Origin of the sequence: Mycobacterium sp. SMC-8, from assembly GCF_025263565.1 — a bacterium.
Taxonomy (GTDB): domain Bacteria; phylum Actinomycetota; class Actinomycetes; order Mycobacteriales; family Mycobacteriaceae; genus Mycobacterium.
Genome location: NZ_CP079865.1, coordinates 6,190,002 through 6,305,344, shown reverse-complemented (window position 1 = coordinate 6,305,344; position 115,343 = coordinate 6,190,002). Strand labels below are relative to the sequence as shown.

Sequence of the window (115,343 nt, the reverse complement as noted above, 5' to 3'; positions counted from 1 at the left end):
CCGGCCCGGCGTCCACGAGGTGCGGCCGGGGCTTGAGCTGGTGGCCGCGCCCTGGTTCTCGAAGGCGCCCACCACCGACCTGGTCGGCCGGGTGCTCGACGAGCTCCCCGGCGGCACCGAGGTCACACGTGTCGTCGTCGGGCATGGTGCGGTCGACATCCTGGTGCCGGACAAGGACCGGGCGTCGCTGATCGGGCTCGCGGCCGTCGAGGCAGCGATCGCCCGCGGCGCGGTGCACTATGTCGCCCTGGGGGACAAACACTCTCGGATGAGTGTCGGCGCCACCGGCAGGGTGTGGTACTCGGGCTCACCCGAGGTCACCAACTACGACGACATCGAACCCGATCCCGGCCACGTCCTGGTCGTCGACATCGACGAAACCGACGGGAGCCGACCGGTCCAGGTGGACGCTCGCCGGGTCGGCACGTGGCGGTTCATGTCGCTGCGGCATGCGGTGGACAACAGCCGCGACGTCGCGGACCTCGACATCAATCTCGACCAGATGCCCGACAAGGAGCGCACGGTGATCCGGCTGGGCCTGACCGGGTCCCTCACGGTGACCGACCGGGCTGCGCTCGACGCGTGTCTGGACCGGTATGCGCGGCTGTTCGCGGCGCTGGTGCCGTGGGACAAGCAGACCGACCTTGCGGTGATACCCGCCGACGGGGAGTTCGACGACCTCGGGATCGGGGGCTTCGCCGCGGCCGCTGTGGACGAGCTGGTGGCCACGGCACGGTCGGCCGGCGAGGACGCCGAGGACGCGCGCGCGGCGTTGGCGCTGCTGCTGCGGCTCACAGAAGGGGGCGCGGCGTGAAGCTGCACCGGCTGGTCCTGACGAACTACCGCGGAATCACCCACCGCGACATCGAGTTTCCCGATCGGGGAGTGGTCGTGGTCAGCGGCCCCAACGAGGTGGGTAAGTCGTCGATGCTCGAAGCCCTCGACCTGCTGCTGGAATCCAAGGACCGGTCCAGCAAGAAAGAGGTCAAGCAGGTCAAGCCCACGCATGCCGATGTGGGCGCCGAGGTGACGGCCGAGATCTCCGCCGGGCCCTACCGGTTCGTGTACCGCAAGCGCTTCCACAAGCGGCCCGAGACCGAGCTGACCGTGCTGACCCCGCGGCGCGAACAGCTGACCGGAGACGAGGCGCACGACCGCGTTCGCGCCATCCTGGCCGAGTCCGTCGACCTCGACCTGTGGCAGGCGCAACGGGTCCTGCAGTCGGCGCCGACATCGGCCGCCGAGCTGGCGGGATGCAACGCGCTGTCCCGGGCGCTGGACGTGGTGGCCGGGGAGGTCGACGAGGTCCCGGCCGCGGGCGCCGCAAACGTCGAGAGCCTACTGATCGACCGGGTCGAGGAGGAGTACCGGCGCTACTTCACCAGCACCGGACGCCCCACCGGCGAATGGGCGGCCGCGACGGCGCGGTTGCGCGCCGCCGACGAGGATGTGGCGCGCTGCGCGGCAGCGATGGCCGAGGTGGACGAGGCGGTGCGCACCCACGCCAGGCTCACCGCGGACCAGGCCCGGCTCGCCGAGGAGTGCACGTCGACCGCGCAGCGGCTCGACGGCGCGCAACGCGCGGCCCAGGTCCTGGGGGTGCTGCAGGGCGAGTTCGAGCAGGCGACGGTGCGTGCCGAGGCGGCCCGATCCGCGCACACCGTGTCCGTGGCGGCGCTGACCGAGCGGCGCCGGTCCCGCGCCGACATCGACGAGCGGACCGCGGCCGTGGCCATGCTGCAGACCGAATCCGACACCGCCGCCGATGAATTGGACACCGCCAAGCAGATGCAGGTGGTGGCGGACGAGGCTGCCGAGCAGGCCCGCGCCGCGGTCAGCGCCAGCCAGGAGCGGGTCGACACCGCGCGTGCGGCGGTGCAGCGACTGGCGGACCGCGAGGAGCTCGACAGGCTCTCCACCCGCATCGCGACGATCGAGCGTCACGAACGTGAGCTCGCCACCGTGCAGAACGATCTCGCGGCGATCACGCTCACCGACGCGCTGCTGGCCGACATCGAAACCGCCGCGGCCGCGGTCGACCGGGCCACCGCCGCCGTCGAACAGACCTCGGCCCGCATCGAGGTCAGCGCCGCCGCCGACGTCCAGGTGCTCATCGCCGGGCAGGAGGTGGTCCTACGTGCCGGTGAGACCTGGTCTGCGGCAACAGGATCAGCGACCGGTATCGACCTGCCCGGGGTGCTGTCGGTGCAGGTGGTGCCGGGCGCGTCCGCGGCGGTCACCCAGTCGGCGCTCGACGGAGCCACGGCGCGGCTGGCCGATTCGCTGCGACGGGCCGGGGTCGACGACGTCGACGCCGCCCGTGCGCTGGACCGGCGCCGCCGCGAACTCCGTGCCGCCCGCCAGCAGGTGCGGGCCATCCTCGAGGCGCTGACCGCCGACGACTCTTTCGATGAGCTGCGGTCCCGCCTCGACGAGCTTCAAGCCCGGATGCCCGCCGTGGAAGGACTTTTCGACAACGACGGGTCACTCGATCCGACGGCCCAGCGGCTGGAACTCGTGGAGGCCACCGCGGCCCACCAGCAGGCCATCCGCGACTGTGAGACACAGCGCAAGGTCGCCGAGGAGGCCGGCCGACTGCTGGCCAAGCGGAGCCTGCACGCGGCCCGGTCGCTGGAGAAGTTGCAGGCCGCGCAGACCGAGCTCGCTGGCGCCGCGCAGCGGCTGGCCGAACAGCGCGCCGCCACCGGCGACGACGAGCTGGCCGTCAAAGCACAAGCCGATGCCGAGGCGGTGGCCGCAGCCGAAGCGGTGGTCGCGCGGCTGGGCGGCGAGGTGGCGCGGCACGAGCCGGAGGCGGTCGCGTCGGCGCTCACCGCGGCCGAACGTGAGGCGTCGGCGGTGAGCGCGCGGCACGCCGAGGTGAGCGAGTCGCTGCGGGAGGTCTCCGCGCAGCTGAAGGTGTACGGCACCGAGGGGCGCAAGGGCCGCCTCGACGCCGCCGAGACCGAACGTGAGCGTGCCGAGGCCGAGTTCGGGCGTGTGCAGCGGCGCGCGCGGGCCGCCCAGCTGCTCAGGTCGGTGATGGGCCGGCATCGCGACGCGCTGCGCCAGCGTTATGTCGACCCATTCCGCGGCGAGGTGGAACGGTTGGGCCGCATCGTGTTCGGCGACAGCTTCGAGGTCGACGTGGATAGCTCGCTGCGCATCGGGCACCGCACGCTGTCCGGGCGGACCGTGCCCTACGAGTCGCTGTCCGGCGGTGCGAAGGAGCAGCTCGGCATCGTGGCTCGGCTGGCGGGAGCGACGCTGGTGGCCAAGGAGGACAGCGTGCCGGTGGTGATCGACGACGCGCTCGGCTTCACCGACACCGACAGGCTGACCAAGATGGCCGAGGTGTTCGACGCCGTCGCCGGCGACGGCCAGGTGATCATCCTGACGTGCAGCCCGCAGCGCTACGCCGGTGTGCAGACCGCGCGCCACATCGAGCTGATCGCCTGATCTCCGCGCACGCTCCCCGCGAGCGTGCGCCCTCCCCGCGAGCGTGCGTGTCTGCGGTGGAAACGCCGCGGAAAATCCGGCAAAAGCGCACGCTCACCGCCGGGAAACCCGTCAGAAGTACGCGTTGGCTGGAATCGCCGTGCCGTGCAACAGGTTCTCGCCGATCACCCTGGCCTTGTAGGCCACCGGATTGTGCAGGGTGATCGTGCGGATGTTGCGCCAGTGCCGGTCGAGGTTGAGCCGCCGGCTCGCCGCGCTGGCCCCGCCGAGTTCGAGCAGGCGCGTGGCGGCCTGCGGCGCGACCTCGTCGAGATGCACCTTCACCTTGGCCGCCTTGAGTTGAGCCTCGGCGGCCAGGTCGGCCTCGGGCACGCCGTTGTTCTCCGAGGCCGTCGCGTCGGCGATCGCCGCGGCCGCGTCGAGCACCACAGCTCTCGCGACGTAAGCGGTGCCGGCGAGCTCACCGAGCTGGCGCTGCAACAGCGGATCATCGGCGGGGCGCTCGGCGACGGCATGGCTGAAGCTGCGGTCCCGTGAGCGCAACAGCGCCACACCGTCGTCGACCACCGACTCCAGGATCCCGGCAACCACCGCGTGGATGAACAGCTGCAGCGCCGCGTACTGCACCGTCGGCACCGGATCAGCGTCATAGGGTATATCGCTGAGCACCTCCTCGGCGGCTACGGCCACGTTCGCAAACGTCGTCGTCCCGGTGCCGGTCCGGCGCTGTCCGAACCCGTCCCAGTCGTCGACGATCTGCACACCGTCGCGGTCGGCGGGCACCACCACGGTGGCCACCGAGTCATGGTCGGTGGTCGCGGTGACGGTCAGGTAGTCGCTGAACAGCGTCCCGGTGCTGTAGTACTTCTCGCCGTCGAGGCGGAATCCGCCCTCGCCCGCCGGTAGCAACCTGGTGTTGAAGACGAGGCTGCCGACTGCGTGTGCGCCCTTCTCGCTGAACGCGTTCCCGAAGATTTTGCCCACGGCGACTTTTCGCAGCCACTGCTGGGCGACCCAGGTGTCGGAGGTGCGCAGGCGCTCCTCGACAAACCAAAAGTGTGTCCGCAAGATGTGCGCCACAATGGGATCGGCGCGTGCGACGTCGATGACGGCGGCGAAGAGCCGGGGCGTTGTCAATCCCGGTCCGCCCAGCCCGGTCGGAAGCCGAAGCGTGCCGAAGCCGGCCCGTTTCAGCGCCGCCACCTGTTCAAAGGGATTCTCGTCGTTGAGGTCTCGATTCCGGGCTCCTTCACCGATCTGCTTGAGCAGGGCGGCGAATTCGGCAGAGCCGGGCAGCAGTGCGGTGATGTGATCCACAGAGGTCATGTCTTGGTTGTACTGACGGGACGGCCCGCGGCACACGCGTTTGGCTCAGCCCGAACGGAACGCTGCACGGGCGGGACGCCGTCGGTGACGGCCTCCGGGCACAATGGCTGTGATGACCATGAACGCCAGACGCCGCCGGGCGCACAACAGGCTTGCCGCGCAGCCCGGGGTGCGACGGGTCCGCAGGCCCGTCGGTCGGGGCGCCGACGAGTTCGACCTGTACTACGTGCGGACCGGGCGCCCGTCGGCCCATCCGGTGGTGGTCATTCCCGGCGGTCCGGGGGCCGCCTCCGTCGCGTTGTACCGGGCGTTCCGGCGGCACGCCGCGGCGGCCGGACTCGACGTCATCATGGTCGAGCACCGGGGGGTCGGCTTGTCCCGGCACGACGACACCGGCGCCGACCTGCCGCCTGAGGCGATGACGGTCGATGCCGCCGTGGACGACATCGCCGCGGTGCTCAACGCCGCCGACGTCGACAAGGCCGTCGTCTACGGCGCGTCCTACGGTTCGTATCTGGCCGCCGGGGTCGGCGTGCGGCATCCGGGCCGGGTTCACGCCATGGTGCTGGACTCGCCGCTGCTGTCGGCCGACGACATCGACGTGGTGCGCACGCAGATCCGTCGGGTGCTGTGGGACGGCGCGGACGGCGATGCCGATCTGGCCGCCAAGGTGCGGCAATTGGACGCCGCCGGCGCACTGACGCCCCAGGCCCTGCTGCTGACCATCGGGTTGTATGAACTCGCCGGCCTCGACGCACTCAGCCGCCAGCTCGACCTGCTGCTGGCCGATCGGGACGGGCTGTGGAAGGTCGCCGCGTTCATCACCAAGCAGGTGACGGAACGCAAAACCCCATACCGGCACGAGCCCGATCTGGTCGAACGTATCGCCTACCGGGAACTGAACTACGGCGCGGTGCCCGACGGCGGACCGGTCGACCCGGCGGTCGCGCTGCGCGACATCGCCGGCGGCGACGTGCATTTCGATGCGCAACCCTACGATCTGCCGTCGGCGATGCCGGAGTTCACCTGGCCCACCGCGGTGGTGTCGGGCGGCCGTGACCTGACGACGCCGCCGCAGGTGGCGCACCGCGTCGCCGCCCTGATCCCGGATTCGGTGCTCGTCGAGCTGCCCACGGCCGGCCACAGCATCCTCGACACCCGCGAACGCGCGGCGCTGTCGATCTGCCAGGCCGTCCACGCCGGCCGTGCCGCCGAACTGTCCCCGCGGGCAAAGGAACTGGACGCTTTACCGGCCAATTTGACGGTGCGGCTGCTGGTCGGCGCACTCGCGGTAGCCGCGCGCGCCGAGTCCGCGCTGCCGGGCGTGCCTGCCCGGACGGCTACTTCATGAACCCGATCGCCGAGTAGTTGATGTCGCCGATGCCGGCGGGCCCGAAGTTGGCCAGGTTGCTGCGGACGGCGACATTTCCGGGGGCCTGGAACAGTGGCAGGCTGTGGCCGACCCCCCAGATCATCGTGTCGAGTTCGTTGGCCAGCACCCGTGCCTTGGCCGGATCCAGCTCGGACAGTGTCTCCTCGATCTTGGCGTCGATCTGCGGGCTGCCGATCTTGCCGTAGTTGCTCTCGCCGTTGGAGGCGTAGATCTGGGTCAGACTGGCGAGCGGGAAAGCATCACCGCCCCAGGCGAACTGGACCATGTCGAAGTTGCCCGGGGTGACGTAGTCGGTGAACAGCGAGCCGCCCGCGACCGGCACCAACTCGAGGTTGACCCCGACCTGCGCGAGCTGGTTCTGCGCGATCTGCGCCACCGCACGGGTGCTCGCCCCGTCGTAGAACACATCGCGCAGCGTCAGCCGTCGACCGTCCTTCTCCCGGAACTGGCCGTTCAGAGTCCAGCCCAGCGCATCGAGTTCGCGCTTGGCTGCCTCGGGGTCGAAGCCGATGCTGTTGTCCTGGTAGCCCTCCTGGCCCGCCAGATAGATGTGGTTGTTCAACGCCGCCGGCGCGTCGGTGAGGCCACGCTGGGTGACGGCTGCGATCGCCTGGCGGTCCAAGGCTTTGGTGATCGCCGTGCGCAGTGCCGGATCGGACAGCGGTGAACCCTCGGCGCCGTTGATCGTCAGGTGATACCAGTTCGGGGCGGGCGCCCGCCGGATCGAGACCCCCTGCGCGCGCCGCGCACGTTCCAGGTCATCCAGGGTGGCCAGGCCCACTGAGTCGATGGCGTTGTTCTCCAGCGCGGGGATCATCGCGGCGTCGTCGAGCACGGTGTAGGTGATGGAGTCCAGCAGCGGTGGCGTGCCCCACCACTTCGGGTTGCGGCTCAACATGATTCGCTGCGCCCCGCGATCGATCGTGCTGATCATGAATGGACCCGCCGACAGTGGCGCCGCGTTGAGCAGGCTCTTGTTGAACGCCTCCGGATCCTGGGTCACCTTCTTGGGCATCAGCATGGCGTTGCCGGCGAACATGCCGCGCCAGTCGGCGAAGTGCTTGGCGAACGTGATGACCGCCTGCCGATCGTCGACGCCCTTGGTGACCGAGGCGACCCGTTCGCTGCCGTTGGGGGAGGCGAACAGGTAGCGCTCGTCCTTGCCGCTGGTGGCGTTGATCTGGGCGGCGAGGTCCTCCCAGGTGATAGGGGTGCCGTCCGACCAGGTCGCCTTCGGATTGATGGTGTACGTGACGACCTGCGGCTCGGTGCTGGTCAGCTCGACGTCGGTGAAGTAGTCACTGTTGACCGTCATCTGGCCGTCGGGCTTGATGACGAACGCCCGCGGCAGCGTCGCGCGCAGCAACCGGCCGAGTTCCCCGAGACTGCCGTCGATGTGCAGATAATTGAGGTTCGGCGGGAAACCGGTCAGTGCCAGCCGCAGATTACCGCCCTGTTGGAGGGTCGCCGGGTCCTGGGGGTTGATGTCGGCGGTCGCGCCCAACTCCGCGTTGCCTCCGGCCGACGGGGCGTCGGACGGGCCGCTGGCGCACCCGGTCACGACCAGTGTCGCGACGGTCCCGACCGCGAGCAGACGCAAAATCGCACTTTTGATGGCCGAACGGTGCGATTTTGTGTCTGCTCGCGAATTCATAGACGTCGACTCTAACCGGGATCGGGTTGCGGGCGGGGGACCGCGGCCAGCAGCCGCCGCGTGTACTCGTGCTGCGGATGACCGAACACCTCGTCGCTGTCGCCCTGCTCGACGATCACGCCCTTGTGCATCACCGCCACCCGATGGGCCAGGTGCCGCACCACGGACAGGTCGTGGGAGACGAACAGATAGGCCAGCTCGAACCGGTCCTGCAGATCCAGCAGCAGGTTGATGATGCCGGCCTGGATGGACACGTCCAGCGCGCTGACCGGCTCGTCGAGCGCCAGGATCTTCGGGCGCAGCGCGAGCGCCCGGGCGATGCCGATGCGCTGCTTCTGCCCGCCGGAGAACTCGGCCGGATAGCGCCCGGCGTCCTCATGGCGCAGCCCGACCACACCCAGCAGCTCGGCCACCCGGTCGCGGATCGAGGTCTTGTCGAATCCATTGGCCTGCAAGGGTTCTGCGAGAACATCGAAGACCGGAAGGCGGGGGTCCAGCGACGCCACCGGGTCCTGGAACACCACCTGAAGATCCCGGCGCAGCGCCCTGCGTGCCCGCCGGTCCAACGTCGCGACGTCCCGCCCGAGCACTTCGATGGTGCCGCCCTGCGGGGCCGACAGGTCCAGGATCTGGTGCAGCGTGGTGGATTTGCCCGACCCCGACTCGCCGACGATACCCAGCGTGCGGCCCTGCGGCAGTTCGAAGCTGATTCCGTCGACCGCGCGCACCTCGCCGATGCGGCGGCGCAGCACCACCCCCTTGGTCAGCGGGTACGTCTTGGTCAGGTCGGTGACGCGGAGCGCGACGGTCTCGGCGGACGGGGTGCTCTCGCGGTGCGGTGCGGTCGACACGTGGTAGATCTCGGCCGCGCTGCGCCCGACGACCTTCTCGTGCCGGATGCAGGCCACCCGGTGGTGGGGGGCCGCGGGCAGCAGTTCCGGCTCGGCGGAACGGCATTGGTCGATCGCCAGCGGGCACCGCGGCGCGAACGGGCAGCCGGGCGGCAGCGCGCTGACCGCCGGAGGCGCGCCCGGGATCGGCACCAGCCGGACACCCGGTGAGGCGTCCAGGCGGGGCGCCGATCCCAGCAGGCCCACGGTGTAGGGCATCCGGCGGTCGCGGTACAGGTCCGCCACCGGCGCGGTCTCCACGGCCCGTCCGGCGTACATCACCAGCGCGCGGTCGGCGAATTCGGCGACCACGCCGAGATCGTGGGTGATGATCAGCACGCCGGCGCCGGTGACATCGCGCGCGGTGCGCAGCACGTCGAGGATCTGGGCCTGCACGGTGACATCGAGCGCGGTGGTCGGCTCGTCGCAGATCAGCAGGTCGGGATCGTTGGCGATCGCGATCGCGATGACCACGCGCTGACGTTCACCGCCGGACAGCTCGTGTGGGAACGCCCGGGCCCGCTGCGCCGGCTGGGCGATCCCGACCATCTCCAGCAGTTCGACGGCCCGGGTCTGCGCCGCCCGCCTGTCGATACCGCGCTGATGAATGCGGATGGCCTCCGCGATCTGGTCGCCGACGGTGTAGACGGGCGTCAGCGCCGACATCGGGTCCTGGAACACCGTGCCGATCTTCGCGCCGCGCACCTGCGACATCTGCCGGTCGGTCAGCCCCAGCAGCTCCTCACCGTGCAGTCGCACCGAGCCGGACACCTCGGCGTATTCGGGGAGCAGACCGATGACGGCCATCGCCCCGGCGGACTTGCCCGCACCCGATTCCCCGACCAGCGCGACGACCTCGCCGGAGTCGACGTGATAGTCCAGCCCGCGCACCGCGGGCACCCGTTCACTGTCGGTCGGGAACGTGACCGTCAGCCCCCGCACCTCGAGCAGGCTCATCGGGGGATCTCTTTCTTCGTGCGGGCGCCCATAAGGTTGCGTGCCTTTCACGTGCGACGCCCCGCCGGCCGCACCCCGGGATCGAGTGCGTCGCGCAACCCGTCCCCGACGAGGTTGGCGCAGAACACGATCAGCACCAGCACCCCGGCCGGGAACAGGAACACCCACGGAAACGTCGTCACCGACCGGGTGCCGTCGGCGATCAGGGTGCCCAGCGAGACGTCCGGCGGCTGCACCCCGAAACCGAGGAAGCTCAGGCTGGTCTCGGCCAGGACGGCCAGGCCGACGTTCAGTGCGGTGTCGATGATCAGGATCGACGCGACGTTCGGGATGATGTGGCGGACGATGATGCGCCAGTGGCTCACACCCATGTACCTTGCCGCGGTGACGAATTCGCGTTCGCGCAGGCTCATCGTCATGCCCCGGACGATGCGGGCGCTGATCATCCAGCTGAACGCGACCAGCAGCAGGATCAGCCACAGGATGGTGCCGGATTCCCGGGTGCGCGGGGTGACGATCGCGATCAGCAGGAAGCTCGGGATGACCAGCAACAGGTCGACGATCCACATCAGCGCGGCGTTGCGCCACCCCCCGAAATACCCGGCGATCGCGCCCACGGTCGCCGCGACGAGCGTGGACAGGAACGCCACGCACACCCCGACCAGCAGCGATTTCTGCATGCCTCGCAGCGTCTGGGCCAGCAGGTCCTGACCGAGCGCGTTGGTGCCGAACCAGTGGGTGGTCGTCGGCGGCTGCTGCAGCGCGTAGTAGTCCAGGTCGGTGTGCGAGTAGGGCAGCAGCGGGGGCAGCGCCCAGCAGCTGATGAACAGCGCGGCCAACACGAACAGCGACACCACCGCGGGCCGGTTGCGCACGAACCTTCGCCACACCAGCGTGCGCCTCGATGCGAACCCGTTGTGGGCGCCGTCGGTCATCGCCTCGCTCATGACACCCGCACCCTCGGGTCGAGCGCGGCGTAGAGCACATCGGAGAGCAGCCCGGCCAGCAGCACCGTCAGTCCGGTGAACACCGTGATCGCGACGACGATATTGGTGTCCTGGGTGGCGATGCCCTGGATGAACCACTCGCCGATGCCGTGCCAGCCGAAGATCTTCTCGACGAACACCGCGCCGGTGAACAGCCCGCCGACCCCGTAGGCGAACAGAGTGGCCATCGGGATCAGCGCGGTGCGCAGCCCGTGCCGGAACAACGCCTGGCGCCGGGTCAGCCCCTTGGCCCGCGCGGTGCGGATGAAGTCCTGGCCCAGCACGTCGAGCATCGCGTTGCGCTGATAACGGCTGTATCCGGCCATCGCACCCAGCGCCAGCGTCAACGTGGGCAGCACGAGATGTTGCAGCCGGTCGACGAACTGGTTCCACGCGCCGCCCACAGCGTCCGACGACGTCTCCCCGGTGTACTCGAACAGCTGCACGCCCAGCGCCGAGTTCGCGTTCAGCGCAGCCAGGATCAGCAGGTTGGCGATCACGAATGTCGGTGCGCTCAGGATCAGCAGCGCCAGCGTGGTGATGACACGGTCGGACAGCCGGTACTGCCTGACCGCGCCCCAGGCGCCCGCCACCACGCCGAGAACGGTGCCGACGATCGACCCGATGATCACCAGCCGCAGGCTCACCCCGATGCGGCGCCACAGTTCGTCGCTGACGGGCTGACCTCCCACGGTGGTGCCGAAGTCTCCGCGGACGGCTCCGCCCAGCCAGTCCGCGTACCGCACCGGGATGGGCTTGTCGAGGTTCAGCTCGGCCGCCTTGGCGTCGATCACCGCCTGCGGGGGCCGCGGATTGCGTTCGAGCAGGCTGTCGAGCGGATCGAACATGACCGAGGTCAGCGTGAACGTCAGGAACGACGCCAGACCCAGCAACACGACGTAGTTGAGCAGCCGGCGCGCGAGAAAGCGGGTCATCCGATCGGTCCGCCGGGGGGCTGCATGCGCCCCAGGTTAGGAGATGTGTCGGGCCACAGCCCGCCGACGCGGCCCAGGCGTGGCGGTGTCGTCCCGGTTCAGCGGCGACCGCGCAGCGGGTCGAGCACCTCCGTCACCTCGGCCGTCATCCCGTTCTGCACCCCTCGGACCATCACGCTGTCGTCGACGGCGAACGCCGGGTCTTCGCCGGGCGCCGTCGACCAGGTCTGGGTGAACCCGTCGGCGCTGCGCACCGTGATCGAGCCCGGGGTGGTCGCCGTGACGACGCCGGTCTGGCTCAGCATCGTGACGAAGCCGCCGGCCCCGTCGGCGACCACCACCTGCCCGTGCAGCGGCGTCTCCTGCTGCGGCCTGGGGCCACCGGGTCCGAAGGGGGGCCGACCGGCGGGGCCGTCGGCGTGGTGGCCGGGCGGCGGGCCGCCCAACTGTGGTGACGATCTGCCCGACGCGGCGTAGATCGCGGCGCCACCGAGTACGGCGATCACGGCGGCGACGGCGACGGCCAGCAGTGTCCTGCGCCGCCCCCAGGGCCGCGGTTCCGGATCCCGGCCGCCCCGACGGTGTCGGGGTAGGGCAGGTGCTCGGCGCTCATGGAACCAGACTGGAGGTCCTTGATGTGGACCCGCTGTGCGTCGGCTCAGCGTTCGATATGGCCTTGCTTCACAGCCGGCACATAGCAACAGCACAGAGACCGCATAGCGCGCCGGGCGACAATGGACGCATGCCCGACCCGCAGAACGACCCCGGGGATGAACCCGCGCGCGGGGTGATGCGGCGCGCGGACGGCACCCCGATCCACGTGCTCGTGGTCGACGACGAAGCCGTGCTCACCGAGTTGTTGTCGATGGCGTTGCGGTACGAGGGCTGGGAGATCTCCACCGCGGGCGACGGCGCCACCGCCATCGCGATCGCCCGGCAGAACCCGCCCGATGTGGTGGTGCTCGACGTGATGCTGCCGGACATGAGCGGGCTGGAGGTGCTTCGCAGGCTGCGCGAGCAGATTCCCGGCCTGCCGCTGCTGCTGCTCACCGCAAAGGACTCCGTCGAAGACCGCATCGCTGGCCTGACCGCCGGAGGGGACGACTACGTCACCAAACCGTTCAGCATCGAGGAGGTGGTGCTCAGGCTGCGCGCGCTGCTGCGCCGCACCGGCGTGAGCACCGCGACGGGGGGAGCCAAGATCGTGGTCGGCGACCTCGTCCTGGACGAGGACAGCCACGAGGTGACCCGCGGGGGAGACCTGATCACCCTCACCGCAACGGAATTCGAACTGCTGCGGTTCATGATGCGCAACGCCAGACGTGTGCTGAGCAAGGCGCAGATCCTCGACCGGGTGTGGAGCTACGACTTCGGCGGCCGCTCCAACATCGTCGAGTTGTACGTGTCCTACCTTCGCAAGAAGATCGACAGCGGCCGCGAGCCGATGATCCACACGCTGCGCGGCGCGGGATATGTCCTCAAACCGGCGCGGTGAGCGAGCACCGACCGTGCTCCGTTCCCCCCGCAGTTGGTCGCTGCGCACCCGGCTGATCGTCACCCAGGTCCTGCTCATCGCCGCCGTGTGCGCCGGCATAGGTCTGGCCACCGAGTATGCGCTGCAACGCTTTCTGACCAACCAGCTGGACGAGCAGGTGATCGAGGCCGGCAGGCGCTCGACGGTGATCTTCGAGTTCGGTCCGCCCCCACCGCCTGGCATGGGCCATCGTCCGGGAATGCGTCCGCCGGGGGCGGCGCCGCCCCCGCCGGGTTCCGACGGGCGCGTGGTGATCCGCGACGACGACTGGCCCGGACCGGCGTTCCTGAACGCGCCCGGGCAGGCCATCCACACCGTGGGAGCGGTGGTGGCCGGCGGGCGCGCCGTCGAGGCGGGGGTGATCACGGCCGACGGTTCGCGTGCCGAGGTATCCGCGACGGCGGCGGGACAACTCGCCGCAGTGGCTGTCGACGGCCGGCCGCAGACGCTGGACCTCGACGGGCTCGGCCGCTACCGGGTGGTCGCCTTCCAATCCCACATTCCGGGCAGGACCGTGGTCGCCGGGCTACCGACCGCCGACGTGGACGACACCCTGTTATGGGTCGCGGTGATCTTCACCGCTGTCGGAGCGGTGGCACTGCTCGCCGCGGGCACGGCGGGCATCGGCATCGTCCGCCGCCAGCTGGCCCCGCTGGCGAGGGTCTCCGCCGCTGCACAGCAGGTCGCCGACCTGGAGCTCGACCGGGGCGAGGTGCGGTTGCCCACGCCGATCGTCGACGTCGAGCCCGCGTCCGCGCACACCGAGGTCGGACAACTCGGTGCCGCGCTGAACCGGATGCTCGACCGCATCGCGGGGGCGTTGTCCGCGCGGCACGCCAGCGAGACCCGGGTCCGCCAGTTCGTCGCCGACGCCAGCCACGAACTGCGCACGCCGCTGGCCGCGATCCGCGGTTATACCGAGCTGGCGCAGCGTCGACGCGCGCAGCTGCCTGAGGACGTCGCCCACGCGATGAACCGCGTGGAGTCCGAGACCGAGCGGATGACCCAGCTCGTCGAGGACATGCTGCTGCTTGCCCGGCTCGACGCCGGCCGACCGCTGGAACGGGAGACCGTCGACCTGACCCGTCTGGCGGTCGACGCGGTCAGCGACGCGCACATCGCCGGCCCCGAACACCGCTGGGAGCTCGACCTTCCCGACGAACCGGTCACGGTCACCGGCGACGAGCCCCGGCTGCGCCAGGTACTGGCCAACCTGCTGGCGAACGCACGGATCCACACCCCGCCCGGCACCGCCGTGTCTACCTCACTGACCGTCGGGGCCGGTGGACAGGCGGTGCTCACGGTGCTCGACGACGGGCCCGGCATTCCCGCGGACCTGCAGCCGGAGGTGTTCGAACGGTTCGCCCGCGGCGATTCGTCGCGCGCGCGGACAGGGTGGAGCACCGGGCTGGGACTGGCCATCGTCGCCGCCGTCGTGCGCGCGCACGACGGAACCATCGAACTGGACAGCGTGCCGGGCCGAACCCGGTTCGTGGTCACACTGCCCGGCGATTCACAGGCGGGGCACAGCCGCGGCCCATCGGACGCCTAGCGGCCGCGCCCACGATGGCGTGAGTGACCCTGCTGACCCCTGACGAGCTCGGGGCACCCTCTGCCGACGGCGCTACGCGAACCCTCACCCCACGGCGCCCCGCCCCGCGATTCCGGTGCCGCCCGCGCGCCGGTGCCCTCTGGCAAGCGGGGACCCTCGCCGCGCTGCTGCTCGCCACCGCCGTGCTGTACCTGTGGAACCTCGGCGGCAGCCGATGGGCCAACGCGTACTACTCGGCGGCCGTGCAGGCCGGCACCCAGAACTGGACCGCGATGTTCTTCGGTTCCAGCGACGCCGCGAACGCGATCACCGTCGACAAACCGCCCGCCGCGCTGTGGGTGATGACGGCCTCGGCACGGCTGTTCGGGTTCGGCCCGTGGAGCGTGCTCGTCCCGCAGGCCCTGATGGGGGTGGCCGCGGTCGCGGTGCTCTATCTCGCAGTCCGGCGGGTCAGCGGCCATGGCGCCGGGCTGCTCACCGGGTCGGTGCTGGCAACCACGCCTGTGGCGGCATTGATGTTCCGTTTCAACAACCCCGACGCGCTGCTGGTGTTGTCCCTCGTGGTCGCGGCGTTCTGCACGCAACGGGCGTGCGAGAAGGACACCGGCCGGTGGTGGCTGGTCGCGGCGGGCGCGGCGGTCGGCTTCGGGTTTCTGGCCAAGATGCTGCAGGCACTACTGGTGCTGCCGGCTTTGGCGACCGCCTATCTGGTCGCCGGGCACCGGCCGCTGGGACGCCGACTCGCCGACACGCTGGCCGCTGCCGGCGCCTTCGTGCTCTCGGCCGGCTGGTACCTCCTGCTGGTCGAATGGTGGCCCGACGAACGGCGGCCCTACATCGGCGGCTCGCAGACCAACAGCATCCTGGAATTGACCATGGGCTACAACGGTTTCGGGCGGCTGACCGGCGATGAGCCCGGCGGCCTCGGCAACCTGAACCACGACGTGGGATGGGGGCGGCTGTTCGGGTTCGGCATGGGGGCCGACGTCGCCTGGCTGCTGCCCGCCGCGATCGTCTGTCTCGCCGCCGGATTCGTGATCACCCGGGGCCGGCCGCGGACCGACCCCGCCCGCGCGGCACTGATCCTGTGGACCGGCTGGCTGGCCGTCACGGCGGTCGTGTTCAGCTTCATGAACGGCATCGTGCACCCGTACTACACGGTCGCGCTGGCCCCTGCGATCGGGGCTGTCATCGGCATCGGCGCAAACCTGTTGTGGCAGAACCGCCATGACGTTCGGGCCGCGACCGCGATGGCCGGCGCGGTGCTGATCACCGTGATCCTGGGGGCCGTGCTTCTGGCCCGGCAGATCGACTGGATGCCGTGGTTGCGTGCGGTGGTGGCCGTCGGGGGAGTGGGCGCGGCGGTACTGCTGCTCGCCGTCGCCCGGCTGCCGCGGCCGGTGGCGTCGCTGGCGGCCGCATCGGCTCTGATCTCCTGTCTGGTTGGTCCGGCCGCGTTCTCCCTCGCCACCGCTGCCTCGCCGCACAGCGGGGCGTTGCCTTCGGTGGGTCCGTCGCGCTCCGGCGGCTTCACCGGAGGCGGACTGCTCAGCGCGCCCCGCCCCCACCCCGATCTGCTGCGGATGCTCAGCGCCGACAGCGGCGAATCCATTTGGGCCGCAGCCGTCGTCGGCTCCAACAACGCGGCCGGATACCAACTGGCCGCACAGGTTCCGGTGATGGCGATCGGTGGGTTCAACGGCACCGATCCCGCGCCGACCCTCGAGCAGTTCATCGACGATGTCCACGCCGGGCGCATCCACTACTTCATCGCCGGCCCCTCACTGATGATGGGTCGCCCCTCCGGCGACAGCGGGCGGGATTCCGCAGCGATCCGCGAGTGGGTCGAGGCGCGCTACCCCGCGCTGACGATCGACGGGACCGCTGTGTACGACCTCACCCAGGAACCCCACGTCTCACAGCCGCCGCATAGCTCGGGCCCACGGTGAGCACACGTCCGCGAACCACCATGGCAGACATGACAGACACCGTCCTCGAACCCGGGTGCGCCGACCGTCTTTTCGCGGCCCGGCCGAATGCCGCGGTAGCGGCGCGCACCACCGGTGCACCCGTCCTCGACGTGGTCGTCCCGGTGTACAACGAGCAGGCCGCACTGGCGGCCTCCGTGCACCGGCTGCACCGCTACCTGCATGACTCCGTGCCGTTTCCGGCGCGGATCACCATCGCCGACAACGCCAGCGTCGACGACACCCCCCGCATCGCCGCGCAGCTGGCAGCGGAGTTGCCGAACGTGAAGGTGGTGCGGCTGGAGGAGAAGGGCCGCGGTCGCGCACTGCACCGGGTGTGGACGGAATCGGATGCGGCCGTACTGGTCTACATGGACGTCGATCTGTCGACCGATCTGGCTGCGCTCGCCCCGCTGGTGGCACCATTGATCTCCGGGCACTCCGACCTGGCGATCGGCACCCGGCTGGCCCGCGGCGCGCGCGTGCGGCGCGGACCCAAGCGCGAGATCATCTCCCGCTGCTACAACCTGATCCTGAAATCGACTCTGTCGGCCGGGTTCTCGGACGCCCAGTGCGGATTCAAAGCGATCCGGGCCGACGTCGCGGCGCAACTGCTGCCCTATGTCGAGGACACCGGATGGTTCTTCGACACCGAGTTGCTGGTGCTGGCCGAGCGCAGCGGGCTGCGCATTCACGAGGTTCCGGTGGACTGGATCGACGACCCCGACAGCCGCGTCGACATCGTGGCTACCGCCGCCGCCGACCTGCGGGGCATCGGCCGCCTGCTGCGCGGCTTGGTCACCGGTGCCATCCCGGTCAACACCATCGCCGCGCAGCTGGGCAACTCGCGCGCCGCGGCCGCCCCCGGTTCGCTGATGCGCCAGGTGGTGCGGTTCGGCACCGTCGGGGTCGCGTCCACCGCCGCCTACATCGTGCTGTTCGTGCTGCTGCAGGGGTGGGCAGGTGCGCAGCTGGCCAACCTGATCGCGTTGCTGCTCACCGCAATCGGCAATACCGCCGCCAACCGGCGCTTCACCTTCGGTGTCGGCGGCCGCGCGCACCTGGCCCGCAAGCACGTCGAGGGCTTGATCGTCTTCGGAATCGCACTGACCATCACCAGCGGGGCGCTCGGCCTGCTGCACGCCACCACCGAAACCGCGCACCACACCGTCGAACTCGCCGTCCTGGTGGCGGCCAACCTGCTCGCCACCGTTGTGCGTTTCGTCCTGCTGCGCGGCTGGGTCTTCCACCCGCGCCGCACCACCGCCGGAGGAACCCCCCGATGAGCGTCACCGCCGCCCCGCCGTCAGCTGCCACGGAAGCCGCCAGGCCGCAACGGCCGCGCTGGGTGCGGCCGGCGTTACTGGCCCTGCTGGTGGCCACCGCCGCGCTCTACCTGTGGGGGCTGGGCGCGTCGGGCTGGGCCAACCAGTACTACGCCGCGGCCGCTCAGGCCGGCACCCAGGACTGGAAGGCGTGGCTGTTCGGCTCGCTGGACCCGGGTAACGCGATCACCGTCGACAAGCCACCCGCCGCGCTGTGGGTGATGGCGCTGTCAGGCCGGCTGTTCGGCTTCACCCCGTTCACGATGCTGTTGCCGCAGGCGCTGATGGGGGTGGCCTCGGTAGGCATGCTGTTCGCGGCGGTACGCCGGGTCAGCGGCCCGGGCGCCGGTCTGATCGCCGGTGCCGCGCTGGCCGTCACCCCGGTGGCGGCGCTGATGTTCCGGTACAACAACCCGGATGCGCTGCTGGTGCTGCTGCTCGTGGTGGCTGCCTATCTGATGGTGCGGGCCGTCCAGACCGGGGCGGCGAAGTGGGTCGTGCTGGCCGGTGTCGTGCTCGGGTTCGCGTTCCTGACCAAGATGCTGCAGGCATTCCTGGTCGTGCCCGGGCTCGCGCTGGCCTTCCTGGTCGCCGCGCCGGTGGGGCTCTGGCAGCGGGTGGGCCGGCTGGCGGCCGGGGCGGGCGCGATGATCGTGACAGCGGGCTCGTTCCTGGCGCTGGTCAGTCTGTGGCCGGCGGATTCACGGCCCTACATCGGCGGCTCCACTGACAACAGCCTGCTGCAGCTGGCGTTGGGCTACAACGGTATTCAACGCGTCATGGGAGGAGAAGGCCCGGGCCCCGGCGGCCCGGACAGTCCGCCCGCAGGCCCCGGAGGGCCCGGTGTTCCCGGTGGGGGAGCCAATCTGTTCTTCGGTGGTGATCCCGGAATCGGCAGGCTCTTCGGCGCGTCGATGGGTGCCGAGGCGTCCTGGCTGCTGCCGGCCGCGCTGATCGGCCTGGTGGCGGCGCTGTGGTTCACCCGCCGCGCCGCCCGCACCGACGCCGTCCGCGCGAGCCTGCTGCTGTGGGGCGGCTGGGTGCTGGTCACCGCAGCGGTGTTCAGCTTCATGGACGGGATCATCCACCCGTACTACACGGTGGCACTGGCGCCGGGTGTCGCCGCACTGGTCGGCATCGCCGTCGCCGAGTTGTGGCGCGGCAGAGCATGTTCGCCGCAGCGGGCGGTGCTGGCGGCGATGTCGGCGGCGACGGGGGTGTGGGCGTTCGCGGTTCTCGCCCGCACACCGGACTGGCAGCCGTGGCTGCGGTGGACCGTCCTGGTCGGCTCCATCGTCGTTGCCGCTGTCATCGGGGCCGGCGTCCACCGGCTGGGCCGGGCCACTGCGGCGGTGGCGGCGGCCGCGCTCCTGCTCGCAATGGCCGCACCAGCGGCGTACGCGATCGTGACCGCAGCCGACTCGCACGAAGGCCCGATAGCGATGTCGGGTCCGCACCGAGCCGACGCGTTCGGGCTGCCCGGCGGGCCGGATGGTCCCGGTGGTCCCGACGGCCCGGGTGCTTCGGGCGCGTCGTTGGCAGACAACGCCGAACTGCAGCAGCTGCTGCGCGCGGCCGACAACCGCTGGGCCGCAGCCAGTGTCGGGTCGATGACGGCCGGCGACCTCGCGCTGCAGACCGGGGCGTCGGTGATGGCCATCGGCGGATTCACCGGCGGCGACGACTCACCGACGCTGGCGCAGTTCCAGAACTACGCGGCCGAGGGGCAGGTCAGATACTTCATCGCCGGCGGGCACCGCGGGCCGGGCGGGCACTCCGGGACCTCCGGCCAGATCACCGCCTGGGTGGCGCAGAACTTCACTCCGGTCGACGTCGGCGGGATGACCGTCTACGACCTGCAGAAGTGACGCGACCCCGGTGCCGATCTGCCTGATATTGACCCGTGACTTCCGCCGCCGGCTAGCTTCGCGCCATGTCGGCCACAGACGAGTACCTGAAGAACAACGAGGAATACGCCAACACGTTCACCGGCCCGCTGCCGCTGCCGCCCAGCAAGCACGTCGCGGTTGTCGCCTGCATGGATGCACGCCTGGACGTGTACCGGATCCTCGGCCTCAAGGACGGCGAGGCGCACGTGATCCGCAACGCCGGCGGCGTCGTCACCGACGACGAGATCCGCTCCCTGGCGATCAGCCAGCGACTGCTCGGCACCAGGGAGATCATCCTGATCCACCACACCGATTGCGGCATGCTCACCTTCACCGACGACGGCTTCAAGCAACAGATCCAGGACGAGACCGGCATCAAACCGGAGTGGGCCGCCGAGGCGTTCCAGGACGTGGAGGAGGACGTGCGGCAGTCCCTGCGCCGTATCGAAGCCAGCCCGTTCGTCACCAAGCATGAGTCATCGCGCGGGTTCGTCTTCGACGTGGCCACCGGAAGGCTCACCGAGGTCACGCTCTGACCCGCCGAAATCGCATTCCACGAGATTTCCACTCGCGTTTTCCCTCGTGGAATGCAATTTCGGCCACCGCTCGTTGACACCCCGGACGGGCATCCGGCACAATTCCCGGTTATGGCCGTAAATCTGGTCAGATCTACCAACTTTACGAGGTATCCATGACCGTGACCGACGAGCTCGCGCACACCGCGGGACGTTACGAGCTGAGCCACCTGCGGGCCCTCGAGGCCGAGGCGATCCACATCATCCGCGAGGTCGCCGCCGAATTCGAGCGGCCGGTGTTGCTGTTCTCCGGCGGCAAGGACTCCATCGTGATGCTGCACCTGGCGATCAAGGCGTTCCGGCCCGGACGGCTGCCGTTCCCGGTGATGCACGTCGACACCGGGCACAACTTCGAAGAGGTGCTGGCCGCCCGCGACGAGCTGGTCGCCGATTCCGGGGTGCGCCTCGTGGTGGCCAAGGTGCAGGACGACATCGACGCCGGGCGGGTGGTGGAGACGATCCCGTCGCGCAACCCGATGCAGACGTTCACGCTGCTGCGCGCCATCCGGGAGAACAAGTTCGACGCCGCGTTCGGTGGGGCCCGCCGCGACGAGGAGAAGGCGCGCGCCAAGGAGCGGGTGTTCAGCTTCCGCGACGAGTTCGGTCAGTGGGATCCGAAGAACCAGCGCCCCGAGGTGTGGAACCTGTACAACGGCAGGCACCGCAAAGGTGAGCACATCCGCGCGTTCCCGCTGTCGAACTGGACCGAATTCGACATCTGGTCCTACATCGGCGCCGAGAAGATCAAGCTGCCCTCGATCTACTACGCCCACCAGCGCAAGGTGTTCGAACGCGACGGAATGCTGCTGGCGGTGCACAAATACCTGCAGCCGCGCAAGGACGAGCCGATCATCGAGAAGACCGTGCGGTTCCGTACCGTCGGCGACGTGACCTGCACCGGCTGCGTGGAATCCACCGCGGCGACGGTGTCGGAGGTCATCGCCGAGACCGCGATCTCGCGCCTGACCGAGCGCGGCGCCACCCGTGCCGACGACCGCATCTCCGAGGCGGGGATGGAAGACCGCAAACGTGAGGGCTACTTCTGATGGGGCGAGCGAAGCGACGGGGGAAATAAGATGACGACACTTCTGCGCATCGCCACCGCAGGCTCTGTCGACGACGGCAAGTCCACGTTGATCGGGCGGTTGCTCTACGACTCCAAGGCCGTCATGGAGGATCAGCTCGCCGCGGTGGAACGCACCTCCAAGGAGCGCGGGCACGACTACACCGACCTGGCCCTGGTGACCGACGGGCTGCGCGCCGAGCGTGAGCAGGGCATCACGATCGACGTCGCGTATCGCTACTTCGCCACGGCCAAGCGGAAATTCATCATCGCCGACACGCCGGGCCACATCCAGTACACGCGCAACATGGTCACCGGCACGTCGACCGCGCAGCTGGCCATCGTGCTGGTCGACGCGCGCCACGGGTTGCTCGAGCAGTCCCGCCGGCACGCGTTCCTGGCATCCCTGCTCGGTATCCAGCACATCGTGCTCGCGGTCAACAAGATGGACCTGATCGGTTGGGACCGTGAGCAGTTCGAGAAGATCCGCGACGACTTCCACGATTTCGCCGCGCGGCTGGACGTCCACGACGTCACAACGATCCCGCTGTCGGCGCTCAACGGCGACAACGTGGTCACCAAATCCGATGCGACGCCCTGGTACGAGGGTCCGTCACTGCTGGCGCACCTCGAAGAGGTCTACATCGCCGGCGACCGCAACCTCGTCGACGTCCGGTTCCCGGTCCAGTATGTGATCCGTCCCCAGACCCTCGAGCACCACGACCACCGCAGCTACGCCGGCACCATCGCCAGCGGCGTGATGCGCGTCGGCGACGAGGTGGTCGTGCTGCCGAGCGGCAAGGCCAGCACCATCTCGTCGATCGAAGGACCCTCCGGTCCGGTCGAGGAGGCTTTCCCACCGATGGCGGTGTCGGTCAGCCTGGCCGATGACATCGACATCTCGCGCGGCGACATGATCGCCCGGCCCCACAATCAGCCCCGCGTCACGCAGGACTTCGACGCGACGGTGTGCTGGATGGCCGACGGATCGGCGCTCGAACCGGGCCGTGACTACCTGATCAAGCACACCACCCGCACCACGCGGGTGAAGGTGACGGGTCTGGACTACCGGCTCGACGTCAACACCCTGCACCGGGACAAGACCGCCACGGCGCTGAAACTCAATGAACTGGGCCGGATCTCGCTGCGTTCGCAGGTTCCGCTGCTGCTCGACGAGTACAGCCGCAACTCGGCCACCGGCTCGTTCATCCTGATCGACCCGAACACCAACGGCACCGTCGCCGCCGGCATGGTGCTGCGCGACGGCGCCGCGCGGTCTTCAAGCCCCAACACGGTGCGCCACGAGTCGCTGTGCCGGCCCGAGGACCGGCTCAGCAAGGGCCGGACCGTGTGGTTCACCGGCCTGTCCGGTTCGGGTAAGTCGTCGGTGGCGATGCTGGTCGAGCAGAAGCTGATCGAAAAGGGGGTTCCGGCCTACGTTCTCGACGGCGACAATCTGCGGCACGGCCTGAACGCCGACCTCGGGTTCTCGATGTCCGACCGGGCCGAGAACCTGCGCAGGCTCGCGCATGTCGCGGCGATCCTGGCCGACTCGGGTCAGGTCGTGCTGGTTCCGGCGATCAGTCCGCTGGCCGAGCATCGGGAGCTGGCCCGCAAGGTGGCCACCGACGCCGGCGTCGACTTCTTCGAGGTGTTCTGCGACACCCCGCTGGAGGACTGCGAGCGGCGCGACCCCAAGGGTTTGTACGCCAAGGCCCGCGCCGGTGAGATCACGCACTTCACCGGGATCGACAGCCCGTACCAGCGGCCGAAGAACCCCGATCTGCGGCTCACCCCGGACCGCACCCCCGACGAGCATGCGGCTTCGGTGATCGAGCTGATCGAAGGCTGCACGTCGTGACCGATGACCACGCACTCGCCGCGCGGCTGGCGACCGAAGCCGGGAACCTGCTGCTCGACGTCCGTGGGGAGTTGGCCTCGGCATCCGCCCAGGAGCGGAAAGCAGCCGGAGACAAGCGATCTCACGACTTCTTGCTGGCCGCGCTCACTGCCGAGCGGCCCGACGACACCGTCCTGTCCGAGGAGGGGCCGGCAGAACAGGCCGAGCCGGCGCGGCTGTCTGCCCGGCGGGTGTGGATCGTCGACCCGCTCGACGGAACGCGGGAGTTCTCCGAGCTCCGCCGCACCGACTGGGCCGTGCACGTCGCTCTTTGGGAGCGCAACGGTAGCTCTGGTGAACTCGTCACCGGGGCGGTCGCGTTACCCGCGCAGGGCGTCACGCTGGCCACCCCGACCGTGCCGGTGCCACCGGTGGCGCCCGCGGCGCCGCGCGTGGTGGTCTCGCGTACCCGCCCCCCGGCCGTGGCGCTGGAGGTCAAGGACGCGCTCAACGGCACGCTGGTCGAGATGGGTTCGGCCGGAGCCAAAGTCGCGTCGGTGGTGCAGGGGCTCTCCGACGTGTACGTCCATGCCGGTGGGCAATACGAATGGGACTCCGCGGCACCGGTCGCCGTCGCCCGTGCGGCCGGGCTGCACACCTCGCGGCTCGACGGGTCGCCGCTGGCGTACAACCGGCGCGACCCTCGGCTGCCCGATCTGATCGTGTGCCGGCCCGAACTCGCCGAGGCCGTCCTCGCGGTCACCGCGCGCTGAACCTTCACCGCCGACATGAGCGTCCCCCGATCCTGACACCGCGGAGCGGGTCGCAGTAGGCTGCGACGATGTCTGATCTTCCGACCCTGCGTTCACTGACGGGTCTGCCGCTGGCACCGGTCAGCCTGGCCGACTCGGCGCTGGTTCTCATCGACTGCCAGAACACCTACACCTACGGGGTGATGGAACTCGAGGGCGTGCAGGCCGCGCTGGACGAGGCGGCCGCGCTGCTCGAGCGCGCCCGCACCGCGGGCATCCCCGTCATCCACATCCAGCACGACGCCGGGCCCGGGTCGCCGTACGACGTCACCGCAGAGATCGGCGCGATCGTCGAGCAGGTGGCCCCGCGCGAGGGGGAGCCGGTGGTGGTGAAGAACTACCCGAACTCGTTCGTGCAGACCGACCTCGACGAGCGCCTCAAGGCGGTGGACGCCTCCAACCTCGTGCTGGCCGGGTTCATGACGCACATGTGTGTGAACTCCACCGCGCGTGGCGCGTTCAACCTCGGCTACGCGCCGACCGTGGTCGCCAATGCAACGGCGACCCGCGCGCTGCCCGGCATCGGGGACGAGACTGTACCCGCGTCGGCTGTGCACGCCGCCAGCCTGGCCGCGGTCGCCGACCTGTTCGCCGTGGTGGTGCCGGGCGCACAGGACATCCCCGACTGACCCGACGCGCGGGCTAGGGTTGGCCCATGCGGATGTCGGCCAAGGCGGAGTACGCCGTGCGCGCGATGGTCCAGCTCGCGACGGTGGACGACGGTGTCCTCGTCAAAACCGACGATCTCGCCAAGGCCCAGGGGATCCCGCCGCAGTTCCTCGTCGACATTCTGTCCGACCTGCGCACCGACCGGCTGGTGCGTAGTCACCGCGGCCGCGACGGCGGGTACGAGCTGGCCCGGCCGGCAGCCGACATCAGCATCGCCGACGTGCTGCGCTGCATCGACGGCCCGCTGGCCAGCGTGCGCGACATCGGCCTGGGAGATCTGCCCTATTCGGGGCCGACGGCGGCGTTGACCGACGTGTGGCGGGCGCTGCGGGCGAGCATGCGCTCGGTTCTGGAGCAGACCAGCCTGGCCGACGTCGCCTCCGGTGACCTGCCCGGCCACGTCCGGTCGATGGCCGACGACTACCGCGGCCAGGAAGAGGCGCGCGGACACTCGATCGGTTAGCGGGACGCGCCGGACCCGTACGGGCGGGTGAGGATCTCCAGGTAATGACCGCCTGGGTCCTGGAAGTACACGCCCCGTCCGCCGTCGTTGTGATTGACCTGACCCGGCTGCGCGCCCCGCGGGTCGGCCCAGTGCTCCAGAGCCCGGTCCCTGATCTTTGCGTAGATGACGTCGAACTCGTCTTCGGAGACCAGGAACGCGTAGTGCTGCGGGTGAATCGGCTGATCGGCACCGACCTCGGCGTAGTCCAGGCTCGTGTCACCGACACTGACCACCAGGAAATGGCCGAACGGCTGCGGGTCGGGCAGATCGAACAGCTCGGTCAGGAACCTCGCTGACGCCCTCTTGTCCCGCGCCGCGACGATCGTGTGATTGAGGGTGATGGCCATCGCGATCCAGGATAAGACTGTCGGTGACCGCGGTTCCAGCGATCGGCGCCACGGGGCCGTGATACGAAGGGCTGGTGGTGTTCGATGTTCGCGACCTCACGGCGCCGGTGCTGGTGGCGCCGATGGCGGGCGGGCCGTCCAGCCCTGAGCTCGCCGCGGCCGCGTCGTCGGCGGGCGGTCTCGGATTCGTCGCGGCCGGTTACCTGACAGCCGACGCGTTCGCCGACCGCGTGGGTGCCGCGCAGCGACTCACCAGCGCCCCGCTGGGCGTCAATCTCTTTGTGCCGCAACCCAGTGCGGCCCGAGCGGCGGAGATCGACGCCTATGCCGGCGCGCTGGCCGGTGAGGCGCAGCGGTACGGCGTCAGCACCGGCGAGCCGCGGTTCGACGACGACGACTGGGACGCCAAGCTCGATGCACTGCTCGACCTGCGGCCCGCGCTCGCGTCGTTCACCTTCGGTCTGCCCGGCGACACCCAGCGACGCCGCCTCACCGAGGCGGGGATCACCACCGCGGCGACGGTCACGACGCTTGCCGAGGCGCGCCTGGCGGCCGGCGTCGGAGTCGACGTGCTCATCGCCCAGGGCCCGTCCGCGGGCGGGCACCGCGGAACCTTCGACGCGACCGCCGCGCCGTCACCGCAGCCGCTGGCCGAGCTGGTCACCGCGATCGGCGCCGAGCTCGAGCTCCCCGTGGTCGCGGCGGGCGGGCTGATGACCGGCGACGACGTGGACCGCGTCCGGCGTCTCGGGGCAGCCGCCGCGCAGTTGGGGACCGCATTCCTGCTCGCCGACGAGGCGGGCAGCAGCCCCGTGCACCGGGCCGCGCTGCAGGATCCGCAGTTCACTGAAACCGTTGTGACCAAAGCGTTCTCGGGACGTTATGCGCGCGGTCTGCGGAATCGGTTCATCGTCGAACACGACGCGGAGGCGCCGTTCGGCTATCCCGAGGTGCACTATCTGACCAGTCCGCTGCGCGCGGCGTCGGTGCGGGCCGGGGATCCGCACGCGGTGAACATCTGGGCGGGCACCGGCTTCCGCGCCGCCCGCCCGGGCACGGTCGGCGAGATCATCGCGTCGCTGATCGGTTGACAGCTCTTCTCGTCGCGTCCTGTCCTCACCGCTGGTCGTCGACGATGACGTCGCCGGACTCGGTGCGCGCCGTCACCACAGCCGCCGCGGCGTCACGGTCCCGGGTCTGCGGAACGCGCACCACCGTCGTGGCGCGGTCTGTTCCGGTCGTCGCGTCGACGAAGTAGGGTCCCGGCGGCGGCAGCGCGATCACGACGTCGCCGCGGTCGGTCTGGGCGTCCACGGTCACCGGCGCCTCAGCGAAGTCGACGCTGACGTCACCGGTGGTGGTGGTCGCCCGGAACGATTCGGCGACCGAGATTGGTTCCCGCGTGCTCACGTCACCGTGCTCGTTGGCGATGTCGATCCGGCGTGCCGAGCCGCTGAGGACCACCGCCCCGTCGACGATGCGGGCGTTGAGTTGGTCGAGGTCGGCCTGGGCGAACACCACCCCCACCTCCTGACGGATGGTCACGGTCAATCGGCGGGCGAGTTCGGGTGGCAGCACCAGCGTGATCTCACCGGCGCGGCCCCACTGCAGGAACTCCGACGGCTCCGCGTCGATGGTCACCCGTGCGGTGGCGCCGTCGGCGGTGACCGACAGCGGATCGGCGCCGGCGCGGGTGGAGTTGACCATGCGCATGTCCACCCGGGGCCCGCGGGACTCGCGGTCGGAGGTCAGCCGCACCGCCACCGGCACCGATCCGGTGTCGATCACCACTGACGTCACCGTGGCCGGCAGTGGCATCGAGTCCCTGACCACCCGGAACGAGCTGACGGTCACCGCGGCGGTCACCGACAGCGCGACGACGGCGGCGACCAGTGCCGCGGCCGCGAGAATGAGCAGCGTGCGGATCGCGGTGCGCCCGCCCGGCGAGAGCTGCGGGGGCGGCGACGCGGGCGGTGGCGGTGCGAGCGTGGTGGTCACGAGTATCCTTCCGTCGCTTCAGGATTCGAGGTAGCGCAGCACGGCGAGCACGCGGCGGTTCTCGTCGGGCGCGAGGTTCAGCTTGGCGAAGATCGACGCGATGTGCTTCTCGGCCGAACCCACCGAGATGTGCAGGGCGGCGGCGATCGCGGCGTTGGTCCTGCCTTCCGCCATCAGTTGCAGCACGTCGTGCTCGCGGGGCGTCAGCGCGTCGAGTGCGTTGCGGCGATGGGACCGGACCAGGATCTGGGAGACCACTTCGGGGTCGAGCACCGTGCCGCCCGACCCGACGACCTCGACGGCGTCCAGGAACGCCGGGACGTCGGCCACCCGGTCCTTGAGCAGATACCCGAATCCGCGGGTGTCCGAGGCGATCAGGTCGGCCGCGTAGCGTTCCTCGACGTAGTGCGACAGCACCAGCACCGGCGATTCCGGATTCTGGCTGCGCAGCAAGGCCGCGGCCCGGATGCCCTCGTCGGTGAAGGTGGGTGGCATCCGGACGTCGAGGATGGCCAGGTCTGGTCGCTGTTCGTTGACCAGGCGCAGCAGGTTGGTCGCGTCGGGCACGCCGGCGACGACCTCGTGCCCGGCGTCGGTGAGGATCCGTTCGATACCGGCCCGCAGCAGGGCCGAGTCCTCGGCGATCACGATCCGCATGGCAGCACCGCGGAGATGATCGTGGGTCCGGTGGGCTGACTGGCCACCGAGAAACTCCCCTGAGCCGCACGCACCCGTTCGTCGAGTCCGCGCAAGCCGGTGGCTTCCGTGTCGTCGTCGTCTTCGACGATGCGCGCCCCGCCGTGTCCGTCGTCGAACACGGTGACGTGCAACTGATTCGCCGCTTCGTCGAGACGGACGGTGACCGCGGCGGCCGACGCCCCGGCATGCCGGCTGACGTTGGTCAGCCCCTCGGCGACGACGAAGTACGCGCATGCCTCCACCTCGTCGGGCAGCCGTCGCGGCAGGTGCACGCTCAAAGTGGTGGGCACCCCGGAGTTGGTCGCCCGCTGTACCACCGCCGACAGCGCGGCGTCCAGGCCGCGGTCGGCCAGGATGGTCGGGGCGATCCCGCGGACCACGTTGCGCAGCTCTACCAGGGCGCTCTTGGCGTCGTCGTGCGCCTCGGCGATCAGCGCCTTGGCGGCAGGCAGGTCGGAGTCGAGTTTGGTCTGGGCCAGCCCTATCGTCATCGCCAGCGACACCAGCCGCGGCTGCACGCTGTCGTGCAGGTCGCGTTCGATGCGGTGCCGCTCGGTCTGCGCCGACGTGACCGCTCCCTGCCGGGCGTCGGCCAGCGCGCTGACCTTGTGCTGCAGTGCGGCGGTCGGTGACGGCGCCAGCAGCCAGCGGTCGATCACCGCGTCCAGGGTCGGGGCGAAGATCACCAGCGCCACCGCGGCGGCCAGTGCGACCACAGCCAGCAGCCACGCCACCGGGATGGGCAGGAACGCCAGACCGGCCTCGGGGTCGCTGTGCCCGACGGCGATGGCGAGGGCAGGAGCCAGGAACGCGAACACCGCCAGACCCAGCGCGATGGCGGTGACGAGCGCGTCGTAGATCATGCGCAGGTAGTGATGCGCGGCTGCCTTCCAGAACCAGGCGCTGCTGACGTCGAGCCAGAGCTGGTGGGCCCAGCGCTGGAATCCGGTGTACTGGGACAGGCGGCGCGCCGGGACGGCGATGCCCATGCCGAACACCGCTTCGCTGCGTACCCGCTCGACGTGATCGATGCCCCGGATCAGGTAAACGAACACGATGCCGGCCAGCACGGCACCGACGATGCTGGGGATCGACGATATGCCGATTACCAAGATCGCCAATGGAATCCAGAACCACACGGCGGCCAGCGCGCCGCCGGTGAGCAGCGATGCGCTCGCGGCGACGCTGAGCGTGCGGTGCTGCGGCGGCGGCACGGTCGCCGGTCCGTCGGGGGTGAACACCGGAACCCGGTCGGTGACAGCATCGGTGTCGGTGACTGCGGTCATGCCTCAAACCTAGGGATGGGGCCGCCGCGGCGACACAGCGTTTTCCCGAGAATGCTCCGGGGGATAACCCCACCCCCAGCCCGGCATTCTCCGCACGGTCGCGGTGACCATACTGACCCCATGACGAACCCGCCGCCGACGATCCTCGGCTACCTGGGGCCGAACTGGTTCGCGTCGGTGATGGGCACCGGCATCGTGGCGACCGCGGGCGCGTCACTGCCGGTGCAGATTCCGGGCCTGCGCGCATTCGCCTTGGTGGTCTGGGTGCTCTCGGCGCTGTGGCTGCTCGTGCTGATCTTCGCGACGTTCGCCCACTGGCTGCGCAACCCTGCGGTGGCCCGCAGCCACGTGCGCAACCCGCAGATGGCCCACTTCTACGGCGCGGCCCCGATGGCGCTGCTGACCGTCGGCTCCGGCGCGCTACTGGTGGGCCGGGATCTGATCGGGGAGCAGGCCGCGGTCGACGTGGCCTGGGTGTTGTGGACGGCAGGCACCCTTGGCGGTTTGTACACCGCGATGACCATCCCGTATCTGATGTTCACCCAGTACCGGGTGGAACCCGACGCGGCGTTCGGCGGCTGGCTGATGCCGGTCGTGCCGCCGATGGTGTCGGCGGCCACCGGCGGCCTGCTGCTGCCGCACATGGCCGAGGGGCCCGGCCGGGCCACCATGCTGTACGGCAGTTACGCGATGTTCGGGCTGTCGCTGGTCGCCTCGCTGATCATCATCACCATGGTGTGGAGCCGCCTCGCGCACTACGGCACCTCGGGCACGGCGCGGGTGCCCACGTTGTGGATCGTGCTGGGCCCGCTGGGTCAGTCCATCACGGTGGCAGGGCTTCTCGGTGCTGATGCGGCACTGGCCGTCGATCAACGGCTCGCCGACGGGATGAGCGTCTTCGCCGTGCTCTACGGCGTCCCGGTGTGGGGTTTCGCCGTGCTGTGGATCGGCCTCGCGACCGCGTTGACGGTGCGCACGCTGCGCCGCGGGATGCCGTTCGCGTTGACGTGGTGGAGTCTGACGTTCCCGGTCGGCACCTTTGTGACCGGCACCAGTCAGCTCGCCTTCCACACCGCGCTTCCGGCGTTCCGGTACGCGGCCGCGGTCGCGTACGTCGGGTTGCTGTGCACCTGGTTGCTGGTCGCGGTGCGCACAGTGCGCGGCGGAGTGCGCCTGTTCGCCCCGCCGGCCGCTGATCCGATCCGCGCCCACAAGGACCCGCCGGCCACGGCGCGCTGACAGCCCCCGGACCGGCCGTGCCAGAATCGCCTGCGTGCGTATCGGGATGACGATGCCGGTGATGGAGCCCGACCTCGACCGTGCGTCGTTGAGGTCGTGGGCGCAGCTGGTCGACGACGGGCCGTTCTCGTCGCTGTGCTGGGGTGAGCGGATCGCGTTCGACAATCCCGAGAGCCTGACCCTGCTCGGTGCGCTGGCGGCCTGGACGGACCGGGTCCGGTTGGTGACGACGGTGGTCATCCCGCAACTGCACGACCCCGTGATGCTGGCCAAGCAGCTGGCGACCGGAGACATGCTGTGTGAGGGCCGGTTGACCGTCGGTATCGGCGTGGGCGGGCGTCACGAGGATTACCGCGCCGTCGGGGCCGACCCCGCCACGCAGACGATGCGGGAGATGGCCGAGCGGGTGGCGGTCATGAAGCGGGTGTGGGCGGGGGAGAAGGTCACCGACTCGACGCTGCCGGTGGGTCCGCCGCCGGCGCAGCCCGGTGGGCCGGTGCTCCACGTCGGGACGCTCGGTCCCAAAACGGTGCGCTCCGCCGCGACGTGGGCGGACGGGTTGGCCGGCACGACGCTGGACTTGGACCTGGGCAAGCAGAATGAGCTGTTCGAGGTGGCGCGCCAGGCATGGCAGGGTGCCGGCAAGGCGAAACCGCATCTGGCGACGTCATTCTGGTTCGCCCTCGGTGACGGTGACGCACCCCGCGAACAGGTCCACCGCCACCTGCTGCGGTACATGAACTGGATCCCGGCCGAGTTCGTCGACGCGATGGCGCCGACCACCGGATTCGCCGGGACCGCCGAGGAACTCCACGACGTGCTGACCGGATTCGCCGAGATCGGCACCGACGAAGTGCATCTGATCCCCACCAGTTCGGACCTCGACCAGGTCCGCCGGGCAGCTGAGGTGATCGCCGACTTCGCCTGACCCGCGGTGGCAAGCTTTGAGCATGGAAACCACCGCCCTACCGCCGATCGTGTCGCGAGACGAATGGGAGCAGGCACGCGCCGAGCTGCTCGCCCGCGAGAAGGAGCTGACCCGTCTCAAAGACGCCGTCAGCGCCGCGCGGCGGCGCCTGCCGATGGTGCTCGTCGACAGCCCCTACCTCTTCGACACCGAGGCGGGCCCGTTGACGCTGCTGGATCTTTTCGACGGGCGGCGACAGCTGATCGTGCAGCACTACATGTTCGGATCGGACTGGGACGCAGGATGTTCCGGCTGCGCGATGATGGCCGACCACCTCGGCCCGCTGTCGCACCTGCACGCCAAGGACACGTCACTGGTGCTGGTGTCGCGGGCCCCGGTCGGCAAGCTGGTCGCGTTCAAGGACCGGATGGGCTGGGACCTGCCCTGGGTGTCCTCGGGCCGCACGAGCTTCAACGAGGATTTCCGCACCACCGTCGACGGCGAAGAGCGCCACTCCATCAGCGTGTTCCTCCGGGACGGCGATCGGGTGTTCCACACCTGGCAGACCTTCGATCGCGGCGAGGAGCCGTTCATGGTGGTTTTCGACCTGCTCGACCTCACGCCGTACGGGCGCCAAGAGGACTGGGAGGACTCACCGCCGGGCTGGCCGCAGCAGCCGACCTATGAATGGATCCGTCTGCACGACGAATACTGATGTGTTCGAGTCGCGACGTGACCCATTTCCAGGGCTTGTCTCAGTGCCCGGGCTCGACGCAGCGCTGACGAACTATTTCACCGGCCCGACCAACGGGTCCGGATCTGGTTCTAGACGGTGACGATCTCGTAGTCGCCGAGCTGACCGATCAGCACGTGCAGCTGGTCCTGCGTGGAGCCCAGGGTGTGCGAGATCGCGGTCAGCCGCGCCGCGTAGTGGCTGATCGGGTACTCGGCCGTCACGCCGATGCCGCCGTGCAACTGGATCGACTCCTGGGCGATGTGGCGCCCCGAGCGGCCGATCTGCAGCTTGGCGCGTGCCGCGATCGTCGGGTCCAGGTTGCCGTCGGCAACGGACATGTTCGCGTAGAACGTCATGCTGCGCGCCAGCTCAAGCGACACGTACATGTCGGCGGCCCGCTGGGTCAACGTCTGGAACTTGCTCAGCGTGACACCGAATTGCTTGCGCGCAGTGAGGTATTCGCTCGTCAGCCGCAGCGCCTCCTCCATCGCGCCGAGCGCCTCGGCGCACAGGCCGGCCGAGATCCGCACCAGGGCACGGCTGATCGCCTCGGAGGCGTCCACTGCCTCTCCCAGCGGTTCTGCGGCCACGGAGTCGAAGTCGACCTGAGCTCCGCGCTGACCGTCGAACGTGCGGTACGGCGTGCGCTTGGCCTGATCGTTGCCGGCGGTGTCGACGAGAAACAGGCCGGTGCCCCCGTCGGGCAGTGCGGCGCTGACCACCAGCGTGTCCGCGCAGTCACCGGCCAGCACCGGGTTCTTGCTGCCGCTCACCGTCCACGAATCACCCTGTCGGGCAGCCGTTGTCGAGACCTTTGCGGTGGGCAGGCGCATCCCCGGTTCCAGGTGGGCGAAGGCCAGCATCCGTTCGCCGCCGGCCACCTCGTCGAGAAGCGCCCGCTGCCCTTCGGTGCCGACCTCGGCGATCAGTGCGCCGGGTCCCAGCGCGGCGTGCAGCACCGGTTCCGGTGCCAGCCGGCGGCCGATCTCGGTGAGAACGACCAGCACCTCGATCTGTCCGCCCGCATCCTCGTCGAATCCCAGCCCGAGGACGCCGACCTCGGCCAGCTGTTTCCACACGTCGCGGCTCCAGCCGGGATCGGTGTCCACGGTCTTGAGGCGGCTCTCCGGGTCGTAGGTCCGTGAGAGCATCTCGCGGGTGGTGTCGCGCAGCAGGACCTGCTCTTCACTGAATTGGAAATCCATGTCTTAGCTCACAATCCGAGAATGGTCGACGCGATGATGGTGCGCTGGACCTCGTTGCTTCCGCCGTAGATCGAGGTCTTGCGGTAGTTCAGGTAGCGCGGTGCGGCGTCCTGCGCCCAGTCGGCCGATGCGATGCCGTGGCTTCCGAACGGCAGCGCGTCTGCGCCGGCGACCTCGACCAGCAGTTCGGTGGCGGTCTGCTGCAACTCGCTGGCCCGCAACTTGAGCACCGACGAGGCGGGGTTGGGTTTGCCGCCCTGCGAGCTCGACGCGACCCTCATCTGCGTCAGTTCCAGTGCCAGGACGTCGTTCTCGGTCTCGGCCAGACGGGCTGCGAACAGCGGGTCGTCGATCAGGCCGTTGGCCTTCGCGCGTTCCTTGACCTCGGAGAGCCGCAGTTTCGTGCGGCCGATCTGTGTGATCCCGGTGCGCTCGTTGCCCAGCAGGAACTTCGCGTACGACCACCCCTGGTTCTCCTCGCCCACGAGCTGATCGGCGGGTACCCGGACGTCTTCGAAGAACACCTCGTTGACCTCGTAGCTGCCGTCGATCAGCTTGATCGGCCGCAGCGTGACGCCGGGGGTGTTCATGTCGATGAGCAGGAAGGAGATGCCCGCCTGCTTCTTCGGCGCGTTCGGGTCGGTGCGCACCAGGCAGAAGATCCAGTCGGCGTACTGGCCGAGCGTGGTCCAGGTCTTCTGACCGTTGACCACGTAGCTGTCCCCGTCACGCAGCGCGGTGGTCCGCAGCGACGCGAGGTCCGAGCCGGCCTCCGGCTCCGAGAAGCCCTGACACCACCAGATGTCGACGGCGGCGGTGGGGGGCAGGAAGCGCTCCTTGAGCTCCTGGCTGCCGAACTCGGCGATCACCGGGCCGACCATCTTGGCGTTGAACGTCAGCGGCTCCGGCACGCTTGCCAGCTGCATCTCGTCGAGCCAGATCTGGTGCTGGATCGGCGTCCAGTCCTTGCCGCCCCACTCCACGGGCCAGTTCGGCACCATCAGCCCGTGGTCGTTGAGGATTTTGTTGGCCGTGACGACGTCGTCGCGGTTGGCTTCGGTGGCGGTGCGGGTCCGCTCGCGGATCTCCGCCGGGATCTTGGTGCGGTAGAAGGTGCGAAGCTCGTCGCGGAAGGCGGCTTCCTCGGGCGTCAGCGCCAGCTGCATGTTGCGGACTCCTGGTTCATCGGTGTACCAACCGCCAGACTAACCACTTGGTTGGGCCGCGAACACACGGGCACGCCAACCGTCACAGGATCGGGCGCAACACCACGATCCCGGGGACGGTCTGGAGGTACACCGACAGTGGTGTGTCGATGACCGCGTCGTCGCCCGGCAGCGAGGACGCGTTGCGGAAGACCGGTCCGTCCGGCGCCTGGACGAGGATCCCGACATGGGTGACGTCCAGGCCGCCGTCCTCGGCGTAGGCGCCGATGTAGTCGCCGCCGCGCAGACCGGCGATGACGCCGTCGGTCACCAGATCGCTGGGGATATAGGTGACGGTGCGCGGGACCACCGGCAGGCCCGGCAGATAGACCCCGCCGGAGTCCTTGCGGTTCAGCTGCTTGGCCGCGCGCACCGCGTCGTCGCTGAGGGAGGCCGTGACATCGGTGGCGATCGCCGGCGCGGACGCCGACCAATCGGTGAAGAAGTGTCTGCGGTTCTCGAACGACATCACACCGCCCTTGTAGCGGACGTGGGTGAGCCCGGCGAGGAACTCGTCGCGGTCGTGTGCCCGTTTGAAGGCCTCGACGTAGTCGGCGTAGGTGAAGCAATCGACCCGCTCCAGGTTCACCACGAGCTCTTCGGGTTCGCTCGCCGAACCGATGAGAGTGTTTGCGCCGTAGGGTGTTCCGAGGAAGCGAGCGGAGATCAGGCTGGGATCGGAGGTGTCGGCGGCCAGCATCGACTCCAGGATCTGCGCGCTGGCGGGGGAGATGTCGGCCGCCGGTGCGGCGTGCGTGCCCGCAGGGGGAGCCAGAATGCCGATCACGGCCGAGATCAGCGCGGCCAGCGTCAGCCGCGCCGCGCGACGGTTCGGTGTTGCTGAGCTCGGCACCGCATCTCCTCCCCGAGGTACTCCGGCCACTGTACGGGCCGCGATCGGTCAGACTGGTCGGAAGCGATCGCGCGATCCGGGAGGCGACATGAGCTGTGGTGAGGGGCGATGACCACCCGTGCCGGGGTGGTCCTCGCTGCAGCCGCGGCCGTCGCGCTGGTCAGCGGCGCGGTGTATGCGGCGACACCCACCCGGGATCCGGCGCACCGCACGGAGGTCGTGCAGGGGGCCCCGCCGGCACCCCCGGCCCCGCCGGCGCCACCGGCACCACCGCCGCAGGCTGGGGCGCAGCCGCGGCTGGCGACCGACCCGGTGCGACTGGTCGGCGACCTCGTCGACGACGAACTCGCGTTGCGCGATCCGTCGTCGCCCGAAGACGTGCTGCTCGCCGCCGCTCGGCGCCAGCAGGTGGCGTACCGGGTGCTGGGGCGCCACCCGGAGTGGGACGCCGTGGTGCGGCCGCGGGTGCCCGCGCACCTGGTCGACGCGTACGACCGCAACGTCGACGCGCGCAGGCAACTGACCGCGATGGGCAACGGGCGGGGCAGGCCGACCTTGCCGGCCTGGCGGATCAAGGCCCCCGCGCCGGCCCAGGAACTGCTCAGGTACTACCGCGAGTCCGAGGCCGCGTCCGGGGTGGCGTGGAACTACCTGGCGGCCATCAATCTGGTGGAGACCGCATTCGGGCGAATCGCCGGAGTCAGCACCGCGAACGCGCAAGGGCCGATGCAGTTCCTGCCGTCGACGTTCGCGACCTACGGTGCGGGCGGCGACATCGCCGCCGACCGCGACAGCATCATGGCCGCCGGCCGGTTTCTGGCCGCCCACGGCTTCGCGCGTGACCGTGATGCCGCGCTGTACCGGTACAACAATTCGAACCGCTACGTGCGCGCGGTGACGCACTACGCGACGGTGATCGGCACAGATCCCGGCGCGTTCAAGGGCTATTACCGCTGGGACGTCTACTACCTCAGCAGTGCGGGTGACGTGGTGCTGCCCGTCGGCTACGCGGCCACCGAGCCGATCCCTGTCGACAGATATCTGGCCGACCACCCGCAGTAGGGTGGCACCCGACCAGGGGCAGGCTGGCGTCCAGCAAACCTTGACCGTTGCACTACGCGGCTTCGGCTACCTGACATCCGGGGATCATCGCGCCCGGCTTGGTGGCTGAGCTAATTAGGCGAGCGTGGTTGTCGCAGATGGGCGAAATTTTCTGGCCATCCTGCAAGTGAATTCGGAACTTTCGGGGTACCCGGTCGCTCACCAGAGCAATGTGCAGCGTGTGCGGGCAGCAACGCCACCCAGTCGAAAGGACCAAAAGCTGATGACCGCGGAAGGACTGTCTCACGACGAACTCCTCGCCGAGAGCGCCATCGCGCTCCCCGACAAGGAGGTCGTCTCGATTCTCGATTTGAACGCCGATGTCGACGTCGCGATCGACGCCGCCTCCCCGATCGACCTTGCGGCCGCGGCGAACCTGAATGTGGCGGCGCCGATCGACGCCGCGGCAGGGGCGAACGTGCTGACCTACGGGTCCGGCAGCCAGGCGGTGGTGGATCAGGGCACGTCGATCGAGCAGATGCTCGACGCCGATGCCTACGCCACCTCGACCCAGGTGAGCGGCATCGACCAGGGCGGCATGGATACCGACAACGACGTGGACGGCACCGACGGCACGGATGGCACCGGCGGCACGGATGGCACCGGCGGCACGGGTGGCGCCGATGGCACCGACGACGGGACCGGGGCCGTCGTCGACACCAGTCCCGGCGCTCTGCTCGACGGCAACCTGCTCAACGTCAACGTCAACGTCGACCTGGATTCCGACCTCGCGGCCCCGATCAGCGGCGCCGTCGCGGCCAACGCGAACGTGGCCGCGCCGATCAACGCCGGTGTGTCGGCCAACATCGGTTCCATCGACTCGGATGCGATCTCCGTCGCCGAACAGGACGCGATCATCAAGCAGACCGTCATCGGTGAGGCCGTGGCTCAGGCCGATCAGGACTCCACGATCAGCCAGGGCGACGGTGACGCCGGCGGCACCACCTCCGATGTCGGCTCCGCGGGTGACAGCGGGTCGGCCGGTGACTCCGGATCCTCCGACGGCGGCCCCACCGCGGGCTGATCAGCCGACCTTCCAGGCCTTCCAGGGGGAGTACGACCGTGACCACCATGGGTGTCGAGCCCACGCATGCTCACCTGCGGCGCGCTGACGGAGTCGATTTGATCGGAGCGATGCCAGGCTCCGGTTATCGGGTGCCGCCGGCGCTGGTGCGTCGCGGTGACGGCCAGACGGTGCAGCTCACCCCGTTGCTGTACGCCATCATCAGCGAGATCGACGGGCAGAAGACCGCCGCGGAGGTGGCCGCGGCGGTCAGCGCGTCCACCGGCCGCACCGTCTCCGAGGACAACATCACCCACCTGGTCGACAAGCAGCTGCGGCCGCTCGGGTTGGTGACGCTGCCCGACGGTACGCAGCCCGTGACCAAGAAGCGAAACCCCTTGTTGGGTCTGCGTTTCCGCTATGCGGTTACCGATGCCGAGCGCACCCGCAGGCTCACCGATCCGTTCCGGGTGCTGTTCCGGCCGTGGGTGGTGTTGCCCGCGCTGGCGGCGTTCGCGGCGGTCTGCTGGTGGGTTTTCTTCGAGAAGGGCCTGGCGTCGGCGGCCCACGACGCGTTCCAGCGGCCGGGCCTGCTGATCCTCGTCTTCGTCGTCACCATCGTCTCGGCCGGTTTCCACGAATTCGGTCACGCGGCGGCCGCCCGCTACGGCGGGGCCACGCCCGGGGTGATGGGCTTCGGTGTGTACCTGGTCTGGCCCGCGTTCTACACCGACGTGACCGACTCCTACCGCCTCGGCAGGGCAGGACGGTTACGGACCGATCTGGGCGGGCTGTATTTCAACGCACTGGTGGCCATCGCGATCACCGGGCTGTGGCTGTGGCTGCGCTACGACGCACTGCTGCTCGTGGTCGCCACGCAGATCCTGCAGATGCTGCGCCAGCTCGCGCCTCTGGTGCGATTCGACGGCTACCACGTGCTGGCCGACCTGACCGGGGTGCCCGACCTGTATTCGCGCATCAAGCCGACACTGCTCGGTGCACTGCCGTGGCGCTGGGGTGACCCGCAGGCCCGCCAGCTCAAGGCATGGGCGCGCATCGTCGTCACGCTGTGGGTGCTCGTGGTCGTTCCGCTGCTGCTGGCCACGGTGGCGATCGCGGTGTGGGCGCTGCCCAGACTGCTCGGGTCGGCGTGGGCGAGCCTGGTCACCCAGCGCGACGTGTTCGTCACGGCGTGGGCCGACGGAGACATCGTGCAACTCGTGGCCCGCGTGCTGGCGATGATCGCGATCGTGATCCCGGTGGCCGGAATCCTGTACATGCTGGCCCGTCTCGTGCGTCGCACCGTCGCCGGTACCTGGCAGGCCACCGCGGGCAAACCTCTGCTGCGGATGCTCGCGCTGGTCGCCGGAGTCGGCGTGCTCTGTGGCGTCGCGTACGCCTGGTGGCCGGGCGAACAGAGATACCGGCCGATTCAGCCGTGGGAACGCGGAACCATCGGGGACATCGTCTATGCGTTGCAGACCGACCGCATTCCGCAAGGGGCGCAACGCGATTCCGCCGCCGCGACAGGTGCGGCGCACCGGCTCGTCAGCGGTCAGCGGGGCGTCATGAACGTCGTGTGGGACACCCGCACGGCGATGCCCACCCAGGATTCGCCGCAACTGGCACTCGTGTTGAGGCCGCGGACGTCCCCGCCGGTGATGAACGGCGGCAGCGGAAGTGGCGGCGGGGCCGGTACGGCCGCCGTGCTCGGATCCACCGACACCACGGACGGCTGGGTGTTTCCGGTCGATAAGCCGCTCGCCCCGGAACCCGGCGATACACAGGCGCTGGCGGTCAATACCACCGACGGCACCACGGTCTACGAAGCCGCATTCGCGATGGTCTGGGTCACCGACAACACCGACGCGATGAACGTCAACGAGGCGCAGGCCTACGCATCGTGCAATTCGTGCGCCGCCGTCGCGGTGGCCTACCAGGTGGTGTTCGTCGTCGACAGCGACGACGGCGACGACAACGTCGCCGCCCCCCAGAACCTGGCCGGCGCCCTCAACTACGAATGCGTCAACTGCTTGACCTATGCGCTGGCCCGACAGCTCTTCATCACCCTCGACGAGCCGTTGTCGAAAGACGCGATGGACGACCTCGACGCGGTGTGGGCCGAGGTCGCGCACTTCGCCAAGGAGATCGAGGCCGGCACTGTGCCACCCGAAGAGATCGAGACTCGGCTGGAGGCGTACACCCAGCAGATCATGGGCGTCGTGCAGACCGCCGCGCCCACCGCGTTGCCGCAGCAGACCGCTTCCTCGACGGCGCCGACCACGCCCACCTCCACCAGCGTGACGACGACCACAAGCGCTCCCGCGACCACGACGCCCTCCACCACGCCGCCTGCGACGACCGCCCCCACGACGACTGCGCCTGCCACGACCGCGCCGCAGACGACTTCGGCGGTGGCACCGTCGACCTCCGCCGCGCCGACGACGGTGAGCAGTGAGGCGACAGAGCCGACCGGCGAGACCTCAGCGGCGGACACGGGTGAATCGTCCTCGGCCACGGAAGCCGGCAGCGCTGACCACTCGACGTCGAGTACGTCCGGCAGCGAGACCGGCCAATGAACAGGGCCCGGGCAGCGGGGATCACCTGACGGGCCACGATCTGTGCGCTGGCCGACGCTGAGAAGAATCAGCCCTGCGGATCCGCTGAAACCGGTATGTCAGCGCCGGTTCAGCGCGAGAATTCATGTCATCTCGTGCAGGGGGTGGCCATGGATTTGGCATTTCGGTCCACACTCAAACTGGCGGTCGCGGTGGTCGGCGCGAGCAGCATCGCGCTGGCGCCCGGCGTCGCCCCCCTGCCCGACCTGTGGCACCCGCAGAATCAGAACTTCGCCGCGCAGTACACGGTTCCGCAACAGACCTCGCTGACGCTGCGTGCCCCCGACCTGCAACTGGCGGCGGCGGTGGAGGCGCTGCTTCTGGATCCCACCCCCACCCTCGTGCCGACGCCGGGGCTCGTCGCGCTCGCCAACGCGATCGACAACGCCTACAACGTGATCGAGCCGTGGGTTCGGTACGGATTCGAGGTCGCCTCCGACGTGGTCGCCTGGATCCCGTGGGTCGGGATCTTCGCCAACCAGATCATGGTCGTCTACAACTTCGTCGAGTCACTGATCAACAGCGGGGTGTTCAACACCACCGATTGGCTGAGGGGCCAGGGATCGGCACTCAAGAATGTCGCCGACTGGGTCGTCGATCTCGGCCTCGCAGTGGTCTGGCTGGGAATCGACGAGGTGGGTGCGTGGATTCCATTGCCGCCGATCGGTTTCTACCCACCGAGACCTCCGGCGGCTGACCTTCCGGAAGGATTTCTGGGCAACGCCGTGGTCGGAGCGTCGCATCTGCTGGCTGATGTGTCCAACGCCATCTGGGACATCTGGGAACCGATCCGTGGCGGCATCGACTGGGCAGTCGGCGTAGCAAGCGATGTGCTGGACGCGGTCTCCTGGATTCCGTTCGTTCCGTTGATCAACTTCGAAGTGACCGAGGGCTGGGATCTGATCGCCGGTGGCATCGACGCGCTCACGGGATTCGCACACGACATGATCGACGCCGGCGATCAGTTCGTCACCGACACCCTGCAAGGTGACGGTTTGATCGCCGCAATCGTCAACGCTTTCGACAACACCGTTTTGTCCATCGCCACCCGCACCGGCGAGGCATGGCAGGCGTTCGTTGATTGGGTGGACGCCCAGATCAGTTTATTCCTCAATCCGTTCGGCACGACCGGTACCACCACCGAGGAGACGCCGCAGCCATCGGAGGGACCGGCGGACGAGTCGGACGAACAACAAAGCTCGGCCCGCAGCATGTCTCCGGTCGAGCCCACCGTGACCGGCGCCCCAGCGCGGCGGTTGACGGTCGAGGGCACGGACGGCGCGGCCGTCGTCGAAGAGGGGGCGGCTGAGGAAAACGGAGCCGATCCGCTGCAGGCGTCGGGTGCGGACCCGACCGGGCAAGCACCGGGCCCGGCCGAGCAAGCAACGGGTGCGGACAGCCAGGCACCGGTCGTCGGCGATGACGAGGTGGTCACGCTCGGACCGTCCGATTCGGCCGACGGCATCCCGGAAGACGCCGAGGGAGAAGCGCCGGACGACGTCCTCGGCGGCGCGCTGGAAGACACCGACGATCCCGAGGCGAGCGAGGCGTCGATCGGCGATGCCGACGACGCGCTGGAAACCGCAGAAACCGAAGGGGACAGCGAAACAGGAGAAGCCGACGACACCGACGGCGCCCCATCTGCCACAGACAACTCGGGTGGCGTGTCGGGCGACGCGCAGACGTCGAGTGGCGCGCAGGAGGCCGCCTAGGCCAGTCGCGGCACGTTGGATCCGGCGGGGCTCAGTCCTACGATTGAGGACACGCACGGGGTCGGGGATCAGGTCAAGGGAGGCCCTACGATGCGAACCAGACTGATCGTTGCCGGGGCGGCGCTGTCACCGCTGGCTTCGCTGGTCCTGCTGTCACCGGCGCTCGCCCGTGCGGCGGAGTGCGGCGTCGGGACGGTGTACGACCCCGCCACGAACACGTGCGTCGTCGCGCCGGTTCCTCCACCGCCGCCCCCGCCCCCTCCACCGCCGCCGCCATGGAACGGTGACCCGACGCCAGGATTCTCCATCGGCATCTGCGCGCCGATTCCGTTCGTATCGATCTGCACCGGGATCTGAGCGGGCTTCGGGGGCGGCTTCGGGGGAACGCGCCGGCCCGCCCAGCGGATACCCTGGGCCGATGGCCGAGTCGATATCCGCGAAGCGCACTGCCGATGCTGTGGCGAAATTCGTTGCAGCGCAACGCTTCACGCGGGAAGAGGTGTTGGGCGAACCGAGCCCGGTGCCTGCGGAGGCGGGTGTGCACGGCTGGTGGTTCAAGACGATCCCGGGCGACATCGACGTGTCGGGATGCGAACAGCGGGACGGCTGGACGCTGCTGTATGTGGGCATCTCCTCCGGGCCGCCCCGGCCGGACGGCAACCCGCGGGCGCCACAAGATCTCCGCAAGCGCATCCGGTACCACTTCGGTGCCGGCAATGCCAGCGCCGACGGGTCCACGCTGCGCAAGTCGCTCGGCGTGCTGCTCGGCGGTGAGCTCGGGTTCGCGCTGCGCCGGATCGGGTCGGGCAAGCGCATGACGTTCGCCGGTGGCGAGAGCGTCCTGACACAGTGGATGGCCGAGAACGCCGCGGTGTCGTGGGTGCTGCACCCCGAGCCCTGGCACCTCGAACGCAAGCTGCTCGGTGCGCTCGATCTGCCGCTGAACTTCCAGGACAACGAGCGCAACGCGTTCGCACCCGAGCTCAAGAGGCTGCGCCGGGAGGCCGCCGTCAAAGCCGGAAAGATGCGCGTGCTCGCGGAATGGTCGTAGCTTCTCGCGCACGGAAACGCCGCGCGCCCGCACGCCGGAGGTGCGAGGCTTGCTGCCATGCCTCCGCCCTCGACCCGGATTTCCCGCCTCGCCGAGAAACAGCGCGCGTCTCGCGCGGAGCTGAACGCGCTGCTCGACGCCACCCCGCTGGCGACGATAGCTCTGGTGCGTGACGGCCATCCGGTGGCTTTCCCCACCGGATTCGCCCGCGTCGAGGACTCGGTGGTGATCCATGGCTCCACCGGGTCGCCGTGGATGCGCGCCGTCGCCGACGGGGCCGCGGTGGCGGTGTCGGTGACGACGCTGGACGCAGTAGTGGTGGCGCGCAGCGCGTTCGAGTCGTCGTTCCACTACCGCAGCGCGGTGCTGTTCGGGACGTTCGAGGTGGTCGATGCCGAGCAGAAGGTCGCAGACCTGGAAGCACTGACCGACACCTTCATCCCGGGGCGGGTGGCCGAGCTGCGCCCCAGCAGCCGCAAGGAACTGGCCGCCACCATGGTGTTGCGGCTCGCGATCGCTGACGGCAACTGGTCGCTGAAGGTGAGCGACGGCTGGCCCGACGACCCCGAGGAGGACATCGCCGCGGGCGCCTGGGCCGGCGTGGTGCCGGTGAGCACCGGCTACGGAGAGCCCCGGCGCGCCCCCGACTGCCCCGCGGACGTGCCGATGCCGCAGTCGGTGCTGGCGATGACAGGCGAAGCGATCCGTCGCAGGCCTTAGGTGTCGCCGGTCACGGGTCGGACGGAATCAGCGGAGGATGTGTCGCACGTTCGGGAGAATCCCGGTGTCACCTGGGCGAATGGAGTGCCCCCGGCAGGATTCGAATCTGTCGGCACGCTCGGAGCAAACACGCGTTTGACCAGCTAAAATGACTGTCTCACAACGGATTACGGGCAAACCGCCAACCACAGCAAGCAACAACGAGACACACCAAATCACAACGTCAGGGGGTAGATAGGGGGTAGGATGTAGCAACAGACGAGGTCACGCGCATGGGCCGCAGTTTTCGGAAAGGTGAAATCGTGAATCGCCGCAACTGGGGGAAGATCAAAAAGCAGCCGACGAAAAAGCCGACATATCAGGCATCATTCATCGGCCCAGACGGACAGCGGCACTACGCACCAACCACGTTCACGTCGAAATCGTTCGCTGAAGGATGGCTGTCAAACGAACAGATCGGCGTCGAGATGGCGACTGTCAGCGGACAGCGTTGGAAGCCGCCAGCCGAACGCGCGAACGAGAAAAAAGCCGAAGTGATCCGACTCTCGCAGTACGGCAAAACCGTAATCGATCAACGCAAGCTCAGCGCCCGAACGCGGATCGAGTACGAAGCGAAATGGTCACAACTGATCGAGCCGAAACTAGGAAACGTCGCGGTACGTGAGCTGACGCCAACTGCGGTGCGCGCATGGTTTTCCGGTTTGGGCGATGAGCACCCAACGCGAAACGGACACGCGTACGGAATCTTGAGCATGATTTGCAACACCGCTGTCAGGGATGGATTGCTAGAACGCAACCCGTGTCAGATCGTCGGTGCGTCGAATCCAAAGCCGAAAAAGGTGGTCAAAATCCCGACCACGGTCGAACTGCATGCCATCGCTGACAAGCTCGCAGCCGATGAGCGCACAGCGAAATTTGCGGCATTGGTGCTTCTAGCCGGTTGGTGTGGCATGCGATTTGGCGAAGTGTCAGAACTTCGCCGCAAGGATTTTGACGACAACTGCGAAGTTGTCACGCTGAGCCGCAGCGTCACGCATCGTCTAGGGCGTGTCTGCTTAATGTGAACGATGTTGTGCCTGATGCTGTTTAAGTGTTACGGACTGATGTGATTTCTGATGACTTGTGGTCGGTGATTGAGCCGGTACTGCCTTCGGGTCGACGGCGCGGGCGGCCGTGGAACGATCATCGGGTGACGCTGGAAGGAATTATCTGGCGTTACCGGACTGGATCTCCGTGGCGCGATCTGCCCGCGCAGTTCGGCGCCTGGCAGTCGGTGGCTGAACGTCACCTGCGGTGGTCCACCGACGGCACCTACGCGCAGATCTTCGCAGCGATCTCCCGTGACATCGATGTCGATGACGCTGACGCTGAGCTGGTCGAACTGCTGCTGGCGGTGGATTCGACCAGCGTGCGTGTACATCAGCATGCCGCTGGTGCCCGCCCTGGTCGCCACACAGGGGGATCTGTCGAATTACAACAAACACCCCGATGAGCCCGATGACCATGCCATCGGCCGTTCACGCGGCGGGCTGACAACGAAGATCCACGCGCTGGCCGATCAACGCTGCAGCGCGGTCACCATGGCACTGTCGCCGGGGCAAGCCGGCGACAACCCGATGCTGTGGCCACTGCTGACTGCCCATCAGGGCCCAAAGTTTCGGCTACTCGCCGATAAGGCGTACTCCCATGACTCGACCCGAGCCCGACTGCGCCAGCTCAAAATCGCCCACACCATTCCCGAGCGCAGCGACCAGATCGCCCGCCGAAAGAGCCGGGGAAGCAAAGGCGGACGGCCACCGGCGTTCTCCGGGCGAATCTATAAGCACCGCAACACCGTCGAGCGATCCTTCAACCGCTTCAAGCACTGGCGAGGTATCGCCACCCGATACGACAAATACGCGCTGAGCTACCTCGGGGGCGTCACCCTAGCTGCGATCATCATCTATCACCGCGTCCGCAATTAACAGACACTACCTAGACGACGACGGCTCACGGTGCCGTATCAAAGTCGGAACCAAGAACGACGAACAGCGCACGGTGACGATTCCGCCGCATATCCGCGATGCCGTGAAAGCGCATCTTGCGCAGCATGTCGGCAAGAGTCCCGATGCTCTGCTGTTCGCGCCTGTACGCGGCGGCTGTCATCTCAATGACCGGGTTTTCAACAAAGACGTGTTTCAGAAAGCCGCGCAGGCGGTTGGGCGGGAGGATGATCTGAGCGCGCACGATCTGCGTCGTTTCGCCGGTACTCAGAACGCGTCCGTTTCGACGCTGGCCGAAAACATGGCTCGCCTCGGTCATAAAACGGTGCAAGCTGCGATGCGCTATCAGCACAGCGTCTCAGGCCGCGATGCGGAGATTGCAGCGGCTCTGAGCGTCAACGCGTTGGCAAAACTTGAGGATGCCAAACCGCAGGGTTGAGAGAGTCCCGCCAGGCAGGTAGCCGCTCGCGCAGTTGGAGTGGCGGTCTAGGTAGTGTCTGTTAATTGCGGACGCGGTGATAGATGATGATCGCAGCTAGGGTGACGCCCCCGAGGTAGCTCAGCGCGTATTTGTCGTATCGGGTGGCGATACCTCGCCAGTGCTTGAAGCGGTTGAAGGATCGCTCGACGGTGTTGCGGTGCTTATAGATTCGCCCGGAGAACGCCGGTGGCCGTCCGCCTTTGCTTCCCCGGCTCTTTCGGCGGGCGATCTGGTCGCTGCGCTCGGGAATGGTGTGGGCGATTTTGAGCTGGCGCAGTCGGGCTCGGGTCGAGTCATGGGAGTACGCCTTATCGGCGAGTAGCCGAAACTTTGGGCCCTGATGGGCAGTCAGCAGTGGCCACAGCATCGGGTTGTCGCCGGCTTGCCCCGGCGACAGTGCCATGGTGACCGCGCTGCAGCGTTGATCGGCCAGCGCGTGGATCTTCGTTGTCAGCCCGCCGCGTGAACGGCCGATGGCATGGTCATCGGGCTCATCGGGGTGTTTGTTGTAATTCGACAGATCCCCCTGTGTGGCGACCAGGGCGGGCACCAGCGGCATGCTGATGTACACGCACGCTGGTCGAATCCACCGCCAGCAGCAGTTCGACCAGCTCAGCGTCAGCGTCATCGACATCGATGTCACGGGAGATCGCTGCGAAGATCTGCGCGTAGGTGCCGTCGGTGGACCACCGCAGGTGACGTTCAGCCACCGACTGCCAGGCGCCGAACTGCGCGGGCAGATCGCGCCACGGAGATCCAGTCCGGTAACGCCAGATAATTCCTTCCAGCGTCACCCGATGATCGTTCCACGGCCGCCCGCGCCGTCGACCCGAAGGCAGTACCGGCTCAATCACCGACCACAAGTCATCAGAAATCACATCAGTCCGTAACACTTAAACAGCATCAGGCACAACATCGTTCACATTAAGCAGACACGCCCTAGACGGCCCTTTGCCCGAATCGAGTGAAAAGGCTTTTGACACGGCGGAACTCTCTCAAGTCTTCTTTTTCTTCCTCCGCAAGATGTTGATTGCCTCGCGGCGTGCTGACGCTTCGTCAAACGGTTTCGGCGACCAGGGCGGGATGCCCATCAATTTCAGCCGATTCAGCCGCGCGTTGTGCTCACGCGCCAGACTGACATGGCGATCAATGATGATTCTGTTCAGCGGGCCAGAAACGAGCCTCTGCTCAGCTTGGTAATCGGAAATTTCGTTGACCGCAACCACACCCGCCACGGCGGTTGTTGTGACCGCGCCGACGCCGATTGCAACTTTCGCGTTTCGAGATAGACGGCTTCGGTTGTGCAGCTTTCGACGTTTCCGCGCTGACGCCGCTTGCGCCTTTTCTAGCGCTGCGCGTCTGGCAGGAGTCATCCGGTAGGCGGCCATCAGACTGCTTTCGCCAAGATTTCGTAGTGATGCAACCGACCGCTTTGATAGTGCGGTTCTACGATGCCTTCAACAATCAGAGTCGTGAACTGCCGCCACGACAGAGTCAACAGGCCCGTTGCGGGCATCGGCGGAAGTACGAACGCGAACGGACTCAGAAACACGCGCAGCCGTGAGCTAACTTTTCCGCCTGCCGGATCGAACGTTGTCGCAGAATCGAGAAACGTCACGATGCCCGGCACGTCGCCCTGAAACGCGACAACGGTGGTCTGAGTCCCGCCGACGAATCGCTTTTCTCTCAGCGTCACGTTTACGGAGTCGTTGAAAATCACTGCGCCATCTTTCGATAGCGATGCAACACGAACCGCTCGGCGAGTGTTGGCCGTCGCTCAGGATGCAGACGATGGCGTCACTGTGGATGCAGACGTGATTTCGGGGGTCGGTCTGCATTGTGACGGGGTAATCGTCGCGGCGACGCGGTGGTCGTCATGGTGACGACTGTCGGCAGGCATGGTGATGACGCCCCCGGCGGCAGCGCGGGGACGTCGGAGGGTCAGCCGGGTGGCGCCAGAAGGCGGCCGCGGGTGTACATCCCGATCAGGGTCCACGGCGGCTCACCGAGGGCGTAGCGGCGGCGGTCCCAGTAGGCCGCTGCCGACAACAGCGACAGCGCGTGGTGCAACATGTTCCCTCGGTAGCGCAGCGCGGTGAACGTGTCGGGGTCCAGGGCGAGCAGCTGCTCGGTCCCGTCGCGTGCGAGACGGTCCAGGTGCTCTGGCGGTAGTCGGCGAAGCCAGCGGCGCACGGTGGACACCGGCCGCCCCATGGTCGCCGCGATACGCCGGTGTCCGAGTCCATTTGCTTTGTGCAGCAATGCTGTTCCAATCACTGCGGTGGTGTCGGCATGGCGTGGCTGCAGAGCGGCGGGCATCACGATATGCGTTGACGAGCAGGACCGGCATCGCGTGCGGCGGGGGCGCACCGTGATCGTGGTCCCGTCGTGATCGCGCACGGAGCGCCGCCTGCCGTAGCCCCAAGAAGTCAGCTGGCCGTCGCGGCACCGCGGGCAGCGGAGTTCGCCGGCGGCGAGCAGTTTCTCGGCCAGTTCGCCGGTGCGCGCGACGATCACCGCAGAGCCAGTCCATGATCCACCAGCCTTACCTATCACCCGGGAACCGGGATAGGGGTCAGTTCGTGTTGGGCGACCGCAGAATCGACGCGTCCGCCGTCACCGATTGTGACGATCTCGGGATTCGGCATCGCGCCGGAGCCGAAATGGACTCTGCGCGAGCAGACCAGCGCGGGGTCCGTTCGTGGGCACGCTGATGATGCAGACGACCGCCGTCCCCGACCCGGGATTTCGACAACTTCAATGACGATCACCCCCGCCGTGGTCGTCACACAGAGGGACGGTCAACAGGCGAGGTTGAATCCCTGAAATCCGCCGCGAATCGACACGCCACCAACGTCGTTGGCGATCTGCTGCGGATTGGAAACCAACCGCGCAGCCGCCGTCAGAATCACCGATGCGATTTCGTCGTTCGGCACTCCATCGGCAAACCCCACATCGCGGGTGAACGCACGGCAGAATTGTGTCACTGTGCGCGCATGCGTCTCGGCGAGAGCGACGAGACTGGAGTCGCCGCCCCCGCCGAGAAAGTCAGCGACGTGCTGACCGGTAACCGCAGCCATGCTCAGATCGTGATCCCGGTCAACTTGATAACCGCTTCAGGGTTGAGCGGCTTCGCGTCATACCGGGCGACGACGCGAATCGCCATTTGGTCATAGTCGCCAAACGTCTGATCGAGAATCTTCACACTCGGCGCAACATCGCGCGCAACCGCAACTTGGGAAAAATCGACCAACGCGGCGCGTCCGGTATCGGGAGTCGGCGCGGTGTCGTCAGGAACGCGATTAGACACGATTACGGGATGGCCCAGAAGCGTGTAACCGCCAGCGGCAGTCACGTCGGGTTGCACGATGTAGTTTCCGTCAGTTGCCTTGATTTTCCGAAGATCAATCAAGTCGCGTGAGGTCATCAGCCATCGGAGCCCAGCGGGGTTGACGTTTTCGCCCAGGGCCATCGCTTCGGCGTCGTGCAGATCGTCCAGTTCAAGAATGCCGTTGATCGCCAACGTCTGAGTTCCGGCCCACGCGAAAAGTCCCTGCGGCGTCACTACGCCATCGCCCGCAGCCGAGAAGAGTTGAGAATCGAGTTTGGCCGCGACGTCTGTGACGAGGCGATCCCGAAGCGCGGCGTCCAACGCAACGACGCTCTGGCGGGCCAGTTCGTTGGAATACCGCGTCAGCGTCTTCAACGATTTCATCGTGGACGGCAAAAGCTCAATCTCGTCAAAGTCGGGATTCGCTTCGGGGATCTGTTCGTTCTCACCGACCCAGTTGACGACAGTCGGGCCACCCAATTTCGGGATGCGCAGCGGGGAAGCGGTGTCGAAAATGCGAGGTCCAGCGGCGAGGAATTTTGCAGCTTCCTCAAGCGGCTTAACCAGAATCTTTGCGACTTGCTCTTGAGTGAGTTCGGTTGCGCTAGTGGTACTTACGGCCATGATGAGTCCCTAGAAATGAGAAGAATCGGTGATTGATTCGCTCACGTCATCGGGACGTACAAAGCGTTTAGCGCATCGGGCGCGTTGCCGCCACTATATCACTGATCAGCCGCCGAACATATGCACTCATTGTCACGCCCTCGGCGCGTGCTTGTGCCCTAATCCGGTCGCGCAGATCATCAGGTATTCGCACGCTAATCAGCTTGTCTTTCATCGTTTTACGCTCGCGCGCGCAGAATGTCGGCGAGGTTCACCGGCGCATCTGCTGCACTGCCACGGTTGCCCTGCCCGATATCACCGGAAACGCGCCGTGACGCCAGATGCGGTTTCTTCGCCAACAGTTCGTCAATTGCCGTCGTCAGAGCGTCTTCGTCGTCCAAATGTATTGCGTCAAAGGGCAAATCGGTCGGATCGGCCATACGCCCGGTTGCCGCAACCAACGCAGTGTGGAGACGCTGCGCCAGCGCATCAGCAGAGTTCGCACGCTCACGATATCCGGCGTTCTCGCGACGCAACTTCTCAACATACGTTCGACTGAAAGTCTCAGTCTCAGAGTCTGTTTCGTCGTCTACGTCGGCGGCTTCGACCAACTCGCCTGTATCGGTCGCACCAGTTTCACTTTGGTCGTCTGTGACCACCAGGGCGGTTGGTGTGGTGCCAGCGTCGTCGGTTTCGTCTTTGACAATCATTGCTCTATCTCCACTTACTCGGTTACGGGAATCTCTTCAGTTGGTATTGCGTCATCGGGCGGTTCGGCCTTGGTCAATTCGTCGTATCTGACCTCGGCTTCGATTTCTAGTATCTCTTCGTCGGAATATCCGAGCTTGCGCAGAGTGAACCCGCGTGGGAGTAGCCCAACTTCGAAAAGTTTCACAGCGGCGTCCGCCTCTTGAGCCATGCTGCGCGTTCCAGCTTCGGACCAAAACACCACAACGTCGTCAGTCGCTTCCGGCGGAACCTGATCGAGAACAGCGAGCATCAGCTTTGCGACTTTCTCCCATGCGCGACCGAACGTGGATTGCCGTGCTTCGGCGCGGGCGGTCAACGACGCTTCAGACGCTCGCAACGCATCAGCACTCGCCGGATTGTCCGTGAACACGCCCACGTAATGCGCGGGAAGCGTTGACACAGCCATGATTTGACCCAACATGACACGAACCGACGCCTCGTATCCGCCAAGATCGGCTGCGGACAACTGACCGATTTTCGCGTTCTCCGCTTCTGAAATCATCATCCGGTTGCCTTCGGGAAACGGGTTGACCGCTTCTGTCACCGGCTCGCCGTCATCGTCAACAACCGGGTTTCCGTCAGAATCGATTACCGGGCGTTCCTCAAGTTCGATTCCGGTAGCCCAGCGTCGTGGCCTGCCCACGTACTCGCTCGTGACGAGCATGTCGGCAAGACTCTTGTTCAATCCGTCTACGAGTGGCATCAGATCGTCAATCTCGCTGGCGCCGTAGTCGTCCAAAATCCGATCTGAGTTCCGGAGGTTGACCACGGGCACGATTCCCAGCGGATTCGGCACTTCGTCAACTACCTCGAAACCGAGCATTGCGCCTGTGTGGTTGGCCGAAAAGCGGATGATTCGATCTGGCAGATACAGAACCGCTTCGGTTGTCGTTTCGGTCTCCCAGCGCTTCACCGCAGCCGTGATTTCACGCGTGCCAGGATCGAACAAGCAACTGACCTGTTTGGCACTTTCAACCGTAACTTTCGGTCTCCCAAGCGAATCCGCCCAAACCATCACGTAGGAATCGCCGAAAAGCAGCGCTTCACGATGGGCGACGTTGCTCAAAAGGTCCATGTCGTTGCGCAGCCACTCAGGCCACAGCGCCGGATCGGAAAAACCCGTCAGTTGCAGCCGCTCAGTCAGCGCTGTGACCGCCAGGCGCGGAATGTTCGACGCCATGCGACCGAAGCGGTTGCCCAACGCAATCCGCGATTCCGGCGAGAGGAACGCCAACGGCTGATTTCCAGAATAGTAAAGATCAATTGTCGAATATCGCGCCAACGGCTCATCCAATTTATGCAGAAGTTTCAGAAGATAGTCTTCTGCCGTAATCGGAACTAACGGAATGGTCACTATATGTCCTAGGATGCAAAACTAACTGCGCGCTTCTTGGTGGTCTTTTTCGAATGCCAAGCAGCCCTATCGTACGCCACAATTGCGGCCACAGCGGCGTCAATCTTACGCGGCGAGTTCTTCTTATCCTTGCTGACCAAATCGCCCATCGGCGTGCGCTTAGCCACGCAATGTTCGATATGCGCAGCCAGATCAGGGTTGCCGTCGTGCGTGACAGCTTTGGTCATCACTGCCTGATACAGGCGGTCGGTTCCCGGTCCCATGCGTTGCGCAGCAGCTGTGTTCCACTCCAAAACCTTTGTCTCACCGTGCTTTTGAGCCCACTGCTCAATCTCAGATTGCCAACCCCACGGATCACACGCCAACTCGACCACGTTGAAATCGCGAAACGCTAAATCAACCGCAAATGAAACTTCTTCGCGCGGGACCCGCCAACCGCGATCACCGGGATTTTCCCAAATTCCTTGCAGCCAGATATAGCCATCGAGAGTGCATCCCACCAGGGCGGTGCTGTCGCCAGATGCAGAACCGTCGAAAGCGAAAACAACGCGTTCATTCGGTTTGACTATTCGCGGCTTTTTACAATCAGCCCACGCGCCAAACGGCAACCACGCATTAACGCCAGTGATCCACTGTCCAAGTCTCAACTGGCGAAAAACTGGCTCACGAATCGTCTTCAAAACGCTTTCCAAGCCATCTTCGGAGAGGAACGGTTCAGGATCGGCCAGCGCCGGGTTTGCAGCCCGCCAGGCTTCGCGGTCGTCAACAGCGCAGCCGTCAGGGGCGGCGAACTCGCGAAAGTAGAACGATGCGTCAGTACCCGATCTGCCGTGTTCGACAAGACGCCACATCACCGAATCGGCGGAATCGGCCGGCGTCGAAATCGCCAGAGTCAGACTCTCGGGCCGCTTGCCAGACACCGACGTGACAGCTTCCCAAACCTCTTCGGTGACCACGTGCAGTTCGTCAACGAGCATCAGCGACGGGTCATGCCCATGCAAAGCGCCAGGCTCAGCGGGAAGCAGAAGTAGCGATGCATCGTTTTCCGGCAGATACAGCCGATCTTGGTAGACCTGAACACGTTCTGCGAGAACAGGATTCAGCTCAACCATGCGTCTGGCATATTTCAGCGTAATGTTAGCTTGGCGCTGATCTGACGCGACCACTAGTACCTCGGCGCTCGGCGGTCCCGTGAACATTTCAGCCAAACTCAGCGCAGCGGCCAACATCGTCTTTCCGTTCGCGCGCGCGATGCTCACCAGTCCCGTACGGATTCCTGGCGCAAACGCACCCTGAATAATTTCACGTTGGAAAAGTCGCAGATTGAATGGCGCTTTTGCGCCAATTCCGCGCGGCGTGATAAGGAACGCTTCGATAAATACCTCTCTGCGTTCTGCGCGATCATCAGGCAAGCTAGAAAGATCAATCGGCGGGGCCTTAACTGACCCTTTTGGACCTGCCCTCATTTTCAAACTCCAAAATCGCTAAAATGATCAAGTGTAACTAAAACTTCGCCCCCACCGGACGGGTCGCAAACCTCCCTTTATGGGGATTCCCCCCTACCCTGCTTTTGACGATTCACGCGCAGGTCCAGCCGCACGGTTGCAGGGGCCGCAAAGCACACGAACGTCACACAGTCGTATGGCTTTACCTGCGGCTTTACGTTTCCAAGCCTCTTCGGAATGGTCGGTTTGCAGGTCATCAGTCGCGCCACATTGGTCGCACCACGGTTGCAGCTTTCGTGCACGCTCTGATAATCGACGCCACGCATTGTCATACCCTCTTTCGCGTGCGCTCAGTATATGCCGTCCACCATTAGGCTTGTCTTTCCCGCGTAGCTTATGTTGTTCGCATCGTTCGCTGTTCGAGGGTTCACCACATTTGATGCATGGCCTCATAGTCATGGTTCGTCTTCTTCGTCGTTATCAAACTCATCTGATTCTTCGTCGGGCCAATCGTCAAACGGCTCAAGCTGTCCAGCTTTCCATTTAATGTCGATACGCCAGGGCGTGGCTTCGCCTATCGAGTAGCTATTGAGCCTGATTGGCGTTTCGTCATAGCCGATCACGTCCGATTCGAAGCACGCGTACATCAGACACGCGAGCCCGTGCGCGATGTGGGTTCCTGCTAGTTCGACGTTGTGCACGTTCTCTGGTGTGAGCCGCACACCGCTTTGCAAATACCCGCCATCCTGTTTGTGCAGAAACTCGCTGAGTGCATCTGACAGTTTGGCGGTGAATGTCAACGCTCTGCGGTGAGCGGCACACCACCCGGTGCGGTCGTCAGCGATGCCGCCGCAGTCGAGCGCACTGCAGGTGGGCACAGTCATCGGCGCAGTGCTCGCCAGATGTCGTTCAGATCGACCACGGGCGCAGCGACCAGAGCCGCCAGAGCGGTATAGGTTGCGTGGATACGGTCGCTCACTACATCGCGATCAGCCAGCCATGCGTTGAACGCGTCTTCGGACGAAAGCCGATTGATGGCTTTTGCGACGTACTCAGAATCAATGTCTAAATCTTTTTCACGGATCGTCAACCGACGCAAATGACTTTCTTCTGCATCATCGTCTGGCATGAATACCAACCCGCGTGCAATAACGTCGTCATCGTTGAAAAGATGATTTGCATTTGGGTTGATCTTCGCAACGACGATTCCATCGCCCCCACACTCTTGCAAATACTCAGGCCACGCAGTCGGCAACGATGCAAATACCGACACTGTCATTGTCCGCAAAATGGGCTGTAGATACTTTCGTTCAATTTTCATGTTTTGCTCTCTCCTATTTCTGTTGATCCTCGCCAGTTCGCCATCCCTTAAGGGATGGGGATTGGCGAACTACTGGTACTTTTCGGCGAACTGCGGCGAACTGGCGAACTGGCTGCATCAGTGCAGGTCAGCGACGGTTTCCAGTTCGCCGATTTTTCGCGGCCCGTTTGGCGAACTGGCGAACTAGATTCAGTTCGCCGACCGTTTTGGCGAACTGAATTGCCGCCGACATAGGTGCCGGATTGCTCAATCATCGTCGGCCCCAATTGAACCAAGTGCATACATATTCGCATTGCGATTCCCTTTCCAGGCTGCGAGTTCTCCCGATTTTTCCCCTTGCTCTAGCGCGCTTCTGACAGCTTGGCGCGTGACGGTAGGAACCTTGATCGCCTGGTCTTCGATGGATTTTGCACTCAGACCGTCTTTTCCGGCCTGCTTAAGTAGCAACAGGATTTGTCCGTGCGCAGCGGACGCTTTTATTTGTTGCTTTGATTCGCTTCGATTCGTGTTGGAATATGTCAAATGTCGAGTGGCCTTGTCGTAGATCAACTGCCCTTCGGACACTTCGACATCACGCCCAGTAGCGGAAAAGTAGCGTTGCGATGTTTCGTCGCTGGGGTCCTGCCGCACGATCTTCCAGATTGCATCCGGCCAGTCCTGAATCCTGCTGTCACCGCGCGAGCGCTCGCCGCTATGGCCCATGTGGTGAACAATCGTTGCGTCGCCGCCTGTGCCTGCTTCGGCCAGCAACTCATCGAAAGCAGTGAGAAACCTTCCGGCGTCGTGATTTTCGTCTAGTCCCAGTGCGTCGAGAACTGGCCGCAAACAATCGAAAATCAGGTAATCGCAACCAAGTTCACGCAACCACTTCGCCCACTCGCCCCGACGTTCTTTATTTAGAATGTCAAACATGGACACTTCGCCGCGCAAACAAATCACGTCTGCGACGGCGTCCGTGTTGCGGATGCCCTGGTCACGAATCCAGTCCCTAACCATGTCCGCAGACAGCTCGTTGTCGATCAGCACCAACCGTTGCGCAGGCTTTTTCACTTCGAAGACATCGAGAAATCGATCACCATCGACCAGTGAGCGGATGAGGTTTCCGACTGTGGTCGTCTTGCCCGCTTTGTAGGGTGCCGAGAACACGACGCGACCACCGTCAGGCATGAGCTTTTCAATCCGCATCGGCGTCGGATTCGACGGTTGGGCTAGAAAGCTCGTCAAGTTGGTCACAGATCGGGCAAAGGGTGCACGCCTACTGCCGTCGAATCGCTTCCTCGCTTCGGCGCGAATTTCAAGGTTGCGAAGTTCGCGCGCTACGTCGTCTTCAAAATCGCTCGCTACGTGGTGCGAACCGTAGTCGCGGTTCGCTTCGGCTGAAATCTCGTCGGTCTCTCGCGTCATCGCGCAACCGACGCCGTTTTTCACAAGACGCTGAAACTCGCCCTCATCGAACTTGTCAGATTCCCCGCGCGCTTCGTAGCTCGCGATCATGGCCTGACGAATCTGAGTGATCGCGTCTGCCAGCGGATAGAAACCGATGCGCGACTCTGCCGCTGCGACGCGCAGCCCATCACGCGTCCGATTTCGCGTTGCGGTTTCTGCGCTCTTAATCCAGCTTGCAATTGCTGTTAGCGACTTTGGGCGAGATTCGTTTTGCCACTTTGCGATTGATTCACTGACTGCTTCGTCGCTGGCCTCAACCACATACCCCGCCATGGCGGTGTTGTCTGGGTTGTTGCTGCGTTTTCGAGTACCGAGCAGACGCAGATGTTTGCGCGCTTCACTGGGCAGTTTCGGAATCGCAGAACTGATATCTTCTGTGCGCCAACGGTATTGGCCGCCATCGGCAGATTTCATGTGCTGTGACGGCGCTGCGATCACAACTGAATTACCCGAACGAATGTCGCCGACAGATTTACCGTCGCTCGTCGTCAGATCACCGGAAGTGAAAATCTCGTCTCCGGTGTAAAACCCATAGTGTCCGCGGTCGCTGTTCAGATTCGCCGCACGGGAGAACTGCACAATTCCCGTTTTGAGCCACGACAGCTCAGCGGGAATCCTGTCTCTGTCCAGATCGAAAAACGTCAGTCCAGACGGGCCAGCATGGATCGCGATACCGGCGTCGGGCCAGCGATCCCACCAATCGGAAATCTGATCGGCGTCCGTTGTGCTTTGATCCGGCCAACCCTTACCGACGTAACTGCCGGGATGCTTGCCGCGCGCAACGGGCAGAACGTAGAGGCCAGCTTTGGCGTAAGCCAACGCAGCTTCAACTAGGTAGTGTCTGTTAATTGCGGACGCGGTGATAGATGATGATCGCAGCTAGGGTGACGCCCCCGAGGTAGCTCAGCGCGTATTTGTCGTATCGGGTGGCGATACCTCGCCAGTGCTTGAAGCGGTTGAAGGATCGCTCGACGGTGTTGCGGTGCTTATAGATTCGCCCGGAGAACGCCGGTGGCCGTCCGCCTTTGCTTCCCCGGCTCTTTCGGCGGGCGATCTGGTCGCTGCGCTCGGGAATGGTGTGGGCGATTTTGAGCTGGCGCAGTCGGGCTCGGGTCGAGTCATGGGAGTACGCCTTATCGGCGAGTAGCCGAAACTTTGGGCCCTGATGGGCAGTCAGCAGTGGCCACAGCATCGGGTTGTCGCCGGCTTGCCCCGGCGACAGTGCCATGGTGACCGCGCTGCAGCGTTGATCGGCCAGCGCGTGGATCTTCGTTGTCAGCCCGCCGCGTGAACGGCCGATGGCATGGTCATCGGGCTCATCGGGGTGTTTGTTGTAATTCGACAGATCCCCCTGTGTGGCGACCAGGGCGGGCACCAGCGGCATGCTGATGTACACGCACGCTGGTCGAATCCACCGCCAGCAGCAGTTCGACCAGCTCAGCGTCAGCGTCATCGACATCGATGTCACGGGAGATCGCTGCGAAGATCTGCGCGTAGGTGCCGTCGGTGGACCACCGCAGGTGACGTTCAGCCACCGACTGCCAGGCGCCGAACTGCGCGGGCAGATCGCGCCACGGAGATCCAGTCCGGTAACGCCAGATAATTCCTTCCAGCGTCACCCGATGATCGTTCCACGGCCGCCCGCGCCGTCGACCCGAAGGCAGTACCGGCTCAATCACCGACCACAAGTCATCAGAAATCACATCAGTCCGTAACACTTAAACAGCATCAGGCACAACATCGTTCACATTAAGCAGACACGCCCTAGCCCGGATTTTTCGCGGAAGTTTGCGTTCGATGGGGTGTAGATACGCGAAAGTGCCTGTCCTGCAAGGAATAATTGGACTTCTCTAGGGTTCAATCGTTCCAGCGGGAAGGCACCTCGCAGGTGAAGAATATCGCGGCCGCATCGAGGGTCAAAGTGTCCGCCGACGGCCAGGGCGTCGTGTCGCATGCCGGGATGGCGATGTTGCGGGAACTCGCCGACCGAACCGGGCTATCGACGCAGGTCACTGCCGCGTTGGCCGACACCTACCGCGGCCCGTGGGTGTACGCGCCCGGCGAGGTGTTCGCCGATCTGGCCGCCGCGGTCGCCGACGGCGCAGACTGCATCGACGCCGTGGGCCAACTCTGCGGCGACCGTGAACACGCCTTCGGCGCGAAAGCCTCCACGACCACCATGTGGCGGCTGGTGGATCAGCGCATCGACGCCGCCCACCTGCCTGCCGTGCGAGCAGCCCGGTCCGCGGCGCGAGCAGCAGCGTGGGCTGCCGGCGCCGCCCCAACTGCCGGCGAGTGGCTGCACATCGACATCGACGCCACCCTGGTCATCGATCACTCCGACAACAAGCACGGCGCCACGCCGACGTGGAAGAAGACCTTCGGCCATCACCCGCTGCTGGCGTTTCTGGATCGCTCCGAGATCGCCGGCGGCGAAGCCCTGGCCGGGCTGCTGCGCACCGGCAACGCCGGCTCCAACACCGCCTCCGACCACATCATCGTCCTGGCGCAGGCGCTGGCAGCGTTGCCGCCACGATGGCGACCCGACCCCAGTGCTGGCGATGATCCCGACCAGCCGAGAGTTCTGGTGCGCTGCGACACCGCCGGAGCCACCCACAAATTCGCCGACGCCTGCCGCGATCAGGGGTGGGATTCTCCTTCGGCTATCCCGTCGATACCCGCGTCCAAGATGCCGTCGACACCCTCAACCTCGCCGACGGCTGGTACCCAGCAGTCGACACCGAAGGCGGGATCCGCGACGGCGCCTGGGTCGCCGAGGCCACCACCTTGGTCAACCTGGACTCCTGGCCGCCTGGGACACGGTTGATCCTGCGTAAAGAACGCCCCCACCCCGGTGCACAACTGCGGTTCACCGACGCCGACGGCATGCGCGTCACCGCGTTCATCACCGACACCGAACCCGGCATTGTCCCTGGACAGGTCGCGGGCCTGGAGTTACGGCATCGCCAACATGCTCGCGTCGAGGACCGCATCCGCGATCTCAAAGCCGCCGGACTGCGGAATCTGCCGTGCCACGGTTTCTGGCCCAACGCCGCCTGGCTCGAAATCGTCCTGGCCGCAGCCGACCTGGTCACCTGGTGCCGACTTCTGGGATTCCGTGAGCACACCGGTCTGGCTCGCGCCGAGATCGCCACCTTCCGCTACCGGGTCCTGCACGTGGCCGCCCGGATCACCCGCGGCGCCCGCCGAACCCGACTACGTATCGACGCCACCTGGCGCTGGGCCGCCCAGATCGCGGCCGCCTGGCAAGCCATCCGCACCGCCTTCCGATGACCGAAGCCCCCTGACCCACCGACCACGAAAGACCCACCGGCACTGGGAAAGCCCGCACCACCCGGCGACACGGGACCACCCCGCCATACCCAGAACCACACAACCGGATTCGCGACGCAATCGCATCTCAACGCACGACTGCCATCACCCTCGACGAAAAATCCGGGCTAGGGACAGTCCTCCCACGTCGGGAATCGTGAAATCCGCAGAACTGCCCGCTTGGCGGGCCGCGCTCACGCGTTGGTGCCAGAAACGAGCGTTTCAAGCTCTTTAAGCTCGAACATGTATTGCCGTCCGCCAGGCGAGCGGTGCGCTTTTATCGCACCTTTTGCAAGCCAATTGCGAATAGTGTTCGGATGGACTCCGAAATATTCGGCAGCTTCGACCGTGTTTACAAAGCGGCGAGGAATAGCTGATTTTGCCATGATGGGCTTTGGACCTTTTCGACAGAATTGCATCATTAGATTCGATTCTGGCGCGGTCTTCGGATTGATTATCTCCGCGACGGCTAAAGGGACGCCATGCCTTGCGTCGATAGTACCCCCGTTAGTACTCGAATGCCAGGCTTGTTATTCGATGGGTGTCAGCTAACGATCTGGGGCCATCGGTCGCGGACCCTTAGGGGCAGATAAGGGGTAGGCCATCCCCGTTTCGGGTATATTGCCTGGTAGACAGGGTGCCCCCGGCAGGATTCGAACCTGCGGCCTTCTGCTCCGGAGGCAGACGCTCTATCCCCTGAGCTACGGGGGCGCGAGCTGAACAGCTGCGCCGTTGGGCTCCGATAGCGTAGCGCATGCCGGCAGTGGAAACGGATTCGGTTCGTGAAGAGCCCAGACCATAGGATGGTTCCCCGTGACCCCCGCCGATCTGGCCGAGCTGCTCAAGGCCACCGCTGCCGCGGTGCTGGCCGAGCACGGCCTCGACGCCGCCGCGCTGCCCGCCACCGTCACCGTCGAGCGTCCGCGTAACCCCGAGCACGGTGATTACGCGACCAACCTCGCGCTGCAACTCGGCAAGAAGGTCGGCGTCAACCCCCGCGAGCTGGCCGGCTGGCTGGCCGCCGCGCTGGCCGACAAGGACGGCATCGCCGCGGCCGAGGTCGCCGGTCCGGGCTTTGTGAACCTGCGCATCGAGGCGTCCGCGCAGAACGTGATCGTCGGCGACGTGATCGCCGCGGCCGCCGGCTACGGGCACTCCGCGGTCCTCGGCGGCCAGAAGGTGAACCTGGAGTTCGTCTCGGCCAACCCGACCGGCCCGATCCACATCGGTGGCACCCGCTGGGCCGCCGTCGGTGACGCGCTCGGCCGGCTGCTGAGCACGCAGGGCGCCGAGGTGGTGCGCGAGTACTACTTCAACGACCACGGCGCGCAGATCGACCGCTTCACCAACTCGCTGATCGCGGCTGCCAAGGGTGAGCCGACCCCCGAGGACGGATACGCCGGTACCTACATCGCCGACATCGCCGCGCAGGTCCTGGCCAACGAACCCGGGGCGCTGACACTGCCCGAGGCCGAGATGCGGGAGACGTTCCGGTCGATCGGGGTGAACCTGATGTTCGACCACATCAAGGAATCGCTGCACGAGTTCGGCACCGACTTCGACGTCTACACCCACGAAGACTCGATGCACACGTCCGGCCGTGTCGAGCAGGCCATCGCCAAGTTGCGCGAGACCGGCAGCATCTACGAGAAGGACGGTGCGGTCTGGCTGCGCACCACCGACTTCGGTGACGACAAGGACCGCGTCGTCATCAAGAGTGACGGCCAGCCCGCCTACATCGCCGGTGATCTCGCGTATTTCCTGGACAAGCGCAAGCGCGGCTTCGACCTGTGCATCTACATGCTCGGCGCCGACCATCACGGCTACATCGCCCGGCTCAAGGCGGCCGCGGCGGCTCTGGGTGACGACCCCGACACTGTCGAGGTGCTCATCGGCCAGATGGTCAACCTGCTCCGCGACGGGCAGCCGGTCCGGATGAGTAAGCGCGCGGGCACCGTGATCACGCTCGACGACCTGGTCGACGCCATCGGGGTCGACGCGGCGCGCTACGCGCTGATCCGCAGCTCGGTGGACACCCCGATCGACATCGACCTGGAGCTGTGGTCCTCGGCGTCCAACGAGAACCCGGTCTACTACGTGCAGTACGCGCACGCCCGCCTCTCGGCATTGGCCCGCAACGCCGCCGAACTGGGCGTCGTCGCCGACACCGCACACCTGGACCTGCTCACCCACGACAAGGAGGGCACGCTGATCCGCAACATCGGCGAGTTCCCCCGGGTACTCAGGACCGCGGCGAATCTGCGTGAACCGCACCGTGTTTCGCGTTACCTGGAGGATCTGGCCGGGGATTACCACCGGTTCTACGACTCGTGCCGGGTGCTGCCCCAGGGCGACGAGGCCCCCGGCGAGCTGCACGCGGCGCGGCTGGCGCTGTGCGCGGCGACCCGCCAGGTCATCGCCAACGGACTGGCCATCCTGGGCGTCAGCGCCCCGGAGCGGATGTGATCGCCCATCCGGCCGGTCCGCGCCACGCCGACGAGGTGCATCCCGTGGCGACACCGGACCGCCCCGAGCAGCCTGCCGACGTTCTCCGGCTGGCGCCGAATGTGTGGCCGCAGCACGCCGTTCGCGGCGACGACGGTGTCGTATCGATCGCCGGAGTGCCGGTCACCGAGATCGCCGCGGAGTTCGGCACCCCGGTATTCATCATCGACGAGGACGATTTCCGGTCCAGGTGCCGGGAGATCTCTGCCGCATTCGGCGGCGGCGAGTACGTGCACTACGCCGCGAAATCGTTCCTGTGCACCGAGGTGGCGCGCTGGATCGACGAGGAAGGCCTTTCACTCGACGTCGCCAGCGGCGGTGAACTGGCGGTCGCGCTGCACGCCGGTTTCCCGCCCGGCCGGATCGCCCTGCACGGCAACAACAAATCGGTCGCCGAGCTGACGGCCGCCGTCGAACACGGTGTCGGTCACGTGGTGGTCGACTCCATGATCGAGATCGACCGGCTCGACCGGATCGCCGGCGAAGCCGGTGTGGTCCAGGACGTGCTCGTCCGGGTCACCGTCGGTGTCGAGGCCCACACCCACGAGTTCATCTCCACCGCGCACGAGGACCAGAAGTTCGGGCTGTCGCTGGCCAGCGGCGCGGCGATGGCCGCGGTGCGCCGCGTGTTCGAGACCGACAATCTGCGCCTGGTCGGCCTGCACAGCCACATCGGTTCCCAGATCTTCGACGTCGCCGGCTTCGAGGTGGCCGCGCACCGGGTGATCGGGCTGCTGCGCGACGTGGTGGCCGAGTTCGGTGTGGAGAAGACCTCGCAGATGTCGATCGTCGACCTCGGCGGGGGACTTGGCATCTCCTATCTGCCGCAGGACAATCCGCCGCCAATGGGTGAGCTCGCCGACAAGCTGCTCACGATCGTGCGCAACGAGTCCGCCGCCGTCGGGCTGCCCGCCCCGCGGCTGGTGGTGGAGCCCGGTCGTGCCATCGCGGGCCCGGGAACCATCACCCTTTACGAGGTCGGCACCGTCAAGGACGTGGCGGTGTCCGCGGACAAGAATCGGCGCTATGTCAGCGTCGACGGTGGGATGAGCGACAACATCAGAACCTCGCTCTACGGCGCCGAGTACGACGTCAGGCTGGTGTCGCGCAACAGCGCCTCGGCGCCGACCCTGTCTCGGGTGGTCGGCAAACACTGTGAGAGCGGCGACATCGTGGTGCGTGACGCGTGGTTGTCCGACGACGTGGCGCCGGGGGACCTGCTCGGCGTCGCGGCCACCGGCGCATACTGCTATTCGATGTCGAGCCGCTACAACCTGATCGGCCGGCCGGCCGTGGTGGCCGTGCGCGACGGGCGGGCACGCCTGATCCTGCGCCGGGAGACGGTCGAGGACCTCTTGAGTCTGGAAGTGAGTGAGGTGAAGCGGTGAGTGACGAGATCGGCGTAGCCGTACTGGGGCTCGGCAACGTGGGCAGCGAAGTGGTGCGCATCATCAGCGAGAGCGCCGCCGACCTGACCGCGCGCATCGGGGCGCCGCTGGCGGTCCGGGGGATCGGGGTGCGGCGCGTCGACGCCGACCGCGGCGTGCCGGTGGAGATGCTGACCGACAACATCGACGAACTCGTCTCGCGCGACGACGTCGACATCGTCGTCGAGCTGATGGGCCCGGTCGAGCCCGCGCGCAAGGCCATCCTCGCCGCGCTCGAACAGGGCAAGTCCGTGGTCACCGCCAACAAGGCGCTGATGGCGGTGGCCGCCGGTGAGCTGGCCCAGGCCGCCGAGCACGCACACGTCGACCTGTACTTCGAGGCGGCCGTGGCCGGTGCCATCCCGGTGATCCGCCCGCTGACCCAGTCGCTGGCCGGCGACACCGTGCTGCGGGTGGCCGGCATCGTCAACGGCACCACCAACTACATCCTGTCCGAGATGGACAGCACCGGCGCCGACTACGCCTCCGCACTCGCCGACGCGTCCGCGCTCGGGTACGCCGAGGCCGATCCGACCGCCGACGTGGAGGGCTACGACGCGGCGGCCAAGGCCGCGATCCTGGCGTCGATCGCGTTCCACACCCGGGTCAGCGCCGACGACGTCCACCGCGAGGGCATCACCAAGGTCACCTCGGCCGATTTCGCCTCCGCACGCGCGCTGGGCTGCACGATCAAGCTGCTCGCCATTTGCGAGCGGCTCACCACCGATGATGGGCAACAACGGGTTTCGGCGCGGGTGTACCCGGCGCTGGTGCCGCTGGAGCATCCGCTGGCTTCCGTCAACGGCGCGTTCAACGCGGTCGTCGTCGAAGCCGAGGCCGCCGGGCGGCTGATGTTCTACGGTCAGGGCGCCGGTGGCGCGCCGACCGCGTCGGCGGTGCTCGGCGATCTGGTGATGGCCGCGCGCAACCGGGTGCAGGGCGGTCGCGGCCCGCGCGAATCCAAATACGCCAAGCTGCCGGTCGCGCCCATCGGGCTGATCCCGACGCGCTACTACGTCAACATGAACGTCGCCGACCGTCCGGGCGTGCTGTCCGCCGTCGCGGCCGAGTTCAGCAAGCGCGAGGTCAGCATCGCCGAGGTGCGTCAGGAAGGCATGGTCGACCAGGGCGGTCAGCGCTGCGGCGCCCGCATCGTCGTGGTCACCCACCAGGCCGCCGATGCGGCCCTGTCCGAGACCGTCGAGGCCCTCGCCGATCTCGAGGTTGTCCAGAGCATCAACAGCGTCCTGCGGATGGAAGGGACCACAGAGTGAGTACCACCCGAGCCGTGCATCAGCCCTGGCCCGGTCTGATCGAGGCATACCGGGACCGGCTGCCCATCGAGGACAGCTGGACCACCATCACGCTGCGCGAGGGCGGCACCCCGCTGTTGCCGGCGCCTCGGCTGTCCGAATACACCGGCTGCACCGTGCATTTGAAGGTCGAGGGGCTCAACCCGACCGGCTCGTTCAAAGACCGTGGCATGACGATGGCCGTCACCGAGGCGGTCTCGCGCGGGCAGCAGGCGGTGCTGTGCGCGTCGACCGGCAACACCTCCGCCTCGGCCGCCGCCTACGCAGCCCGCGCCGGGATCACATGCGCGGTGCTGGTGCCGCAGGGCAAGATCGCGATGGGCAAGCTGGCCCAGGCGGTCATGCACGGCGCCAAGATCATCCAGATCGACGGCAACTTCGACGACTGCCTTGAGCTGGCCCGCAAGCTCACTGCGGACTTCCCGACGGTCTCACTTGTCAACTCGGTCAACCCGTTCCGCATCGAGGGCCAGAAGACCGCGGCGTTCGAGATCGTCGACGCGCTCGGTGACGCCCCGGACGTGCATGCGCTTCCGGTCGGCAACGCCGGCAACATCACCGCCTACTGGAAGGGCTACACCGAGTATCACCGCGACGGTCTTGCCACGAGGCTGCCCCGCATGCTGGGCACCCAGGCGGCCGGGGCCGCGCCGCTGGTGCTCGGTGAGCCGGTGAGCGATCCCGAGACCATCGCGACCGCGATCCGGATCGGTTCGCCCGCGTCGTGGACTTCGGCAGTGGAGGCGCAGCAGCAGTCCGACGGGCGCTTCCTGGCCGCCACCGACGAGGAGATCCTCGCCGCCTACCATCTGGTCGCCCGTGCCGAAGGGGTGTTCGTCGAACCGGCGTCGGCGGCCAGCATCGCCGGCCTGCTGAAGTCCATCGAAGACGGCTGGGTCGCCAAGGGTTCCACTGTCGTTTGCACCGTCACCGGCAACGGACTCAAAGACCCCGACACCGCGCTCAAAGGCATGCCCGCGGTCATCCCCGTGCCCGTCGACCCGGTCGCGGTCGTCGCCAAGCTCGGTCTGGTTTAGGACCCGTTGACCGTGACCCGCACCCTGCCGCCCGGTCTGGCGGCCACCGCCGTGGTGGCCGCCTCCAGCGCCAATCTCGGACCCGGCTTCGACAGCATGGGGCTGGCGCTCAGCCTCTACGACGAAATCGTCATCGAGACAACAGAATCAGGTCTTGTCGTCGAGGTCGAGGGGGAAGGCGCGGGCCAGGTTCCGCTGGACGCATCGCATCTGGTGGTGCGTGCCATTGAGCGTGGCCTGCGTGAGACCGGAATGGCCGCACCCGGTTTGATCGTGCGGTGCCGCAACGACATTCCGCACTCTCGCGGACTGGGCTCCTCGGCCGCGGCAGTCGTCGGCGGACTGGCGGCTGCCAACGGCCTTGCCGTGCAATCCGATTCCGATCCGATGTCGCCGGAGCGGTTGGTGCAGGTGTCCTCGGAGTTCGAAGGGCACCCGGACAACGCCGCCGCCGCGGTGCTCGGTGGCGCGGTGGTGTCCTGGACCGAAGCCGGGGACGGAGAGCCGCGGTACGCCGCTGCGCCGATCCGGCTGCACCCCGACATCACGGTGTTCGCGGCCATTCCGCAGGTGCGCTCGTCCACGGCGGAGACGCGGGTGCTGCTGCCTGAGCAGGTCTCCCACACAGACGCCCGGTTCAACCTCAGCCGCGTCGCGCTGCTGGTCGTCGCGCTCACCGAACGGCCCGATCTGTTGATGGCGGCCACCGAGGATGTGCTCCACCAGCCGCAGCGTGCCCCCGCGATGCCGGCGTCGGCGGAATACCTCGCCGTCCTGCGGCGTTGTGGGGTGGCAGCAGTGCTGTCCGGGGCAGGCCCCACAGTGTTGGCACTCAGCACCGATCCCGAATTGCCCGCACAGGCTCTCCAGTACGGTGCGGACAACGGGTTCACGGTGAAGAAGATGTCCGTCGGAGCGGGAGTGACATGGACCTCCGGCGTGGCGGCGCGCAGCTAGATCGACGCGCTTATCGGGAGTAACAGAAGCAACATGCGAATCATGATGTTTCTTGCGTCCATGCCGGATGCGGGTTATTGTCGGTTTCGTCCAGAAATCGCAGCGTCTTCACCTGCGCCGACACTAGGACGACTCTTCTTTCAGGTGTTCAATTTTGTGGACTGACGGCTCGCTGTATCGCGGCGAGACCTGGCGATCACCGTTGCGGTGGCAATGGTGTGACCTCGGCGTTCAGCGGATCAGCTGAGCGCACTGAACCCTCGCGTGACCTGATCAGCGAGGGAAGAAAGGAAATCCGTGACTGATACGGACCTCATCACGGCTGGCGGCTCCGACAGCGGCGAGCTGCCTGGCACCGTGAGCGCAGACATTTCGTCACCCGCCGATGCAGGAGCGCCCGCTGCGGCGCCCGCCGCGGGTGATGCGCAGGCGGCCGCACCGGCCCGGCGCGGCGCTCTGACCAGCATGGTGCTGCCCGAACTGCGCGCTCTCGCCAAGGAGATCGGCGTCGAAGGCGCCTCCGGCATGCGCAAGAGCGAACTGATCGCGGCCATTCGTGAACGCCGCGGCGAAGCCAAGGACAAGCCGCAGGCCAAGAACGGCACCGCCGAGCAGCCGCCCGCCGCCGACACTGCCGTACCGATTCAGCCCGCCGAACAGCCGGCGGACGAAGGCGCCTCCCAGGAGAACGCCGACGGGCAGCCCCAGACCCGCCGCCGCGAGCGTGGCGGGTCCTCGCGTGAGCAGGGCGGCCCCCGGGCCGGCGGGCAGACCGGCGAACAGGCCGATGACGGCGCAGCCGAGCAGAACAAGCAGGACCGGACCGACGCCGGTCAGCCGGAGTCCGGTCAGGCCGAGGGCCGTAAGAAAGCCCAGCAGGACCAGCAGGGTGGCCGCGAAGGCCGCGACGGCAGGGACAACCAGAACGCCGGTCAAGGCAGGGGCCAGGGCGGCGGTCAGACCGCGAAGTCCGATTCGGAGGCGGACACCCGCGCCGACGGCGGCGACCAGCAGGGCGGTCAGAATCGCGGCCGCTCGACCGACACCAGCGACGACGACGGCGACGGCCGTCAGGGGCGGCGTGGTCGCCGGTTCCGCGACCGCCGGCGGCGCGAGCGCGGTGGCGACGGGGGTGGCGGCGGTGACCGCGAGACCGAACTGCGCGAAGACGACGTCGTGCAGCCCGTCGCCGGCATCCTCGACGTGCTCGACAACTACGCGTTCGTCCGCACCTCGGGATATCTGGCCGGGCCGAACGATGTGTACGTCTCGATGAACATGGTCCGCAAGAACGGCCTGCGCCGCGGCGACGCCGTGACCGGTGCCGTTCGAGTCCCCCGTGACAACGACGGCGGCGACAAGAATCCGCGGCAGAAATTCAACCCGCTGGTGCGCCTCGACACCGTGAACGGCAAGCCCGTGGAGGAGGCCAAGAAGCGGCCCGAGTTCACCAAGCTCACCCCGCTGTACCCGAACCAGCGGCTGCGCCTGGAGACCAGCTCCGACAAGCTGACCACCCGCGTGATCGACCTGATCATGCCGATCGGCAAGGGCCAGCGCGCCCTGATCGTGTCTCCGCCGAAGGCCGGTAAGACCACGATCATGCAGGACATCGCCAACGCGATCACCCGCAACAACCCCGAATGCCACCTCATGGTCGTGCTCGTCGACGAGCGTCCCGAAGAGGTGACCGACATGCAGCGTTCGGTCAAGGGCGAGGTCATCGCGTCCACCTTCGACCGGCCGCCCTCAGATCACACGCAGGCCGCCGAGCTGGCGATCGAGCGGGCCAAGCGCCTGGTCGAACAGGGCAAGGACGTCGTGGTGCTGCTGGACTCGATCACCCGGCTGGGCCGCGCGTACAACAACGCGTCGCCGGCGTCGGGCCGCATCCTGTCCGGGGGTGTGGACTCCACCGCCCTGTATCCGCCGAAGCGGTTCCTCGGCGCGGCGCGCAACATCGAAGAGGGCGGCTCGCTGACGATCATCGCCACGGCCATGGTCGAGACCGGCTCGACCGGTGACACGGTGATTTTCGAAGAGTTCAAGGGCACCGGTAACGCCGAGCTCAAGCTTGACCGCAAGATCGCCGAGCGCCGGGTGTTCCCGGCGGTGGACGTCAACCCGTCGGGCACCCGCAAGGACGAGCTGCTGCTCTCGCCCGATGAGTTCGCCATCGTGCACAAGCTCCGCCGCGTGCTGTCCGGGCTCGATCCGCATCAGGCCATCGATCTGCTGATGAGCCAGCTGCGTAAGACCAAGAACAACTACGAGTTCCTGGTCCAGGTGTCGAAGAACACCCCCGGCGGCGCCGACAACGACTGAGTGGTGCGGTGTGGTCGCCCGTGCCGAGCACGGCCGGCCACACCGGGCCTCACAGGTAGGGGTCGGTGATCTCGCGCAGCGATAGAAGCGCTGTGCGCATCGCATCGAAAGCCTTGTCGCCCAGGTGCTTCCGCCATTCCTGCTCGATGCGTGCCACCTCCGCCCCGGCCCGCCGGCACAGCTCGGCCCCCTTGTCGGTCAGTGTCACCACACGCGCCCGGGCGTCCGAGGGATCCGGCAGGCGCGTGACGTACCCTGCACGCTCGAGTTGGTCGATCAGCGCACCCGCGGTCTGCTTGGTCACCCGGGCCTGTTCAGCCAGATCGGTCAGCCGCATCCCGGCCGGGTCCAGCCGCTGCAGCAGCCGTGACTGCGCAACCGTCACGTCGTCCACCCCCGACCGGGCCAGCGCGGCCATCACCCGACTCTGAACCTCGCGGTGGGCGATGTACATCAGCACCGCGGTGCCGGGCTGGGAATCCATGCGTTGACTTTAGTACGAGATGCTGACTAAATTCGTCAGTGAAACTGACTTAAAACCACCTCGGGGGTGACCGTGGACAGCAACGCCGTCTGGCATCACATCGACACGCAGCGGTCCGAGCTTGCCGACCTCCTCGACGAGATCGACGCGGGCGACCCGGCGCTCTGGGACTCGCCGTCGCTGTGCGCCGGCTGGACCGTCCGCAACGTCGCCGCCCATCTCACGCATTCGACGATCAGCACCCCGCGCATGCTCGTGGAGGCCGCGCGCAGTGGCTTCCGCTTCAACGCCGTGGTGAACCGGATGGCGGTCACCGACGCCAGGACGCCCGCCGAGATCGCGGCGAATCTGCGTGCCGTCGTCGGCAGCCGGCGCCACCCGCCTGGAACCACCGCGCTCGAACCGTTGATCGACGTGCTGGTCCACACCCAGGACATCTGCATTCCGCTCGGCGTCGACCGGCCCATGCCCGTCGATGCCGCGGCCGCGGCCGCCGAACGTGTCTGGGCGACGGGCTTTCCGTTCCACGCCCGCCGCCGGCTGGCCGGAACCCGCCTGGTCGCCACCGATGCCGACTTCGTCGCCGGCGACGGCCGCGAGGTTGCGGCGCCGATCAGTGCCCTACTCCTGCTGATGACCGGACGTCAGACCGCCCAGCAATTCGGCTAGCTCAGCTCCCGGCTGGATCGCTGCGCAGGGCCGCAACCAGGTAGCGGCGGGCATGCCGCAGCACCGATTCGCGATTGTCGACGTCGCACTTCTCGCCCGGGACCGTGGCCAGGCTCATCATGATCCGGGCAATCCACTCGGCGGCCTCGGCGCGATCGGTGCCCGGGTGAATCTCACCGCGCTCGACAGCGGCCTGCACGTAGGGCTCCCAGAACGCCGCGATCTCGGGGATGAGTCCCCGCACGCCCAGTCCGACGCATGCGGTGAAAGCCTCCGGCTCCTCCTGGCGCAGCTTGAGCACCAGCGCTCCGGGCGCCTCGGATTCCCTGCGCGCCAGTTCCACCCCCGCCGCGATCTGCTCGTCGAGTCCGGTCAGCGTGTCGAGGCGGGTGCGGGACTCGGTCCAGAACGCGTCGTTGAGGCGGACGATCGCGGCGCCGAGAAGTTCGTTCTTGTCGGGGAAGTGGCGGTAGAGCCATCCGCGGCTGACGCCGGCCACCTCGGCGACCTCGGAAACGGTGGTCGCGCGAATCCCCTTGGCAATCAGGCACTGTTCGGCCGCATCGATCAACCGGTCCCGGACCGGCCTGATCTCGGGCTTGGCCCCCGAATTCGGCACTGGATTCGCTACGGCGGCGGCGTTCATCAACATATCTTCGCAAATGAACGGGGCGGGACGGCTGAGGTACGCTTCGTCCGGTCGGAACAGTAGACAGTTTTCTTGATCTGTTCATTTGGAGGTGGACCGGGTTTGGCCGAGACAGTGCAGCAGCTGCTGCGGGAACGCGCGGACAGCGACGCCGTCGCGATCACCTACAAGGGGCGCACCTGGACCTGGCGGGAGCACCTCGACGAGGCCGCTGCCCAAGCGGCGGCGCTGATCGGCGCGGCACACCCCGATCGGCCCCTGCATGTCGGGGTGCTGCTCGGCAACACTCCGGACATGCTCACCGCGATGGCCGCGGCCGGGCTGGGCGGTTACGTGCTGTGCGGAATCAACAACACGCGCCGCGGCGAAGCGCTCGCCCGCGACATCCACCGGGCCGACTGCCAGTTCTTGATCACCGACGGCGATCACCGGAACCTGCTCGACGGCCTCGACCTCACCGGGGTGCGGGTGCTCGAGGTCGGCACCCCGGCATGGAAGGAGCTCACCGTCGCGGCCGGACCTCTGACGCCGCACCGAGAGGTCGCCGCGACCGACACATTCATGCTGATCTTCACCTCGGGCACCAGCGGGGACCCCAAGGCCGTGAAGATGATGCAGGCGATGGTGGTGCTGGCCGGCGCGGCGCTGGTGGGCCGCTACCAGCTCACCTCCGACGACGTCTGCTACCTGTCGATGCCGCTGTTCCACAGCAACGCGGTGCTGGCCGGCTGGGCCGTCGCGGTCAACTCCGGCGCCGCGATGGCTCCCGCGCACTTCAGCGCGTCGCGCTTCGTCGACGACATCCGCCGCTACGGCGCCACCTATATGAACTACGTCGGCAAACCGCTGGCCTACATCCTGGCCGCTCCCGAGCGGCCCGACGACATCGACAACCCGCTCCGGGTGGCGTTCGGTAACGAGGCCACCGACCGCGACATCGCCGAGTTCTCCCGCCGTTTCGGGTGCGACGTGTGGGACGGCTTCGGATCCACCGAGAACGCGGTCACCGTGACCCGCGAGGAAGGCTGTCCGCCCGGCTCCATCGGCAAGGGCTTTCCCGGCGTCGCCATCTACAACTCCGCAACCCTCACCGAGTGCGCAGTCGCCGAGTTCGACGAGCACGGCGCGCTGCGCAACGCCGACGACGCGATCGGGGAGCTGGTCAACACCCAGGGCGCCGGGATGTTCGCCGGCTACTACAACGACCAGGACGCCACCGACGACCGGATGCGGCACGGCATGTTCTGGTCCGGCGATCTTGCCTACCGGGACGCCGACGGCTGGATCTACCTCGCCGGCCGCACCGCGGACTGGATGCGGGTGGACGGCGAGAACATGACCGCGGCCCCGATCGAGCGCATCCTGATCCGGCAACCGGCCATCAGCATGGTGGCGGTGTACCCGGTGCCCGACGAGTTCGTCGGCGACCAGGTGATGGCCGCGATCGTGCTGCAGGACGAGGCGAGGCTCACCCCCGACGAGTTCGCCCGGTTCCTGGCCGCCCAGCCCGACCTGTCACCGAAGGCGTGGCCCCGGCACGTGTGGATCGCCGACGAGCTGCCGAGCACGGCCACCAACAAGATCCTCAAACGCGAGCTCATCGCGATGGGGGTGCGGCCCGCGGGCCGGACACTGTGGCGACGCGACGGCTCCGGCTACCGCAGGGTCGCCGACCAGGAATAGTGGACGCCGACCGCGCGTTTAGGCTGCTGGCGGTTGACCTGGCATAATCAGTGCCAGTCTGCCGGCTTCCGGCCGGGTGGACCGCCGACACCTCGGTTCCGGTTCACGCCGCAGCCTCCCAGAACGGGGAGGGCGACCCGGGGCCACGATCGAAGAGGAAACCATGAAATCGGGCATTCATCCTGACTACGTCGAGACCACCGTGCTGTGTGGTTGTGGGGCGACCTTCAACACCCGCAGCACCAAGCAGAGCGGCCAGATCACCGTCGAGGTCTGCTCGCAGTGCCACCCGTTCTACACCGGTAAGCAGAAGATCCTCGACAGCGGCGGTCGCGTCGCCCGCTTCGAGAAGCGCTACGGCAAGCGCACCAAGTAGCTGCCGCAACGGCGCCCGCTCTGCTGCATATGCGCAGGCCGGGCGCCGTTTCGCGCATCAAGGAGAGTCCAGACCGAGAGCTGAGGAGGCGAGATGACCGAGACCGCGCCGGCGATCGAGGCGATCCTCGCCGAGCACGCCGAACTGGAGGCCCGCCTGGCCGAGCCCGAGTTGCACGCCGACCCGGGCGCCGCCCGCAAGGTGGGACGACGGTTCGCGCAGGTGTCGCCGATCGTGGCCACCTACCGCAAGCTCGACGCGGCCCGCGGTGACCTGGAGGCGGCCCGCGAACTCGCCGCCGACGACGCGTCTTTCGCCGCCGAGGTCGACGAACTCACCACCAAGGTGGCCGAGCTCGACAACCAGCTGACGGACCTGCTGGCGCCGCGCGACCCGCACGACGCCGACGACATCGTGCTGGAGGTCAAATCCGGCGAGGGCGGCGAGGAGTCTGCGCTGTTCGCCGCGGACCTGGCCCGGATGTACATCAGATACGCCGAGCGGCACGGTTGGACGGTCACGATGCTGGGGGAGACCACCTCCGATCTGGGCGGCTACAAGGACGCCACGTTGTCGATCGCGAGCAAAGGTGATTCCGCCGACGGTGTGTGGTCGCGGCTCAAGTTCGAAGGCGGCGTGCACCGGGTGCAACGGGTGCCCGTCACCGAGTCGCAGGGCAGGGTCCATACCTCGGCCGCCGGTGTCCTGGTCTATCCCGAGCCCGAGGAAGTCGAACAGGTCCAGATCGACGAGTCGGATCTGCGCATCGACGTGTACCGCAGCTCGGGCAAGGGCGGACAGGGCGTCAACACCACCGACTCGGCGGTGCGCATCACGCACCTTCCCACCGGCATCGTGGTGACGTGCCAGAACGAGCGGTCGCAGCTGCAGAACAAGGCGCGCGCGATGCAGGTGCTCGCGGCCCGTCTGCAGGCGCTGGCCGAGGAGCAGGCGCAGGCCGACGCTTCGGCCGACCGGGCCAGCCAGATCCGCACGGTGGACCGCAGCGAGCGCATCCGCACCTACAACTTCCCCGAGAACCGGATCGCCGACCACCGGATCAACTACAAAGCGCACAACCTCGACCAGGTTCTCGACGGCGACCTCGACCCGTTGTTCGATGCCCTCGCCGCCGCCGACAAGCAAGCCCGGTTGCAGAACACGTGAACGTAGCCGACCGGCCGGTGACGATGCGTCAGTTGATCGACGACGCCGCCGACGTGCTGGCCGCAGCCGGGGTCGGGTCGCCGCGGGTCGACGCCGAGCTGCTGGCCGCCCACGTGGCAGGCATCGACCGGGGTCGCCTCAGATTCACAGAGCCCGACGACGCGTTCGCCGCGCGGTTCCGTGACCTGGTGGCCAGGCGCGCTGATCGCATACCGCTGCAACACCTCACCGGCGTCGCCGCGTTCGGATCCGTCACCGTGCAGGTCGGGCCCGGCGTGTTCATACCGCGACCCGAAACCGAGGCTCTTCTGGAATGGGCGCTGGCGCAGCGGCTTCCGGCGCGGTCGCGGATCGTCGATCTGTGCACCGGCTCCGGTGCGCTGGCACTGGCGCTGTCGGTGAACTTCCCAAAGGCCGAGGTGATCGCCGTCGACGACTCCGATTCCGCGCTGCAGTACGCGCACCGTAATGCCTCCGGCACGGCCGTTTCGGTGATCCGGGCCGACGTCACCGCCGAGGACACGCTGAGCGAGCTCGACGGCACGGTCGACCTGCTGGTCGCCAACCCGCCCTATATTCCCGTCGGCGCCGAGCTCGAACCTGAAGTGGCGCAACATGATCCACACCATGCGTTGTTCGGCGGCGCGGACGGGATGTCCGTGATCGACCGCATCGTCGACGTGGCGGCACGACTGTTGCGGCCGGGCGGGCGATGCGGCATCGAACACGACGACACCACTTCCGGACTGACCGTCGCGGCGTTGTCCGCAACCGGGGCATTCACCGACGTCACGGCGCGACACGACCTCACCGGCCGGCCGCGTTTCGTGACCGCGGAACGGGCCGGGTGAGAGGCTGATCAACGTGAACCAGCGAGAAGCGGAGGCGGATCGCGTATGAGCGACGTGATCTTCGACTGCACCGATCCCGCGCAGCGAGAGGCCGGTATCGCGTCGGCGATCAGTGCGCTCAAGGGCGGTCGACTGGTCGTGATGCCCACCGACACCGTGTACGGCATAGGTGCCGACGCGTTCGACAGCGACGCGGTCGCGGCGCTGCTGGCGGCCAAAGGCCGTGGACGCAACATGCCCGTGCCCGTGCTCGTCGGCTCGTGGCACACCATCCAGGGCCTGGTCTATTCGGTTCCCAACAGCGCCAAGGAGCTGATCCGGGCGTTCTGGCCGGGTGCGTTGAGCCTGGTGGTGCACCAGGCCCCGTCGCTGCAGTGGGACCTCGGTGACGCGAACGGCACCGTGATGCTGCGGATGCCGCTTCATCCCGTCGCGATCGAACTGCTGCGCGCCGTCGGACCGATGGCCGTGTCCAGCGCCAACATCTCGGGCCATCCCCCCGCGGTCACCGCCGTGCAGGCCCGCGAGCAACTCGGCGATCGCGTCGAGGTCTACCTCGACGGAGGCCCTGCCGAACAGCAGGCGGCGTCGACGATCGTCGATCTCACCGGACCGCACCCGCGGGTGCTGCGGGAAGGCCCGGTGTCAGTGGACGCGATCGCCGGTGTGCTCGGCGTCGATGCAGCGACCCTGACCACCCCGCCGGATTGATCTGGAGTTCTGTGCAACTGGGTTCGGCGTCCGAGACGGTCGCGCTGGCAGGGGAGAGCCTCATGGCGCTCTCCGACCGCGGCGCGGGGGTGCCGCTGCGCGAACTCGCGCTGGTCGGTCTGACCGCCGCGATCATCACCTATCTGGCCACCGGCCTGGTACGGGTGCTCGCTACCCGCTGGGGTGCGGTGGCCTACCCCCGGGAACGCGACGTGCACCTGCAGCCCGTCCCGAGGATGGGCGGCTTGGCGATGTACGTCGGCGTCGTCGCGGCCGTGCTGCTGGCGTCGCAGCTACCGGCGCTCACCCGTGGCTTCGTGTACTCGTCGGGGATGCCTGCGGTCGTGGTCGCGGGCGGGCTGATCATGGTGGTCGGACTCATCGACGACCGCTGGGGCCTCGACGCGCTGACGAAGTTCGCCGGCCAGATCACCGCCGCCAGCGTGATGGTGACCATGGGTGTGGCCTGGAGCGTGCTCTACATCCCGATCGGCGGGGTCGGCACCATCGTGCTCGACCAGGTGGCGTCCATCCTGCTGACGCTCGCGTTCACCGTTGCCCTCGTCAACGCGATGAACTTCGTCGACGGCCTCGACGGGTTGGCGGCCGGTCTCGGCCTGATCACCGCATCCGCGATCTGCATGTTCTCGGTCGGCCTGCTTCGCGACCACGGCGGCGATGTGCTGTTCTACCCGCCCGCGGTGATCTCCGTCGTGCTCGCCGGCGCCTGCCTGGGATTCCTGCCGCACAACTTCCACAAGGCGCGGATCTTCATGGGTGACTCCGGATCCATGCTGATCGGCTTGATGCTGGCGGCCGCGTCCACCACGGCCGCGGGCCCGATCTCGCAGACCGCCTACGGCGCGCGGGACGTCTTCGCGCTGCTCTCTCCGTTCCTACTGGTGGTGGCCGTGGTGTTCGTGCCCGCCCTGGACATGCTGCTGGCCATCATCCGGCGCACCCGCAAGGGGTTGAGCCCGTTCAGTCCCGACAAGATGCACCTGCACCATCGGCTGCTGGAGATCGGTCACTCGCACCGCCGGGTGGTGCTGCTCATCTACCTGTGGGTCGGTATCGCCGCGCTGGGCGCCGCCAGCACGATCTTCTTCGATCCGCGGCACACCGGAGCGGTGATGGCGGGTGCGGTCGTGGTCGCGATCGTCGTGACGCTGATCCCGTTGCTGGGCCGCCGAAACGGTGCGCCGGACGAGGTGTACGACAAAAAGTAGTAGGCCCTCTTTTGTGGCCCTCACCATGTGTTAGGGTTCAATAAGAACCCGAAAAAAGACCTCGCGGGTTGCCGGCCTCCGGGCGGTTCGATGGCATCGATCAGAGCATCGGCCGGGCTGGCGCAATGACCACATTTGGACCGAAACAGGGAGCAACCCCTTGGGTGATTCCAGCGCGCCCGACGCCCTCCGTTACGCTACGGGCGCCACGCACAGGACGCTCGGGAAGTTCCCATCGATGCTTGATGACCGCCGGATTGAGGTGAAGCAGTGACGACGCCAGCGCAAGATGCGCCGTTGGTGTTTCCGTCCGTTGCTTTCCGACCCGTGCGTCTGCTCATCGTGTGCGTCGCGCTGACCGCGGTTGCACTTCTGGCCTCAGGGTTCACCGGCAATATCCTCTTCGGCGCGTTCTTCGGCCTCGGCCTCGGCCTGGGGCTGGTCAACGCCCTGCTCGTGCGCCGGGCCGTGGAGTCCATCACCGCCGAGGAACACCCCTTGAAGAAGAAGATGGCGGTGAACTCGGCGACACGTCTACTCGTCATCACCGCCGTCGCGCTGACCGTCGCGTTCCTGTTCCGGGAACACGGCGGCATCGCCGTGCTCTTCGGCCTCGCGATCTTCCAGGCGCTGCTCGTGATGAGCACGAGCATCCCCGTCCTGAAAAAGATCCGCAGCGACGGGCTGAACGTGCTCGACACGGATTCGAAGGATTGATCTGACCTACATGAACAAGCTGGTCCAGTTGAACGGGAAAAGACGGGAAGCATGACCGAATCCATCCTCGCCGCGGAGGAAGGTGGCGCCGCCATTCACGTCGGGCACCACGTCCTGGTGTTCGAACTCTTCGGTATGACCTTCAACGGCGACACGATCCTGGCCACCGCCGTTTCGGCGCTGATTGTCATCGCGCTGGCGTTCTACCTCAAGTCAAAGGTCACCGCCACGGGTGTGCCGAGCGGCGTGCAATTGTTCTGGGAGGCCCTGACCGTCCAGATGCGTCAGCAGATCGAGAGCGCGATCGGGATGAAGGTGGCGCCGTTCGTGTTGCCGCTGGCGGTCACGATCTTCGTGTTCATCCTCGTCTCGAACTGGCTCGCCGTGCTGCCACTGCAGTACGGCGGCGCCGACGGCGCGGCGGCCGAGCTGTACAAGGCGCCGGCCTCGGACATCAACTTCGTGCTCGCGCTGGCGCTGTTCGTGTTCATCTGCTACCACGCCGCAGGTATCTGGCGCCGCGGCGTGATCGGACACCCGGTCAAGGTCGTCAAGGGCCACGTCGCGTTCCTTGCGCCGATCAACATCGTCGAGGAGCTCGCCAAGCCGATCTCGCTGGCCCTCCGACTTTTCGGCAACATCTTCGCGGGCGGCATCCTCGTGGCCCTCATCGCGATGTTCCCCTGGTACATCCAGTGGTTGCCGAACGCCGTCTGGAAGACCTTCGACTTGTTCGTCGGCCTGATCCAGGCATTCATCTTCTCGCTGTTGACGATCCTGTACTTCAGCCAGTCGATGGAGCTGGAACACGAAGACCACTGAGAGCACTGAGCTTCACTACCGCTAAGTCCCTACGAGCAACGATCACGAACTCTGGCGGCACCGCCCCCAGTTATCAAGGAGGATAAGAGAATGGAAATCGACCCCAACGCCATCATCACGGCTGGTGCGCTGATCGGCGGCGGTCTGATCATGGGCGGCGGCGCGATCGGTGCCGGTATCGGTGACGGTATCGCCGGTAACGCCCTGATCGCCGGTATCGCTCGCCAGCCTGAGGCTCAGGGCCGGCTGTTCACGCCGTTCTTCATCACGGTTGGTCTGGTCGAGGCGGCCTACTTCATCAACCTGGCCTTCATGGCGCTGTTCGTCTTCGCCACTCCGGGCCTGCAGTAATCCACCGGCATGGGTGAGCTCACCACATCTCTCGTCGCCGCCGAAGAGGGCGGAGGGACCAGTAACTTCCTGATCCCCAACGGCACGTTCTTCGCCGTCCTGCTCATCTTCCTGATCACGCTCGGCGTGATCTCGAAATGGGTTGTGCCGCCGATCAGCAAGGTCCTGGCCGAGCGTGAGGCGATGCTGGCCAAGACCGCTGCCGACAACCGCAAGTCGGCCGAACAGGTCGCGGCGGCGCAGGCGGACTACGACAAGACAATGGCCGACGCCCGCAGCGAGGCTTCGTCGATCCGCGATGAGGCCCGTGTCTCGGGCCGCCAGGTGGTCGACGACAAGCGGGCAGCGGCCAGTGGCGAGGTCGCCGAGACGGTGCAGTCCGCGGACGAGCAGTTGTCGCAACAGGGTTCGGCCGCCCGGTCGGATTTGCAGTCCTCCGTCGACGGCCTGTCCGCGACGCTGGCCAGTCGGATCCTGGGCGTCGACGTGAATTCAGGTGGGAGTCGTTAGATGTCGATCTTCATCGGACAGCTGATCGGCTTTGCCGTCATCGTGTTCATCATCGTCAAGTGGGTCGTGCCGCCCGTGAAGGGGCTGATGCAACGGCAGCAGGAGGCTGTGCGGGCCGCCCTGGCCGAGAGTGCCGAAGCGAGCAAGAAGCTCGCCGACGCCGACGCGATGCACGCCAAGGCGGTCGAGGACGCGAAGGCGGCAGGGGCCAAGGTCACCGAAGAAGCGCGGCAGGATTCCGAGCGGATCGCCGCTCAGCTTGCCGAGCAGGCCGACGCTGAAGCCGAGCGGATCAAAGCCCAAGGCGCCCAGCAGGTTCAGCTGATGCGCCAGCAGCTCATCCGGCAGCTGCGCACCGGTCTCGGTGCGGAGTCCGTCGAGAAGGCCACCGAGATCGTCCGCAACTATGTGTCCGATCCGGCCGCGCAGTCCTCGACGGTCGACCGCTTCCTCGACGATCTGGATGCGATGGCTCCGTCATCGACGGTGCTCGAGGCGGGTGCGTCGCTCAATCTGCGCGCCGCCAGCCGCGAGGCGCTCGCCGAAGTGGTCAAGAAGTTCGAGTCGCTCGCGGAGAATGCCGACTCCGGCGCTCTGACCGCGTTGGCCGACAACCTGGCCGCGGTGGCCAAGGTGCTCCTCGACGAGCCCACGCTCACCAAGTACCTCGCCGAACCGGCCGACGATGCCACCGCGAAGGAGCGGCTCGTCGAGCGGTTGTTCGGCGGCAAGGTCGACGACGCCACGCTGGATCTGCTCAAGACCGCCGTCGCGCAACGCTGGTCCAGCGAAGCGAACCTGGTCGACGCGATCGAGCATGTCGCCCGGCTGGCGCTGCTGGTCCGCGCAGAGCGTGACGGGCAGAGCGAAGAGGTCGAGGACCAGCTGTTCCGGTTCGGCCGGTTGCTCGACTCGCAGCCGCAGCTGAGCAGGCTGTTGGCCGACACCACGGTGCCTGCCGACAAGCGTGTCAACCTGCTGACGAAGGTCCTCGACAGCAGCGACGGTGTCAACGACACCGCCAAGGCGCTATTGACGCAGACCGTCGACCTGATTCGCGGTGAATCCGCCGACGACGCGGTCAACGACCTCGCCGAGCTCGCGGTGTCCCGGCGTGGCGAGGCCGTCGCCCAGGTCACCGCAGCGGCCGACCTCACCGACGCGCAGCGCAACCGGTTGACCGAGGTGCTGAGCCGGATCTACGGACGCCCGATGTCGGTTCAGCTCGACATCGATCCCGAGGTTCTCGGCGGGCTCCTGATCACGGTCGGTGACGAGGTCATCGACGGTTCCATCTCCTCGCGGTTGGCCGCGGCCCGCACCGGGCTGCCGGACTGACCGCCCCAGAACTCGAGCAGTAACAAACACGAAGGCAGGAACGAAAAGCCATGGCAGAGTTGACAATCTCGGCTTCTGACATCGAAGGGGCGATCGAGGACTACGTCTCCTCCTTCACCGCCGAGTCCGACCGTGAAGAGATCGGCATCGTCGTCGACGCCGGCGACGGCATCGCCCACGTCGAGGGTCTGCCCTCGGTGATGACGCAGGAGCTGCTGGAGTTCCCCGGTGGGGTTCTGGGCGTCGCACTGAACCTCGACGAGCACAGCGTGGGCGCCGTGATCCTGGGTGACTTCGAGAAGATCGAAGAGGGCCAGCAGGTCAAGCGCACCGGCGAGGTGTTGTCGGTGCCGGTCGGTGACGCGTTCCTCGGCCGCGTGGTGAACCCGCTGGGGCAGCCGATCGACGGTCAGGGCGACATCGAGTCCGACACCCGGCGCGCACTGGAACTGCAGGCTCCGTCGGTGGTTCAGCGCCAGGGCGTGTCCGAGCCGCTGCAGACCGGTATCAAGGCCATCGACTCGATGACCCCGATCGGGCGCGGCCAGCGCCAGCTGATCATCGGTGACCGCAAGACCGGCAAGACCGCCGTCTGTGTCGACACCATCCTCAACCAGCGTGAGGCGTGGGAGACCGGCGACCCCAAGCAGCAGGTGCGTTGCGTCTACGTCGCCATCGGCCAGAAGGGCACCACGATCGCGTCGGTGAAGCGCGCTCTCGAAGAGGGCGGTGCGATGGAGTACACCACCATCGTCGCGGCCCCCGCCTCCGACGCCGCCGGCTTCAAGTGGCTGGCGCCCTACACCGGTTCGGCCATCGGCCAGCACTGGATGTACGACGGCAAGCACGTCCTGATCGTTTTCGACGACCTGTCCAAGCAGGCCGACGCCTACCGCGCAATCTCGCTGCTGCTGCGTCGCCCGCCGGGCCGCGAGGCGTTCCCCGGTGACGTGTTCTACCTGCACTCCCGGCTGCTGGAGCGTTGCGCGAAGCTGTCCGACGAGCTCGGCGGCGGGTCGATGACGGGTCTGCCGATCATCGAGACCAAGGCCAACGACATCTCGGCGTTCATCCCGACCAACGTCATCTCGATCACCGACGGTCAGTGCTTCCTGGAGTCCGACCTGTTCAACCAGGGCGTGCGTCCGGCCATCAACGTTGGTGTGTCGGTGTCCCGTGTCGGCGGTGCCGCGCAGATCAAGGCCATGAAGGAGGTGGCGGGCTCGCTGCGTCTGGAGCTGTCGCAGTACCGCGAGCTGGAGGCGTTCGCCGCGTTCGCCTCGGATCTTGATGCCGCCTCCAAGGCGCAGCTGGATCGTGGTGCTCGCCTGGTCGAGCTGCTCAAGCAGCCCCAGTACACCCCGTACCCGGTCGAGGACCAGGTCGTCGCGATCTACCTCGGCACCGGCGGTCACCTGGATTCGGTTCCTGTCGAAGACGTGGCGCGTTTCGAGGCGGAACTGCTCGAGCATTTGAAGGCCTCGCACAGCGACATCCTGCAGAGCATCCGCGAGAGCAAGAAGCTCTCCGAGGAGGTCGAGGAGAAGCTGGTCAACGTCATCAACGAGTTCAAGAAGGGCTTCTCGGCTTCCGACGGCAGCTCCGTGGTGGTCAACGAAGCCGAGGCTGAGGCGATGGACGAGGCAGACGTCGAGAAGGAATCCGTCAAGGTCCGCAAGCCGGCCCCCAAGAAGTAGGACCGGGAAGGTCTGGAGAGCTAGATGGCTGCAACACTGCGCGAGCTCCGTGGGCGCATCCGTTCCGCCGGGTCGATCAAGAAGATCACCAAGGCCCAGGAACTGATCGCCACGTCGCGAATCGCCAAGGCGCAGGCCCGAGTCGAGGCGGCTCGGCCCTACAGTGCTGAGATCACCAACATGCTCACCGAGCTCGCGAGCGCCAGCGCGCTGGATCATCCGCTGCTCGTCGCCCGGGAGAACCCGCGGCGGGCCGCTGTGCTGGTGGTGTCCTCGGACCGCGGGCTGTGCGGCGCGTACAACGCGAACGTGCTCCGGCAGGCCGAGGAGCTGTTCTCGCTGCTGCGCGAAGAGGGCAAGGAACCGGTCCTGTACGCCGTCGGGCGCAAGGCATTGGGCTACTTCAGCTTCCGTCAGCGCCAGGTGGTCGAGTCCTGGACCGGGTTCTCGGAGCGTCCGACGTACGAGAACGCCCGCGAGATCGCCGACACCCTGGTGACGGCCTTCATGTCGGGCGCCGACGATGAGGGTGACGACGCGGGTGCCGACGGCATTCTGGGTGTCGACGAACTGCACATCGTCTTCACCGAGTTCAAGTCGATGCTGTCGCAGTCGGCAGCGGCACGCCGCATCGCCCCGATGGTCGTCGAGTACGTCGGCGACGAGCAGCCCGAGGAGGGCCCGCACACGCTGTTCTCGTTCGAGCCGGATCCCGAGACCCTGTTCGACGCACTGCTGCCGCGCTACGTCGCCACCCGCGTGTACGCCGCGTTGCTCGAAGCAGCGGCCTCGGAGTCGGCTTCGCGCCGGCGCGCCATGAAGTCGGCCACCGACAACGCCGACGATCTGATCAAGGCGTTGACCCTGGCGGCCAACCGCGAGCGCCAAGCGCAGATCACCCAGGAAATCAGCGAGATCGTCGGCGGCGCCAACGCACTGGCCGACGCCAAATAGTCTGAGAAGCAAGCCCCTTTAGGAAGCGAAGAGAAAATGACAGCTACCGCCGAAAAGACTGCCGGCCGCGTCGTTCGGATCACCGGTCCCGTGGTCGACGTGGAGTTCCCGCGTGGCTCCGTACCCGAACTGTTCAACGCGCTGCACGCCGAGATCTCTTACAAAGAGTTGTCCAAGACGCTGACGCTGGAGGTCGCGCAGCACCTGGGCGACAACCTGGTCCGCACCATCTCGATGCAGCCCACCGACGGCCTGGTCCGTGGTGTGGAGGTCACCGACACCGGTTCCTCGATCTCGGTGCCCGTCGGCGACGGCGTCAAGGGTCACGTCTTCAACGCCCTCGGTGACTGCCTCGACGAGCCCGGCTACGGCAAGGACTTCGAGCACTGGTCGATCCACCGCAAGCCCCCGGCCTTCGCGGAGCTCGAGCCCCGCACCGAGATGCTGGAAACCGGCCTGAAGGTCGTCGACCTGCTCACCCCGTACGTGCGCGGCGGCAAGATCGCCCTGTTCGGCGGTGCGGGCGTGGGGAAGACGGTGCTCATCCAGGAGATGATCAACCGCATCGCCCGCAACTTCGGTGGTACCTCGGTGTTCGCCGGCGTGGGGGAGCGCACCCGTGAGGGCAACGACCTGTGGGTCGAGCTCGAGGACGCCAACGTGCTCAAGGACACCGCGCTGGTGTTCGGCCAGATGGACGAGCCGCCGGGCACCCGTATGCGCGTCGCGCTCTCGGCGCTGACGATGGCGGAGTTCTTCCGTGACGAGCAGGGTCAGGACGTGCTGTTGTTCATCGACAACATCTTCCGGTTCACGCAGGCCGGCTCCGAGGTGTCCACCCTGCTCGGCCGTATGCCGTCCGCGGTGGGTTACCAGCCGACCCTGGCCGACGAGATGGGCGAGCTGCAGGAGCGCATCACCTCGACCCGTGGCCGGTCCATCACTTCGATGCAGGCCGTGTACGTGCCCGCCGACGACTACACCGACCCGGCGCCGGCCACCACCTTCGCCCACCTCGACGCGACCACCGAGCTCTCCCGGTCGGTGTTCTCGAAGGGCATCTTCCCCGCGGTGGATCCGCTGGCGTCGTCGTCGACGATCCTCGACCCGGCCGTCGTCGGTGACGAGCACTACCGCGTGGCCCAGGAAGTCATCCGAATCCTGCAGCGCTACAAGGACCTTCAGGACATCATTGCGATTCTCGGTATCGACGAGCTGTCCGAAGAGGACAAGCAGCTGGTGAACCGGGCGCGCCGTATCGAGCGTTTCCTGAGCCAGAACATGATGGCCGCCGAGCAGTTCACCGGCCAGCCGGGCTCCACGGTGCCGTTGAAGGAGACCATCGAGGCCTTCGACAAGCTCACCAAGGGCGATTTCGACCACCTGCCGGAGCAGGCGTTCTTCCTCATCGGCGGTCTCGACGATCTGGCGAAGAAGGCCGAGAGCCTCGGCGCCAAGCTGTGAGTGTGGCGGGCACCGGCGCGTTGAGCGTCTGCGCGAAGAGCATTCAGCGGAAGGTGGTGCGGCATGGCTGACCTGCACGTCGAGATCGTCGCCGTGGAGCGCGAGCTGTGGTCGGGGGACGCGACGTTCGTGTTCACCCGCACCACCGCCGGTGAGATCGGCATCCTGCCCCGCCACATCCCGCTGGTGGCGCAGCTGGTCGACGACGCCATGGTGCGGGTCGAGCGCGAAGGTGAGGACGATCTGCGCATCGCCGTCGACGGCGGATTCCTGTCGGTCACCGAGGAAGCGGTTCGGATCCTCGTCGAGAACGCGGCGTTCGAGTCGGAGATCAACGCCGACGAGGCCAAGCAGGACGCGGAGTCCGACGACGAGCGGACCGCGGCATGGGGTCGCGCGCGCCTGCGCGCCCTGGGCCAACTGGACTGACTGCCGATGAGCGCGTCCATGCTGTTCATGGTCGCGCTCGTCGGTGTCCTTCTGCTCGTCGTCATCACGCTGTCCTACCGGCTGTGGAAACTGCGGCAGGTTGGCGGTACCGCCGCGATCCTGCGGGATTTTCCCGCGGTCGGTGGCCACGGTTGGCGGCACGGAGTGATGAGATATCGGGGTGGAGAAGCCGGGTTCTATCGGCTGTCAAGCCTGCGGTGGTGGCCCGACCGCACTCTGAGCCGGCGCGGGCTCGAGATCGTCGCCCGGCGTTCACCACGGGGCGACGAATTCGACATCATGACCGACGAGATCATCGTCCTGGAGCTGCGCGACACGAGCCCTGAGCGTGGTCGCGGCTACGAGATCGCCTTGGATCGAGGCGCTCTGACGGCATTCACATCCTGGCTGGAGTCCCGCCCGTCTCCCCGGGCGCGCCGGAGATCCTACTGAGTCCTCCTACTGACGCTGCCCGCCCGGCTGCCACAGCACGTCCCCGTCGGGGTTGGCCACTCGCGACAGGATGAACAGCAGATCCGAGAGCCGATTCAGATACTTGGCGGGCAGCACGCTGACCGCGTCGCCGTGGGTCTCGACGGCGTGCCAGGCGGACCGCTCTGCCCGGCGGGTCACGGTGCGGGCCACGTGCAGCAGCGCCGACAGCGCGGTGCCGCCGGGCAGGATGAACGAGTTCAGCGCCGGCAGGCCCTCGTTGAATTCGTCGCACCAGGCCTCCAGACGGTCGATATAGCTCTGCTGGATGCGCAGCGGCGGATATTCGGGGTCGGCCACCACCGGCGTCGACAGATCGGCGCCTGCATCGAACAGGTCGTTCTGGATCTGGCGCAGAACCTCGAGAATCCGCTCGTCAGGGTGGCCGAGCGCGACCGCAACCCCGATTGCGGCGTTGGCTTCGTCACAGTCGGCGTAGGCCGACAACCGTGCATCGTTCTTGGAAACCCGGCTGAAATCGCTGAGCCCGGTGGTGCCATCGTCGCCGGTCCGCGTATAGATCCGCGTCAGGTGCACTGCCATGCCAAAACGGTACCGGGCCGTGCCCTTCGGCCGCGGCTCGGCAGCCTGACATGGCCCAGCACGCTGTTTACACTGACCGGCGTGAGCGAGCGTTTCGTGGTGACCGGCGGTTGCCGGTTATCGGGCGAAGTGGCCGTCGGGGGCGCCAAGAACAGTGTGTTGAAGTTGATGGCCGCGGCGCTGCTCGCAGAGGGCACCAGCACGATCACCAACTGTCCCGACATCCTCGACGTCCCGTTGATGGCCGAGGTGCTGCGCGGACTCGGCGCAACCGTGGAACTCGATGGAGACGTCGTCCGGATAACCTCGCCCGACGAGCTCAAGTACGACGCCGACTTCGCCGCGGTCCGCCAATTCCGCGCGTCGGTGTGTGTGCTGGGACCACTGGTCGGCAGGTGCAAGAAGGCGAAGGTGGCGCTTCCCGGCGGTGATGCCATCGGGTCGCGGCCCCTGGATATGCACCAGGCGGGTCTGCGTCAGCTCGGTGCCAGGTGCAACATCGAGCACGGTTGCGTGGTGGCCGAGGCCGATTCTCTGCACGGCGCAGAGATCCAGTTGGAGTTCCCGTCGGTCGGTGCGACCGAGAACATCCTCATGGCCGCCGTCCTGGCCGAGGGGGTCACGACGATCCACAACGCCGCGCGCGAACCGGACGTCGTCGACCTGTGCACGATGCTCAACCAGATGGGCGCCCAAGTCAGCGGTGCGGGATCGTCGACACTGACGATCACCGGCGTCGACCGGCTCTACCCGACCGAACACCGGGTGATCGGCGACCGGATCGTCGCGGCCACCTGGGGGATAGCCGCGGCGATGACGCGCGGGGATATCTCGGTGACGGGCGTCGACCCGGCGCACCTGCAGCTGGTGCTGCACAAGTTGCACGACGCCGGCGCCACGGTGACCCAGACCGACGACGGTTTCCGGGTCGTTCAATACGAGCGTCCGAAGGCGGTCAACGTCGCGACGCTGCCGTTCCCCGGCTTCCCGACCGACCTGCAGCCGATGGCGATCGGCCTGGCGGCGGTCGCGGACGGCACATCGATGATCACCGAGAACGTGTTCGAGGCCCGCTTCCGCTTTGTCGAAGAGATGATCCGGCTCGGAGCCGACGCCCGCACCGACGGTCACCATGCCGTGGTGCGGGGGATTCCCCAGCTTTCCAGTGCGCCTGTGTGGTCTTCCGACATCCGCGCGGGCGCTGGGCTGGTGCTCGCAGGCCTGGTCGCCGACGGCGACACCGAAGTTCACGACGTGTTCCACATCGATCGCGGCTACCCGAAGTTCGTGGAAAATCTGCTCAGCCTCGGCGCCGAGATCGAGCGGGTAAGCTAGATCTTGTGCGGCTGTAAAACGGCTGCGCCCCTCTGACCAGCGGATTTGACTTCGAAAGAAGGCAAGTTCTAATCTAATCGAGTCGCCGCGGAAACGCGGAGAACAGAGTCTTGACTAGCTGGACGAGATAGTTTAAGCTGGCAGGGTTGCCCTGAAAAGGGTCGGTCACAAGACTCGGGCGTGTTGTTTGAGAACTCAATAGTGTGTTTGGTGGTTTTTGTTTGTTGTTTTTTGGCCTGCCTCTTTTTCCCGTTTAGGGGTGGGTTGTTTTTGGATGCCAGTTTTTGGTGTCTTGTTTGATGATCGGATTTCTCTGATTGTGAATTCTGCCTGCACTTTTTGGTGTGGGGGTTTTTGTTTGGAGAGTTTGATTCTGGCTCAGGACGAACGCTGGCGGCGTGCTTAACACATGCAAGTCGAACGGAAAGGCCCTTCGGGGTACTCGAGTGGCGAACGGGTGAGTAACACGTGGGTGATCTGCCCTGCACTTTGGGATAAGCCTGGGAAACTGGGTCTAATACCGAATACACCCTTCTGGCTGCATGGTCTGGGAGGGGAAAGCTTTTGCGGTGTGGGATGGGCCCGCGGCCTATCAGCTTGTTGGTGAGGTTATGGCTTACCAAGGCGACGACGGGTAGCCGGCCTGAGAGGGTGACCGGCCACACTGGGACTGAGATACGGCCCAGACTCCTACGGGAGGCAGCAGTGGGGAATATTGCACAATGGGCGCAAGCCTGATGCAGCGACGCCGCGTGAGGGATGACGGCCTTCGGGTTGTAAACCTCTTTCGCCAGGGACGAAGCGCAAGTGACGGTACCTGGAGAAGAAGGACCGGCCAACTACGTGCCAGCAGCCGCGGTAATACGTAGGGTCCGAGCGTTGTCCGGAATTACTGGGCGTAAAGAGCTCGTAGGTGGTTTGTCGCGTTGTCCGTGAAAACTCACAGCTCAACTGTGGGCGTGCGGGCGATACGGGCAGACTGGAGTACTGCAGGGGAGACTGGAATTCCTGGTGTAGCGGTGGAATGCGCAGATATCAGGAGGAACACCGGTGGCGAAGGCGGGTCTCTGGGCAGTAACTGACGCTGAGGAGCGAAAGCGTGGGGAGCGAACAGGATTAGATACCCTGGTAGTCCACGCCGTAAACGGTGGGTACTAGGTGTGGGTTTCCTTCCTTGGGATCCGTGCCGTAGCTAACGCATTAAGTACCCCGCCTGGGGAGTACGGCCGCAAGGCTAAAACTCAAAGAAATTGACGGGGGCCCGCACAAGCGGCGGAGCATGTGGATTAATTCGATGCAACGCGAAGAACCTTACCTGGGTTTGACATGCACAGGACGCCGGCAGAGATGTCGGTTCCCTTGTGGCCTGTGTGCAGGTGGTGCATGGCTGTCGTCAGCTCGTGTCGTGAGATGTTGGGTTAAGTCCCGCAACGAGCGCAACCCTTATCTTATGTTGCCAGCGCGTAATGGCGGGGACTCGTGAGAGACTGCCGGGGTCAACTCGGAGGAAGGTGGGGATGACGTCAAGTCATCATGCCCCTTATGTCCAGGGCTTCACACATGCTACAATGGCCGGTACAAAGGGCTGCGATGCCGTGAGGTGGAGCGAATCCTTTCAAAGCCGGTCTCAGTTCGGATCGGGGTCTGCAACTCGACCCCGTGAAGTCGGAGTCGCTAGTAATCGCAGATCAGCAACGCTGCGGTGAATACGTTCCCGGGCCTTGTACACACCGCCCGTCACGTCATGAAAGTCGGTAACACCCGAAGCCGGTGGCCTAACCCCTTGTGGGAGGGAGCCGTCGAAGGTGGGATCGGCGATTGGGACGAAGTCGTAACAAGGTAGCCGTACCGGAAGGTGCGGCTGGATCACCTCCTTTCTAAGGAGCACCACGAGAATCAGGCCCGCCCACATCGTGTGGGGGTTCGGTGATCTGATCGATTCGTTGGATGGCCCTGGCCTGTAGTGGGTTTCAGGGTCTGGTGCAGGCAACAGACATTGGCGCATGGGTAGGGAAATGCCGTGCGCGGCTGCCAGACACACTATTGGGCTTTGAGACAACAGGCCCTGCAGCCCCGTTGGGGGGTGGCCATTGCCCGTTGGGGTGGTGGAGCGTGTTGTTGCCCTGCTTTGGTGGTGGGGTGTGGTGTTTGATTTGTGGATAGTGGTTGCGAGCATCGAGATGATGGCTTGTATGAGGGCCTGTCTTCCTTTGTGGGGGTGGGTTTTCTTGTGTGGGTTGTCATTTCATGTAATGCAAATTTTTCTGATACTCGCATGCATCTCGTTGTGGGGTGTGTGTGGGTGACTCATTTTTGGTTTTGTGTTGTAAGTGTTTAAGGGCGCATGGTGGATGCCTTGGCACTGGGAGCCGATGAAGGACGTGGGAGGCTGCGATATGCCTCGGGGAGCTGTCAACCGAGCGTGGATCCGAGGATGTCCGAATGGGGAAACCCGGCACGAGTGATGTCGTGTCACCCAACGCTGAATATATAGGCGTTGGGGGGGAACGCGGGGAAGTGAAACATCTCAGTACCCGTAGGAAGAGAAAACAAAAGTGATTCCGTGAGTAGTGGCGAGCGAAAGCGGAGGATGGCTAAACCGTGTGCATGTGATACCCGGCGGGGGTTGTGTGTGCGGTGTTGTGGGGTCTGTGTTCTGGTCCGCCGCCGTGGGCAGCAGCAGTGAGAAAATCAGGTGTTAGGCGAAGTGGCCTGGGATGGTCTGCCGTAGTGGGTGAGAGCCCCGTAGTCGAAAACTCCTGATCTGCTGTCACAGGTTTCCCCGAGTAGCAGCGGGCCCGTGGAATCTGCTGTGAATCTGCCGGGACCACCCGGTAAGCCTGAATACTTCCCAGTGACCGATAGCGGATGAGTACCGTGAGGGAATGGTGAAAAGTACCCCGGGAGGGGAGTGAAATAGTACCTGAAACCGTGCGCTTACAATCCGTCAGAGCCTTCGTTTTTGCGTGGGGTGATGGCGTGCCTTTTGAAGAATGAGCCTGCGAGTCAGGGACATGTCGCGAGGTTAACCCGGGTGGGGTAGCCGTAGCGAAAGCGAGTCTGAATAGGGCGTATCCGCACAGTTGTGTGTGGTGTAGTGGTGTGTTCTGGACCCGAAGCGGAGTGATCTACCCATGGCCAGGGTGAAGCGCGGGTAAGACCGCGTGGAGGCCCGAACCCACTTAGGTTGAAGACTGAGGGGATGAGTTGTGGGTAGGGGTGAAAGGCCAATCAAACTCCGTGATAGCTGGTTCTCCCCGAAATGCATTTAGGTGCAGCGTCGCAGTGTTCGTGTCGGAGGTAGAGCTACTGGATGGCCGATGGGCCCCACAGGGTTACTGACGTCAGCCAAACTCCGAATGCCGACACGGTGTAATGCGGCAGTGAGACGGCGGGGGATAAGCTCCGTGCGTCGAGAGGGAAACAGCCCAGATCGCCGGCTAAGGCCCCTAAGCGTGTGCTAAGTGGAAAAGGATGTGCAGTCGCGAAGACAACCAGGAGGTTGGCTTAGAAGCAGCCACCCTTGAAAGAGTGCGTAATAGCTCACTGGTCAAGTGATTGTGCGCCGATAATGTAGCGGGGCTCAAGCACACCGCCGAAGCCGCGGCAGCACACTTGTGTGCTGGGTAGGGGAGCGTCCTGCATCCGGTGAAGCAGCAGAGTGATCTAGCTGTGGAGGGTGTGGGAGTGAGAATGCAGGCATGAGTAGCGATAAGGCAAGTGAGAACCTTGCCCGCCGGAAGACCAAGGGTTCCTGGGCCAGGCCAGTCCGCCCAGGGTGAGTCGGGACCTAAGGCGAGGCCGACAGGCGTAGTCGATGGACAACGGGTTGATATTCCCGTACCCGTGTGTGAGCGTCCCTGATGAATCACCGGTACTAACCGCCCAAAAGGCGACAGATCAATCCCTTCGGGGAGCGACCGTCGCCGGCTGCGCGGGACCTTCGGTGGTAGTAGTCAAGCGATGGGGTGACGCAGGAAGGTAGCCGTACCGGTCAGTGGTAATACCGGGGTAAGCCTGTAGGGCGAGTGATAGGTAAATCCGTCACTCATGATGCCTGAGAGGTGATGCATAGCCGATTGAGGCGAATTCGGTGATCCTATGCTGCCGAGAAAAGCCTCTAGCGAGCGCACACACGGCCCGTACCCCAAACCAACACAGGTGGTCAGGTAGAGAATACCGAGGCGTACGAGTGAACTATGGTTAAGGAACTCGGCAAAATGCCCCCGTAACTTCGGGAGAAGGGGGACCCCCACACCGTCAAGGCCCTCGCGGCCGGCAGCGGGAGGGGGTGGCACAAACCAGTGAGAAGCGACTGTTTACTAAAAACACAGGTCCGTGCGAAGTCGCAAGACGATGTATACGGACTGACGCCTGCCCGGTGCTGGAAGGTTAAGAGGACCCGTTAACCCTTTCGGGGGTGAAGCGGAGAATTTAAGCCCCAGTAAACGGCGGTGGTAACTATAACCATCCTAAGGTAGCGAAATTCCTTGTCGGGTAAGTTCCGACCTGCACGAATGGCGTAACGACTTCTCAGCTGTCTCAACCATAGACTCGGCGAAATTGCATTACGAGTAAAGATGCTCGTTACGCGCGGCAGGACGAAAAGACCCCGGGACCTTCACTACAACTTGGTATTGGTGCTCGATACGGTTTGTGTAGGATAGGTGGGAGACTGTGAAGCCCTCACGCCAGTGAGGGTGGAGTCGTTGTTGAAATACCACTCTGATCGTATTGGGCCTCTAACCTCGGACCGTCTATCCGGTCCAGGGACAGTGCCTGGTGGGTAGTTTAACTGGGGCGGTTGCCTCCTAAAATGTAACGGAGGCGCCCAAAGGTTCCCTCAACCTGGACGGCAATCAGGTGTTGAGTGTAAGTGCACAAGGGAGCTTGACTGCGAGACGGACATGTCGAGCAGGGACGAAAGTCGGGACTAGTGATCCGGCACCTCTGAGTGGAAGGGGTGTCGCTCAACGGATAAAAGGTACCCCGGGGATAACAGGCTGATCTTCCCCAAGAGTCCATATCGACGGGATGGTTTGGCACCTCGATGTCGGCTCGTCGCATCCTGGGGCTGGAGCAGGTCCCAAGGGTTGGGCTGTTCGCCCATTAAAGCGGCACGCGAGCTGGGTTTAGAACGTCGTGAGACAGTTCGGTCTCTATCCGCCGCGCGCGTCAGAAGCTTGAGGAAACCTGTCCCTAGTACGAGAGGACCGGGACGGACGAACCTCTGGTCTACCAGTTGTCCCACCAGGGGCACCGCTGGATAGCCACGTTCGGACAGGATAACCGCTGAAAGCATCTAAGCGGGAAACCCCCTCCAAGACCAGGCTTCTCACCCATTTCAGTGGGATAAGGCCCCCCGCAGACCACGGGATCGATAGACCAGACCTAGAAGCCTCGCAAGAGGTGCAGGGAACTGGCACTAACCGGCCGAAAACTTACAACACCAACAAAACCTCGCAACCACAACCACAAACCACACCACCCCCACCACCAATAAACAAGGGGCTATAAACTTCCCCACCACGGGGATCACTCAAAAACGAGTGAATACAGTTACGGCGGTCCATAGCGGCAGGGAAACGCCCGGTCCCATCCCGAACCCGGAAGCTAAGCCTGCCAGCGCCGATGATACTACCCACACGGGTGGAAAAGTAGGACACCGCCGAACACAAATTGACCTGTGCCCCCCAATTCTGTTGGGGGGCACAGGCATTTGTGCATCCGGTGAAATCTGCCGTCTACGTTCGGGTGAAAGTGTGGGTATTCGCCCGCTTCATTTTGTGGTTATGTCGCTCGGCTTAGAGGGGCAATTCATCGTCACTTCTTCGGCTCTCGGGGAGCTGTGGCGGCCTTTTTAGACGAGTAATGCGGAACCGACGCTGTCCTTTGTCCGGTGATTGGTGTGGGACTGCCGGCACCTCTTAATCGAATAGCGTCAGAATCGCCGGCGCGTTATTGCGCTCCATGCCCAGAAGCGTCTTCTTGCGGTCCAATCCGCCTCCGTAGCCGGTGAGACTGCCATTGGCGCCGATCACGCGATGACACGGCACGATGATCCCGATCGGATTATGTCCATTGGCCAATCCGACCGCCCTGAAGGCCCCCGGAGCGTCGATCTGCCTGGCGATGTCGCCGTACGACCTCGTCTCGCCGTAGGGGATCGTCAGCAGCGCCTCCCATACTCGCCGCTGAAAGGGCGTGCCGAGCAGTTCGAGCGTCAAGTCGAAGTCCCGGCGGGTGCCACCGAAGTACTCCTGCAACTGCGTCACGGCATCGGCGAATGCGTCATCGTCCCGTTCCCAGCCGGCACGGTCCGGTTCGTATGTCTGGTCCACCATCCGCAGGTGACGCAATCGTCCCGCGGTCCCGGCGAGTGTCAGCAAGCCCACCGGGCTGTCCATCGTTCGGTACTGCGCCACGTCCCTCATTTCGTCTTCGGCGGCCACTGATTGACGCTGTGATCGAGTGCGGTCCAGAGGTGCTGCGTCGCATACGAACGCCAAGGGCGCCAGCGGGTACTGCGCTCGGCGAGTCCGCGGGGGGTCGCCGGTAGGCCGATCTGTTTGGCCGCCACGGCCACACCGAGGTCGGTGCCGGGGAAGGCGTCGGGATCGCCGAGCCCTCGCATGGCGATCATCTCCGTCGACCACGGACCGATGCCGGGCAGCGTGAGAAGCTGCGCGCGGGCGGCGTCCCAGTCGCAGCCCGGGTCGAGCACCACGGCGCCGTCGGTGAGCGCGCTCACCAGCGCATGGAGGCTACGCCGGCGCGCCGCGGGGAACGCCAAATGGTCCGGGTCGATGGCGGAAAGCTCTGTCACGGAGGGGAACACGTGGGTGAGGCCGCCGTCGGGATCGTCGATCGGGCGCCCGTACGCCTGGACGAGTCGGCTGGCGTGGGTGCGTGCCGCAGCCATCGACACCTGCTGGCCGAGGACGACCCGGACGGCGAGCTCGTGTTCGTCCACCGTCCGTGGAATACGCTGTCCCGGCGCCTTGGCCACCAGAGCGGCCAACCCCTCGTCGGCGCTCAGCGCGCTGACGACGGCCTCGGGATCGGCGTCGAGGTCGAGCAGGCGCCGGCAACGCGCGATCGCCGCCGACAGGTCACGGAAATCGTCGACGACGAGCCGGCATCGCACATGGTCGGGGTGGGGTGTCAGGCTTGCGATGCCCCGGCCGTTCGGCAACCGCAGAGTCCTGCGGTAGGTCCCTTCTTTGACTTCCTCCACTCCCGGTACGGCGCTTGCCGCCAGATGGCCGAACAGGCCCTCGTAGGCGAACGGCGCCCGCACGGGCAACCGCAGGGACACCACGCCGGTTCCGCCGTCACCGCCCCCGCCGCGGCGGGCCCTGGCGCGGCGGCGAAGCATCGTGGGGGTCATGTCGCAGACTGCGCGGACGGTGTCGTTGAACTGCCGGATGCTGGAGAACCCCGCCGCATACGCGGCGTCGGTGAAGGGCATGTCCGTGGTCTCGATCAGCACCCGGGCCATCTGGGCGCGCTGGGCGCGCGCCAGCCCGAGAGGGGTCGCTCCCACCTCGGACTGGGTGAGCCGTTCCAGCTGACGCACGGTGTATCCCAACCGCGCGGCCAGGCCGGCGACTCCTTCCCGGTCAACCGTCCCGTCGGTGATCAGCCGCATCGCGCGGGCGACGACGTCTCCGCGCATGTTCCATTCCGGTGAACCCGGTGACGCGTCGGGCCTGCATCGCTTGCACGCCCGGAAACCCGCCCGCTGGGCGGCCGCCGCGGTCGGATAGAAGCGCAGGTTGTGTGCGTACGGGGGTCGGACCGGGCAACTCGGCCGGCAATAGATCCCTGTGGTGAGCACAGCGGTGACGAACCAGCCGTCGAACCGGGCATCCTTGGATTGCACGGCCCGGTAGCAGCGGTCGAAGTCGGTGTGCACGCATCGACGATGACACGTGGGCCAGGGGTAGAACTAGCGGAAAAACGACATCGTCGTTCGCGGTCCCGCCGGTCCGCGTTGTTCTGGGGCGAACACATTTAGGTCGCCACCTAAGGGCGGTGTGCCGGAGTTCAGGCGCCGCGGTGCACCGGACCCAACCGGTCGGCGATCTGCTCGACGGTCAACTCGACCTCGGCGAGCCGCGCCTGCACCCGCTCGGGTACCCAGGAGAGTGCGATTTCCGCAGGGCCCCAGGTGCTTTCGTCGACGGGAATCAACTTGAACTCCGGCGGAGAGAAGATCTTGCCGATGAACGAGTCCGGGGCGTAGCTGACCACCGCGACCAGATGCCGGTTGAACACCTGGGTGGCCATCTCCACCTCGCCGCCACGCTGGTTGGTGGTGCGCACGATGCGGTGGATGCCCCTGCGGTTGAGCCGACGCGTGAGGCCGGCCAGCACCACCGGGTTGGGTCGGGCGAAGTCGATGGCGACTTCACGGTCGCGCAGTTCCTCGATGGACACCAGGTCCTTGGCCGCAAGCGGGTCGTCGAACCGGACGGCGATCCCGCCCTGGTAGCTGGCCACCACCTTGTGCCGGAGCCGCTTGTCGGTGGCGGGCAGGTGGATCAGACCGAGTTCGGACTGCCCGGCGATCAGCTTGGCGGTGACCTCGGCGGCGGAACCCGGCACGCTGAACTCGGTCGGTACCGGCAGTCCCGCGATGACGGCTTCCAGTTCGGCGAGAAGGTCCGAGGGGGCATAGGCCGTCGCGCTGACCCGGATCGGCGCCAGGCCGCGCACCCCGCGGGTCGCGGCCGACCTGAAGTCCTCAACCTGGCGCAGGATCTCGCGCGCCGGACCCACCAACTGCCGGCCGAGCGGGCTGAGTCGCACCTCGTGGTAGCCGCGTTCGAACAACGGTCCGCCGAGTTCTTTCTCCAGCAGCTTGATCTGCTTGCTCAGCGGCGGAGGCGTGATCATCAACTTGTCGGCAGCGCGCTTGAAATGCAGTTCGTCCGCGACAGCGACGAAATACCTGAGCCTGGTGAAGTCGATGTCCATTCCCGTCGCATCCGCATGTGGGGCTGCTGCCACCTGGAATGCTACGAGATCGGCGCCGCCGCCCTGATCACGGCTGGGCGGGGACCCCCACCACCGGGCTCTCCAGCACACCGCGCTCCAGTAGCGCAGCGATCTCGGCGGCGTCGAGCCCGAGCAGTTCGGTGGCGATCTCGGCGGTCTGCTCACCGAGCAACGGCGCCTGTCCCAGCGGCGGGTCGGGCACGTGATCGCAGTGGATCTGGACGTTCTCCATCATGAACGGCTCGGTTCCATGCGGGTGCAGTTCCTCGCGGAACGCGCGGCGCTGCTCGTAGTAGCCCCACCCCGGGATCTCATGGGCGTGCAGCACCGCGCCGGCCGGTACACCCGCGGCCTGCAATACGGTCATCGCGTCCAGATGCGACCGTTGCGCGGTCCAGACGCGCACGGCCTCGTCCAGCGAGGCAGACTGTTGCGCGGAGTGGCCCACGACGCCGGCCAGCGCGCGGCGGTCGGTGTCGTCGCGCACGGTGATCGCGACCCACTGGTCGTCACCGGCGGTGCGATACAGGCCCCACGGGCTGTCCGCGGCCACCGTGCCGGTGTCGGTGTGCCCTGCGCGCTGCAGCGCATCGGCGGCGATGTCGGCGGCGAGGTGGCTCAGCATCACCTCAGCCTGCGAGATGCTGGCCGCGCCGCCCTCGCCGGTGCGCTCGCGCCGCAGCAGCAACGCCAGTGCCGACAGCGTCCCGATCCGCGCGGCCACGTGGTCGGGGTAGACGGTGACGGTGTCGCAGAACGTGTCGACTTCGCCCGGGTAGGTCCACAGATTCGTGAAACCCACCGCGGCGCGCACCAGCGGGCCGTAGCCCAACCGCTTGGCCCACGGGCCCGTCGGGCCGAACGCGGAACTGTCGACCACCACGATGTTCGGGTTGATCCGGCGCAGCGTCGCGTAGTCCATTCCGAGTGCTTCGGCCACACCTGGCTTGTAGTTCGTCAGCACCACATCCGACTGCGTCACGAGTCGGTGCGCGAGTTCCCGGCCCTCCTCCAGGCGCAGGTCGATGCCGATCGACCGCTTGTTTCGGTGGCCCGCCGCGAACGGCTGCGTCATCGCTGTCGGTCTGCCGATCCGCAGGCCGTCCATATGTGCGGAATGTTCGATCTTGACCACGTCGGCGCCGAGGTCACCGAAAAGCCTTGCGGTGTCGGCTCCGACGACGATCACGCCGAGATCGAGGACGCGGACACCGCCGAGCGGCAGACCCTGGCCCTGGCGGTCGCGAGCGGCCAGCAGCGGCGCCTCCGACGGGCGCGGTGCCGCGGTCGCCGGCACGTTCAGCGCGCTGGCCCGATGGCCGTCGATCTCGCTGACGCCCGCCGGAATCGGCGCCACCACACCGGGGGCCAGTTCCGCGTCGTGGAAGAAACCGCGGGTGGTGAAGTGTTCGGCATCGAGTGCTTCCGACAGCGTGAGAACCGCCGCCGCGGGCACACCGTGCGCCTGGCACTGAGTTTCCAGTTCCGCGCGCGTCTTGTCGGCGCAGAAGCGTTCGATCGCTTCGAGAAGATGTGGTGACCTGAAACGCTTTCCGAGCTTGTCGTAGGACGGATCGGCGAACTCTTCGGGCTTGCCCATCAACGTGAACATGCCGTGCCACTGCCGCTTCGACAGGATGCAGATGCGAACGTGCCCGTCCTTGCATCCGATGATCGGGTAGCGCTGCTTCTCGGCATTCCAGTCGCGCTGCTGGGCGCTGACCGCGACACCGGCCGACGCGCTGCCCGCAGACCCGAACGGCGGATCGAGGGCCTGCATCGCGCCGTCGAGGACCGCGAAGTCGATCAGATCGCCTTCGCCGGTGCGTAACCGGTCCAGGAACACACTCAGCGTCATCACCGCGGCCTGCCCGGCCGCCACCTGGTACGGCAGATCTGCGGGTGGGATCAGCGGCTCCCGCCCGGGAATGCCGGACCGCGACAGCTCGCTCGAAAGTGCGTGCAGCACAGGGCCAGTCGCCTGCCACGTGCGGTACTCCGAATCGCGCCCGAAATCACTGATCGACAGGATCACCAGATCGGGGTGCTGGGCGCGGATGGTGCGCACCTCCAGAGCCGCCTCGGCCTGCGAGCCGGGACGGGTGTTCTCGATCAGGATGTCGGCGCGGTCGAGCAGTCCGGCGAACGTCTGCCGGCCGGCCGGAGTCGACGCGTCCACCTCGACGACGGGCATGCCGTTGCGGTTGATCGCGGTGCCGATCGGCACGCCGTCGATGTACGGGCCGACCGTCGCATCGTCGGTGATGCCATGCAGCTGTACCACGGTGATCTCGGCGCCCAGGTCGGCGAGAAGGCGCGCGACAGCTGTCATCGGACCGGTGCTCAGATCAAGGATCCGAACACCGGAAAGCGGTGGGTCGTAACTCATCTGATCAGTTCTTCCGGATCTCGCGGAACGCGATGTCGCGGTCGACTTCGGGCTCCTTGGGCAGCCCGAGGACCCGCTCGCCGATGATGTTGCGCTGAATCTGGTCGGTGCCGCCACCGATCGAGGTGAAGAACGCGTTGAGCGTCAGGAAGTTGACGTCGTCGGCCTCCGGGTTCTCGGCCCCGGCCAGCAGCGCCTGGGCGCCGATGATGTCGGTCTTCAACCGTGCCTCGGCGTGCAGGATGGCAGACATGGCCAGCTTGCCCAGCGACATGACCGGGCTGGAGGTCCCCTGCTTGGCGTCGGCCTTGGCGCGAGCATTGTTGAGACTGTTCAGTTCTCGCAATGCCAGCACGTCGGCCAGCGACCGGCGGATCGCGGCGACGTCGAGACGGCCATGCTCGCGGGCCAGTTCGACCAGGCCGTTGGCCTTGGAGCTGTTGCGGCCGATCCGACTGCTGGAACCCATGATGGAGCGCTCGTAGGCCAGGGCGGTCTGCAGCACTCGCCAGCCGTTGCCGACGCCGCCGACGACGTAGGCGTCGGGCACCAACGCATCGGTGATGAACACCTCGTTGAAGTGCGATTCACCGGTGATCTGGATGAGCGGGCGCACCTCGATACCGGGCTGCTTCATCGGCACGATGAAGAACGTGATGCCCTGGTGCTTGGGCACATCCCAGTCGGTCCGCGCGATCAACAGCGCGTAGTCGCAGGTCTGTGCACCTGAGGTCCACACCTTCTGGCCGTTGATGGTCCACTGGTCGCCGTCGCGCACCGCGGTGGTACGCACACCGGCCAGATCCGAACCGGCGCCGGGCTCGCTGTAGAGCAGACAGGTGCGCGACTTCTCGGTCAGGAAGTCCCGCAGCAGATCGGCCTTGAGTCGATCGGTGCCGAACGCGAGCGTCGTGTTGGCCGGGATGCTGAACTGGTCCTGGCAGGCGCCGGGCGCGCGGACCGCGCGGAACTCCTCGGCGATCACCTTGGCCAGCTTGTTGGGGTACGCCCGTCCGTACCATTCGGTGGGGTAGGTGGGTGCGCCGTAGCCGGCCTCGACAACCTTGTCCAGCCACGCGATCCGCTCGGGCGGGCTGACCCACGGGTCATCGGACTTGGGCAGCGTGACACCGGTCCAGTTCTGGGCCAGCCATTGGCGGACCTCGGCGCGCAGTTCGTCGGAGCCGGGCAGATTGTTGTCGCTCATTTCTCATGCGCCCTTCGAGAGCAGGTAGCGTTCGCGGTGCGAAGCCGAGCCGCCGAACAGTTGCAGGCTGCTGCGGGCCCGACGGACGTACAGGTGGGCGGGGTGCTCCCAGGTGAAGCCGATGCCGCCGTGCATCTGTACCGCAGCCATGGCGGTCTTCACATAGGCCTCGGCGCAGGCGAACCCGGCCAGCGCGACGGCCCCGGCACGCGCCTCGGCAGTGCTGTCGGCCGTGTCGTCGGTGGAGGCGAGCTGTGCCGCGGCGTTTCGCGCCGCCGAGGTAGCCGACTCGACCTCCAACAGCAGATCGGCAGCCATGTGCTTGAGTGCCTGGAAGCTACCGATCGCCCGGCCGAACTGGAACCGGGTCTTGAGGTAGGAGATGGTGATGTCGAAGATGCGCCGCGTGCCGCCGACCTGCTCACCGGCCGACGCGACCACTGCGAAGTCCAATGCCTCCTGGACGGCCTCCCAGCCCGCGGTGCCGAGGCGGCGCGCGGGGGTGTTGGTGAACGTGTAGGTGGACAGACGCACGGTCGGGTCGAACACGGTGACCGCGGCCCGGTCGAAACCTGTTGCGGCCGTGTCCACCTCGAACACGCCGACACCGTCGTCGGTGCGGGCGACGACCAGCACGACGTCGGCGACCTGCCCCCACGTGACGTAGTGCGCGGCGCCGGTGAGGGTGCCGTCGGCACCCGCTTGCACGTCCACGCCGTCGGCCGTCCACGAACCGGTCCGGCCTGTCAGGGCCACGGTGCCGATGGCAGCGCCGTCGGCCAGAGAGGGCAGCAATCGCTGCTTGTCCTCGTCGGAACCCGCTGCGTTGATCAATGCGACGGTCAGCACGGCGCTGGAGATGAACGGTCCCGGAAGCAGCGCGGCGCCGGTCTCCTCGGCGACGGCTTCGAGTTCCAGAGCACCGAAACCCAGCCCGCCGAAGTCGGCGTCGACGAGCATGCCCAGCACACCCTGATCGGCCAATCGACCCCACAGTTCGCGATCGAAGCCCTCCTCGGAGTTCATCACCCGCCGCACGTCGGCCTCGGTGCACTTGTCGGCCAACAGTTCACCGACCGCACTGCGCAGCTCCGCGCGCTCGGCCACACTGATCGTCATCCTCAACCGCCTCTCCCGGCTCGTCCCCACCATGCTCGACGTCGTTGGCCGTCGCTGTACATCACGAATCCGGACACCGACCGATTTCCGGTTGGGACATGCCGATCCGGGGCAGGTTTGCCAACCGAGGCGGTCCCGTCCTTCGCGGTGACCTACGGTTCACCGGCCGGGGTGGCCAGCCGCGTGGGCTGATCGTGCCCGCGCAGCGTCACGGTCTCACCCAGCTGCCAGTGCGCACGCTCGGACTCGGTCGCGCCCTCGACCGCGTCGGCCGAGGCCACCAGCAGGTGAGGCTCGTTCTTGGCCAGTTCGCTCAATCTCGCGGCTTCGTTGACCGGCTCACCGATCACCGTGTACTCGAAACGTTCCTTGGCCCCGACATTGCCCGCCACCACCTGGCCGGCCGCTACGCCGATGCCCGCGGCGCACTCCGGCACCTCGGTGCGCAGCCGCCGCGCCATCGCGCGGGCTGCCGAGAGCGCCTCGGTCTCGGCGTTGTCCAGCGCGACGGGCGCGCCGAACACCGCCAGGACCGCGTCGCCCTCGAACTTGTTCACCAGCCCGTGGTGGTTGTCGACCTCGTCGACGACCACGTCGAAGAACCGGTTGAGCAACTCGACGACCTCGGCGGCGGGCCTGCTCGTGACGAGCTGGGTGGAACCGATGATGTCGATGAAGATGACGGCCGCGTGGCGTTCCTCGCCGCCGAGTTCTATCTGCTGCTTCTCGGCGGCCAGGGCGACTTCGCGGCCGACGTGCCGGCCGAAAAGGTCGCGCACCCGCTCGCGTTCGCGTAAGCCGTGCACCATCGAGTTGAAGCCGCGCTGCAGCTCACCGAGTTCGGTGCCGTCGAACACCACCAGGTTGCAGTCCAGATCGCCGTCCTCCACGTGCTGGAGCGCGGCCCGCACGACGCGCACCGGGGTGGCGATGAGCCATGACAGCAGCCACATCAGGATCAACCCGAAGAGCAGGGCGACCAGCGCGATGATCATCACTGCTATGGCGAACTGCGTCGAGCTCAGATTCTGCAGGGCCAGCGCGAATATCGCGAGCAGCAGGATGCCGAGGACGGGCACCCCGGAACTCAGCAGCCACACGGTCATGGTCCGGCCCATCACACCGTGCGCCAGCCGGCGCGGCGGCCGGCCCGCCTCGAGCGCCTGCGCGGCGATCGGGCGCAACGCGAACTCGGTGATCATGTAACACGCGGTCGCGACCACGATGCCCGGAAAGCCCACCGCGAACAGGAACCGCGGGATGAAGGCCGTGTCCTGCAGGCCGTACAGCAGCGTCAGCAGCGCAGCGCCGAAACCCCAGAGCAGCAGCAGCATCTGCGCCACCCGCGACGGGGCGAGGAACACGTTGCGCTGATCGGTGCGCGTCGGGCTGCGCTCTTCGATCGCCCAGCGCAACGACCCGACGGTCCGCGAGGTGATCCACGCCGTGCCGAAAACCAGGGCCAGCACCATGTAGGCGGGCACGACGCCGAAGGTCAGCCACGCGGGGGCGTCGGAGAAGACACTGGGCACCGGGATGGCGACCGTGTTGAGCAACAGCGACACCGCGATGCCCAGGATGTTGGTGAACAGGAGAAGGATTGTCAGGATGACCTGGATGCGGACGCGTCGTCGGGCTTGGCTTTCCTCCGGCTTGCCCAGCAGCCAGGACCCGTAGTCCGGCGTCCCCAGCCGCCCGCTCTGTCGAGTCACCCTCTCCAGCACTCGGCCCAACCGATGCGGCACGCTCTTCGTCGCGTTCATTGTGGCGTCAGCCTAGTGACACTTCGTCCGACATCTATGGTGGTTCCGTGCGCCTCGTCATCGCCCAGTGCACCGTGGACTACGTCGGACGACTCACCGCTCACCTGCCTTCGGCCCGGCGGCTGTTGCTGTTCAAGGCAGACGGGTCGGTCAGTGTGCATGCCGACGACCGTGCCTACAAGCCCCTGAACTGGATGTCTCCCCCCTGCTGGATCATCGAGCAGCCCGACGGCGAAGCGCCGGTCTGGGTGGTCGAGAACAAGGCGGGGGAGCAGTTGCGGATCACGGTGGAGGGAATCGAGCACGACTCCTCCCATGAGTTGGGTGTCGACCCGGGTCTGGTCAAGGACGGCGTCGAGGCGCATCTGCAGGCCCTGCTGGCCGAGCACGTCGAACTGCTCGGCGCCGGCTACACATTGGTGCGTCGCGAGTACATGACCCCGATCGGGCCGGTCGACCTGCTGTGCCGGGACGAGCGGGGCCGCTCGGTCGCTGTGGAGATCAAGCGCCGGGGCGAGATAGACGGAGTCGAACAACTCACCCGCTACCTCGAGCTGCTTAACCGGGACTCGCTGCTGGCGCCGGTCGCCGGGGTGTTCGCCGCCCAGCAGATAAAACCGCAGGCCCGCACGCTGGCAACTGACCGTGGAATCCGTTGTGTGACTTTGGATTACGACAAGATGCGGGGCATGGACAACGACGAGTTCCGACTGTTCTGATGGGCAGGCGGCGCATTCCGCGCAGACGAGCGCCGGTGCGTGACCCGCTGCCCGCGCCGCGGCGCATCGAGGCGGGCGCCGACGGCTACGACTATGAGGTCCGCACGGTGCCGGGCGCGCGGGCGGCCAAGGCTTACCGGTGTCCGGGGTGCGATCACGAGATTCGGCCGGGCACGGCGCACGTCGTCGTGTGGCCGGTCGACGATCCGGAAGGGGTGGACGATCGGCGTCACTGGCACACGTCGTGCTGGACGCACCGCGCCACGCGCGGTCCGACCCGCCGGTGGTCCTAGTGCGCTGCCGAATCCTTGGCGGGCTCGACCAGCTCGATCAGCACGCCGCCGCCGTCCTTCGGATGGATGAAATTGATCCGCGAGTTCGCGGTGCCGCGCCGCGGGGTGTCGTACAGCAGCCGGACGCCCTGCTCACGCAGGCGCTCGCTGAGCGCGTCGATGTCGCTGGTTCGGTAGGCCAGCTGTTGCAGGCCGGGGCCCCGCTTGTCGATGAACTTGGCGATCGTCGAGGTCTCGTCCAGCGGCGACATCAACTGGATCTGTGCGCTGCCCACCGGCGCGCCGCGCACCGACAGCATCGCCTCGCGGACACCCTGCTCCTCGTTGATCTCCTCATGGAGCACGATCATGCCCAGGTGGTCGTGATACCACTTGATCGCCACGTCCAGATCGGGGACGGCGATGCCGACATGGTCAATCCCGGTCACCAGCGCGGTGGCCAATGCCGGACGGGCGTCAGTCTGCTCGGCGGTCATAACGTAAAGGTAACCTGACAAGATCAGTTTCGAATAGGCCGGTGCGCACGTATAGCCTCTTTCCAGCCATCCGAAACAAGTGTGGAGGTCGTCATGACGACGTCAGTGATCGTTGCTGGAGCGCGTACCCCGGTGGGCAAGCTGATGGGTTCGCTCAAGGATTTCAAGGGCAGTGATCTCGGTGCCGTGGCGATCGCCGGCGCGCTGGAGAAGGCGAACGTTCCCGCCTCCGCGGTCGAGTACGTGATCATGGGCCAGGTGTTGACGGCCGGCGCCGGCCAGATGCCGGCGCGGCAGGCTGCGGTGGCTGCCGGCATCCCGTGGGACGTGGCGTCGCTGACGATCAACAAGATGTGCCTGTCGGGCATCGATGCGATCGCGCTGGCCGATCAGCTGATCCGGGCGGGTGAGTTCGACGTCATCGTCGCCGGTGGTCAGGAGTCGATGACCCAGGCCCCGCACCTGCTGATGAACAGCCGGTCAGGGTACAAGTACGGCGACGTCACGGCGCTCGATCACCTGGCTTACGACGGTTTGCACGACGTGTTCACCGATCAGCCGATGGGCGCGCTGACCGAGCAGCGCAACGACGTCGACCGATTCACCCGCGCCGAGCAGGACGAGTACGCGGCGTCGTCGCATCAGAAGGCGGCCAGGGCGTGGAAGGACGGGGTCTTCGCCGACGAGGTGGTGCCCGTCAAGATCCCGCAGCGCAAGGGCGACCCGATCGAGTTCAGCGAGGACGAGGGCATCCGCGCCGATACCAGCGCCGAGTCGCTCTCGGGCCTGAAGCCCGCGTTCCGCAACGACGGCACCATCACCGCCGGTTCGGCGTCGCAGATCTCCGACGGCGCATGCACGGTCGTGGTGATGAGCAAGGCCAAGGCCGAGGAGTTGGGGCTGAGTTGGCTGTGCGAGATCGGTGCCCACGGCGTGGTGGCCGGTCCGGATTCGACGCTGCAGAGCCAGCCGGCCAACGCGATCAAGAAGGCGCTGACCAAGGAAGGCATCTCGGTCGACCAGCTCGACGTCGTCGAGATCAACGAGGCATTCGCCGCCGTGGCGCTCGCGTCGACCAAGGAGTTGGGGATCGACGCTGAGAAGGTGAACACCAACGGCGGCGCCATCGCTATCGGTCACCCGATCGGGATGTCCGGCGCGCGGATCACGCTGCACGCCGCGCTGGAGTTGGCTCGTCGCGGTTCGGGCTACGCGGTGGCCGCGCTGTGCGGCGCCGGCGGGCAGGGTGACGCCCTGATCCTGCGCAGGCCCTGAGCAACTCGCATCAACGACGCGGTGTAGTAGCTGGTCGTGCGGTCGGGCACAATGGCCGGCATGACTAGCGCTTACGACCTCCGCAGCGCGGCGGGCTGGTTCCGGTTGATCGCTTTTGCCGAGGCGGTCAGCTGGGTCGGACTGCTGCTCGGTATGTACTTCAAGTACCTGGGCTCACCGCAGACCGAGATCGGTGTGAAGGTGTTCGGCCCGGTGCACGGCGGCGTGTTCGTCGCGTTCGGGGTGGCCGCGCTCGTCGTCGGGATCTTGAACAAATGGGGTGTCGGGACGTGGTTGCTGGCGTTGCTGGGCAGCATCGTACCGTTAGGTAGTGTGATCTTCCTCATATGGGCTGATCGCAGTGGTCGGATGGGATCCCAGCCGGTTTCCGACGGGCTTCCTCGACCGGGCGCGCCGGTACCCGAAACGACGTGACAGACTTGAGATGTGACTCGACCTGGACCCCGAATTTCGTCTGCGCTGACGGGAGCTGTCGACCTGTCGGCGCTCAAGCAACGCCCCGCGGCCGGCGATAGCGCGCCGGCAGGGAACCCGGGTGGCGTGGAGATCACCGAAGCCAACCTCGAAGCCGAGGTGCTGGCGCGCTCCACCGAGGTGCCCGTCGTCGTGCTGCTGTGGTCGCCGCGCAGCGATTCCAGTGTCCAACTCGGTGAGGCGCTGTCCGCGCTGGCCGCCGCCGACGGCCCCAAGTGGGCCTTCGCCTCGGTCAATGTCGACACCACGCCGCGCGTCGCGCAGATGTTCGGTGTGCAGGCGGTGCCGACCGTTGTGGCGTTGGCCGCGGGCCGACCGCTGTCCAGTTTCGAGGGCATGCAGCCGCCCGAGCAGCTGCGGCGCTGGATCGACTCCCTGCTGAGCGCAACAGCCGGCAAGCTCGCCGGGGGTGCCGGCGATGCAGACGGCGCTGAAGCGGTCGATCCCGAGGTTGAGCAGGCGCGCGCCCATCTCGACGCCGGGGATTTCGACGCCGCACGCAACGCGTACCAGGCGATCCTCGACGCCGACCCGAATCATCCCGAGGCCAAGGGCGCAGTGCGTCAGATCGAGTTCCTGCAGCGTGCGACCACGCATTCCCGGGACGCGATCGCCGCGGCCGATGCGGCACCCGACGACATCGACGCCGCGTTCGCCGCCGCCGACGTCGAGGTCATGCAGCAGGATGTCGCCGCCGCGTTCGCGCGGCTGACCGCTCTGGTGAAGCGCACCGAAGGCGACGACCGCACCCGGGTGCGCACCCGCCTCATCGAGCTCTTCGATCTGTTCGACCCAGCCGACCCGGACGTCATCGCGGGGCGGCGCAATCTGGCCAACGCCCTCTACTGATCCCGCCGAAATCGCATTCCATGCGGCCCCGACTCGGGATTTGGCGCGTGGAATGCGATTTCGCCGCAAAGTCGATCAGGGTTTTTCGGGCTCGAACCACAGCGCGGTCAGGGGCGGCAGCACCATCACCGCTGAGGCCGGCCTGCCGTGCCACGGCTCGTCGGTGGCCTCCACGGCACCGTAGTTGCCGATGCCCGAACCGTGATAGGTATCGGAATCGGTGTTGAGCACCTCGCGCCACTTGCCCGCATGCGGCAGCCCCAACTGGTAGCGGGTGTGCTCTGAGCCCGAGAAATTGAACACGCACGCCATCATCGAGCCGTCGTCGCCGAACCGCAGGAAGCTCAGCACGTTGTTGGCGGAGTCGTTCGCGTCGATCCAGGAGTAGCCCTCGGGTTGGGTGTCCCGCGACCACAACGCCCGGCGCGTGCGGTAGATCTCGTTGGCATCGGTGAGCATTCGCAGAATTCCGTCGGAGAAGCCCTGCTCGTCGAGCTGGAACCAGTCGACCCCGCGCTCCTCGGACCACTCGGCACGCTGGCCGAATTCCTGGCCCATGAACAGCAGCTGCTTGCCCGGGTGTGCCCACTGGTAGGCGAGCAGGCCGCGAATGCCTGCGGCCTTGCTGTGATCGTCGCCTGGCATCCGGCCCCACAGCGTGCCCTTGCCGTGCACCACCTCGTCGTGGCTGATCGGCAGCACGTAGTTCTCGCTGAACGCGTACAGCATCGAGAAGGTGATCTCGTGGTGGTGGTAGCTGCGGTGGATCGGGTCCCGCTTGATGAACTCCAACGTGTCGTTCATCCATCCCATGTTCCACTTCATCGAAAAGCCGAGGCCGCCAAGGCTTGTCGGGCGCGTCACGCCCGGCCAGGAGGTCGACTCCTCGGCGATGGTGACGATGCCGGGGTTGATCTTGTGCACGGTGGCGTTCATCTCCTGCAGGAACTGCACGGCCTCGAGATTCTCGCGGCCACCGTAGATGTTCGGCGACCAGCCGCCTTCCGGGCGGGAATAGTCGAGGTAGAGCATCGAGGCGACGGCGTCCACGCGGAGCCCGTCGACGTGGAACTCCTGCAGCCAGTACAGCGCGTTCGCCACCAGGAAGTTGCGCACCTCGGCTCGACCGAAGTCGAACACATAAGTGCCCCAGTCCAATTGCTCGCCGCGGCGGGGATCGCCGTGCTCGTAGAGCGCGGTGCCGTCGAAGCGGCCCAGCGCCCACGCGTCCTTCGGGAAGTGGGCGGGCACCCAGTCCACGATCACGCCGATGCCGGCCCGGTGCAGCGCGTCGACGAGGTAGCGGAACTCGTCGGGAGTGCCGAACCGCGACGACGGCGCATAGTACGAGGTGACCTGGTATCCCCAGGAACCCCCGAACGGATGCTCGGCCACCGGCAGCATCTCGACGTGGGTGAAGCCGTGCTCAACAACATAAGCGGTGAGCTGCTCGGCCAGCTCGGTATAGCTCAGTCCGGGCCGCCATGAGCCCAGGTGCACCTCGTAGGTGCTCATCGGTTCGAAGACGGGATTGCGCAGCGCCCGCCCGCTCATCCACTCCTCGTCGTTCCACGTGTAGTCGCTCTCGAACACGCGCGAGGCGGTCTGCGGAGGGACTTCGGTCGCGAACGCCATCGGATCGGCGCGGTCGGTGACCGCCCCGTCGGCGCCGTGCACCCGGAACTTGTAGAGCCCGCCGTCAGGGAAGTTGGGCCAGAACAGCTCCCACACGCCGGTGGAGCCGAGCACGCGCATCTGCGCCTCGTTGCCCCAGTGGTTGAAATCGCCGGTGACGCTCACACCCTTGGCGTTCGGCGCCCACACCGCGAACGACACCCCGGTGACCTCACCGTCGGGGGTGGTGAAGCTGCGCGGGTGCGCCCCGAGGACCTCCCAGAGCCGTTCGTGCCGGCCCTCGGAGAACAGGTGCAGGTCGACCTCGCCGAGGGTCGGAAGGAACCGGTAGGCATCGGCGACGGTGTGCACGAAGGCCGACTCGTCTTCGGAGTACTTGATCTCGAACCGGTAGTCGATCAGATTGACGAACGGGACCGCGACGGCGAACAGGCCTGCCTCGATGTGGCGCAACGGATATCGCGTGCCGCCGATCACCGCGACCACCTCTACGGCGTGCGGCCGGAAGGCGCGGATCACGGTGTGATCGTCGTATTCATGCGCGCCGAGGACCGAATGCGGGTCGTGGTGCTCGCCGGCCAGCAGCCGGTTCAGGTCGGCGGTGTGCGGCCGCAGGTGCGGGCTGTCCACCTGATTCTGGATATTGGACGCGTTGGTCATGTCGTCACTCCCTACGCAGAAGGTTGGCTCGTTGGTCGGCGGGAACCTGGGGCATGTTGAACACGTGGGCCACGGCTTTGGCCGGCTCCAGACGCACGTAATTGCTCTGGCCCCACTGGTATTCCTCGCCCGAGATCTCGTCGCGCACCCAGAAGCGGTCCTGCAGGTCCATGCCCAGCGCCTCCATGTCCAGCCACAGCGTTCCCTCCTCCGGGCCGAACGGGTTGAGAGTCACCACCACAAGCACCTGATCGCCCGAGACGGGATCGAACTTGCTGTAGGCCAGCAGCGCATCGTTGTCGACGTGGTGGAACTTGATGGTGCGCATCTGCTGCAGAGCCGGGTGCAGGCGGCGGATTTCGTTGAGCCGGGTGATGAATGGCTCCAGCGATTCGCCGTCGGACAGCGCTGCCTCGAAGTCGCGGGGCCGCAACTCGTACTTCTCCGAGTTCAGGTACTCCTCACTGCCCTCGCGCACGGCGCGGTGCTCGAACAGTTCGAAGCCGGAGTACATGCCCCAGGTGGGGCTCATCGTCGACGCGAGCACGGCCCGGATCGCGAACATGCCCGGACCGCCGTGCTGCAAGCTCTCGTGCAGGATGTCGGGGGTGTTCACCCACAGGCTCTGCCTGCTGTAGTCGGCGTGCTCGGCGATCGACTCACCGAACTCGATCAGCTCCCACTTGGCGGTTCGCCAGGTGAAATATGTGTAGGACTGCGTGAACCCGAGCTTGGCCAGTCCGAACAGTCGCGCCGGCCGGGTGAACGCCTCGGCCAAGAACAGCACGTCAGGATCGGTGTTCTTCACCTCCCCGATGAGCCAGGCCCAGAAGTTGGGCGGCTTGGTGTGCGGGTTGTCGACCCGAAACACCTTGACGCCGTGCGACACCCAGAACTTGACCACCCGCAGCACTTCCTCGTAGAGCCCGGCGGGATCGTTGTCGAAATTCAGCGGGTAGATGTCCTGGTATTTTTTCGGCGGGTTCTCCGCGTAGGCGATCGTGCCGTCGGGCAGCACGGTGAACCACTCGGGGTGCTCACGGGCCCACGGATGGTCCGGCGCGCACTGCAGCGCCAGGTCCAGTGCGACCTCGAGCCCCTCGTAGCGTGCGGCGCTGACGAACTCGTCGAAGTCCTCGATGGTGCCCAGGTCCGGGTGGACGGCCTCGTGGCCGCCCTCGTCGCTGCCGATCGCCCACGGCGATCCGACATCCCCCGGTGCGGCGGTGACGCTGTTGTTGCGCCCCTTGCGGTGCACCTTGCCGATCGGATGGATCGGCGGCAGATAGACGATGTCGAAGTTCATCCGGGCCACCCGCGGCAACGCCTTGGTGGCGGTGGCGAACGTCCCGTGCACAGGATGGCCGGAACTGTCCCACCCGCCGGTGGAGCGCGGGAACAACTCATACCAGGAGCTGAACCGCGCCAGCGGGCGGTCCACCCAGATGCCGTACTGCTTGCCGCGGGTGACGAGCTCGCGCAGCGGGTACTGATCGAGCAGCGCCACCAGGTCGGGGGCCAGCGCAGCGCCGGCGCGGTAGTACGGATCGCCCGGCTCGCGCAGCCGGGCGGCCGCCTCCGCCAGCGGGTAGCGGTCCTGACGGGGCACGCCCGTCGCGGCGCGGTCCAGCAGACGGGCCCCGATCAGCAGGTCGTTGTTCAGCTCGCCCTCGCTCTGACCCGCGTCGAGTTTCGCAGTCACGTTCTTGCGCCACGTCGCGATCGGGTCACCCCAGCCGTCCACCCGAAACGTCCACAGTCCGACCTCGTCCGGAGTGAACTGGCCGTGGAACACGTCGGGGGTGCGACCCGGGGCCATCGGCAGGGCCAGCGGCCGCACCCGCGGTCCGGGGGTGACGACCTCCTGGATCGGCACCGCCTCGGTGGAGCGGACCCGGCCCGGGGGCTCGTCGGCCAACGCGGGATAGGCCGTGCCGTGGTAGCGGACCACCAGGGTTGCCGCCACCGCGTCGTGGCCCTCCCGCCACACCGTTGCCGACACCGGGACAACCTCGCCGACGACCGCTTTGGCGGGGAAGCGCCCTTCCGACACCACGGGCTGGACGTCATCGATCTCGATTCGACCGGCGGTCACGCGATCACTCCCTGGCACTCCCTACCACTCGATCAGCACCGCACGGCGTGCACCGCGCGTCGTTGCCTCGTTCTCAACCTGCTCGGCCGGTGTGGTCCTGTCCCCGTCCGCAGGCCCGGCTCAAAGCCCTGTCGCGCCTATACCCACCGTAGTGTCCGACTCAACCTTTCGTCGGTCATCGGGTCCGCCGGCCGGGGCGGATGATCATCCCACCGGAGGACGCCGCGCGGCAGTAAGGTGACCACGCGTGAAAGCTCTCCGCAGATTCACCGTCCGTGCCCACCTTCCCGAACAGTTGTCCGCGCTCGAGCGGCTCTCTGTCAATCTGCGCTGGTCCTGGGACAAACCGACCCAGGATCTGTTCGAGGCGATCGACCCGAGGCTGTGGGAACAGGTCGGTGGAGACCCGGTGGCGCTGCTCGGTCAGGTCGGTCCCGCCCGGTTGGAGGAGCTGGCCGCCGACGAATCCTTCGTCCGGCGCCTCGATGCGCTGGCCGCCGACCTCGACGACTACCTGAGCAGGCCGCTGTGGTACCAGCAGCTCGGCGACCAACAGGATGCGGAACCGCCGCGGGGCATCGCGTACTTCTCGATGGAGTTCGGCGTGGCCGAGGTGCTGCCGAACTATTCGGGTGGCCTCGGAATCCTGGCCGGCGATCACCTGAAGTCGGCCTCAGACCTCGGACTGCCGCTGATCGCCGTGGGCCTGTACTACCGCTGCGGGTACTTCCGCCAGTCGCTGACCGCCGACGGTTGGCAGCACGAGGCCTATCCGGCGCTGGATCCGCAGGGTCTGCCGCTGCGGCTGTTGACCGATGCGCGGGGCGCCGCGGTCCTCGTCGAGCTGGCGCTGCCCGACGGTGCGCAGCTTTCGGCACGGATCTGGATTGCGCAGGTCGGTCGAATTCCGTTGCTGCTGTTGGACTCTGACATCCCGGAGAACGAGCACGAGCTGCGCTCTGTCACCGACCGGCTGTACGGCGGTGACCAGGAGCACCGAATCCGGCAGGAGATCCTGGCCGGTATCGGCGGTGTGCGCGCCATCCGCGCGTTCACCGAACTGGAAGGCCTGGCCGCCCCGGAGGTCTTCCACATGAACGAAGGCCACGCCGGGTTCCTGGGCGCCGAACGCATCCGTGAGCTGATCGAGGCCGGTCTGGACTTCGACACCGCGCTGTCGGTGGTCCGGGCGTCCACCGTGTTCACCACCCACACCCCGGTCGCCGCGGGCATCGACCGGTTCCCGGTCGAGATGGTGGAACGGTATTTCGGGCCTGAGCTCGGCGCGCCCGCGGTGGGCGGCTCCCCGCTGTTGCCCGGGGTGCCGCTGGAACGCATCCTCGCCTTCGGCGCCGAGGATGACCCGACGAAATTCAACATGGCGCACATGGGCCTTCGCCTGGCCCAGCGCGCCAACGGGGTGTCCCTGCTGCACGGGCGGGTGAGCCGGGTGATGTTCAACGATCTGTGGCAGGGTTTCGACCCGGGCGAGGTTCCGATCGGGTCGATCACCAACGGCGTGCACGCGCCCACCTGGGCGGCGCCGCAGTGGATGGAGCTGGGACGCGAGCTGCTCGGCAGCGAGGACCTGACCTCGCTGCGAGAGACCGAGTCCTGGTCGAGGTTGCAGCAGGTCGATTCGGGACATCTGTGGTGGATCCGCTCGCAGCTGCGCGCCGAGCTGATCGAGGACGTCCGCGCCCGGCTGCGCCGCTCCTGGCTGGAGCGTGGTGCCTCTGACGCCGAGCTCGGCTGGGTGGCAACCGCTTTCGATCCAGGCGTACTCACCATCGGGTTCGCTCGCCGGGTGCCGACCTACAAGCGGCTGACGCTGATGCTGCGCGATCCCGAACGGCTGGCCAGATTGCTGCTCGACGACAAGCGCCCCATGCAGCTGATCGTGGCCGGGAAATCGCACCCCGCCGACGAGGGCGGCAAGGCGCTGATCCAGCAGATCGTGAGGTTCGCCGACCGGGAAGACCTGCGCCACCGCATCGCCTTCCTGCCCGACTACGACATCTCGATGGCGCGCAAGCTCTACCACGGTTGCGATGTGTGGCTGAACAACCCGCTGCGCCCGCTGGAGGCGTGCGGCACCTCGGGGATGAAGAGTGCGCTCAACGGTGGCCTGAACCTGTCCATCCGCGACGGGTGGTGGGACGAGTGGTATGACGGTGAGAACGGTTGGGAGATACCGACTGCCGACGGACTGGCCGACGAGGGCAGGCGCGACGACCTTGAGGCCGCGGCATTGTATGACCTGCTCGAGCGTGCGGTCGCACCGAAGTTCTACGACCGCGACGAGAACGGCGTCCCGACCCGGTGGGTCGAAATGGTTCGCCACACGTTGCAGACGCTGGGGCCGAAGGTGTTGGCCTCCCGCATGGTTCGCGACTACACCGAGAAGTACTATCTGCCTGCGGCCCATGCGCTGCGACAGGTGATCGAGCCCGGCAGCGCACCGGAGTTCGGCCAGCCCTTCGGCGCGGCACGCGAACTCGCCGACTACCGCAGGCGGGTCAGACAGGCCTGGCCGCACGTCAAGATCACCGACGTCGACAGCTACGGGCTGCCTGACACCCCGCTACTGGGCTCGGAACTGACGCTGACCGCGACGGTGTCGCTCGGCCGCCTGCGTCCCGACGAGGTGGCGGTGCAGGCGGTGCTGGGCCGCGTCGACGCCGGCGATTCGCTCCTCGACCCGGCCATCGTGCCGATGGACCACGCGGGCACGGCCGAGAGCGGCGACGAGATCTTCACCGCGACGACACCGCTGCCGATCGCCGGATCGGTCGGGTACACGGTCCGGGTGCTGCCCCATCACCGGCTGCTGGCCGGCGACAACGAACTAGGGCTGATCACCTTGGCGTGACGCCGCCGCAGACCCCGGCTCACGGAAAGCGTTTGAAGCAGCGCTCCGCGTCGCTGAGGACCCCCAGCCGGAAGGCGTCGATGCGGGAGAACCCCGAGGGCACGGATTCCCCGTTGACATCGCTGGCGACCAACCCGTTGGTGAGAATGCCGGAGACCGCCTCGTCGACGTCGCCGGCGGTGAGCGCGACCGTGTCACCGTCGGGGGTGGTCACTTCTTCGGTCATCTTCACCGTCGCGACCCCGGTCAGACACGCGGTCCGCAGCGCGGCCTCGGCGCTGTCCAGTGCCACCCCAGCGTGTTCATGCTGGATCGCCAGCATGTACCGCGACACCAGCACCGAGTAGGCCATGTTGTCGCCGGTGGCCAGGCTTCCGCCGTCCCGGGGATCGGCCTGTGCG

At 66.6% G+C, this 115,343-nt stretch carries 97 protein-coding genes, 1 tRNA gene, 3 rRNA genes and 4 pseudogenes (2 of these 105 cut by a window edge); 62 read left to right on the top strand and 43 right to left on the bottom strand.

Features of this window, described 5'->3' with window-relative positions; translation table 11 throughout:
* Positions 1-814: the 3' portion of an exonuclease SbcCD subunit D gene (locus KXD97_RS30240; protein WP_260754681.1), read on the top strand. It extends 338 nt beyond the left edge of the window; only the last 814 of its 1,152 coding nucleotides appear in the window; the start codon falls outside the window, past its left edge; its stop codon occupies positions 812-814.
* On the top strand, positions 811-3,459 hold the full coding sequence (locus tag KXD97_RS30235; protein ID WP_260754680.1) for an AAA family ATPase: 2,649 nt from the start codon (positions 811-813) through the stop codon (positions 3,457-3,459). Before KXD97_RS30240 ends, KXD97_RS30235 begins: the two co-directional genes overlap by 4 nt.
* 111 nt (positions 3,460-3,570) lie before the next feature.
* Here KXD97_RS30235 and KXD97_RS30230 read toward each other — a convergent pair whose 3' ends face one another.
* Entirely contained in the window at positions 3,571-4,785 is a 1,215-nt protein-coding gene (locus KXD97_RS30230; protein WP_260754679.1) for an acyl-CoA dehydrogenase family protein, read from the bottom strand.
* A gap of 112 nt (positions 4,786-4,897) precedes the next feature.
* Between KXD97_RS30230 and KXD97_RS30225 the strand changes: the two genes are divergently transcribed.
* Positions 4,898-6,136, top strand: a complete 1,239-nt coding sequence (locus tag KXD97_RS30225; RefSeq protein WP_260754678.1) for an alpha/beta hydrolase — start codon at positions 4,898-4,900, stop codon at positions 6,134-6,136.
* Here the strand turns inward: KXD97_RS30225 and KXD97_RS30220 are convergent.
* The 5 genes from KXD97_RS30220 to KXD97_RS30200 all read right to left on the bottom strand — a co-directional run bounded on the left by KXD97_RS30220 (position 6,126) and on the right by KXD97_RS30200 (position 12,106).
* Positions 6,126-7,832 carry an ABC transporter family substrate-binding protein gene (locus KXD97_RS30220; protein ID WP_260754677.1) on the bottom strand — a complete coding sequence of 569 codons (1,707 nt, stop codon included), beginning with the start codon at positions 7,830-7,832 and terminating at the stop codon, positions 6,126-6,128. The genes KXD97_RS30225 and KXD97_RS30220 overlap by 11 nt on opposite strands.
* 11 nt (positions 7,833-7,843) lie before the next feature.
* Positions 7,844-9,679: an ABC transporter ATP-binding protein gene (locus KXD97_RS30215; protein WP_260754676.1), complete on the bottom strand. Its 1,836-nt coding sequence runs from the start codon at positions 9,677-9,679 to the stop codon at positions 7,844-7,846.
* Between the two features lie 47 nt (positions 9,680-9,726).
* Positions 9,727-10,614, bottom strand: coding sequence for an ABC transporter permease (locus KXD97_RS30210; protein WP_260758225.1), 888 nt, complete (start codon positions 10,612-10,614; stop codon positions 9,727-9,729).
* Positions 10,615-10,622: 8 nt separating this feature from the next.
* Complete coding sequence (locus tag KXD97_RS30205; protein ID WP_260754675.1) at positions 10,623-11,600, bottom strand: ABC transporter permease; 978 nt, start codon at positions 11,598-11,600, stop codon at positions 10,623-10,625.
* 98 nt (positions 11,601-11,698) lie between these two features.
* Positions 11,699-12,106, bottom strand: coding sequence for a hypothetical protein (locus KXD97_RS30200; RefSeq protein ID WP_260754674.1), 408 nt, complete (start codon positions 12,104-12,106; stop codon positions 11,699-11,701).
* 284 nt (positions 12,107-12,390) lie between these two features.
* On the opposite strand from KXD97_RS30200, the gene KXD97_RS30195 reads away from it, so the two are divergent.
* The 11 genes from KXD97_RS30195 (at position 12,391) to KXD97_RS30145 (ending at position 25,289) form a co-directional block, all read left to right on the top strand.
* Positions 12,391-13,095 carry a response regulator transcription factor gene (locus KXD97_RS30195; protein ID WP_260758224.1) on the top strand — a complete coding sequence of 235 codons (705 nt, stop codon included), beginning with the start codon at positions 12,391-12,393 and terminating at the stop codon, positions 13,093-13,095.
* Positions 13,073-14,686: a cell wall metabolism sensor histidine kinase WalK gene (locus KXD97_RS30190; RefSeq protein ID WP_260754673.1), complete on the top strand. Its 1,614-nt coding sequence runs from the start codon at positions 13,073-13,075 to the stop codon at positions 14,684-14,686. The genes KXD97_RS30195 and KXD97_RS30190 overlap by 23 nt, the downstream gene beginning before the upstream one ends.
* A 23-nt stretch (positions 14,687-14,709) precedes the next feature.
* Positions 14,710-16,635, top strand: coding sequence for a glycosyltransferase family 39 protein (locus tag KXD97_RS30185; protein ID WP_396884610.1), 1,926 nt, complete (start codon positions 14,710-14,712; stop codon positions 16,633-16,635).
* Positions 16,636-16,655: 20 nt separating this feature from the next.
* Positions 16,656-17,939 carry a bifunctional glycosyltransferase family 2/GtrA family protein gene (locus KXD97_RS30180; RefSeq protein WP_260754672.1) on the top strand — a complete coding sequence of 428 codons (1,284 nt, stop codon included), beginning with the start codon at positions 16,656-16,658 and terminating at the stop codon, positions 17,937-17,939.
* On the top strand, positions 17,936-19,846 hold the full coding sequence (locus KXD97_RS30175; RefSeq protein ID WP_260754671.1) for a glycosyltransferase family 39 protein: 1,911 nt from the start codon (positions 17,936-17,938) through the stop codon (positions 19,844-19,846). The genes KXD97_RS30180 and KXD97_RS30175 overlap by 4 nt, the downstream gene beginning before the upstream one ends.
* Before the next feature lie 65 nt (positions 19,847-19,911).
* Positions 19,912-20,403: a carbonic anhydrase gene (locus tag KXD97_RS30170; protein WP_260754670.1), complete on the top strand. Its 492-nt coding sequence runs from the start codon at positions 19,912-19,914 to the stop codon at positions 20,401-20,403.
* Positions 20,404-20,558: 155 nt separating this feature from the next.
* Positions 20,559-21,488, top strand: coding sequence for a sulfate adenylyltransferase subunit CysD (gene cysD, locus KXD97_RS30165; protein WP_396884609.1), 930 nt, complete (start codon positions 20,559-20,561; stop codon positions 21,486-21,488).
* Positions 21,489-21,518: 30 nt separating this feature from the next.
* Positions 21,519-23,366, top strand: coding sequence for a sulfate adenylyltransferase subunit CysN (cysN, locus tag KXD97_RS30160; protein ID WP_260754669.1), 1,848 nt, complete (start codon positions 21,519-21,521; stop codon positions 23,364-23,366).
* Positions 23,363-24,118: a 3'(2'),5'-bisphosphate nucleotidase CysQ gene (locus KXD97_RS30155; RefSeq protein ID WP_260754668.1), complete on the top strand. Its 756-nt coding sequence runs from the start codon at positions 23,363-23,365 to the stop codon at positions 24,116-24,118. The genes cysN and KXD97_RS30155 overlap by 4 nt, the downstream gene beginning before the upstream one ends.
* Positions 24,119-24,186: 68 nt before the next feature.
* Entirely contained in the window at positions 24,187-24,786 is a 600-nt protein-coding gene (locus tag KXD97_RS30150) for a cysteine hydrolase family protein (protein ID WP_260754667.1), read from the top strand.
* Between the two features lie 26 nt (positions 24,787-24,812).
* Positions 24,813-25,289 carry an RrF2 family transcriptional regulator gene (locus KXD97_RS30145; RefSeq protein WP_260754666.1) on the top strand — a complete coding sequence of 159 codons (477 nt, stop codon included), beginning with the start codon at positions 24,813-24,815 and terminating at the stop codon, positions 25,287-25,289.
* Here the strand turns inward: KXD97_RS30145 and KXD97_RS30140 are convergent.
* Complete coding sequence (locus KXD97_RS30140; protein ID WP_260754665.1) at positions 25,286-25,678, bottom strand: VOC family protein; 393 nt, start codon at positions 25,676-25,678, stop codon at positions 25,286-25,288. The genes KXD97_RS30145 and KXD97_RS30140 overlap by 4 nt on opposite strands.
* A 74-nt stretch (positions 25,679-25,752) precedes the next feature.
* Between KXD97_RS30140 and KXD97_RS30135 the strand changes: the two genes are divergently transcribed.
* The gene (locus tag KXD97_RS30135) at positions 25,753-26,769 is read left to right on the top strand and encodes a nitronate monooxygenase (protein ID WP_260754664.1); all 1,017 of its coding nucleotides are present in this window, start codon (positions 25,753-25,755) and stop codon (positions 26,767-26,769) included.
* 25 nt (positions 26,770-26,794) lie between these two features.
* On the opposite strand, the gene KXD97_RS30130 is transcribed toward KXD97_RS30135, so the two are convergent.
* From KXD97_RS30130 to KXD97_RS30120, 3 genes are read right to left on the bottom strand one after another with little or no spacing between them, the layout of a single operon-like run.
* Positions 26,795-27,676, bottom strand: a complete 882-nt coding sequence (locus tag KXD97_RS30130) for a DUF4097 family beta strand repeat-containing protein (protein ID WP_260754663.1) — start codon at positions 27,674-27,676, stop codon at positions 26,795-26,797.
* An 18-nt stretch (positions 27,677-27,694) separates the two neighbouring features.
* Positions 27,695-28,333 (bottom strand): response regulator transcription factor, encoded by a 639-nt coding sequence (locus KXD97_RS30125; RefSeq protein WP_260754662.1) that lies wholly within the window; start codon positions 28,331-28,333, stop codon positions 27,695-27,697.
* Positions 28,321-29,661: a sensor histidine kinase gene (locus tag KXD97_RS30120; protein WP_260754661.1), complete on the bottom strand. Its 1,341-nt coding sequence runs from the start codon at positions 29,659-29,661 to the stop codon at positions 28,321-28,323. Before KXD97_RS30120 ends, KXD97_RS30125 begins: the two co-directional genes overlap by 13 nt.
* Positions 29,662-29,781: 120 nt before the next feature.
* On the opposite strand from KXD97_RS30120, the gene KXD97_RS30115 reads away from it, so the two are divergent.
* Genes KXD97_RS30115 through KXD97_RS30105 form a run of 3 tightly spaced genes read left to right on the top strand, consistent with a single transcriptional unit; the run spans position 29,782 to position 32,522 of the window.
* Complete coding sequence (locus KXD97_RS30115) at positions 29,782-30,900, top strand: TDT family transporter (protein WP_260754660.1); 1,119 nt, start codon at positions 29,782-29,784, stop codon at positions 30,898-30,900.
* Between the two features lie 46 nt (positions 30,901-30,946).
* Complete coding sequence (locus tag KXD97_RS30110) at positions 30,947-31,828, top strand: LLM class flavin-dependent oxidoreductase (RefSeq protein WP_260758222.1); 882 nt, start codon at positions 30,947-30,949, stop codon at positions 31,826-31,828.
* A gap of 22 nt (positions 31,829-31,850) precedes the next feature.
* The gene (locus KXD97_RS30105) at positions 31,851-32,522 is read left to right on the top strand and encodes a DUF899 domain-containing protein (RefSeq protein ID WP_260754659.1); all 672 of its coding nucleotides are present in this window, start codon (positions 31,851-31,853) and stop codon (positions 32,520-32,522) included.
* A 110-nt stretch (positions 32,523-32,632) separates the two neighbouring features.
* Here the strand turns inward: KXD97_RS30105 and KXD97_RS30100 are convergent, their stop codons facing one another.
* From KXD97_RS30100 to KXD97_RS30090, 3 genes are all read right to left on the bottom strand, one after another.
* Positions 32,633-33,748: an acyl-CoA dehydrogenase family protein gene (locus KXD97_RS30100; RefSeq protein WP_260754658.1), complete on the bottom strand. Its 1,116-nt coding sequence runs from the start codon at positions 33,746-33,748 to the stop codon at positions 32,633-32,635.
* 8 nt (positions 33,749-33,756) lie between these two features.
* The gene (locus KXD97_RS30095) at positions 33,757-34,914 is read right to left on the bottom strand and encodes an acyl-CoA dehydrogenase family protein (RefSeq protein WP_260754657.1); all 1,158 of its coding nucleotides are present in this window, start codon (positions 34,912-34,914) and stop codon (positions 33,757-33,759) included.
* A gap of 82 nt (positions 34,915-34,996) precedes the next feature.
* Positions 34,997-35,806 (bottom strand): DUF1460 domain-containing protein, encoded by an 810-nt coding sequence (locus KXD97_RS30090; protein ID WP_260754656.1) that lies wholly within the window; start codon positions 35,804-35,806, stop codon positions 34,997-34,999.
* 108 nt (positions 35,807-35,914) lie between these two features.
* Here KXD97_RS30090 and KXD97_RS30085 point away from each other — a divergent pair, with 108 nt between their 5' ends.
* From KXD97_RS30085 to KXD97_RS30040, 10 genes and pseudogenes are all read left to right on the top strand, one after another.
* Positions 35,915-36,868 carry a lytic transglycosylase domain-containing protein gene (locus KXD97_RS30085; protein WP_260754655.1) on the top strand — a complete coding sequence of 318 codons (954 nt, stop codon included), beginning with the start codon at positions 35,915-35,917 and terminating at the stop codon, positions 36,866-36,868.
* A gap of 262 nt (positions 36,869-37,130) precedes the next feature.
* Positions 37,131-37,931 (top strand): peptidoglycan-binding protein, encoded by an 801-nt coding sequence (locus KXD97_RS30080; RefSeq protein ID WP_260754654.1) that lies wholly within the window; start codon positions 37,131-37,133, stop codon positions 37,929-37,931.
* 47 nt (positions 37,932-37,978) lie between these two features.
* The gene (locus KXD97_RS30075) at positions 37,979-40,489 is read left to right on the top strand and encodes a hypothetical protein (protein ID WP_260758221.1); all 2,511 of its coding nucleotides are present in this window, start codon (positions 37,979-37,981) and stop codon (positions 40,487-40,489) included.
* A 149-nt stretch (positions 40,490-40,638) separates the two neighbouring features.
* A complete protein-coding gene (locus KXD97_RS30070) occupies positions 40,639-42,240 on the top strand; it encodes a hypothetical protein (protein ID WP_260754653.1) in 1,602 nt (533 codons plus the stop codon).
* A gap of 90 nt (positions 42,241-42,330) precedes the next feature.
* Positions 42,331-42,597, top strand: a complete 267-nt coding sequence (locus KXD97_RS30065; RefSeq protein ID WP_260754652.1) for a hypothetical protein — start codon at positions 42,331-42,333, stop codon at positions 42,595-42,597.
* Between the two features lie 61 nt (positions 42,598-42,658).
* A complete protein-coding gene (locus KXD97_RS30060) occupies positions 42,659-43,291 on the top strand; it encodes a GIY-YIG nuclease family protein (RefSeq protein ID WP_260754651.1) in 633 nt (210 codons plus the stop codon).
* Positions 43,292-43,348: 57 nt separating this feature from the next.
* The gene (locus tag KXD97_RS30055) at positions 43,349-44,011 is read left to right on the top strand and encodes a pyridoxamine 5'-phosphate oxidase family protein (RefSeq protein ID WP_260754650.1); all 663 of its coding nucleotides are present in this window, start codon (positions 43,349-43,351) and stop codon (positions 44,009-44,011) included.
* Positions 44,012-44,313: 302 nt separating this feature from the next.
* Complete coding sequence (gene xerC / locus KXD97_RS30050) at positions 44,314-45,075, top strand: tyrosine recombinase XerC (RefSeq protein WP_260754649.1); 762 nt, start codon at positions 44,314-44,316, stop codon at positions 45,073-45,075.
* A 26-nt stretch (positions 45,076-45,101) separates the two neighbouring features.
* Positions 45,102-45,975 (top strand): annotated as a pseudogene (locus tag KXD97_RS30045) (IS5 family transposase).
* Positions 45,941-46,432, top strand: a complete 492-nt coding sequence (locus KXD97_RS30040; RefSeq protein ID WP_313901392.1) for a tyrosine-type recombinase/integrase — start codon at positions 45,941-45,943, stop codon at positions 46,430-46,432. The pseudogene KXD97_RS30045 and the gene KXD97_RS30040 overlap by 35 nt, the downstream one beginning before the upstream one ends.
* Positions 46,433-46,493: 61 nt before the next feature.
* Here the strand turns inward: KXD97_RS30040 and KXD97_RS30035 are convergent.
* The 14 genes and pseudogenes from KXD97_RS30035 to KXD97_RS29975 form a co-directional block, all read right to left on the bottom strand.
* A pseudogene (locus KXD97_RS30035) lies at positions 46,494-47,367 on the bottom strand (IS5 family transposase).
* Between the two features lie 102 nt (positions 47,368-47,469).
* Positions 47,470-47,862 (bottom strand): hypothetical protein, encoded by a 393-nt coding sequence (locus tag KXD97_RS30030; protein WP_260754648.1) that lies wholly within the window; start codon positions 47,860-47,862, stop codon positions 47,470-47,472.
* On the bottom strand, positions 47,862-48,194 hold the full coding sequence (locus KXD97_RS30025) for a hypothetical protein (RefSeq protein WP_260754647.1): 333 nt from the start codon (positions 48,192-48,194) through the stop codon (positions 47,862-47,864). Before KXD97_RS30025 ends, KXD97_RS30030 begins: the two co-directional genes overlap by 1 nt.
* A 221-nt stretch (positions 48,195-48,415) precedes the next feature.
* Positions 48,416-48,991 (bottom strand): DUF6431 domain-containing protein, encoded by a 576-nt coding sequence (locus KXD97_RS30020; protein ID WP_260751629.1) that lies wholly within the window; start codon positions 48,989-48,991, stop codon positions 48,416-48,418.
* A gap of 284 nt (positions 48,992-49,275) precedes the next feature.
* On the bottom strand, positions 49,276-49,554 hold the full coding sequence (locus KXD97_RS30015) for a hypothetical protein (RefSeq protein ID WP_260754646.1): 279 nt from the start codon (positions 49,552-49,554) through the stop codon (positions 49,276-49,278).
* Positions 49,555-49,556: 2 nt separating this feature from the next.
* A complete protein-coding gene (locus tag KXD97_RS30010) occupies positions 49,557-50,429 on the bottom strand; it encodes a phage major capsid protein (RefSeq protein ID WP_260754645.1) in 873 nt (290 codons plus the stop codon).
* 67 nt (positions 50,430-50,496) lie between these two features.
* The gene (locus KXD97_RS33425; protein WP_396884606.1) at positions 50,497-50,643 is read right to left on the bottom strand and encodes a YlcI/YnfO family protein; all 147 of its coding nucleotides are present in this window, start codon (positions 50,641-50,643) and stop codon (positions 50,497-50,499) included.
* A 4-nt stretch (positions 50,644-50,647) separates the two neighbouring features.
* Positions 50,648-51,118: a hypothetical protein gene (locus KXD97_RS30005; protein ID WP_260754644.1), complete on the bottom strand. Its 471-nt coding sequence runs from the start codon at positions 51,116-51,118 to the stop codon at positions 50,648-50,650.
* 14 nt (positions 51,119-51,132) lie between these two features.
* Positions 51,133-52,512 (bottom strand): phage portal protein, encoded by a 1,380-nt coding sequence (locus tag KXD97_RS30000; protein ID WP_260754643.1) that lies wholly within the window; start codon positions 52,510-52,512, stop codon positions 51,133-51,135.
* An 8-nt stretch (positions 52,513-52,520) separates the two neighbouring features.
* Positions 52,521-53,924: a terminase large subunit domain-containing protein gene (locus KXD97_RS29995; RefSeq protein WP_260754642.1), complete on the bottom strand. Its 1,404-nt coding sequence runs from the start codon at positions 53,922-53,924 to the stop codon at positions 52,521-52,523.
* Between the two features lie 488 nt (positions 53,925-54,412).
* On the bottom strand, positions 54,413-54,841 hold the full coding sequence (locus KXD97_RS29990; protein WP_260754641.1) for a hypothetical protein: 429 nt from the start codon (positions 54,839-54,841) through the stop codon (positions 54,413-54,415).
* Positions 54,838-55,278, bottom strand: coding sequence for a hypothetical protein (locus tag KXD97_RS29985; protein WP_260754640.1), 441 nt, complete (start codon positions 55,276-55,278; stop codon positions 54,838-54,840). The genes KXD97_RS29990 and KXD97_RS29985 overlap by 4 nt, the downstream gene beginning before the upstream one ends.
* 246 nt (positions 55,279-55,524) lie before the next feature.
* Positions 55,525-57,543 (bottom strand): bifunctional DNA primase/polymerase, encoded by a 2,019-nt coding sequence (locus KXD97_RS29980; RefSeq protein ID WP_260754639.1) that lies wholly within the window; start codon positions 57,541-57,543, stop codon positions 55,525-55,527.
* 25 nt (positions 57,544-57,568) lie between these two features.
* Positions 57,569-58,442: pseudogene (locus KXD97_RS29975) on the bottom strand (IS5 family transposase).
* Positions 58,443-58,612: 170 nt separating this feature from the next.
* On the opposite strand from KXD97_RS29975, the pseudogene KXD97_RS29970 reads away from it, so the two are divergent.
* Positions 58,613-60,018 (top strand): annotated as a pseudogene (locus KXD97_RS29970) (IS1380 family transposase).
* Between the two features lie 233 nt (positions 60,019-60,251).
* Here the strand turns inward: KXD97_RS29970 and KXD97_RS29965 are convergent.
* Entirely contained in the window at positions 60,252-60,443 is a 192-nt protein-coding gene (locus KXD97_RS29965; protein ID WP_260754638.1) for a helix-turn-helix domain-containing protein, read from the bottom strand.
* Positions 60,444-60,695: 252 nt separating this feature from the next.
* Positions 60,696-60,768, bottom strand: a tRNA-Arg gene (locus KXD97_RS29960).
* A gap of 102 nt (positions 60,769-60,870) precedes the next feature.
* On the opposite strand from KXD97_RS29960, the gene argS reads away from it, so the two are divergent.
* The 6 genes from argS to rho all read left to right on the top strand — a co-directional run bounded on the left by argS (position 60,871) and on the right by rho (position 69,621).
* A complete protein-coding gene (argS, locus tag KXD97_RS29955; protein WP_260754637.1) occupies positions 60,871-62,523 on the top strand; it encodes an arginine--tRNA ligase in 1,653 nt (550 codons plus the stop codon).
* 44 nt (positions 62,524-62,567) lie between these two features.
* Positions 62,568-63,950, top strand: a complete 1,383-nt coding sequence (gene lysA / locus KXD97_RS29950; protein ID WP_260758219.1) for a diaminopimelate decarboxylase — start codon at positions 62,568-62,570, stop codon at positions 63,948-63,950.
* Entirely contained in the window at positions 63,947-65,263 is a 1,317-nt protein-coding gene (locus KXD97_RS29945; protein WP_260754636.1) for a homoserine dehydrogenase, read from the top strand. The genes lysA and KXD97_RS29945 overlap by 4 nt, the downstream gene beginning before the upstream one ends.
* On the top strand, positions 65,260-66,339 hold the full coding sequence (gene thrC, locus KXD97_RS29940) for a threonine synthase (protein ID WP_260754635.1): 1,080 nt from the start codon (positions 65,260-65,262) through the stop codon (positions 66,337-66,339). Before KXD97_RS29945 ends, thrC begins: the two co-directional genes overlap by 4 nt.
* A 12-nt stretch (positions 66,340-66,351) precedes the next feature.
* The gene (thrB, locus tag KXD97_RS29935) at positions 66,352-67,296 is read left to right on the top strand and encodes a homoserine kinase (protein WP_260754634.1); all 945 of its coding nucleotides are present in this window, start codon (positions 66,352-66,354) and stop codon (positions 67,294-67,296) included.
* 297 nt (positions 67,297-67,593) lie between these two features.
* A complete protein-coding gene (gene rho / locus KXD97_RS29930; protein WP_260754633.1) occupies positions 67,594-69,621 on the top strand; it encodes a transcription termination factor Rho in 2,028 nt (675 codons plus the stop codon).
* A 49-nt stretch (positions 69,622-69,670) separates the two neighbouring features.
* Here rho and KXD97_RS29925 read toward each other — a convergent pair whose 3' ends face one another.
* The gene (locus tag KXD97_RS29925) at positions 69,671-70,105 is read right to left on the bottom strand and encodes a MarR family winged helix-turn-helix transcriptional regulator (protein WP_260754632.1); all 435 of its coding nucleotides are present in this window, start codon (positions 70,103-70,105) and stop codon (positions 69,671-69,673) included.
* A 72-nt stretch (positions 70,106-70,177) separates the two neighbouring features.
* Here KXD97_RS29925 and KXD97_RS29920 point away from each other — a divergent pair, with 72 nt between their 5' ends.
* The gene (locus KXD97_RS29920) at positions 70,178-70,774 is read left to right on the top strand and encodes a maleylpyruvate isomerase family mycothiol-dependent enzyme (RefSeq protein WP_260758218.1); all 597 of its coding nucleotides are present in this window, start codon (positions 70,178-70,180) and stop codon (positions 70,772-70,774) included.
* Position 70,775: 1 nt separating this feature from the next.
* Here the strand turns inward: KXD97_RS29920 and KXD97_RS29915 are convergent, their stop codons facing one another.
* Positions 70,776-71,420 carry a TetR/AcrR family transcriptional regulator gene (locus KXD97_RS29915; RefSeq protein WP_260754631.1) on the bottom strand — a complete coding sequence of 215 codons (645 nt, stop codon included), beginning with the start codon at positions 71,418-71,420 and terminating at the stop codon, positions 70,776-70,778.
* 105 nt (positions 71,421-71,525) lie between these two features.
* Between KXD97_RS29915 and fadD1 the strand changes: the two genes are divergently transcribed.
* The 16 genes from fadD1 to KXD97_RS29835 all read left to right on the top strand — a co-directional run bounded on the left by fadD1 (position 71,526) and on the right by KXD97_RS29835 (position 86,175).
* Positions 71,526-73,106, top strand: coding sequence for a fatty-acid--CoA ligase FadD1 (fadD1, locus tag KXD97_RS29910; RefSeq protein ID WP_260754630.1), 1,581 nt, complete (start codon positions 71,526-71,528; stop codon positions 73,104-73,106).
* Between the two features lie 163 nt (positions 73,107-73,269).
* Positions 73,270-73,482 (top strand): 50S ribosomal protein L31, encoded by a 213-nt coding sequence (gene rpmE, locus KXD97_RS29905; protein WP_260754629.1) that lies wholly within the window; start codon positions 73,270-73,272, stop codon positions 73,480-73,482.
* Positions 73,483-73,575: 93 nt separating this feature from the next.
* Positions 73,576-74,649 carry a peptide chain release factor 1 gene (gene prfA, locus KXD97_RS29900; protein ID WP_260754628.1) on the top strand — a complete coding sequence of 358 codons (1,074 nt, stop codon included), beginning with the start codon at positions 73,576-73,578 and terminating at the stop codon, positions 74,647-74,649.
* A 23-nt stretch (positions 74,650-74,672) separates the two neighbouring features.
* Positions 74,673-75,500: a peptide chain release factor N(5)-glutamine methyltransferase gene (prmC, locus tag KXD97_RS29895; protein WP_260758217.1), complete on the top strand. Its 828-nt coding sequence runs from the start codon at positions 74,673-74,675 to the stop codon at positions 75,498-75,500.
* Positions 75,501-75,545: 45 nt separating this feature from the next.
* The gene (locus tag KXD97_RS29890) at positions 75,546-76,211 is read left to right on the top strand and encodes an L-threonylcarbamoyladenylate synthase (protein WP_260754627.1); all 666 of its coding nucleotides are present in this window, start codon (positions 75,546-75,548) and stop codon (positions 76,209-76,211) included.
* Between the two features lie 62 nt (positions 76,212-76,273).
* Positions 76,274-77,440, top strand: coding sequence for a glycosyltransferase family 4 protein (locus tag KXD97_RS29885; RefSeq protein WP_260754626.1), 1,167 nt, complete (start codon positions 76,274-76,276; stop codon positions 77,438-77,440).
* A 270-nt stretch (positions 77,441-77,710) separates the two neighbouring features.
* Positions 77,711-78,157 (top strand): ATP synthase subunit I, encoded by a 447-nt coding sequence (locus tag KXD97_RS29880; protein ID WP_260754625.1) that lies wholly within the window; start codon positions 77,711-77,713, stop codon positions 78,155-78,157.
* A gap of 51 nt (positions 78,158-78,208) precedes the next feature.
* Entirely contained in the window at positions 78,209-78,979 is a 771-nt protein-coding gene (gene atpB, locus KXD97_RS29875) for a F0F1 ATP synthase subunit A (protein WP_260754624.1), read from the top strand.
* A 96-nt stretch (positions 78,980-79,075) separates the two neighbouring features.
* Entirely contained in the window at positions 79,076-79,330 is a 255-nt protein-coding gene (locus KXD97_RS29870) for a F0F1 ATP synthase subunit C (RefSeq protein WP_197420417.1), read from the top strand.
* Between the two features lie 9 nt (positions 79,331-79,339).
* Positions 79,340-79,840: a F0F1 ATP synthase subunit B gene (locus KXD97_RS29865; RefSeq protein WP_260754623.1), complete on the top strand. Its 501-nt coding sequence runs from the start codon at positions 79,340-79,342 to the stop codon at positions 79,838-79,840.
* Positions 79,841-81,178, top strand: coding sequence for a F0F1 ATP synthase subunit B/delta (locus tag KXD97_RS29860; protein ID WP_260754622.1), 1,338 nt, complete (start codon positions 79,841-79,843; stop codon positions 81,176-81,178).
* A gap of 50 nt (positions 81,179-81,228) precedes the next feature.
* A complete protein-coding gene (gene atpA / locus KXD97_RS29855) occupies positions 81,229-82,875 on the top strand; it encodes a F0F1 ATP synthase subunit alpha (RefSeq protein WP_260754621.1) in 1,647 nt (548 codons plus the stop codon).
* Positions 82,876-82,899: 24 nt separating this feature from the next.
* Positions 82,900-83,829 carry a F0F1 ATP synthase subunit gamma gene (locus KXD97_RS29850; RefSeq protein ID WP_260754620.1) on the top strand — a complete coding sequence of 310 codons (930 nt, stop codon included), beginning with the start codon at positions 82,900-82,902 and terminating at the stop codon, positions 83,827-83,829.
* A 36-nt stretch (positions 83,830-83,865) separates the two neighbouring features.
* Positions 83,866-85,293: a F0F1 ATP synthase subunit beta gene (gene atpD / locus KXD97_RS29845; protein ID WP_260754619.1), complete on the top strand. Its 1,428-nt coding sequence runs from the start codon at positions 83,866-83,868 to the stop codon at positions 85,291-85,293.
* Positions 85,294-85,356: 63 nt separating this feature from the next.
* A complete protein-coding gene (locus KXD97_RS29840; RefSeq protein ID WP_260754618.1) occupies positions 85,357-85,722 on the top strand; it encodes a F0F1 ATP synthase subunit epsilon in 366 nt (121 codons plus the stop codon).
* 6 nt (positions 85,723-85,728) lie between these two features.
* Complete coding sequence (locus KXD97_RS29835) at positions 85,729-86,175, top strand: DUF2550 domain-containing protein (RefSeq protein ID WP_260754617.1); 447 nt, start codon at positions 85,729-85,731, stop codon at positions 86,173-86,175.
* A 6-nt stretch (positions 86,176-86,181) separates the two neighbouring features.
* Here KXD97_RS29835 and KXD97_RS29830 read toward each other — a convergent pair whose 3' ends face one another.
* Positions 86,182-86,757 carry a cob(I)yrinic acid a,c-diamide adenosyltransferase gene (locus tag KXD97_RS29830; RefSeq protein ID WP_260754616.1) on the bottom strand — a complete coding sequence of 192 codons (576 nt, stop codon included), beginning with the start codon at positions 86,755-86,757 and terminating at the stop codon, positions 86,182-86,184.
* An 81-nt stretch (positions 86,758-86,838) separates the two neighbouring features.
* Between KXD97_RS29830 and murA the strand changes: the two genes are divergently transcribed.
* From murA to rrf, 4 genes are all read left to right on the top strand, one after another.
* Positions 86,839-88,092 (top strand): UDP-N-acetylglucosamine 1-carboxyvinyltransferase, encoded by a 1,254-nt coding sequence (gene murA / locus KXD97_RS29825; RefSeq protein ID WP_260754615.1) that lies wholly within the window; start codon positions 86,839-86,841, stop codon positions 88,090-88,092.
* A 355-nt stretch (positions 88,093-88,447) separates the two neighbouring features.
* Positions 88,448-89,969 (top strand): 16S ribosomal RNA (locus KXD97_RS29820).
* Between the two features lie 447 nt (positions 89,970-90,416).
* Positions 90,417-93,541 (top strand): 23S ribosomal RNA (locus KXD97_RS29815).
* 111 nt (positions 93,542-93,652) lie between these two features.
* A 5S ribosomal RNA gene (gene rrf / locus KXD97_RS29810) occupies positions 93,653-93,766 on the top strand.
* The 16S, 23S and 5S rRNA genes sit together here, the layout of an rRNA operon.
* 253 nt (positions 93,767-94,019) lie before the next feature.
* On the opposite strand, the gene KXD97_RS29805 is transcribed toward rrf, so the two are convergent.
* From KXD97_RS29805 to KXD97_RS29775, 7 genes are all read right to left on the bottom strand, one after another.
* Positions 94,020-94,526 carry a methylated-DNA--[protein]-cysteine S-methyltransferase gene (locus tag KXD97_RS29805; protein WP_313901391.1) on the bottom strand — a complete coding sequence of 169 codons (507 nt, stop codon included), beginning with the start codon at positions 94,524-94,526 and terminating at the stop codon, positions 94,020-94,022.
* On the bottom strand, positions 94,523-96,010 hold the full coding sequence (locus KXD97_RS29800; protein WP_260754614.1) for a DNA-3-methyladenine glycosylase 2 family protein: 1,488 nt from the start codon (positions 96,008-96,010) through the stop codon (positions 94,523-94,525). Before KXD97_RS29800 ends, KXD97_RS29805 begins: the two co-directional genes overlap by 4 nt.
* A gap of 131 nt (positions 96,011-96,141) precedes the next feature.
* A complete protein-coding gene (locus KXD97_RS29795) occupies positions 96,142-97,074 on the bottom strand; it encodes a LysR family transcriptional regulator (protein ID WP_260758215.1) in 933 nt (310 codons plus the stop codon).
* Positions 97,075-97,141: 67 nt separating this feature from the next.
* Positions 97,142-99,484 carry a CoA transferase gene (locus KXD97_RS29790; protein ID WP_260754613.1) on the bottom strand — a complete coding sequence of 781 codons (2,343 nt, stop codon included), beginning with the start codon at positions 99,482-99,484 and terminating at the stop codon, positions 97,142-97,144.
* A gap of 4 nt (positions 99,485-99,488) precedes the next feature.
* On the bottom strand, positions 99,489-100,691 hold the full coding sequence (locus tag KXD97_RS29785; RefSeq protein WP_260754612.1) for an acyl-CoA dehydrogenase family protein: 1,203 nt from the start codon (positions 100,689-100,691) through the stop codon (positions 99,489-99,491).
* A 3-nt stretch (positions 100,692-100,694) separates the two neighbouring features.
* Complete coding sequence (locus tag KXD97_RS29780; protein WP_260754611.1) at positions 100,695-101,810, bottom strand: acyl-CoA dehydrogenase family protein; 1,116 nt, start codon at positions 101,808-101,810, stop codon at positions 100,695-100,697.
* Between the two features lie 152 nt (positions 101,811-101,962).
* Complete coding sequence (locus tag KXD97_RS29775; protein WP_260754610.1) at positions 101,963-103,573, bottom strand: adenylate/guanylate cyclase domain-containing protein; 1,611 nt, start codon at positions 103,571-103,573, stop codon at positions 101,963-101,965.
* A gap of 47 nt (positions 103,574-103,620) precedes the next feature.
* On the opposite strand from KXD97_RS29775, the gene nucS reads away from it, so the two are divergent.
* Both nucS and KXD97_RS29765 read left to right on the top strand, forming a co-directional pair.
* Positions 103,621-104,292, top strand: coding sequence for an endonuclease NucS (nucS, locus tag KXD97_RS29770; protein WP_260754609.1), 672 nt, complete (start codon positions 103,621-103,623; stop codon positions 104,290-104,292).
* On the top strand, positions 104,292-104,585 hold the full coding sequence (locus tag KXD97_RS29765) for a hypothetical protein (protein ID WP_260754608.1): 294 nt from the start codon (positions 104,292-104,294) through the stop codon (positions 104,583-104,585). Before nucS ends, KXD97_RS29765 begins: the two co-directional genes overlap by 1 nt.
* Here the strand turns inward: KXD97_RS29765 and mce are convergent.
* Positions 104,582-105,061, bottom strand: a complete 480-nt coding sequence (mce, locus tag KXD97_RS29760; RefSeq protein ID WP_260754607.1) for a methylmalonyl-CoA epimerase — start codon at positions 105,059-105,061, stop codon at positions 104,582-104,584. The genes KXD97_RS29765 and mce overlap by 4 nt on opposite strands.
* Before the next feature lie 93 nt (positions 105,062-105,154).
* Here mce and KXD97_RS29755 point away from each other — a divergent pair, with 93 nt between their 5' ends.
* The 3 genes from KXD97_RS29755 to KXD97_RS29745 are packed head-to-tail and all read left to right on the top strand — an operon-like array spanning position 105,155 to position 107,680.
* Positions 105,155-106,336: an acetyl-CoA C-acetyltransferase gene (locus tag KXD97_RS29755; RefSeq protein ID WP_260754606.1), complete on the top strand. Its 1,182-nt coding sequence runs from the start codon at positions 105,155-105,157 to the stop codon at positions 106,334-106,336.
* Positions 106,337-106,387: 51 nt separating this feature from the next.
* The gene (locus KXD97_RS29750) at positions 106,388-106,771 is read left to right on the top strand and encodes a DUF3817 domain-containing protein (RefSeq protein ID WP_260758214.1); all 384 of its coding nucleotides are present in this window, start codon (positions 106,388-106,390) and stop codon (positions 106,769-106,771) included.
* 12 nt (positions 106,772-106,783) lie between these two features.
* Positions 106,784-107,680, top strand: a complete 897-nt coding sequence (locus tag KXD97_RS29745) for a tetratricopeptide repeat protein (RefSeq protein ID WP_260754605.1) — start codon at positions 106,784-106,786, stop codon at positions 107,678-107,680.
* Between the two features lie 75 nt (positions 107,681-107,755).
* Here the strand turns inward: KXD97_RS29745 and glgB are convergent, their stop codons facing one another.
* The gene (gene glgB / locus KXD97_RS29740) at positions 107,756-109,975 is read right to left on the bottom strand and encodes a 1,4-alpha-glucan branching protein GlgB (protein WP_260754604.1); all 2,220 of its coding nucleotides are present in this window, start codon (positions 109,973-109,975) and stop codon (positions 107,756-107,758) included.
* A 4-nt stretch (positions 109,976-109,979) separates the two neighbouring features.
* On the bottom strand, positions 109,980-112,070 hold the full coding sequence (locus KXD97_RS29735; RefSeq protein ID WP_260754603.1) for an alpha-1,4-glucan--maltose-1-phosphate maltosyltransferase: 2,091 nt from the start codon (positions 112,068-112,070) through the stop codon (positions 109,980-109,982).
* 247 nt (positions 112,071-112,317) lie between these two features.
* On the opposite strand from KXD97_RS29735, the gene glgP reads away from it, so the two are divergent.
* Positions 112,318-114,942 (top strand): alpha-glucan family phosphorylase, encoded by a 2,625-nt coding sequence (gene glgP / locus KXD97_RS29730; RefSeq protein WP_260754602.1) that lies wholly within the window; start codon positions 112,318-112,320, stop codon positions 114,940-114,942.
* 19 nt (positions 114,943-114,961) lie between these two features.
* Here glgP and KXD97_RS29725 read toward each other — a convergent pair whose 3' ends face one another.
* On the bottom strand, positions 114,962-115,343 hold the final stretch of the coding sequence (locus KXD97_RS29725) for a neutral zinc metallopeptidase (protein ID WP_260754601.1). 1,076 nt of this gene lie beyond the right edge of the window; the window shows 382 of its 1,458 coding nt (coding positions 1,077-1,458); its start codon lies beyond the right edge, outside the window; the stop codon is at positions 114,962-114,964.

What these genes read in the sequence shown, in the direction of transcription:
- KXD97_RS30230 (WP_260754679.1), bottom strand. Translation starts at nt 4,785, where the DNA reads ATGACCTCTGTGGATCACATCACCGCACTGCTGCCCGGCTCTGCCGAA.
- KXD97_RS30225 (WP_260754678.1), top strand. Translation starts at nt 4,898, where the DNA reads ATGACCATGAACGCCAGACGCCGCCGGGCGCACAACAGGCTTGCCGCG.
- KXD97_RS30220 (WP_260754677.1), bottom strand. Translation starts at nt 7,832, where the DNA reads ATGAATTCGCGAGCAGACACAAAATCGCACCGTTCGGCCATCAAAAGT.
- KXD97_RS30215 (WP_260754676.1), bottom strand. Translation starts at nt 9,679, where the DNA reads ATGAGCCTGCTCGAGGTGCGGGGGCTGACGGTCACGTTCCCGACCGAC.
- KXD97_RS30210 (WP_260758225.1), bottom strand. Translation starts at nt 10,614, where the DNA reads ATGACCGACGGCGCCCACAACGGGTTCGCATCGAGGCGCACGCTGGTG.
- KXD97_RS30205 (WP_260754675.1), bottom strand. Translation starts at nt 11,600, where the DNA reads ATGACCCGCTTTCTCGCGCGCCGGCTGCTCAACTACGTCGTGTTGCTG.
- KXD97_RS30195 (WP_260758224.1), top strand. Translation starts at nt 12,391, where the DNA reads ATGCGGCGCGCGGACGGCACCCCGATCCACGTGCTCGTGGTCGACGAC.
- KXD97_RS30190 (WP_260754673.1), top strand. Translation starts at nt 13,073, where the DNA reads ATGTCCTCAAACCGGCGCGGTGAGCGAGCACCGACCGTGCTCCGTTCC.
- KXD97_RS30180 (WP_260754672.1), top strand. Translation starts at nt 16,656, where the DNA reads ATGGCAGACATGACAGACACCGTCCTCGAACCCGGGTGCGCCGACCGT.
- KXD97_RS30175 (WP_260754671.1), top strand. Translation starts at nt 17,936, where the DNA reads ATGAGCGTCACCGCCGCCCCGCCGTCAGCTGCCACGGAAGCCGCCAGG.
- KXD97_RS30170 (WP_260754670.1), top strand. Translation starts at nt 19,912, where the DNA reads ATGTCGGCCACAGACGAGTACCTGAAGAACAACGAGGAATACGCCAAC.
- cysD (WP_396884609.1), top strand. Translation starts at nt 20,559, where the DNA reads ATGACCGTGACCGACGAGCTCGCGCACACCGCGGGACGTTACGAGCTG.
- cysN (WP_260754669.1), top strand. Translation starts at nt 21,519, where the DNA reads ATGACGACACTTCTGCGCATCGCCACCGCAGGCTCTGTCGACGACGGC.
- KXD97_RS30150 (WP_260754667.1), top strand. Translation starts at nt 24,187, where the DNA reads ATGTCTGATCTTCCGACCCTGCGTTCACTGACGGGTCTGCCGCTGGCA.
- KXD97_RS30145 (WP_260754666.1), top strand. Translation starts at nt 24,813, where the DNA reads ATGCGGATGTCGGCCAAGGCGGAGTACGCCGTGCGCGCGATGGTCCAG.
- KXD97_RS30140 (WP_260754665.1), bottom strand. Translation starts at nt 25,678, where the DNA reads ATGGCCATCACCCTCAATCACACGATCGTCGCGGCGCGGGACAAGAGG.
- KXD97_RS30125 (WP_260754662.1), bottom strand. Translation starts at nt 28,333, where the DNA reads ATGCGGATCGTGATCGCCGAGGACTCGGCCCTGCTGCGGGCCGGTATC.
- KXD97_RS30120 (WP_260754661.1), bottom strand. Translation starts at nt 29,661, where the DNA reads ATGACCGCAGTCACCGACACCGATGCTGTCACCGACCGGGTTCCGGTG.
- KXD97_RS30115 (WP_260754660.1), top strand. Translation starts at nt 29,782, where the DNA reads ATGACGAACCCGCCGCCGACGATCCTCGGCTACCTGGGGCCGAACTGG.
- KXD97_RS30110 (WP_260758222.1), top strand. Translation starts at nt 30,947, where the DNA reads ATGACGATGCCGGTGATGGAGCCCGACCTCGACCGTGCGTCGTTGAGG.
- KXD97_RS30105 (WP_260754659.1), top strand. Translation starts at nt 31,851, where the DNA reads ATGGAAACCACCGCCCTACCGCCGATCGTGTCGCGAGACGAATGGGAG.
- KXD97_RS30100 (WP_260754658.1), bottom strand. Translation starts at nt 33,748, where the DNA reads ATGGATTTCCAATTCAGTGAAGAGCAGGTCCTGCTGCGCGACACCACC.
- KXD97_RS30095 (WP_260754657.1), bottom strand. Translation starts at nt 34,914, where the DNA reads ATGCAGCTGGCGCTGACGCCCGAGGAAGCCGCCTTCCGCGACGAGCTT.
- KXD97_RS30085 (WP_260754655.1), top strand. Translation starts at nt 35,915, where the DNA reads ATGACCACCCGTGCCGGGGTGGTCCTCGCTGCAGCCGCGGCCGTCGCG.
- KXD97_RS30080 (WP_260754654.1), top strand. Translation starts at nt 37,131, where the DNA reads ATGACCGCGGAAGGACTGTCTCACGACGAACTCCTCGCCGAGAGCGCC.
- KXD97_RS30075 (WP_260758221.1), top strand. Translation starts at nt 37,979, where the DNA reads ATGGGTGTCGAGCCCACGCATGCTCACCTGCGGCGCGCTGACGGAGTC.
- KXD97_RS30070 (WP_260754653.1), top strand. Translation starts at nt 40,639, where the DNA reads ATGGATTTGGCATTTCGGTCCACACTCAAACTGGCGGTCGCGGTGGTC.
- KXD97_RS30065 (WP_260754652.1), top strand. Translation starts at nt 42,331, where the DNA reads ATGCGAACCAGACTGATCGTTGCCGGGGCGGCGCTGTCACCGCTGGCT.
- KXD97_RS30060 (WP_260754651.1), top strand. Translation starts at nt 42,659, where the DNA reads ATGGCCGAGTCGATATCCGCGAAGCGCACTGCCGATGCTGTGGCGAAA.
- KXD97_RS30055 (WP_260754650.1), top strand. Translation starts at nt 43,349, where the DNA reads ATGCCTCCGCCCTCGACCCGGATTTCCCGCCTCGCCGAGAAACAGCGC.
- KXD97_RS30030 (WP_260754648.1), bottom strand. Translation starts at nt 47,862, where the DNA reads ATGGCCGCCTACCGGATGACTCCTGCCAGACGCGCAGCGCTAGAAAAG.
- KXD97_RS30015 (WP_260754646.1), bottom strand. Translation starts at nt 49,554, where the DNA reads ATGGCTGCGGTTACCGGTCAGCACGTCGCTGACTTTCTCGGCGGGGGC.
- KXD97_RS30010 (WP_260754645.1), bottom strand. Translation starts at nt 50,429, where the DNA reads ATGGCCGTAAGTACCACTAGCGCAACCGAACTCACTCAAGAGCAAGTC.
- KXD97_RS33425 (WP_396884606.1), bottom strand. Translation starts at nt 50,643, where the DNA reads ATGAAAGACAAGCTGATTAGCGTGCGAATACCTGATGATCTGCGCGAC.
- KXD97_RS30005 (WP_260754644.1), bottom strand. Translation starts at nt 51,118, where the DNA reads ATGATTGTCAAAGACGAAACCGACGACGCTGGCACCACACCAACCGCC.
- KXD97_RS29990 (WP_260754641.1), bottom strand. Translation starts at nt 54,841, where the DNA reads ATGACTGTGCCCACCTGCAGTGCGCTCGACTGCGGCGGCATCGCTGAC.
- KXD97_RS29985 (WP_260754640.1), bottom strand. Translation starts at nt 55,278, where the DNA reads ATGAAAATTGAACGAAAGTATCTACAGCCCATTTTGCGGACAATGACA.
- KXD97_RS29965 (WP_260754638.1), bottom strand. Translation starts at nt 60,443, where the DNA reads ATGGCAAAATCAGCTATTCCTCGCCGCTTTGTAAACACGGTCGAAGCT.
- KXD97_RS29925 (WP_260754632.1), bottom strand. Translation starts at nt 70,105, where the DNA reads ATGGATTCCCAGCCCGGCACCGCGGTGCTGATGTACATCGCCCACCGC.
- KXD97_RS29915 (WP_260754631.1), bottom strand. Translation starts at nt 71,420, where the DNA reads ATGAACGCCGCCGCCGTAGCGAATCCAGTGCCGAATTCGGGGGCCAAG.
- rpmE (WP_260754629.1), top strand. Translation starts at nt 73,270, where the DNA reads ATGAAATCGGGCATTCATCCTGACTACGTCGAGACCACCGTGCTGTGT.
- prfA (WP_260754628.1), top strand. Translation starts at nt 73,576, where the DNA reads ATGACCGAGACCGCGCCGGCGATCGAGGCGATCCTCGCCGAGCACGCC.
- prmC (WP_260758217.1), top strand. Translation starts at nt 74,673, where the DNA reads ATGCGTCAGTTGATCGACGACGCCGCCGACGTGCTGGCCGCAGCCGGG.
- KXD97_RS29890 (WP_260754627.1), top strand. Translation starts at nt 75,546, where the DNA reads ATGAGCGACGTGATCTTCGACTGCACCGATCCCGCGCAGCGAGAGGCC.
- KXD97_RS29885 (WP_260754626.1), top strand. Translation starts at nt 76,274, where the DNA reads ATGGCGCTCTCCGACCGCGGCGCGGGGGTGCCGCTGCGCGAACTCGCG.
- atpB (WP_260754624.1), top strand. Translation starts at nt 78,209, where the DNA reads ATGACCGAATCCATCCTCGCCGCGGAGGAAGGTGGCGCCGCCATTCAC.
- KXD97_RS29865 (WP_260754623.1), top strand. Translation starts at nt 79,340, where the DNA reads ATGGGTGAGCTCACCACATCTCTCGTCGCCGCCGAAGAGGGCGGAGGG.
- KXD97_RS29860 (WP_260754622.1), top strand. Translation starts at nt 79,841, where the DNA reads ATGTCGATCTTCATCGGACAGCTGATCGGCTTTGCCGTCATCGTGTTC.
- atpA (WP_260754621.1), top strand. Translation starts at nt 81,229, where the DNA reads ATGGCAGAGTTGACAATCTCGGCTTCTGACATCGAAGGGGCGATCGAG.
- KXD97_RS29850 (WP_260754620.1), top strand. Translation starts at nt 82,900, where the DNA reads ATGGCTGCAACACTGCGCGAGCTCCGTGGGCGCATCCGTTCCGCCGGG.
- atpD (WP_260754619.1), top strand. Translation starts at nt 83,866, where the DNA reads ATGACAGCTACCGCCGAAAAGACTGCCGGCCGCGTCGTTCGGATCACC.
- KXD97_RS29840 (WP_260754618.1), top strand. Translation starts at nt 85,357, where the DNA reads ATGGCTGACCTGCACGTCGAGATCGTCGCCGTGGAGCGCGAGCTGTGG.
- KXD97_RS29835 (WP_260754617.1), top strand. Translation starts at nt 85,729, where the DNA reads ATGAGCGCGTCCATGCTGTTCATGGTCGCGCTCGTCGGTGTCCTTCTG.
- KXD97_RS29830 (WP_260754616.1), bottom strand. Translation starts at nt 86,757, where the DNA reads ATGGCAGTGCACCTGACGCGGATCTATACGCGGACCGGCGACGATGGC.
- KXD97_RS29805 (WP_313901391.1), bottom strand. Translation starts at nt 94,526, where the DNA reads ATGAGGGACGTGGCGCAGTACCGAACGATGGACAGCCCGGTGGGCTTG.
- KXD97_RS29795 (WP_260758215.1), bottom strand. Translation starts at nt 97,074, where the DNA reads ATGGACATCGACTTCACCAGGCTCAGGTATTTCGTCGCTGTCGCGGAC.
- KXD97_RS29790 (WP_260754613.1), bottom strand. Translation starts at nt 99,484, where the DNA reads ATGAGTTACGACCCACCGCTTTCCGGTGTTCGGATCCTTGATCTGAGC.
- KXD97_RS29785 (WP_260754612.1), bottom strand. Translation starts at nt 100,691, where the DNA reads ATGAGCGACAACAATCTGCCCGGCTCCGACGAACTGCGCGCCGAGGTC.
- KXD97_RS29780 (WP_260754611.1), bottom strand. Translation starts at nt 101,810, where the DNA reads ATGACGATCAGTGTGGCCGAGCGCGCGGAGCTGCGCAGTGCGGTCGGT.
- KXD97_RS29775 (WP_260754610.1), bottom strand. Translation starts at nt 103,573, where the DNA reads ATGAACGCGACGAAGAGCGTGCCGCATCGGTTGGGCCGAGTGCTGGAG.
- KXD97_RS29765 (WP_260754608.1), top strand. Translation starts at nt 104,292, where the DNA reads ATGGGCAGGCGGCGCATTCCGCGCAGACGAGCGCCGGTGCGTGACCCG.
- mce (WP_260754607.1), bottom strand. Translation starts at nt 105,061, where the DNA reads ATGACCGCCGAGCAGACTGACGCCCGTCCGGCATTGGCCACCGCGCTG.
- KXD97_RS29755 (WP_260754606.1), top strand. Translation starts at nt 105,155, where the DNA reads ATGACGACGTCAGTGATCGTTGCTGGAGCGCGTACCCCGGTGGGCAAG.
- KXD97_RS29750 (WP_260758214.1), top strand. Translation starts at nt 106,388, where the DNA reads ATGGCCGGCATGACTAGCGCTTACGACCTCCGCAGCGCGGCGGGCTGG.
- glgB (WP_260754604.1), bottom strand. Translation starts at nt 109,975, where the DNA reads ATGACCAACGCGTCCAATATCCAGAATCAGGTGGACAGCCCGCACCTG.